118 protein-coding genes, 2 tRNA genes and 1 pseudogene (2 of these 121 running past the window's edge) are annotated in these 112,381 nt (G+C 72.8%); 62 read left to right on the forward strand and 59 right to left on the reverse strand.

The genetic code is table 11. The features are described from left to right. The 6 genes from ACFPK1_RS02935 to ACFPK1_RS02960 all read left to right on the forward strand — a co-directional run. Positions 1-153, forward strand: a 153-nt coding sequence (locus tag ACFPK1_RS02935) for a pentapeptide repeat-containing protein (RefSeq protein ID WP_378019556.1), incomplete at its 5' end; no start/stop codon positions are given. Between the two features lie 202 nt (positions 154-355). Next, the gene (locus ACFPK1_RS02940) at positions 356-643 is read left to right on the forward strand and encodes a transglycosylase SLT domain-containing protein (protein WP_378019557.1); all 288 of its coding nucleotides are present in this window, start codon (positions 356-358) and stop codon (positions 641-643) included. Positions 644-699: 56 nt separating this feature from the next. Beyond that, positions 700-1,005, forward strand: a complete 306-nt coding sequence (locus ACFPK1_RS02945; RefSeq protein ID WP_378019381.1) for a hypothetical protein — start codon at positions 700-702, stop codon at positions 1,003-1,005. A gap of 3 nt (positions 1,006-1,008) precedes the next feature. Continuing rightward, on the forward strand, positions 1,009-2,151 hold the full coding sequence (locus ACFPK1_RS02950) for a transglycosylase SLT domain-containing protein (RefSeq protein ID WP_378019382.1): 1,143 nt from the start codon (positions 1,009-1,011) through the stop codon (positions 2,149-2,151). Positions 2,152-2,231: 80 nt separating this feature from the next. Continuing rightward, entirely contained in the window at positions 2,232-3,353 is a 1,122-nt protein-coding gene (locus ACFPK1_RS02955; protein ID WP_378019558.1) for a pyridoxal phosphate-dependent aminotransferase, read from the forward strand. 19 nt (positions 3,354-3,372) lie between these two features. Then, positions 3,373-4,158: a potassium channel family protein gene (locus ACFPK1_RS02960; protein WP_378019383.1), complete on the forward strand. Its 786-nt coding sequence runs from the start codon at positions 3,373-3,375 to the stop codon at positions 4,156-4,158. 30 nt (positions 4,159-4,188) lie between these two features. Here the strand turns inward: ACFPK1_RS02960 and ACFPK1_RS02965 are convergent, their stop codons facing one another. The 4 genes from ACFPK1_RS02965 to ACFPK1_RS02980 are packed head-to-tail and all read right to left on the reverse strand — an operon-like array spanning position 4,189 to position 8,558. Further along, positions 4,189-5,229 carry a threonine aldolase family protein gene (locus tag ACFPK1_RS02965; RefSeq protein ID WP_378019384.1) on the reverse strand — a complete coding sequence of 347 codons (1,041 nt, stop codon included), beginning with the start codon at positions 5,227-5,229 and terminating at the stop codon, positions 4,189-4,191. Positions 5,230-5,260: 31 nt separating this feature from the next. Next, positions 5,261-5,698: a response regulator gene (locus tag ACFPK1_RS02970; RefSeq protein ID WP_378019385.1), complete on the reverse strand. Its 438-nt coding sequence runs from the start codon at positions 5,696-5,698 to the stop codon at positions 5,261-5,263. Next, on the reverse strand, positions 5,695-7,368 hold the full coding sequence (locus ACFPK1_RS02975) for a sensor histidine kinase (RefSeq protein ID WP_378019386.1): 1,674 nt from the start codon (positions 7,366-7,368) through the stop codon (positions 5,695-5,697). Before ACFPK1_RS02975 ends, ACFPK1_RS02970 begins: the two co-directional genes overlap by 4 nt. Continuing rightward, entirely contained in the window at positions 7,365-8,558 is a 1,194-nt protein-coding gene (locus ACFPK1_RS02980) for a PP2C family protein-serine/threonine phosphatase (RefSeq protein ID WP_378019387.1), read from the reverse strand. The genes ACFPK1_RS02975 and ACFPK1_RS02980 overlap by 4 nt, the downstream gene beginning before the upstream one ends. A 127-nt stretch (positions 8,559-8,685) precedes the next feature. Between ACFPK1_RS02980 and purB the strand changes: the two genes are divergently transcribed. The 3 genes from purB to ACFPK1_RS02995 all read left to right on the forward strand — a co-directional run bounded on the left by purB (position 8,686) and on the right by ACFPK1_RS02995 (position 11,775). Continuing rightward, entirely contained in the window at positions 8,686-10,116 is a 1,431-nt protein-coding gene (gene purB / locus ACFPK1_RS02985; protein ID WP_378019388.1) for an adenylosuccinate lyase, read from the forward strand. Positions 10,117-10,127: 11 nt separating this feature from the next. Next, on the forward strand, positions 10,128-11,027 hold the full coding sequence (locus ACFPK1_RS02990) for a phosphoribosylaminoimidazolesuccinocarboxamide synthase (protein ID WP_378019389.1): 900 nt from the start codon (positions 10,128-10,130) through the stop codon (positions 11,025-11,027). A gap of 94 nt (positions 11,028-11,121) precedes the next feature. Then, positions 11,122-11,775 carry a DUF2334 domain-containing protein gene (locus ACFPK1_RS02995; RefSeq protein ID WP_378019390.1) on the forward strand — a complete coding sequence of 218 codons (654 nt, stop codon included), beginning with the start codon at positions 11,122-11,124 and terminating at the stop codon, positions 11,773-11,775. Positions 11,776-11,823: 48 nt separating this feature from the next. Here ACFPK1_RS02995 and ACFPK1_RS03000 read toward each other — a convergent pair whose 3' ends face one another. After that, positions 11,824-12,456 (reverse strand): MBL fold metallo-hydrolase, encoded by a 633-nt coding sequence (locus tag ACFPK1_RS03000; protein ID WP_378019391.1) that lies wholly within the window; start codon positions 12,454-12,456, stop codon positions 11,824-11,826. 42 nt (positions 12,457-12,498) lie between these two features. On the opposite strand from ACFPK1_RS03000, the gene purS reads away from it, so the two are divergent. Continuing rightward, positions 12,499-12,735 carry a phosphoribosylformylglycinamidine synthase subunit PurS gene (purS, locus tag ACFPK1_RS03005; RefSeq protein ID WP_378019392.1) on the forward strand — a complete coding sequence of 79 codons (237 nt, stop codon included), beginning with the start codon at positions 12,499-12,501 and terminating at the stop codon, positions 12,733-12,735. Further along, positions 12,732-13,406 carry a phosphoribosylformylglycinamidine synthase subunit PurQ gene (purQ, locus tag ACFPK1_RS03010; RefSeq protein ID WP_378019393.1) on the forward strand — a complete coding sequence of 225 codons (675 nt, stop codon included), beginning with the start codon at positions 12,732-12,734 and terminating at the stop codon, positions 13,404-13,406. Before purS ends, purQ begins: the two co-directional genes overlap by 4 nt. On the opposite strand, the gene ACFPK1_RS03015 is transcribed toward purQ, so the two are convergent. Further along, on the reverse strand, positions 13,390-13,890 hold the full coding sequence (locus tag ACFPK1_RS03015) for a hypothetical protein (RefSeq protein ID WP_378019394.1): 501 nt from the start codon (positions 13,888-13,890) through the stop codon (positions 13,390-13,392). The genes purQ and ACFPK1_RS03015 overlap by 17 nt on opposite strands. A 344-nt stretch (positions 13,891-14,234) precedes the next feature. Between ACFPK1_RS03015 and purL the strand changes: the two genes are divergently transcribed. Then, positions 14,235-16,538: a phosphoribosylformylglycinamidine synthase subunit PurL gene (gene purL / locus ACFPK1_RS03020; RefSeq protein WP_378019395.1), complete on the forward strand. Its 2,304-nt coding sequence runs from the start codon at positions 14,235-14,237 to the stop codon at positions 16,536-16,538. Between the two features lie 40 nt (positions 16,539-16,578). Here the strand turns inward: purL and ACFPK1_RS03025 are convergent, their stop codons facing one another. Continuing rightward, positions 16,579-17,289: an SGNH/GDSL hydrolase family protein gene (locus ACFPK1_RS03025; protein WP_378019396.1), complete on the reverse strand. Its 711-nt coding sequence runs from the start codon at positions 17,287-17,289 to the stop codon at positions 16,579-16,581. A 19-nt stretch (positions 17,290-17,308) separates the two neighbouring features. Between ACFPK1_RS03025 and ACFPK1_RS03030 the strand changes: the two genes are divergently transcribed. From ACFPK1_RS03030 to purM, 5 genes are all read left to right on the forward strand, one after another. Further along, positions 17,309-17,710, forward strand: coding sequence for a sterol carrier family protein (locus ACFPK1_RS03030; protein ID WP_378019397.1), 402 nt, complete (start codon positions 17,309-17,311; stop codon positions 17,708-17,710). Positions 17,711-17,786: 76 nt separating this feature from the next. Continuing rightward, positions 17,787-18,593: an SAM-dependent methyltransferase gene (locus ACFPK1_RS03035; RefSeq protein ID WP_378019398.1), complete on the forward strand. Its 807-nt coding sequence runs from the start codon at positions 17,787-17,789 to the stop codon at positions 18,591-18,593. Then, positions 18,586-20,760 carry a putative bifunctional diguanylate cyclase/phosphodiesterase gene (locus ACFPK1_RS03040; RefSeq protein WP_378019399.1) on the forward strand — a complete coding sequence of 725 codons (2,175 nt, stop codon included), beginning with the start codon at positions 18,586-18,588 and terminating at the stop codon, positions 20,758-20,760. Before ACFPK1_RS03035 ends, ACFPK1_RS03040 begins: the two co-directional genes overlap by 8 nt. Positions 20,761-20,991: 231 nt before the next feature. Beyond that, the gene (gene purF, locus ACFPK1_RS03045; RefSeq protein WP_378019559.1) at positions 20,992-22,539 is read left to right on the forward strand and encodes an amidophosphoribosyltransferase; all 1,548 of its coding nucleotides are present in this window, start codon (positions 20,992-20,994) and stop codon (positions 22,537-22,539) included. 55 nt (positions 22,540-22,594) lie between these two features. Further along, positions 22,595-23,698, forward strand: coding sequence for a phosphoribosylformylglycinamidine cyclo-ligase (purM, locus tag ACFPK1_RS03050; protein ID WP_378019400.1), 1,104 nt, complete (start codon positions 22,595-22,597; stop codon positions 23,696-23,698). A gap of 12 nt (positions 23,699-23,710) precedes the next feature. Here the strand turns inward: purM and ACFPK1_RS03055 are convergent, their stop codons facing one another. Both ACFPK1_RS03055 and ACFPK1_RS03060 read right to left on the reverse strand, forming a co-directional pair. Continuing rightward, complete coding sequence (locus ACFPK1_RS03055; RefSeq protein WP_274282727.1) at positions 23,711-23,932, reverse strand: hypervirulence associated TUDOR domain-containing protein; 222 nt, start codon at positions 23,930-23,932, stop codon at positions 23,711-23,713. Positions 23,933-24,056: 124 nt separating this feature from the next. Then, complete coding sequence (locus ACFPK1_RS03060) at positions 24,057-24,245, reverse strand: DUF3073 domain-containing protein (RefSeq protein ID WP_378019401.1); 189 nt, start codon at positions 24,243-24,245, stop codon at positions 24,057-24,059. A 137-nt stretch (positions 24,246-24,382) separates the two neighbouring features. On the opposite strand from ACFPK1_RS03060, the gene ACFPK1_RS03065 reads away from it, so the two are divergent. Beyond that, the gene (locus ACFPK1_RS03065; RefSeq protein WP_378019402.1) at positions 24,383-25,288 is read left to right on the forward strand and encodes a DUF8083 family protein; all 906 of its coding nucleotides are present in this window, start codon (positions 24,383-24,385) and stop codon (positions 25,286-25,288) included. Positions 25,289-25,298: 10 nt separating this feature from the next. Here the strand turns inward: ACFPK1_RS03065 and ACFPK1_RS03070 are convergent, their stop codons facing one another. From ACFPK1_RS03070 to ACFPK1_RS03085, 4 genes are all read right to left on the reverse strand, one after another. Beyond that, on the reverse strand, positions 25,299-25,871 hold the full coding sequence (locus ACFPK1_RS03070; protein ID WP_378019403.1) for an RsiG family protein: 573 nt from the start codon (positions 25,869-25,871) through the stop codon (positions 25,299-25,301). Between the two features lie 105 nt (positions 25,872-25,976). After that, complete coding sequence (locus ACFPK1_RS03075) at positions 25,977-26,942, reverse strand: threonine ammonia-lyase (protein ID WP_378019404.1); 966 nt, start codon at positions 26,940-26,942, stop codon at positions 25,977-25,979. Then, on the reverse strand, positions 26,939-28,117 hold the full coding sequence (gene ygfZ / locus ACFPK1_RS03080; RefSeq protein WP_378019405.1) for a CAF17-like 4Fe-4S cluster assembly/insertion protein YgfZ: 1,179 nt from the start codon (positions 28,115-28,117) through the stop codon (positions 26,939-26,941). The genes ACFPK1_RS03075 and ygfZ overlap by 4 nt, the downstream gene beginning before the upstream one ends. Beyond that, positions 28,114-28,578, reverse strand: coding sequence for a Fur family transcriptional regulator (locus ACFPK1_RS03085; protein WP_465252216.1), 465 nt, complete (start codon positions 28,576-28,578; stop codon positions 28,114-28,116). Before ACFPK1_RS03085 ends, ygfZ begins: the two co-directional genes overlap by 4 nt. 119 nt (positions 28,579-28,697) lie before the next feature. On the opposite strand from ACFPK1_RS03085, the gene ACFPK1_RS03090 reads away from it, so the two are divergent. Then, the gene (locus ACFPK1_RS03090; protein WP_378019406.1) at positions 28,698-29,600 is read left to right on the forward strand and encodes a DivIVA domain-containing protein; all 903 of its coding nucleotides are present in this window, start codon (positions 28,698-28,700) and stop codon (positions 29,598-29,600) included. Positions 29,601-29,667: 67 nt separating this feature from the next. Beyond that, the gene (locus ACFPK1_RS03095; RefSeq protein WP_378019407.1) at positions 29,668-30,579 is read left to right on the forward strand and encodes a hypothetical protein; all 912 of its coding nucleotides are present in this window, start codon (positions 29,668-29,670) and stop codon (positions 30,577-30,579) included. Here ACFPK1_RS03095 and ACFPK1_RS03100 read toward each other — a convergent pair. From ACFPK1_RS03100 to ACFPK1_RS03130, 7 genes are all read right to left on the reverse strand, one after another. Next, positions 30,471-31,367 carry a 5-oxoprolinase subunit C family protein gene (locus ACFPK1_RS03100; protein ID WP_378019408.1) on the reverse strand — a complete coding sequence of 299 codons (897 nt, stop codon included), beginning with the start codon at positions 31,365-31,367 and terminating at the stop codon, positions 30,471-30,473. The genes ACFPK1_RS03095 and ACFPK1_RS03100 overlap by 109 nt on opposite strands. Next, positions 31,364-32,005: a 5-oxoprolinase subunit B family protein gene (locus ACFPK1_RS03105; protein ID WP_378019409.1), complete on the reverse strand. Its 642-nt coding sequence runs from the start codon at positions 32,003-32,005 to the stop codon at positions 31,364-31,366. Before ACFPK1_RS03105 ends, ACFPK1_RS03100 begins: the two co-directional genes overlap by 4 nt. Positions 32,006-32,018: 13 nt before the next feature. Further along, entirely contained in the window at positions 32,019-32,675 is a 657-nt protein-coding gene (locus ACFPK1_RS03110; RefSeq protein WP_378019410.1) for a heme-binding beta-barrel domain-containing protein, read from the reverse strand. After that, complete coding sequence (locus ACFPK1_RS03115) at positions 32,672-32,803, reverse strand: hypothetical protein (RefSeq protein ID WP_378019411.1); 132 nt, start codon at positions 32,801-32,803, stop codon at positions 32,672-32,674. The genes ACFPK1_RS03110 and ACFPK1_RS03115 overlap by 4 nt, the downstream gene beginning before the upstream one ends. A gap of 93 nt (positions 32,804-32,896) precedes the next feature. Next, a complete protein-coding gene (locus ACFPK1_RS03120) occupies positions 32,897-33,196 on the reverse strand; it encodes a DUF1416 domain-containing protein (protein ID WP_378019412.1) in 300 nt (99 codons plus the stop codon). After that, entirely contained in the window at positions 33,196-34,038 is an 843-nt protein-coding gene (locus ACFPK1_RS03125; RefSeq protein ID WP_378019413.1) for a sulfurtransferase, read from the reverse strand. Before ACFPK1_RS03125 ends, ACFPK1_RS03120 begins: the two co-directional genes overlap by 1 nt. Before the next feature lie 254 nt (positions 34,039-34,292). After that, positions 34,293-34,796 (reverse strand): TlpA family protein disulfide reductase, encoded by a 504-nt coding sequence (locus ACFPK1_RS03130; RefSeq protein WP_378019414.1) that lies wholly within the window; start codon positions 34,794-34,796, stop codon positions 34,293-34,295. A gap of 168 nt (positions 34,797-34,964) precedes the next feature. Here ACFPK1_RS03130 and ACFPK1_RS03135 point away from each other — a divergent pair, with 168 nt between their 5' ends. The 6 genes from ACFPK1_RS03135 to pstB all read left to right on the forward strand — a co-directional run bounded on the left by ACFPK1_RS03135 (position 34,965) and on the right by pstB (position 40,887). Next, positions 34,965-35,801, forward strand: coding sequence for a winged helix-turn-helix transcriptional regulator (locus ACFPK1_RS03135; RefSeq protein ID WP_378019415.1), 837 nt, complete (start codon positions 34,965-34,967; stop codon positions 35,799-35,801). Between the two features lie 36 nt (positions 35,802-35,837). Then, entirely contained in the window at positions 35,838-36,761 is a 924-nt protein-coding gene (mshD, locus tag ACFPK1_RS03140; RefSeq protein ID WP_378019416.1) for a mycothiol synthase, read from the forward strand. A gap of 188 nt (positions 36,762-36,949) precedes the next feature. Next, complete coding sequence (pstS, locus tag ACFPK1_RS03145; RefSeq protein WP_378019417.1) at positions 36,950-38,059, forward strand: phosphate ABC transporter substrate-binding protein PstS; 1,110 nt, start codon at positions 36,950-36,952, stop codon at positions 38,057-38,059. A gap of 160 nt (positions 38,060-38,219) precedes the next feature. Beyond that, positions 38,220-39,185: a phosphate ABC transporter permease subunit PstC gene (gene pstC, locus ACFPK1_RS03150; RefSeq protein WP_378019418.1), complete on the forward strand. Its 966-nt coding sequence runs from the start codon at positions 38,220-38,222 to the stop codon at positions 39,183-39,185. Beyond that, the gene (gene pstA / locus ACFPK1_RS03155) at positions 39,185-40,099 is read left to right on the forward strand and encodes a phosphate ABC transporter permease PstA (protein WP_378019419.1); all 915 of its coding nucleotides are present in this window, start codon (positions 39,185-39,187) and stop codon (positions 40,097-40,099) included. The genes pstC and pstA overlap by 1 nt, the downstream gene beginning before the upstream one ends. An 11-nt stretch (positions 40,100-40,110) precedes the next feature. Then, positions 40,111-40,887, forward strand: a complete 777-nt coding sequence (gene pstB / locus ACFPK1_RS03160; RefSeq protein WP_378019420.1) for a phosphate ABC transporter ATP-binding protein PstB — start codon at positions 40,111-40,113, stop codon at positions 40,885-40,887. A gap of 80 nt (positions 40,888-40,967) precedes the next feature. Here pstB and phoU read toward each other — a convergent pair whose 3' ends face one another. The 5 genes from phoU to ACFPK1_RS03185 all read right to left on the reverse strand — a co-directional run bounded on the left by phoU (position 40,968) and on the right by ACFPK1_RS03185 (position 47,975). After that, positions 40,968-41,624 (reverse strand): phosphate signaling complex protein PhoU, encoded by a 657-nt coding sequence (gene phoU, locus ACFPK1_RS03165; RefSeq protein ID WP_378019421.1) that lies wholly within the window; start codon positions 41,622-41,624, stop codon positions 40,968-40,970. Positions 41,625-41,730: 106 nt separating this feature from the next. Then, complete coding sequence (locus ACFPK1_RS03170; RefSeq protein WP_378019422.1) at positions 41,731-43,914, reverse strand: LCP family protein; 2,184 nt, start codon at positions 43,912-43,914, stop codon at positions 41,731-41,733. A gap of 173 nt (positions 43,915-44,087) precedes the next feature. Next, on the reverse strand, positions 44,088-45,041 hold the full coding sequence (locus ACFPK1_RS03175) for a GGDEF domain-containing protein (RefSeq protein WP_378019423.1): 954 nt from the start codon (positions 45,039-45,041) through the stop codon (positions 44,088-44,090). A 226-nt stretch (positions 45,042-45,267) separates the two neighbouring features. After that, positions 45,268-46,386 (reverse strand): tRNA dihydrouridine synthase DusB, encoded by a 1,119-nt coding sequence (gene dusB, locus ACFPK1_RS03180; protein WP_378019424.1) that lies wholly within the window; start codon positions 46,384-46,386, stop codon positions 45,268-45,270. 5 nt (positions 46,387-46,391) lie between these two features. Next, complete coding sequence (locus ACFPK1_RS03185; RefSeq protein ID WP_378019425.1) at positions 46,392-47,975, reverse strand: Rieske 2Fe-2S domain-containing protein; 1,584 nt, start codon at positions 47,973-47,975, stop codon at positions 46,392-46,394. 88 nt (positions 47,976-48,063) lie between these two features. Here ACFPK1_RS03185 and ACFPK1_RS03190 point away from each other — a divergent pair, with 88 nt between their 5' ends. Then, positions 48,064-49,101: a PHP domain-containing protein gene (locus ACFPK1_RS03190; protein WP_378019426.1), complete on the forward strand. Its 1,038-nt coding sequence runs from the start codon at positions 48,064-48,066 to the stop codon at positions 49,099-49,101. Here the strand turns inward: ACFPK1_RS03190 and ACFPK1_RS03195 are convergent. Both ACFPK1_RS03195 and ACFPK1_RS03200 read right to left on the reverse strand, forming a co-directional pair. Further along, positions 49,091-49,879, reverse strand: coding sequence for an ArsR/SmtB family transcription factor (locus tag ACFPK1_RS03195; RefSeq protein ID WP_378019427.1), 789 nt, complete (start codon positions 49,877-49,879; stop codon positions 49,091-49,093). The genes ACFPK1_RS03190 and ACFPK1_RS03195 overlap by 11 nt on opposite strands. A 370-nt stretch (positions 49,880-50,249) precedes the next feature. Then, a complete protein-coding gene (locus ACFPK1_RS03200; protein WP_378019428.1) occupies positions 50,250-50,762 on the reverse strand; it encodes a hypothetical protein in 513 nt (170 codons plus the stop codon). A gap of 538 nt (positions 50,763-51,300) precedes the next feature. Here ACFPK1_RS03200 and ACFPK1_RS03205 point away from each other — a divergent pair. Continuing rightward, positions 51,301-51,374: transfer RNA gene (locus tag ACFPK1_RS03205), tRNA-Lys, on the forward strand. A 56-nt stretch (positions 51,375-51,430) separates the two neighbouring features. Here the strand turns inward: ACFPK1_RS03205 and ACFPK1_RS03210 are convergent. The 9 genes from ACFPK1_RS03210 to ACFPK1_RS03250 all read right to left on the reverse strand — a co-directional run bounded on the left by ACFPK1_RS03210 (position 51,431) and on the right by ACFPK1_RS03250 (position 58,614). Next, on the reverse strand, positions 51,431-52,600 hold the full coding sequence (locus ACFPK1_RS03210; protein WP_378019429.1) for a tyrosine-type recombinase/integrase: 1,170 nt from the start codon (positions 52,598-52,600) through the stop codon (positions 51,431-51,433). Between the two features lie 2 nt (positions 52,601-52,602). Beyond that, entirely contained in the window at positions 52,603-52,791 is a 189-nt protein-coding gene (locus tag ACFPK1_RS03215; RefSeq protein WP_378019430.1) for a helix-turn-helix transcriptional regulator, read from the reverse strand. 16 nt (positions 52,792-52,807) lie between these two features. Continuing rightward, positions 52,808-54,319 (reverse strand): replication initiator, encoded by a 1,512-nt coding sequence (locus tag ACFPK1_RS03220; protein ID WP_378019431.1) that lies wholly within the window; start codon positions 54,317-54,319, stop codon positions 52,808-52,810. Then, positions 54,316-55,200, reverse strand: a complete 885-nt coding sequence (locus ACFPK1_RS03225) for an FtsK/SpoIIIE domain-containing protein (RefSeq protein ID WP_378019432.1) — start codon at positions 55,198-55,200, stop codon at positions 54,316-54,318. The genes ACFPK1_RS03220 and ACFPK1_RS03225 overlap by 4 nt, the downstream gene beginning before the upstream one ends. Further along, positions 55,193-55,873 (reverse strand): hypothetical protein, encoded by a 681-nt coding sequence (locus tag ACFPK1_RS03230; protein ID WP_378019433.1) that lies wholly within the window; start codon positions 55,871-55,873, stop codon positions 55,193-55,195. Before ACFPK1_RS03230 ends, ACFPK1_RS03225 begins: the two co-directional genes overlap by 8 nt. A gap of 255 nt (positions 55,874-56,128) precedes the next feature. Further along, positions 56,129-56,380, reverse strand: coding sequence for a hypothetical protein (locus ACFPK1_RS03235; protein WP_378019434.1), 252 nt, complete (start codon positions 56,378-56,380; stop codon positions 56,129-56,131). After that, a complete protein-coding gene (locus ACFPK1_RS03240; RefSeq protein WP_378019435.1) occupies positions 56,377-56,712 on the reverse strand; it encodes a hypothetical protein in 336 nt (111 codons plus the stop codon). Before ACFPK1_RS03240 ends, ACFPK1_RS03235 begins: the two co-directional genes overlap by 4 nt. 134 nt (positions 56,713-56,846) lie before the next feature. Then, the gene (locus ACFPK1_RS03245; protein WP_378019436.1) at positions 56,847-57,404 is read right to left on the reverse strand and encodes a flavoprotein; all 558 of its coding nucleotides are present in this window, start codon (positions 57,402-57,404) and stop codon (positions 56,847-56,849) included. Between the two features lie 4 nt (positions 57,405-57,408). Continuing rightward, complete coding sequence (locus ACFPK1_RS03250; RefSeq protein WP_378019437.1) at positions 57,409-58,614, reverse strand: helix-turn-helix domain-containing protein; 1,206 nt, start codon at positions 58,612-58,614, stop codon at positions 57,409-57,411. A 1,952-nt stretch (positions 58,615-60,566) separates the two neighbouring features. Between ACFPK1_RS03250 and ACFPK1_RS03255 the strand changes: the two genes are divergently transcribed. Beyond that, positions 60,567-61,112 carry a hypothetical protein gene (locus tag ACFPK1_RS03255; protein ID WP_378019438.1) on the forward strand — a complete coding sequence of 182 codons (546 nt, stop codon included), beginning with the start codon at positions 60,567-60,569 and terminating at the stop codon, positions 61,110-61,112. 235 nt (positions 61,113-61,347) lie between these two features. Here ACFPK1_RS03255 and ACFPK1_RS03260 read toward each other — a convergent pair whose 3' ends face one another. Together ACFPK1_RS03260 and ACFPK1_RS03265 are read right to left on the reverse strand one after the other, a co-directional pair. After that, the gene (locus tag ACFPK1_RS03260; protein WP_378019439.1) at positions 61,348-61,869 is read right to left on the reverse strand and encodes a DUF397 domain-containing protein; all 522 of its coding nucleotides are present in this window, start codon (positions 61,867-61,869) and stop codon (positions 61,348-61,350) included. A 110-nt stretch (positions 61,870-61,979) separates the two neighbouring features. Beyond that, positions 61,980-62,168 carry a hypothetical protein gene (locus ACFPK1_RS03265; protein WP_378019440.1) on the reverse strand — a complete coding sequence of 63 codons (189 nt, stop codon included), beginning with the start codon at positions 62,166-62,168 and terminating at the stop codon, positions 61,980-61,982. A 339-nt stretch (positions 62,169-62,507) separates the two neighbouring features. On the opposite strand from ACFPK1_RS03265, the pseudogene ACFPK1_RS03270 reads away from it, so the two are divergent. From ACFPK1_RS03270 to ACFPK1_RS03290, 5 genes and pseudogenes are all read left to right on the forward strand, one after another. Beyond that, positions 62,508-63,493, forward strand: a pseudogene (locus ACFPK1_RS03270) (IS5 family transposase). 293 nt (positions 63,494-63,786) lie between these two features. Next, positions 63,787-63,996, forward strand: a complete 210-nt coding sequence (locus tag ACFPK1_RS03275; RefSeq protein ID WP_378019441.1) for a hypothetical protein — start codon at positions 63,787-63,789, stop codon at positions 63,994-63,996. Between the two features lie 99 nt (positions 63,997-64,095). Next, a tRNA-Arg gene (locus ACFPK1_RS03280) sits at positions 64,096-64,186 on the forward strand. Positions 64,187-64,532: 346 nt separating this feature from the next. Beyond that, a complete protein-coding gene (locus ACFPK1_RS03285; protein ID WP_378019442.1) occupies positions 64,533-64,790 on the forward strand; it encodes a hypothetical protein in 258 nt (85 codons plus the stop codon). Between the two features lie 755 nt (positions 64,791-65,545). Continuing rightward, a complete protein-coding gene (locus ACFPK1_RS03290; protein WP_378019443.1) occupies positions 65,546-67,648 on the forward strand; it encodes an NACHT domain-containing protein in 2,103 nt (700 codons plus the stop codon). Between the two features lie 764 nt (positions 67,649-68,412). On the opposite strand, the gene ACFPK1_RS03295 is transcribed toward ACFPK1_RS03290, so the two are convergent. Beyond that, on the reverse strand, positions 68,413-69,036 hold the full coding sequence (locus ACFPK1_RS03295) for a hypothetical protein (RefSeq protein WP_378019444.1): 624 nt from the start codon (positions 69,034-69,036) through the stop codon (positions 68,413-68,415). A 55-nt stretch (positions 69,037-69,091) separates the two neighbouring features. Beyond that, positions 69,092-70,918, reverse strand: coding sequence for a hypothetical protein (locus ACFPK1_RS03300; RefSeq protein WP_378019445.1), 1,827 nt, complete (start codon positions 70,916-70,918; stop codon positions 69,092-69,094). A gap of 972 nt (positions 70,919-71,890) precedes the next feature. On the opposite strand from ACFPK1_RS03300, the gene ACFPK1_RS03305 reads away from it, so the two are divergent. Beyond that, entirely contained in the window at positions 71,891-72,046 is a 156-nt protein-coding gene (locus ACFPK1_RS03305) for a hypothetical protein (protein ID WP_378019446.1), read from the forward strand. Positions 72,047-72,113: 67 nt separating this feature from the next. Here the strand turns inward: ACFPK1_RS03305 and ACFPK1_RS03310 are convergent, their stop codons facing one another. The 3 genes from ACFPK1_RS03310 to ACFPK1_RS03320 all read right to left on the reverse strand — a co-directional run bounded on the left by ACFPK1_RS03310 (position 72,114) and on the right by ACFPK1_RS03320 (position 73,213). Further along, positions 72,114-72,443: a GYD domain-containing protein gene (locus ACFPK1_RS03310; protein WP_378019447.1), complete on the reverse strand. Its 330-nt coding sequence runs from the start codon at positions 72,441-72,443 to the stop codon at positions 72,114-72,116. A 97-nt stretch (positions 72,444-72,540) separates the two neighbouring features. Next, a complete protein-coding gene (locus ACFPK1_RS03315; RefSeq protein ID WP_378019448.1) occupies positions 72,541-72,954 on the reverse strand; it encodes a nuclear transport factor 2 family protein in 414 nt (137 codons plus the stop codon). Positions 72,955-72,988: 34 nt separating this feature from the next. Next, positions 72,989-73,213: a hypothetical protein gene (locus ACFPK1_RS03320; protein WP_378019449.1), complete on the reverse strand. Its 225-nt coding sequence runs from the start codon at positions 73,211-73,213 to the stop codon at positions 72,989-72,991. A 171-nt stretch (positions 73,214-73,384) separates the two neighbouring features. On the opposite strand from ACFPK1_RS03320, the gene ACFPK1_RS03325 reads away from it, so the two are divergent. From ACFPK1_RS03325 to ACFPK1_RS03335, 3 genes are all read left to right on the forward strand, one after another. Continuing rightward, positions 73,385-73,882, forward strand: a complete 498-nt coding sequence (locus tag ACFPK1_RS03325) for a nuclear transport factor 2 family protein (RefSeq protein ID WP_378019450.1) — start codon at positions 73,385-73,387, stop codon at positions 73,880-73,882. Positions 73,883-74,298: 416 nt separating this feature from the next. Next, positions 74,299-74,988, forward strand: coding sequence for an RNA polymerase sigma factor (locus tag ACFPK1_RS03330; protein WP_378019451.1), 690 nt, complete (start codon positions 74,299-74,301; stop codon positions 74,986-74,988). Continuing rightward, entirely contained in the window at positions 74,985-75,902 is a 918-nt protein-coding gene (locus tag ACFPK1_RS03335) for a hypothetical protein (protein WP_378019452.1), read from the forward strand. Before ACFPK1_RS03330 ends, ACFPK1_RS03335 begins: the two co-directional genes overlap by 4 nt. Here ACFPK1_RS03335 and gvpO read toward each other — a convergent pair. Then, positions 75,899-76,303: a gas vesicle protein GvpO gene (gene gvpO / locus ACFPK1_RS03340; RefSeq protein ID WP_378019453.1), complete on the reverse strand. Its 405-nt coding sequence runs from the start codon at positions 76,301-76,303 to the stop codon at positions 75,899-75,901. The two genes, ACFPK1_RS03335 and gvpO, sit on opposite strands and share 4 nt — an antisense overlap. Positions 76,304-76,565: 262 nt before the next feature. Here gvpO and ACFPK1_RS03345 point away from each other — a divergent pair, with 262 nt between their 5' ends. Next, positions 76,566-76,922: an STAS domain-containing protein gene (locus tag ACFPK1_RS03345; protein WP_378019454.1), complete on the forward strand. Its 357-nt coding sequence runs from the start codon at positions 76,566-76,568 to the stop codon at positions 76,920-76,922. Positions 76,923-76,934: 12 nt separating this feature from the next. Here the strand turns inward: ACFPK1_RS03345 and ACFPK1_RS03350 are convergent, their stop codons facing one another. Continuing rightward, positions 76,935-77,699, reverse strand: coding sequence for an alpha/beta fold hydrolase (locus ACFPK1_RS03350; protein WP_378019455.1), 765 nt, complete (start codon positions 77,697-77,699; stop codon positions 76,935-76,937). A 741-nt stretch (positions 77,700-78,440) separates the two neighbouring features. On the opposite strand from ACFPK1_RS03350, the gene ACFPK1_RS03355 reads away from it, so the two are divergent. From ACFPK1_RS03355 to ACFPK1_RS03370, 4 genes are all read left to right on the forward strand, one after another. After that, complete coding sequence (locus ACFPK1_RS03355) at positions 78,441-78,932, forward strand: hypothetical protein (RefSeq protein ID WP_378019456.1); 492 nt, start codon at positions 78,441-78,443, stop codon at positions 78,930-78,932. 171 nt (positions 78,933-79,103) lie between these two features. After that, positions 79,104-79,469 (forward strand): hypothetical protein, encoded by a 366-nt coding sequence (locus tag ACFPK1_RS03360; RefSeq protein ID WP_378019457.1) that lies wholly within the window; start codon positions 79,104-79,106, stop codon positions 79,467-79,469. A 461-nt stretch (positions 79,470-79,930) separates the two neighbouring features. After that, positions 79,931-80,197, forward strand: coding sequence for a hypothetical protein (locus ACFPK1_RS03365; RefSeq protein WP_378019458.1), 267 nt, complete (start codon positions 79,931-79,933; stop codon positions 80,195-80,197). Between the two features lie 47 nt (positions 80,198-80,244). After that, positions 80,245-80,967: a GAF domain-containing protein gene (locus ACFPK1_RS03370; protein ID WP_378019459.1), complete on the forward strand. Its 723-nt coding sequence runs from the start codon at positions 80,245-80,247 to the stop codon at positions 80,965-80,967. Positions 80,968-80,979: 12 nt separating this feature from the next. Here the strand turns inward: ACFPK1_RS03370 and ACFPK1_RS03375 are convergent, their stop codons facing one another. From ACFPK1_RS03375 to ACFPK1_RS03395, 5 genes are all read right to left on the reverse strand, one after another. Beyond that, entirely contained in the window at positions 80,980-82,920 is a 1,941-nt protein-coding gene (locus ACFPK1_RS03375) for an acetoacetate--CoA ligase (protein WP_378019460.1), read from the reverse strand. Positions 82,921-82,955: 35 nt separating this feature from the next. Beyond that, positions 82,956-84,197, reverse strand: coding sequence for an NAD(P)/FAD-dependent oxidoreductase (locus tag ACFPK1_RS03380; protein ID WP_378019461.1), 1,242 nt, complete (start codon positions 84,195-84,197; stop codon positions 82,956-82,958). A gap of 447 nt (positions 84,198-84,644) precedes the next feature. Further along, on the reverse strand, positions 84,645-84,926 hold the full coding sequence (locus ACFPK1_RS03385) for a hypothetical protein (protein WP_378019462.1): 282 nt from the start codon (positions 84,924-84,926) through the stop codon (positions 84,645-84,647). Then, positions 84,923-85,132: a hypothetical protein gene (locus tag ACFPK1_RS03390; RefSeq protein WP_378019463.1), complete on the reverse strand. Its 210-nt coding sequence runs from the start codon at positions 85,130-85,132 to the stop codon at positions 84,923-84,925. Before ACFPK1_RS03390 ends, ACFPK1_RS03385 begins: the two co-directional genes overlap by 4 nt. Before the next feature lie 176 nt (positions 85,133-85,308). Further along, positions 85,309-85,569 carry a hypothetical protein gene (locus tag ACFPK1_RS03395; RefSeq protein WP_378019464.1) on the reverse strand — a complete coding sequence of 87 codons (261 nt, stop codon included), beginning with the start codon at positions 85,567-85,569 and terminating at the stop codon, positions 85,309-85,311. Between the two features lie 366 nt (positions 85,570-85,935). On the opposite strand from ACFPK1_RS03395, the gene ACFPK1_RS03400 reads away from it, so the two are divergent. From ACFPK1_RS03400 to ACFPK1_RS03420, 5 genes are read left to right on the forward strand one after another with little or no spacing between them, the layout of a single operon-like run. Beyond that, complete coding sequence (locus tag ACFPK1_RS03400) at positions 85,936-88,278, forward strand: heavy metal translocating P-type ATPase (RefSeq protein WP_378019465.1); 2,343 nt, start codon at positions 85,936-85,938, stop codon at positions 88,276-88,278. A 38-nt stretch (positions 88,279-88,316) separates the two neighbouring features. Beyond that, a complete protein-coding gene (locus tag ACFPK1_RS03405) occupies positions 88,317-88,787 on the forward strand; it encodes a CinA family protein (RefSeq protein WP_378019466.1) in 471 nt (156 codons plus the stop codon). Between the two features lie 6 nt (positions 88,788-88,793). Then, positions 88,794-89,474 carry an HAD family hydrolase gene (locus ACFPK1_RS03410; RefSeq protein WP_378019467.1) on the forward strand — a complete coding sequence of 227 codons (681 nt, stop codon included), beginning with the start codon at positions 88,794-88,796 and terminating at the stop codon, positions 89,472-89,474. 9 nt (positions 89,475-89,483) lie between these two features. Next, positions 89,484-90,392: a diacylglycerol/lipid kinase family protein gene (locus tag ACFPK1_RS03415; protein ID WP_378019468.1), complete on the forward strand. Its 909-nt coding sequence runs from the start codon at positions 89,484-89,486 to the stop codon at positions 90,390-90,392. After that, the gene (locus tag ACFPK1_RS03420; protein ID WP_378019469.1) at positions 90,389-90,724 is read left to right on the forward strand and encodes a TraR/DksA C4-type zinc finger protein; all 336 of its coding nucleotides are present in this window, start codon (positions 90,389-90,391) and stop codon (positions 90,722-90,724) included. Before ACFPK1_RS03415 ends, ACFPK1_RS03420 begins: the two co-directional genes overlap by 4 nt. A 40-nt stretch (positions 90,725-90,764) precedes the next feature. On the opposite strand, the gene ACFPK1_RS03425 is transcribed toward ACFPK1_RS03420, so the two are convergent. From ACFPK1_RS03425 to ACFPK1_RS03460, 8 genes are all read right to left on the reverse strand, one after another. Next, positions 90,765-91,298 carry a hypothetical protein gene (locus ACFPK1_RS03425; RefSeq protein ID WP_378019470.1) on the reverse strand — a complete coding sequence of 178 codons (534 nt, stop codon included), beginning with the start codon at positions 91,296-91,298 and terminating at the stop codon, positions 90,765-90,767. Further along, positions 91,295-92,497 carry an MFS transporter gene (locus ACFPK1_RS03430; protein ID WP_378019471.1) on the reverse strand — a complete coding sequence of 401 codons (1,203 nt, stop codon included), beginning with the start codon at positions 92,495-92,497 and terminating at the stop codon, positions 91,295-91,297. Before ACFPK1_RS03430 ends, ACFPK1_RS03425 begins: the two co-directional genes overlap by 4 nt. Further along, a complete protein-coding gene (locus tag ACFPK1_RS03435; protein ID WP_378019472.1) occupies positions 92,494-93,390 on the reverse strand; it encodes a nuclease-related domain-containing protein in 897 nt (298 codons plus the stop codon). The genes ACFPK1_RS03430 and ACFPK1_RS03435 overlap by 4 nt, the downstream gene beginning before the upstream one ends. After that, positions 93,390-93,917: a DUF2505 domain-containing protein gene (locus ACFPK1_RS03440; protein WP_378019473.1), complete on the reverse strand. Its 528-nt coding sequence runs from the start codon at positions 93,915-93,917 to the stop codon at positions 93,390-93,392. Before ACFPK1_RS03440 ends, ACFPK1_RS03435 begins: the two co-directional genes overlap by 1 nt. A gap of 33 nt (positions 93,918-93,950) precedes the next feature. Then, complete coding sequence (locus ACFPK1_RS03445) at positions 93,951-95,018, reverse strand: spore photoproduct lyase family protein (RefSeq protein WP_378019474.1); 1,068 nt, start codon at positions 95,016-95,018, stop codon at positions 93,951-93,953. Next, entirely contained in the window at positions 95,015-95,767 is a 753-nt protein-coding gene (locus ACFPK1_RS03450) for a PIG-L deacetylase family protein (protein WP_378019475.1), read from the reverse strand. The genes ACFPK1_RS03445 and ACFPK1_RS03450 overlap by 4 nt, the downstream gene beginning before the upstream one ends. Positions 95,768-95,831: 64 nt before the next feature. Then, positions 95,832-97,076, reverse strand: coding sequence for a glycosyltransferase family 4 protein (locus ACFPK1_RS03455; RefSeq protein WP_378019476.1), 1,245 nt, complete (start codon positions 97,074-97,076; stop codon positions 95,832-95,834). Then, positions 97,073-97,939: a sugar phosphate isomerase/epimerase family protein gene (locus ACFPK1_RS03460; protein WP_378019477.1), complete on the reverse strand. Its 867-nt coding sequence runs from the start codon at positions 97,937-97,939 to the stop codon at positions 97,073-97,075. The genes ACFPK1_RS03455 and ACFPK1_RS03460 overlap by 4 nt, the downstream gene beginning before the upstream one ends. A 301-nt stretch (positions 97,940-98,240) precedes the next feature. Here ACFPK1_RS03460 and ACFPK1_RS03465 point away from each other — a divergent pair, with 301 nt between their 5' ends. The 14 genes from ACFPK1_RS03465 to ACFPK1_RS03530 all read left to right on the forward strand — a co-directional run. Further along, entirely contained in the window at positions 98,241-99,110 is an 870-nt protein-coding gene (locus tag ACFPK1_RS03465; RefSeq protein ID WP_378019478.1) for an IclR family transcriptional regulator, read from the forward strand. Between the two features lie 117 nt (positions 99,111-99,227). Further along, positions 99,228-100,880, forward strand: coding sequence for a ferritin family protein (locus tag ACFPK1_RS03470; RefSeq protein WP_378019479.1), 1,653 nt, complete (start codon positions 99,228-99,230; stop codon positions 100,878-100,880). A 142-nt stretch (positions 100,881-101,022) separates the two neighbouring features. Beyond that, a complete protein-coding gene (locus tag ACFPK1_RS03475; RefSeq protein WP_378019480.1) occupies positions 101,023-102,075 on the forward strand; it encodes an NADH:ubiquinone reductase (Na(+)-transporting) subunit F in 1,053 nt (350 codons plus the stop codon). A gap of 2 nt (positions 102,076-102,077) precedes the next feature. Then, the gene (locus ACFPK1_RS03480) at positions 102,078-103,268 is read left to right on the forward strand and encodes a ferritin family protein (RefSeq protein ID WP_378019481.1); all 1,191 of its coding nucleotides are present in this window, start codon (positions 102,078-102,080) and stop codon (positions 103,266-103,268) included. Then, on the forward strand, positions 103,265-103,645 hold the full coding sequence (gene mimD, locus ACFPK1_RS03485; RefSeq protein ID WP_378019482.1) for a propane 2-monooxygenase effector subunit MimD: 381 nt from the start codon (positions 103,265-103,267) through the stop codon (positions 103,643-103,645). The genes ACFPK1_RS03480 and mimD overlap by 4 nt, the downstream gene beginning before the upstream one ends. Positions 103,646-103,767: 122 nt before the next feature. Then, entirely contained in the window at positions 103,768-105,456 is a 1,689-nt protein-coding gene (gene groL, locus ACFPK1_RS03490) for a chaperonin GroEL (RefSeq protein ID WP_378019483.1), read from the forward strand. 37 nt (positions 105,457-105,493) lie between these two features. Continuing rightward, complete coding sequence (locus ACFPK1_RS03495; RefSeq protein ID WP_378019484.1) at positions 105,494-106,522, forward strand: NAD(P)-dependent alcohol dehydrogenase; 1,029 nt, start codon at positions 105,494-105,496, stop codon at positions 106,520-106,522. A gap of 29 nt (positions 106,523-106,551) precedes the next feature. Further along, the gene (locus tag ACFPK1_RS03500; RefSeq protein ID WP_378019485.1) at positions 106,552-107,613 is read left to right on the forward strand and encodes an amidohydrolase family protein; all 1,062 of its coding nucleotides are present in this window, start codon (positions 106,552-106,554) and stop codon (positions 107,611-107,613) included. Continuing rightward, entirely contained in the window at positions 107,610-108,317 is a 708-nt protein-coding gene (locus ACFPK1_RS03505; RefSeq protein ID WP_378019486.1) for a metal-sulfur cluster assembly factor, read from the forward strand. The genes ACFPK1_RS03500 and ACFPK1_RS03505 overlap by 4 nt, the downstream gene beginning before the upstream one ends. Positions 108,318-108,355: 38 nt before the next feature. Then, positions 108,356-108,973: a hypothetical protein gene (locus tag ACFPK1_RS03510; RefSeq protein ID WP_378019487.1), complete on the forward strand. Its 618-nt coding sequence runs from the start codon at positions 108,356-108,358 to the stop codon at positions 108,971-108,973. Beyond that, a complete protein-coding gene (locus ACFPK1_RS03515; protein WP_378019488.1) occupies positions 108,970-109,575 on the forward strand; it encodes a hypothetical protein in 606 nt (201 codons plus the stop codon). The genes ACFPK1_RS03510 and ACFPK1_RS03515 overlap by 4 nt, the downstream gene beginning before the upstream one ends. Next, complete coding sequence (locus ACFPK1_RS03520; RefSeq protein ID WP_378019489.1) at positions 109,572-109,817, forward strand: hypothetical protein; 246 nt, start codon at positions 109,572-109,574, stop codon at positions 109,815-109,817. The genes ACFPK1_RS03515 and ACFPK1_RS03520 overlap by 4 nt, the downstream gene beginning before the upstream one ends. A 2-nt stretch (positions 109,818-109,819) precedes the next feature. Then, positions 109,820-110,365, forward strand: a complete 546-nt coding sequence (locus tag ACFPK1_RS03525) for a bifunctional nuclease family protein (protein WP_378019490.1) — start codon at positions 109,820-109,822, stop codon at positions 110,363-110,365. A 156-nt stretch (positions 110,366-110,521) separates the two neighbouring features. Further along, on the forward strand, positions 110,522-112,381 hold the 5' portion of the coding sequence (locus tag ACFPK1_RS03530; protein WP_378019491.1) for a sigma-54-dependent Fis family transcriptional regulator. 6 nt of this gene lie beyond the right edge of the window; only the first 1,860 of its 1,866 coding nucleotides appear in the window; the start codon lies at positions 110,522-110,524; its stop codon lies beyond the right edge, outside the window. Next, positions 112,368-112,381 carry the 3' end of an IclR family transcriptional regulator gene (locus ACFPK1_RS03535; RefSeq protein ID WP_378019492.1) on the reverse strand. It continues 904 nt past the right edge of the window, so 14 of the gene's 918 nt are visible here — the last part of the coding sequence; its start codon lies off the right edge, out of view — the gene reads right to left on this strand; it ends in the stop codon at positions 112,368-112,370. The two genes, ACFPK1_RS03530 and ACFPK1_RS03535, sit on opposite strands and share 20 nt — an antisense overlap.

Consider the following 112,381-nt stretch of genomic DNA (forward strand, 5'->3'; position numbering starts at 1 on the left):
CTCCAGCGGTGCCGACTCCAGCGGTGCCGACTCCAGCGGTGCCGACTCCAGCGGTGCCGACTCCAGCGGTGCCGACTCCAGCGGTGCCGACTCCAGCGGTGCCGACTCCAGCGGTGCCGACTCCAGCGACACCGACGCCTCGGACCAGCCTGACGAGGAGGCGGCGGACGCCGACGCGACGGACGCGGACGCCGAGGACGGCGCCGTGACGAGCGCGTCGACCGACACCGGCGACACGACCGGTCCGGCCGGTGACCCCACGGCGTCCCCGGGGGGCGGGCCGGCGGGCGAGGTCGGCGACTGGATCCGCGAGGCGATGGCGATCCTGCAGGCCGAGGGCGTGCCGGTGGACAAGATGGACCCCGACGACATCGCCACGATCATCGACCACGAGTCCGGCGGCGACCCCGAAGCGATCAACAACTGGGACTCGAACGCCGACAAGGGCACGCCGTCGCAAGGCCTGATGCAGACCATCGGGCCGACGTTCGACTCCTACAAGCTCGACGGGCACGGGGAGATCACCGACCCGGTCGACAACATCATCGCCGGGGTCCGGTACGCGATCGCCCGCTACGGCTCGGTGTCGGAGGTGCCCGGCGTCGAGGCCGTGGCGCGCGGCGACGCCTACGTCGGCTACTGACGCGGGTTCTCCCGAACGGCACCTGCGCCGCCGCGTCCCCGCCTACCGTTCACCGCGTGGCCGACCTCGACTTCGACACCCGCGCGCTCGAGGAGGCGCGCACGGCCGTCGCGGGCGAGGCCGCCCGCATGCCGGGGCTCGCCGACCTGCTCGGGCCGACGCCGGCGCCGGAGTTCGGCGGGCTCGCCGCGTCGGCGGCGCTCGTGGACGCGGTCGGCGCGCTGCGGAACGCGCTGGTCACCGACCTCGACGCCGCCGGCGCCCGCCTCGGCGAGGCCGACCGCGCCCTCGACGCCACCATGCGCGTGATGCAGGAGACCGACCGGTCGGCCGCCGACTCCCTCACGCCCGGCGGGAACTGAGCGATGCCGGGCGACGTCGAGGGGCAGCTCGCCGCCGAGCCGGCGGCGGCGGAACTGGCGGGTATCGCCGCCCGGCTGCGGACGGCCGACCCCGGTGCGGTCCGTGCGTCGGCGGCGCAGGTGCTGGCGATCGGCGACGGGGTCGAGGGCTCGGTCCGCACGGTCGACCGGGGCCGCGCCGCGGTCGAGGGGCGCTGGGAGGGCGAGGGCGCGGCGTCGTTCGGCCACTGGGTCCGGACGTTCGGGAACGCCGGCGACCGCGACCGCCGCACGATCGCCGAGGCGGGGGCCACACTCGACGGGATCAGCACCACGCTCGAGGGGCTGCGGCACGAGGTCGACCAGCAGGTGGCGCAGGCCCTCGCGCTGGCCGGGGCCGCCCGGAACCAGGCCGCCCTCGTCCCGGACGCCCCGCCCGACCTCGGCGACCGCATGGCCGGTGACGCGGTGCGCGGCCCGACCGAGGCCGCGCGAGCCGCGGTGCAACGCGCCGAGGCGGAGCTCTCGACCGCGGCCGGCCGGTTGCGCGCCTGCGCCGAGGGCATCACGGCGTTCACGGCGCTCGCCGGCCCCGACGCCGCCGTCATGGCCCCGCCGCCCGGCACCTCGATGCCGTGGCGCCCGGTCGAGGCCGCTCCGCGCGGCCGCGCCGACCCCGGCATCGACGACAGCAGTGGCACCGCCACCGACACCGGCTCCGGCTCCGGCACCGGCTCCGGCGGCTCGGGAGCCGGCACCGGCAGCCCGGGAGGCGGCAGCGCCCCGAGCGGCACCGGGACGGTCCCGCCCGGCGAGGTCGGCGACTGGATCCGGCAGGCCATCGCGATCCTGCAGGCCGACGGCGTCCCGCTCGAGAAGATGGACCCCGCCGCTATCGCGACGATCATCGAGCGCGAGTCCGGCGGCGACCCGAACGCGGTGAACGACTGGGACTCCAACGCCGCGAAGGGCACGCCGTCGCAGGGCCTCATGCAGACGATCGGCCCGACCTTCGACGCCCACAAGCTCCCGGGCCACGACGACATCCGGAACCCGATCGACAACATCATCGCCGGGGTCCGCTACGCGATCGAGCTCTACGGCTCGGTGTCCCAGGTGCCCGGCGTGGTGGCGGAGGCGAAGGGCGAGGCGTACGTCGGGTACTGAGGTCGTGTCAGGGTGTCGAGGTGACGACTCTGGCGCGCCTCGGCCCGGCGGTGCGGGCGACGGTCCCCCCGTTCCACGTGATGGACGTGTGGGCGGCGGCGGGGGAGCGCGCGCGGACCCACGGCGACCTCGTCAACCTCTCCGCGGGCCAGCCCTCGACGCCGGCGCCCGTCGACGTCCGCGCCGCGGCCGCGCGGGCGCTGGACGAGCAGATCCTCGGCTACTCCAGCTCGCTGGGCACCGTCGAGCTCCGCGACGCGATCGCCGCCCACCACCGCGTCCGCTACGGCGACGACACCCTGCGCCGCGAGGACGTCGTCGTCACCACGGGCGGGTCGGGCGGGTTCCTGCTCGCCTTCCTCGCCGCGTTCGACGTCGGCGACACCGTGGTGCTCGCCCGCCCCGGCTACCCCTGCTACCGCAACATCCTCGCGTCGCTGGGCTGCGAGGTCGTCGAGCTGCCGTGCGGCGAGGAGACCCGCTTCCAGCCGACCGTCGCGATGCTCGAGGAGCTCGACCGCGTGCCGAAGGGTGTCGTCGTCGCGAGCCCGGCCAACCCGACCGGCAGCGTCATCGAGCCCGGCGAGCTGGCGGCGCTCGCGCGGTGGTGCGAGGAGCACGGCGTCCAGCTGATCAGCGACGAGATCTACCACGGCATCGAGTACGGGGACGCCCCGCCGACCGCCAGCGCCTGGAGCACGTCGCGCGAGGCGATCGTGGTGACGTCGTTCTCGAAGTACTGGTCGATGACGGGGTGGCGGCTGGGCTGGCTGCTCGTGCCCGAGCGGCTGCGCCGGGCGGTCGACGTGATCGCGGGCAACTTCACCGTCTGCCCGCCCGTGCCCGCGCAGTACGCGGCGCTGGGCGCGTTCACCCCGGCGTCGCTGGCGGAGACCGACGGTCACGTCGAGCGCTACGCCCACAACCGCCGGCTGCTGCTCGAGGGCCTGCCGGACCTGGGCCTGACGCGGCTGGCGCCCGCCGACGGCGCGTTCTACGTCTACGCCGACGTCGCCCACCTGACCGACGACACCCTCGCGTTCGGGCAGCGGATGCTCGCCGAGACCGGTGTCGCCGTGGCGCCGGGCATCGACTTCGACCCCGTCGACGGCCACTCCTGGATCCGCCTGTCGTTCGCCGGCGCCACCGCGGACGTGCGCGAGGGGGTCGAGCGACTCGGGCGCTGGTTCCCGACGCTCTAGCGACTTACTCTCCGTGTCCATGGAACCGGACCACGAGCCGCGGCTGGAGGCCTGGGAGCGGCGCACCGACTACGCGCTGACGGGTCTGGCGGTGCTGTACCTCGTCGTCTACGCCGTCCAGGTGCTCGCGACCCGGCCGGGACAGGCGTGGTGGTGGTGGCTCGACGCGGCCCTGTGGACGGCGTGGGCGGTGTTCGTCGTCGACTACGCCGTGCGGATCTCCCTCGCGCGCCGGAAGCTGCGGTTCATCGTGCGGCACCCCCTGGACCTGCTCGTCGTCGCGGCGCCGTTCTTCCGCTTCCTGCGCCTGCTGCGCCTCGTGGCCGCGATCTCGGTCCTCGGGCGGGTGCTGCGCGACGACTTCCGCGGCCGGGTCGGCAGCTACCTCATCGTCTCGATCTCCCTGCTCAGCGTCGTGGCCGCGCTCGGGGTGTTCGAGGCCGAGCGCGACGCCCCGGAGGCGTCGATCCTGACGTTCGGCGACGCGCTGTGGTGGGTGCTGACGACGATCACCACCGTCGGCTACGGCGACCTCTCCCCGGTGACGACCGAGGGCCGGCTCGTCGCGGCCGGTCTCATGCTCGCCGGGATCGCGGTCCTCGGCACCGTGACCGCGGCGATCGCGACGTGGTTCCTCGAGCAGGTCGGGGCCCGCGACGCCTCGGAGGCCCTGGCGGCGGCGCCCCGCGCCGACCCGGCGGACCTGCGGCACGCGGAGCTCCTCGCCGAGCTGCGCGACCTGCGCCGGCGTCTCGACGTCCTCGAGTCCGCGCCCGACCGGCCCACCGAGTCCGCCCCGGGCTGACCGAGCCGGGGGCTTTCAGGCTGACGAACCCTAGGCCGGGACGGAGACGGTGGCGGCGGCCTCGAGCACGGTTGCGATCATCGTGTCGTCGACGTCGCGGTGGGTGACGAAGCGCACGCCGGGGCCGAAGGGCACCGCGCGCACACCGACGTCGAGCAGCGCCGCCACGAGGGACGCCGGGTCGGCGGTCGGCACGAGCACGATGTTCGTGTCGGGCGCGATCACCGGCCAGCCGAGTGCGGTCAGGCCGTCGGCGAGCCGGGCGGCGCGGACGTGGTCGCCCGCGAGGTCGCCGGCCTGGTCGAGGGCCACGAGCCCGGCCGCGCCGACGACGCCCCCCTGGCGCACGCCGCCGCCGAGCATCTTGCGCAGGCGCCACGCCCCCTCGACGAACGCCGCCGACCCGGCCACCACCGACCCCATCGGCGCGCCGAGCCCCTTGCTCAGGCACACGCTGACGGTGTCGACCCCGGCGGTGAGCGCCGACACCGGCACCCCGAGGGCCTCGGCGGCGTGCCAGACCCGGGCGCCGTCGAGGTGGACCGCGAGCCCCGCGTCACGCGCGGCGGCGACCAGCGCCCGGTGCTCGTCGACCGGTGTCACCGCCCCGCCGGCGCCGTTGTGCGTGTTCTCGAGGCAGAGCAGGGTCGTGCGCAGCCCGAAGTAGGGGCCGGCGTGCCCGGCCGCCGCCGTCACCGCGCCGGGCGACGGCCGCCCCGGGCCGGCGTCGTGCGCCAGCGGCGCGGGCAGTCCGCCCGCGAGCCACGCCGACGTGCCGAGCTCGGCCTCCAGCACATGCGCGCCGATCGGCGCGAGGAACCTGTCACCGCGTGTCAGGTGGTGCATCAGGGCGATGGTGTTGGCCATGCACCCCGTCGGCGTCCACAGCGCGGCCTCGACACCGAGGAGGCCGGCGACGCGGTCCTGGAGCGCGGCGAGGGTGGGGTCGCCGTCGAGGACGTCGTCGCCGACGTCCGCGCCCGCCATCGCCTCGCGCATGGCCGGCGAGGGCCGGGTGACCGTGTCCGAGCGCAGGTCGATGCTGCGCTCGTGAGTGATCCGGGTCGTCATGACGACCCATTCCACTCACGTGGCGCAGCCATCATCGCGGCAGCTTCACCACCGACACGAAGAAGTCGTCGATCTGCCGGATGACCTCGATGAACCGCTCGAAGTCGACCGGCTTGGCGACGTAGGCGTTGGCGTGCAGGTTGTAGCTGCGCAGGATGTCCTCCTCGGCCTGCGAGGTGGTCAGCACGACGACCGGGATGCTGCGCAGCGACTCGTCGTTCTTGACCTCCTCGAGCACCTCGCGGCCGTCCTTCCGCGGCAGGTTGAGGTCGAGCAGGATCAGCCCGGGCCGCGGGGAGCCCGCGTACTCGCCCTCGCCGCGCAGGAACGCCAGCGCCTCGACTCCGTCGGCGGCGACGTGGAGCTGGTTGCGCAGCTTGTGGTGCTCGAACGCCTCCTGCGTCATGAGCACGTCGCCGGGGTCGTCCTCGACGAGCAGGACGTGGATCTCGGAGATCGGATCGGTCACGGGACGTCCTCCGGTGCGACGGCGCTGGTCTCGGTGGTGCTGACGGGGCTGGCGGTCGTCTCGAGGACGGGCAGGGCCACGACGAACGTGGTGCCGGGACCGTCGCCGGGCTCGAGCCAGATCGAGCCCTCGTGGTGCTCGATGATCTTGCGGCACATCGCCAGCCCGATCCCGGTGCCGGGGTAGGCGTCCTTGGCGTGCAGCCGCTGGAAGATGACGAAGATCCGTTCAGCGTACTCGGCGTCGATGCCGATGCCGTTGTCGCGGAACCGGATCAGCCACCGCCCGGGATCCCCGGGATCGCGCTCGGCGTCCACCCGCAGCCGCGGCGGGTCCTCGCCGCGGAACTTCAGCGAGTTGCCCAGCAGGTTCTGGAACACCGTGGTGAGCAGCGCGGGCTCGCCGAGGACGACGGGCAGCTCACCGTGCTCGACGCGGCCGTCGGCGTCCTCGAGCGCGCGCGCCACGTTCTCGGTGGCCCGGTCCACGAGCTCGCCGAGGTCCACCGGGCGCATCGGCTCGCCCTGGCGCCCGACCCGCGAGAACGCGAGCAGGTCGTTGATCAGCACCTGCATGCGCTTCGCGCCGTCGGTGGCGAACTCGATGTACTGGTCGGCGCGCTCGTCGAGCTGGCCCTGGTAGCGCCGCTGGAGGAGCTGGCAGAAGCTGGCCACCTTGCGCAGCGGTTCCTGCAGGTCGTGCGACGCGACGTAGGCGAACTGCTCGAGGTCGGAGTTGGAGCGCGCCAGCTCGCGGCTGCGGGCGTCGAGCTCCTGGCGCGCCTGCTCGGTGTCGGCGAGCTCGCGCACGATCAGCACGCGCATGGCCTCGACGTCCTCGCCGAGCTCGGTGATCTCGCGGGGCCCGGCGGCGCCGACGGAGTGCTCGAGGTCGCCGTCGACCACCTCGCGGACCTCCCGCGCCAGCCGGTGGGTCGGGGCGACGACCACCCGGCGCAGCCACAGCAGCAGCCCCGCGATGCCGAGCGCGAGCCCCAGCAGGGTGACGGCGCCGACGACGGTGAGCATGCGCGCGGCGCCGTCGAGGTTGTCGCGGGCGTCGTCGCGCTGCGCGAGCAGGCGGTCGCGCTCGACGGCCAGCGCGGCGCGGACGTCGTCGAACGCGGCACGCCCGATCTCCGGGGCCGGGGCGGGCGTGCCGGCGGCGACGGCGGCGAGGGTCGGGTCGGCGTAGACCGCGCGCCACCGGGCGGTCGCGGCCTCGACGGCGTCGAGGTCGCCGAGCACCGCGGGCTGCGCGGCCGCGAGCCCGCGCAGCTCGCCGATGAGACGGGCCTCCTCCGCCCGGCCGCGCTCGTAGGGCACGAGGAACTCCGGGCTGGGCGCGAGCACGTAGCCGCGGACCCCGGTCTCCTGGTCGACGGTCGCGGCGTCGAGCTGCTGGGCGGTGGTGAGCGCGGGGTCGAGCCGGTCGACGAGCTCGATCCGCCGGTCGCTGAGCACGGCCAGCCCGGTCGCCCCGATGATCCCGGCGACCACCAGCAGCACCGCCACGAGCGCCCCGGTGACACCGAGGATCCGGCCCAGCGACCAGCGGCTCAGCCCCCGGCGGTCCCCGCGGCTCGGGCGCGGCAGGCCGCCGCGCCGCCCGCGGCGCGGGGGCGCCGGGCGGGCGGTCGGGGTGTCGGGCCGGGTGTCCGTCGCCGTCACCGGTCGGACACCAGCAGGACGGCCGCGACGTCGTCGGTCCGCGCCATCGACAGGGTCCGCACGCGCTCCATCACGGCGTCCAGCATCGCCCCCGGGTCGTCGCGCCACGGCGTCGGCCCCGTCGTGACCTCCTGCAGCAGGGCCTGCAGCCCGTCGGTCCACAGCACCTCGCCCGAGTCCTGGCGGCCCTCGATGAGCCCGTCGGTGTAGAGCAGCAGCGCCCACTTGGGCGGGAGCTCGACCTCGAGGGGCGGCCAGGTCCGGCCGGCGCCGATGCCCAGCGGCACGCCGAGGCGCTCGGTGGAGAGCAGGTGGGTGTCGTCGCCCTCGCCGACGAGCGCGGGCGGCGGGTGGCCGGCGAGCCGCATCGTCAGGCGCTCGCGGGACTCGTCGACGGTCGCGGTGGCGAGCGTCGTGAACAGGGTCGGGTGGTTGCGCTCGCTGACGAGCAGCTCGTGCATCGTCGGCAGCACCCGGTCGGGGTCGATGCCCGAGAGCACCAGCGTGCGCCAGGCGATGCGCAGGCTGACCCCGAGCGCCGCCTCGTCCGGGCCGTGGCCGCACACGTCGCCGATCACCGCGTGCAGCCGGCCGTCGGAGTCCTCGACGACGTCGTAGAAGTCGCCGCCCAGCAGCGTCTGCTCGGTGCCCGGCTCGTAGCGGGCGAGGATGTGCACGGCCGGGTCGTCGAGCAGCGGCGTCGGCAGCAGGCCGCGCTCGAGGCGGGCGTTCTCGTCGGCGCGCAGCTGGGCGTCGCGCAGGGCCCGGCGCACCCGGTCGCTGCGCCGGCGCTCGACGGCGTAGCGCACCGCGCGCGCCAGGGTCGGGCCGTCGACGGCGTCCTTGACCAGGTAGTCCTGCGCGCCGACCCCCACCGCGTCGGCCCCGAGCGCCTCGTCGCGGCGTCCGGTGAGCACGAGCACCGCCGGGCCGTCGGCGTGCAGCAGGCGGCGCAGGCCCTCGAAGCCGTGGGCGTCGGGCAGGGCGAGGTCGAGCAGGATGCAGTCCGGCGCCCCGTCGACGTCGTTGCCGAGACGCGTCTCGGCCTCGGCCAGCGAGGTGGCGCGCGCGAGGTCGACGACGAGGTCGGCGTCGGCGAAGTGCTCGATGACCAGCAGGGCGTCGGCGTCGTCGTCCTCGACGAGCAGCACCCGCAGCGGCGCGGACGCGTCCGGTTCCACCGGCTCCATCGCGTCCTCCTCCCGCTTCCGTGCTGCTCCCGCCCTGCTCACGGGTGCCCCGACCGTAGTAGGCCCGGATGCCCGGTCCGGGTGCGCCCGCCCTCACGTGCGCCGACCGGCCCGTAGGCTCGGCCGAGTGAGTGGTCCGACGGTCCCCAACGTGCTCGCCGCGCGCTACGCCTCCCCGGAGCTGACGGGCCTGTGGTCGCCCGAGCGCAAGATCGTCCTGGAGCGCGAGCTGTGGATCGCGGTGCTCACCGCCCAGCGCGAGCTCGGCGTGGACGTCCCCGACGGCGTGCTGGAGGACTACCGCGCCGTCGTCGACCGCGTCGACCTCGCGTCGATCGCGGCGCGCGAGCGGGTCACGCGCCACGACGTCAAGGCGCGCATCGAGGAGTTCGACGAGCTCGCCGGCCACCAGCACGCCCACAAGGGCATGACCAGCCGCGACCTCACCGAGAACGTCGAGCAGCTGCAGATCCGCGACTCGCTGCGCCTCGTCGCCGACAAGACCGTCGCGGTGCTCGCCCGCCTGGCCCGCCGCGCGTCCGAGCACGCCGAGCTGGTGATGGCCGGGCGCAGCCACAACGTCGCCGCGCAGGCCACGACGCTGGGCAAGCGCTTCGCCAGCGCCGCCGACGAGACGCTCGTGGCGTACCGGCGCGTCACCGAGCTGGTCGAGCGCTACCCGCTGCGCGGGATCAAGGGCCCGGTGGGCACGGCGCAGGACATGCTCGGGCTGCTCGGTGGTGACGCCGGGAAGCTCGCCGAGCTCGAGCGCCGCGTCGCCGAGCACCTGGGCTTCTCCGAGGTCCTCACCAGCGTCGGGCAGGTCTACCCGCGCTCGCTCGACCAGGACGTGCTCTCCGCGCTGGTCCAGCTCGCGGCCGGCCCGTCCTCGCTGGCGACCACGATCCGGCTGATGGCGGGCCAGGAGCTGGTCACCGAGGGCTTCCGCGCCGGCCAGGTCGGCTCGTCGGCGATGCCGCACAAGATGAACACCCGCTCGTGCGAGCGGGTCAACGGGCTCGCGGTGGTGCTGCGCGGCAACGCGGCGATGGTCGGCGAGCTCGCGGGCGGGCAGTGGAACGAGGGCGACGTGTCCGACTCGGTCGTGCGCCGCGTCGCCCTGCCCGACGCCTTCTTCGCGATCGACGGGCTGCTGGAGACCATCCTCACCGTGCTCGACGAGTTCGGCGCCTACCCGGCCGTCATCGCCCGCGAGCTCGACCGCTACCTGCCGTTCCTCGCCACCACCGCGGTGCTCATGGGCGCGGTGCGCGCCGGGGTCGGCCGCGAGACCGGCCACGAGATCATCTCCGAGCACGCCCGCGCGGTCGCCCTGGACATGCGCGAGAAGGGCACCGAGGGCAACGACCTGCTCGCCCGGCTCGGCGCCGACGCCCGGCTCGGGCTCTCGTCGGCCGACCTCGACGCCGCCGTCGGCGACCCGCGGGCCTTCGTCGGGGCCGCCGGGGCGCAGATCGCCGAGGTCGCGCGTCGGATCGACGCGATCGTCGCCGACCACCCCGACGCGGCGGCGTACACGCCCGCCCCGATCCTCTAGCCTGCGCGACCGTGGTCGCGCTGAACTCGTACCGGCACCTGGCCTCCGGCAAGGTCCGGGACCTCTACGAGGTCGACGACGACACCCTGCTGCTCGTCGCGTCCGACCGGATCTCGGCCTTCGACCACGTGCTGTCCACGCCGATCCCGGACAAGGGCCGGGTGCTGACGGCCATGAGCGTGTTCTGGTTCGAGCTGCTCGGCGGCAGCGACGTCGCCACACCGCCGATCGCGCACCACCTGGTCGCGGCGCGCGACGAGCGCATCCCCGAGGAGGTCCGCGGGCGCGCGCTGCTCGTGCGGCGCCTCGAGATGATCCCGGTGGAGTGCGTGGCGCGGGGCTACCTCGCGGGCTCGGGCACGGCCGACTACCGCCGGGACGGCGCCGTCTGCGGCGTCCCGCTGCCCGACGGGCTGACCGAGGCGAGCATGCTCCCGGCCCCGATCTTCACGCCGGCGACGAAGGCGGCGCAGGGCGAGCACGACGAGAACGTCGACTTCGACACCGTCGCCGCCACGGTCGGCCGGGAGCTCGCCGGGACGCTGCGCGACCAGACGCTCGCGATCTACGCCCGGGGCGCGGCGTACGCGGCGTCGCGGGGCCTGATCCTCGCCGACACCAAGCTCGAGTTCGGGCTCTCGCCGGACGGCGCGCTGGTGCTCGGCGACGAGGTGCTCACCCCGGACTCCTCGCGGTTCTGGCCCGCCGAGGGCTACGCGCCGGGTGCGGTGCAGCCGAGCTTCGACAAGCAGTACGTGCGCGAGTGGCTCACCTCGCCCGCGTCGGGGTGGGACCGCCACTCCGGCGAGGCACCGCCCCCGCTGCCCGACGACGTGATCATGGCCACGCGCGAGCGCTACATCGAGGCCTACACGCGCCTGACCGGCCGGGAGTGGCCCCCCGCCGTGTGACGCGTGCGCTGCGCGTTCGGCCGTCGCCGGCCCGAGCCACGGCGTTCACCCCCCGGACGCACGGACGGCACCTCCGGCTGGCCTCATGGGGGACGTGACCCAGCGACTCATCGTCTCGGTGTCGGGCCTCGGGCCGGGCGCGCCGCTGGACGGCGCCGTCGCTCTCGCCGACGCCCTCGACGCCCGCCGCGTGCCCGCGACCTGGCTGGTCGGGCCGCGCCCGCACCCCGAGGTCGCGGCCTGGGCGACCGCCCGCCGCCGGGTCGGCGACGTGGTCCTGCTCCACGGCACGCGTCCGGAGAGCGGAGCGGGGCGGCCCTACCGGCGTCTCCCGGCCCACGAGGCCGGCCTGCGGCTCACCGCCGCGCTGCGCTCCCGCGACGCCCTGGGCCTCGCCGTCGACGGGTTCGCCGCCCCGGGCTGGGCGGTCTCGGCCGGCACGCGCGCCGCGCTCGCCGCCGCCGACCTGGGCCTGCTGGTCGACGACACCGGGGTGCACCGCCTCGGCCCCTACGGCGCGCCCGTGCGCTCCTGGCGCGGTCCGGTGGGAGGCGCCGAGCCGCGGCGGCGTCGTGGCGCCCCGGACCTCGTCCACCTCGCCCTGCCCGTGGGCGCCCCGCTCGCGCTCGTCGACGCCGCCCTCGCCGGCGGCGCCACCCCGCTCGGGGCCGGCGAGCTCGTGCCCCGCCGCGGCCCTCGCCGTCCCCGCGTCGCCGGCGACCCCGAGCACTGGTCGATCACGGCCTGATGGCTTCGCCACGTGAGTGATAGGGGTCGTCAGGACGACCCGTATCACTCACGAGGCGACAGCCATCCCGCGCGGAGCGACCCGGACCTCGGTGCCCTGCGGGGCGAGGTTGCGGAACATCCCGTAGTGCAGCTCGGGGTTCGCGAGCACGGCCTCGTGGATCGGCACCGCCAGGGGCGGCGCGACGGCGCGCAGGTAGTCGACGGCCTCGGACACCTTGAGCCACGGCGCCGCGGTCGGCAGGAGCAGCACGTCGGGGGTGCGCTCGGGGACGGTGAAGGCGTCGCCGGGGTGCAGCAGGGTGCCGTCGACCAGGTAGCCGTTGTTCCGGATGCGCGGGATGTCGGGGTGGATCACGGCGTGGTCGTGGCCGACGACCTCGACGCCCGCGCCGCCGACGGTGAACGTCTCGCCGGGCTCGCGCACCGTGTGGGCGATGTCGTGCTCGCGGAGCTGCTCCGCGGTGCCGGGGTCAACGATCAGCTCCGCGCCGGGGTTGCGCTCGAGCAGCGCCGGCAGCTTCTCCACGTCGAGGTGGTCGACGTGCTGGTGTGTGATCAGCACCGCGTCGAGGCCCTCGAGGGTCTCGTAGCCCTGCGAGAAGGCGCCGGGATCGAACAGGAGGCGGGCCGATCCGGTGTCGGCGACGACGCAGGCGTGACCCAGGTGCACGAGTTCCACGCCACGGGAGTTCCCCCGCCGCGCCCCGGTAACCTGGAGCCCGTGGCACGCGTGATCGTCGACGTCCTCCCGAAGGCCGAGATCCTCGACCCGCAGGGCCAGGCCGTGGCCCGTGCGATGGGTCGGCTGGGGGTCGCCGGCGTGGCCGACGTGCGCCAGGGCAAGCACTTCGAGCTCGAGGTCGACGACTCCGTCGGCGACGCCGAGCTGGAGCACATCGCGGGCACGTTGCTCGCCAACCCGGTGATCGAGGAGTGGGTCGTGCGGAGGGTGTCGTGAGTCGTATCGGGGTCATCACCTTCCCCGGGACGCTCGACGACGTCGACGCCGCGCGCGCCGTGCGCTACGCGGGCGCCGAGGCCGTGAGCCTCTGGCACGACGACGCCGACCTGCGCGGGGTCGACGCCGTGGTCGTGCCCGGCGGGTTCTCCTACGGCGACTACCTGCGCGCCGGCGCGATCGCCGCCCGCTCGCCGGTGATGGGCCCGGTCGTCGAGGCCGGGCGCGCGGGCATGCCCGTGCTCGGCATATGCAACGGCTTCCAGATCCTCTGCGAGGCCGGCCTGCTGCCCGGCGCGCTCGTGCGCAACGACGGCCTGCGCTTCGTCTGCCGCGAGGTCGGGCTGCGCGTGGAGGCCGACACCGCGTGGACCTCGGCGTTCACCGTGGGCCAGCAGATCACCGTGCCGCTGAAGTCGGGCGAGGGCCGCTACGTCGCCGACGCCGCGACCCTCGACGCGCTCGAGGCCGAGGGTCGCGTGGTGTTCCGCTACACCGAGCCGGCCCCCAACGGCGCGCTGCGCGACATCGCCGGCATCAGCTCGGCCGACGGTCGCGTGGTGGGGCTCATGCCGCACCCCGAGCACGCGATCGACGCGCTGACCGGCCCGGGCACCGACGGCCTGGGCTTGTTCACCTCCGTGCTGCGGGAGCTCACGGCAGCAGCGTGACGCGCAGCTCCCACAGGTCGGCGTAGACCAGCAGCATCCGCCCGCCGAGGTGCAGCACGAGCCCGCGCATCTCGTCGGGGCGCTCGACGTGGGTGAGCAGGCGCGACACGTCCTCGACGGCCTCGCCGACGATCTCGTCGAACGGCTCGTCGGCCGAGACGTCGCGGCCGCCCGGCTCGGACGGCTGGGCCGCGGGCAGCAGCGGCACCACGGTGTCGCCGCGCGCGCCCGGCGCGAGCGCGAGCACCACGACGCCGCCGGCGCCGTCGTCGATGAGGAACTCGAGCATCCCGGCGGTGGCGTCGACGTGCGGCCGCACGCTCTCGGGCACGCGTCCGGCGAGCTCGAGGTCGTGACGGCGGACGCCGAGGAGCTCACGGTCCAGGATGAGGTGGAGCCGGGCGAGGGCGTCGCCGGCTCCCGGCGTGCCGGCCGCGTCACCGGAGGCCGAGCCGGTCGCCGAGGAGACGGAGGCGGTGGTCATGGCTCCATGATGTATCGAGGGTCCGACACCCCCGGGATTTCACCGACACACCTCGCCGTGTCGCGGCGAGATGTCGGTGGCGCACAGCGAGCGGCCATCCGATCGAGCGAAGGGTCGCCGAAGATGGGCCGAGTGGCGGTGCACACGGTGGGCGTGTGGTGGATGTCGGTCGATGGTGTCGGTGAGAAGAGCGGGAAGGTGTTTACCGACCGCACATCGTGGGTAACGGCTCGCTCGGCGTACGCGGGTCGAGTGACCCGGCTCTCACCGCCCGGTCACCGGGTGTCCGCGGCGCCGGTCACGGGCGCGGTGTCCCCGGAACGGGGACGCCTACCCTCGTCGGTGTGACCGTGCAGTCCTCCCCGCCCGCGCCCTCGTCGGTCCCGCCGGTCGACACGGTCGAGCGCGCCGCCGCCACCCCCGACGAGACCCAGCCGCACGCCGCCCTCGGGCTGCGCGACGAGGAGTACGCCCGTATCCGGGACATCCTCGGGCGCCGGCCCACCGAGGCCGAGCTGGCCATGTACTCGGTGATGTGGTCCGAGCACTGCTCCTACAAGTCCTCCAAGGTCCACCTGCGCCGCTTCGGCGACACGACCACCGAGGCCATGCGGGCGCGCCTGCTCGCGGGCATCGGCGAGAACGCGGGCGTGGTGGACGTCGGCGACGGGTGGGCGGTCACCTTCAAGGTCGAGTCGCACAACCACCCGTCCTACGTCGAGCCGCACCAGGGCGCGGCCACCGGCGTCGGCGGGATCGTCCGCGACATCATGGCGATGGGTGCCCGCCCGGTGGCGGTGATGGACGCGCTGCGGGTCGGCCCGCTCGACGCCCCCGACACCGCGCGCGTGCTGCCCGGCGTCGTGTCCGGCGTCGGCTTCTACGGCAACTGCCTGGGCCTGCCCAACATCGGCGGCGAGGTCGTGTTCGACCCCAGCTACGCCGGCAACCCGCTGGTCAACGCCCTGTGCGTCGGCGTGCTGCGCCACGAGGACCTGCACCTGGCCTTCGCCTCGGGCGCGGGCAACAAGATCGTGCTGTTCGGGGCCCGCACGGGGCTCGACGGCATCGGCGGGGTGTCGGTGCTGGCCTCCGAGACGTTCGCCGAGGACACCGGCCGGAAGAAGCTGCCGAGCGTCCAGGTCGGCGACCCGTTCGCCGAGAAGGTGCTCATCGAGTGCTGCCTCGAGCTCTTCGGCGGGGGCCTGGTCGTCGGCATCCAGGACCTCGGCGGCGCCGGGCTGTCCTGCGCGACGAGCGAGCTCGCGAGCGCCGGCGACGGCGGCATGCACGTCGACCTCGACGCCGTCCCGCTGCGCGCCGCCGACATGACGGCCGCCGAGATCCTCTCCAGCGAGTCGCAGGAGCGGATGTGCGCGGTGGTGACGCCCGAGAACGTGGACGCGTTCATGGCGGTGTGCCGGCGCTGGGACGTCACGGCGACCGTCATCGGCGAGGTCACCGACGGCGACCGCCTGCGCATCACCCACCACGGCGAGACGGTGGTCGACGTCCCGCCGCGCACCGTCGCCCACGACGGCCCGGTCTACGAGCGGCCCTACGCCCGCCCCGAGTGGCAGGACGCGCTGCAGGCCGACACGGTCGCCGGGCGCCCGCGCCCGTCGACGCCCGACGAGATCGCCGGGCAGATCCGCGCCCTCGTCGCCTCGCCCGCCCTCGCGCCGCGGACGTGGGTGACCGAGCAGTACGACCGCTACGTGCGCGGCAACACCGCCGCGGCGACCCCGGCCGACGCCGGCGTGGTGCGCGTCGACGAGGCCGGCGGGCGCGGGGTCGCGGTGTCGATCGACGCCAACGCCCGGTTCTGCCAGCTCGACCCGCGGGTCGGCGCGCAGCTCGCGCTCGCCGAGTCGATGCGCAACGTCGCGTCGTCGGGCGCGGTGCCCGTGGCGGTCACCGACTGCCTGAACTTCGGCTCGCCCGAGGACCCGGCGGTGATGTGGCAGTTCGCGGAGGCCGTCGCGGGGCTCGCGGACGCCTGCGCGGCGCTGGGCCTGCCCGTGACCGGCGGCAACGTCAGCTTCTACAACCAGACGGGCAGCACGGCGATCCTGCCGACGCCCGTGGTCGGCGTGCTGGGGATCCTCGAGGACGTGGCCCGCGCGGTGCCCCACGGGTTCGGCGCGCCCGGCGACGCGGTGTGGCTGCTCGGCGAGACCCGCGACGAGCTGGACGGCTCGACCTGGGCCGACGTCGTGCACGACCACCTCGGCGGGCGGCCGCCCCGGGCCGACCTGGCCGCGGAGGCCCGGCTCGCCGCGCTCGTCGCCGGGGCGGCCGCCGACGGCCTGCTCTCCGGGTCCCACGACCTCTCCGACGGCGGCCTGGCCCAGGCGCTCGTCGAGGCGGCGCTCGCCACCGGCCGGGGTGCGGCGGTGACCCTGCCGCCGGCGCCGCGGCTCGACCCCGCCACCGTGCTCTTCTCCGAGACCGGCGCGCGGATGCTCGTCACGGTGGCCCCGGGCGACGAGGCGGAGCTCGCCCGCCGGTGCGCGGAGGCGGGCCAGCCGGCGGCGCGCCTCGGCGAGGTCGGCGGGGACGCGCTGCGCATCGAGGGCGTCGAGGACCTCCCGCTCGCCGAGCTCCGCGCCCTCGGCGAGGCGACCCTCCCGGCCGTCCTGGGCTGAGTTCCCGGGAGCGAGCGTGTGGCGCTACGGACACTCGATGTCAGCGATGGCCCACCGCTGACATCCCCAGCGCCGCCGTGAACGCGCGCCCGTAGCGGCGGTACCCGCGTCCGTTGGGGTGCGCGAGGTCGGGTCCGACCTCCCAGAGCCGCATCCGGTGCGTCGCGGCCTCGAGCGCGACCGGGCGCAGGGCCGGGTGCGCGGCGACCACCTCGCGCGCGACGGCCGCCAGCCGCTCCGCGTGCCGCTGCGGGGCCCCGCGCTGCAGGTCGGGGACGTCGGCGACGAGCGCGCCGGCTGGCAGCGCCGCGCACACGGCGTCGAGGTCGCGGCGGAAGTCGTCGGGGTCGACGCCCTGCGCGGCGTCGTTGGTGCCGACCGCGAGCGCGACGACCGTCGCCGGACCCGTCAGCGGGGCGACGGGCAGCTGCGAGGAGCGCACGTCGGCGACGCTCCCCCCGACCACCCCGAGGTTCACGACGCGCACCCGCACGCCGTCGCGCGCCTCGATCGCGTCCGCGAGCCGCCCCGCCCACGACCGCTCCGGGTGCACCGCGCCCAGGCCCTGGGCGAGCGAGTCGCCGAGCGCGACGAGCAGCACGTCCCCGGGGCTGCGCCCCCGGCGCCGCCAGTAGGCCGCGTGGTCCTGCTCCATCGTCGTGGCGAGGCGCAGCCGGCGGGCCTGCACGACCACGAGACCCAGGACGGCGGCGGGCAGGACGAGGGAGACGAGGGAGCGGACGCGCGGCACGCGCCTATCCTGGACGACCGTGCCCCGCCGAGCCCCCGACCCCGCGCAGGTGCGCGAGGACCTGCTCGCGGTCGCGCCCTGGGTCCGCGACCCCGAGGCCCACGAGCGCCCCGCCCGCCCCCTGCTGGCCGCGGCCGTCCGCTCGTCGCTGCGGACCCTCGAGCACAGCGCTCCCGGCCATTCGGTCGAGGTGCGCGTGCCGCCGTTCGGGGCCGTGCAGTGCGTCGAGGGGCCGCGCCACACCCGCGGCACCCCGCCCAACGTCGTCGAGACCGACCCGGCGACGTGGCTCGCGCTCGCGCTCGGCCTCGTGAGCTGGAACGCCGCCGCGGCACGGGTGTCCGCCTCGGGGCACCGGGCGGCGGAGATCGCGCGATGGCTCCCGGTGGTGGACGTGCACCGAAGGTGTGAGAACGGCTGAGCCGACCCGGTTGCGCCCGTACGATGCCCATCACCGGACCGTGACGGCCGGGGAACGGGAACGGGAGGGGGGCCGGGTGCAGCGGCCGAGCTGGGCTCCCGACGAGGTGGACATCGACCGGCCCAGCGCCGCGCGGGTGTACGACCACTACCTCGGCGGGCTGCACAACTTCGCCGTCGACCGGGCGATGGCGGCGCGCGCCGTCGCCGACTGGCCCGAGCTCCCGCGCATCATGCAGGCGAACCGCGCCTTCCTGCGCCGGGCGGTGCGCCACCTGGCCGAGCAGGGCATCGACCAGTTCCTCGACATCGGCTCGGGCATCCCGACGGTCGGCAACGTCCACGAGGTCGCGCAGGCCGCCCGCCCCGACGTCCGCGTGGTCTACGTCGACATCGACCCGGTGGCCGTGGCCCACTCGCGCGCCCTGCTCGCCGACGACCCGCGCACCGGGGTCGTCCAGGGCGACTTCACCGAGGTCGCGGCCGTCCTCGACGACCCGGTCACGCGCTCGCTGCTCGACCTCTCGCGGCCGGTCGGGGTGCTCGTCGTGGCGCTGCTGCACTTCGTCGGCGACGAGCGCCGCCCCGGCGAGGTGCTCGCCCGCTACCGGGAGGCGATGGCCCCGGGCAGCCACCTGGTGATCAGCCACGCCAGCGCCGACGGGGCGCCGGACCGCGCGGGCGACCACCAGGCGCTCTACCGGCGCACGGCCACGCCGATGCGGATGCGCACCCGCGACGAGGTCGCCGCGCTCCTCGACGGCTTCACCCTCGTCGACCCGGGGCTCGTGTTCCTGCCGCAGTGGCGGCCCGACGACCCCGCCGCCGCGGCCGACCACCCCGAACGCTTCACCGGCTACGCGGCCGTGGGTCGTCGTGACTGAGCAGGACGACCGCCGGGCCCCGCCCGATCCCGTGGACGCCCTCGCCACCGCGTGGGCCGACGAGGTCGAGGGCACCAGCTACGTCCCGATGGCCGCCGACGAGCTGGCGGCGCACCTGCGCGAGCTCGCCGGGCTGGTGGTCGACGCCGTCCGCGCCGACCCGCCGCGGCCCGACGCGGGCGTCGAGGTCGGCCGGCGCCTGGTGTCCGCGCACTTCACCGGGCCCGCGACCCTCGAGCGCACCGTCCTGCTGCTCGCCGAGGCGCTGCCCGCCCTCCTCGGCCCCGACGTGGTCCCGGCGGCCCACGCGCTGGCCGGCACGCTCGCCGGCGGCTACGCGGCCGCCCTGCGCGACCGCACGCTCGACGAGCAGGAGGCCATCCGCCGGGCGGTGCTCGCGGCGCGCCACCACACCGAGCAGGCGCTGCACGCCAGCGAGGCCCGGTTCCGCGCGATGTTCCACGAGGCGGCCATCGGCATCGGCCTCGGCGACATGGACGGCCGGATCCTCGAGGTCAACCCGGCGATGACGCGGATGTTCGGGCACACCGCCGACGAGTTCCGCCGCCTGACCGTCGGCGACCTGACCCACCCCGACGACGCGCCGTCGGTGTGGCGGCTCTACGAGCGCCTGCTGCGCGGGGAGATCGACAACTTCCGCCTGGAGAAGCGGTTCTTCCGCCGCAGCGGCAAGGAGATCGTCGGGCACCTGACGCTGTCGCTGGTGCGCGACGAGCACGGCCGACCCACCTACCAGCTCGCGATGCTCGAGGACGTCAGCGAGCGGCACCGGCTGCAGGAGAACCTCCAGTACCAGGCGTACCACGACCCGCTCACCGAGCTCGCCAACCGCGCGAAGTTCACCGAGCGCCTCGAGCGCGTCTTCACCCGCGAGGGTCCGGACTCGACGCGCCGGGTGGGGGTCTGCTTCCTCGACCTGGACGGCTTCAAGACGATCAACGACAGCCTCGGGCACAGCGTCGGGGACCGCATGCTCCAGGAGGTGGCGCGCCGGCTGGGCTCGTGCGCCACCGGCGGTGAGCTGGTCGCCCGCATGGGCGGCGACGAGTTCGTCGTGCTCGTCGAGGACTCCCACGGCGTCGACCGCCTGGTCGCGCTCGCCGAGCGGGTGCTCGCCGCGCTCGCCCCGCCGCTGCCGCTCGCCGGCCAGGAGCTGGTCGTCGGCGCGAGCATCGGGGTCGTCGAGCAGGCGGTGCGCGAGACCACCGCCTCCGAGCTGATGCGCGCCGCCGACATCACCCTCTACAGCGCGAAGGCCGAGGGGCGCGGGCGCTGGGCCGTCCACGACCCCGGCCGCGACGAGGCCGAGACCGCACGGTTCACGCTGTCCGCGGCCCTGCCCTCGGCGGTCGCCCACGACGAGTTCTTCGTGCTCTACCAGCCGCTGGTCTCGCTCGCCGACCACCGCGTGCGCGGTGTCGAGGCCCTGGTCCGCTGGCAGCACCCCCGCCTCGGGGTGCTCTCGCCGTCGCTGTTCATCGGGCCCGCCGAGGAGACCGGCAGCATCGTCGAGCTCGGCCGCCGGGTCCTCGAGTACGCCTGCCGCGACGCCCGCGCCTGGTACGACGAGTTCGGCGACGCCGCCCCGTTCGTCAGCGTCAACGTCGCCCAGCGCCAGCTCGCCGAGCCGGGGCTGGTCAGCGAGGTGGCCGCGCTGCTCGAGCGCACGGGGCTCCCGCCGGACCGGCTGCAGGTCGAGCTCACCGAGCGCGCGCTGACCACCGACGAGGGCGCGCCGCTCAAGGCCCTCGACGGGCTGCGCGCCATGGGGGTGCGCATCGCCGTCGACGACTTCGGCACCGGCTACTCGAACCTGTCCTACCTGCGCAAACTGCCCGTCGACGTGATCAAGCTGGACGGCTCGTTCGGCGAGGGCCTGCGCGAGGAGGAGCTCTCCGACCCCGTCGACGAGCGCATCGTCGGCACGCTGGTCGCCCTCGGGCACGCCCTGGACCTCACGGTCACCGCCGAGGGGGTCGAGACCGCTCCCCAGGCGGCGCGGCTGCGCGCGCTGGGCTGCGACGAGGGCCAGGGATGGCTCTTCGCGCCGGCGCTGCCCGCCTCGGACATCGCCCGGATGGTGCGCCGCGGGGCCCCGCTCGGCGACCCGCCGGTGCGCCCGGGCGGCGACCGGCTCGGAGCCTGAGGTCGTCGAGGCCGCCGACCGGCTGAGACGCGGATCGCGGCGCGCCCCGCCCACGCGTCCTCCGCCCCGCGTAGGCTGGGCTCGGCACGACTCGTGGCACCTCGTCGACAAGGAGCCGGCCCGGTGGATGCAGCCGGAAACGATCCGCGGCCCACGTCACCCACCTCCGAGAGTCCTCCCGAGCCGCCCGCGTTCGACGACGGACCGAAGGAGGAGTGCGGCGTCTTCGGTGTGTGGGCGCCCGGCGAGGAGGTCTCGAAGCTCACCTACTTCGGGCTCTTCGCGCTCCAGCACCGCGGCCAGGAGGCCGCCGGGATGGCGGTGAGCGACGGACGCCAGATCGTGGTCTTCAAGGACCTCGGGCTGGTGAGCCAGGTCTTCGACGAGCAGTCGCTGTCGTCGCTGCGCGGCCACCTCGCGGTCGGCCACACCCGCTACTCCACCACCGGCTCGCCCACCTGGGAGAACGCCCAGCCGACGTTCCGCACCACCGCGGCCGGCACGGGCCTCGCGCTGGGGCACAACGGCAACCTGGTGAACACCGCCGAGCTGGTCCGCCGCCGCGACGCGCTGACCGGTGTCGGCTCGGGGAACGGCTCCGGCAACGGGGGCAACCGCCGTCCGCGGGGTCAGTCGGCCCTCGACGGCGCCACCACCGACTCGGACGTCGTCACCGGCCTGCTCGCCGACTCCGCCGCCGACCTCGGGGTCGAGGAGGCCGCGCTGCGGCTGCTGCCCGACCTGCAGGGCGCGTTCAGCCTGGTGTTCTGCGACGAGACCACCCTCTACGCGGCCCGCGACCGCCATGGCGTGCGCCCGCTCGTGCTCGGCCGGCTCGACCGCGGCTGGGTCGCGGCCTCGGAGACCGCCGCGCTCGACATCGTCGGCGCCTCGTTCGTCCGCGAGGTCGAGCCCGGCGAGCTCATCGCCATCGACGCGCAGGGCCTGCGCAGCTCGCGCTTCGCCGCCCCGGAGCCCAAGGGCTGCATCTTCGAGTACGTCTACCTCGCGCGGCCGGACACCTCGATCGCCGGGCGCGGGGTGCACTCCGCGCGCGTCGAGATCGGGCGCCGCCTGGCCGACGAGCACCCGGCCGAGGCCGACCTCGTCATCCCCGTCCCGGAGTCGGGCACCCCGGCGGCCATCGGCTACGCCGAGCGCTCCGGCATCCCGTACGGCCAGGGCCTGGTGAAGAACGCCTACGTGGGCCGCACGTTCATCCAGCCCTCGCAGACGATCCGCCAGCTGGGCATCCGGCTCAAGCTCAACCCGCTGCGCGAGATCATCCGGGGCAAGCGCCTCGTGGTGGTCGACGACTCGATCGTCCGCGGCAACACCCAGCGCTCGCTGGTGCGGATGCTGCGCGAGGCCGGCGCCGTCGAGGTGCACGTGCGGATCGCGAGCCCGCCGGTGCGCTGGCCCTGCTTCTACGGCATCGACTTCGCCTCGCGCGCCGAGCTCATCGCCAACGGCCTCGAGGACGAGGGCGTCCGCCGCTCGGTGGGCGCCGACAGCCTCGGCTACATCTCGGAGGACGGCCTCGTCGCCGCCACCGACCAGCCGCGCTCGCGCCTGTGCACCGCCTGCTTCTCCGGCGAGTACCCCATCCCGCTGCCCTCCGACGCGATGGTGGGCAAGCACCTGCTCGAGGACGTCACCGGCGCCAGCTGCGGCGACGGCGGCAACGGCGGGCCGGTCGTGCACACCGGCGCCACCGGTGCCGGGATGCCGCTGGGCACGCCCGGCTACGGTGCCGAGGACGCCCTCAGCCGGCCCTGAGCCGTCCCCGAGACCCGACGCTGCCCCGACGCATGCCCTGCGAGGATCCCCACCGATGACCCACGCCCCCGAGGACCCCGACGGACCCCAGGCCAGCTACGCGGCGGCCGGGGTGGACGTCGAGGCCGGTGAGCGTGCCGTCGACCGGCTCAAGCCGCTCGCCGCGTCGACGTCGCGCGCCGAGGTCCTCGGCGGCATCGGCGGGTTCGCGGGGCTCTTCGCGCTGCGCAGCGGCAAGTACCGCGAGCCGGTGCTCGCCGCGTCCACCGACGGCGTCGGCACCAAGCTCGCCGTCGCGCAGGCAGCCGACAAGCACGACACGGTGGGCCGCGACCTCGTGGCCATGGTCGTCGACGACCTCGTGGTCTGCGGCGCCGAGCCCCTGTTCCTCCAGGACTACCTGGCGATCGGCAAGCTCGTCCCGGAGAAGGTCGAGAAGATCGTCACGGGGATCGCCGAGGGTTGCCGGCTCGCGGGCTGTGCGCTGCTCGGCGGCGAGACCGCGGAGCACCCCGGGGTGATGGAGCCCCACCACTACGACCTCTCGGCCACCGGCGTCGGCATCGTCGAGGCCGACGGCATGCTCGGTCCCGACCGCGTGCGCCCCGGCGACACCGTCGTCGCCATGGCCTCGTCGGGCCTGCACTCCAACGGCTACTCGCTGGCGCGTCAGGTGCTGCTGGAGATCGGGCGGATGTCGCTCGACGGCCACGTCGAGGAGTTCGGGCGCACGCTGGGCGACGAGCTCCTCGAGCCCACCCGCATCTACGCCCGCGACTGCCTCGCCGTCGCCGCCGAGACCGACGTCCGCACGTTCGCGCACGTCACGGGCGGGGGGCTGTGCGCCAACCTCGCGCGCGTCCTGCCGGCCGGCCTCACCGCCGAGCTGGACCGCACGACGTGGACGCCGGCGCCGGTGTTCAAGCTGATCGCCGCGCGCGGGCGGGTGACGCGCGAGGAGATGGAGCGCACCTTCAACATGGGCGTCGGCATGGTCGTCGTCCTGCCGCCCGACGACGTCGACCGCGCGATGGCGGTGCTCACGGCCAAGCACGTGCCGTCGTGGGTGCTGGGCGAGGTGCGGGCCACCACGGAGGCCGACGGGGCGCCGGCCGAGGCCGGCCACGCCGTCCTCCGGGGCGATCACCCCCGCTTCTGAACCGCCACCGGATCAGTCGTCGGGCATGAGCTCCGAGTGGAGCTTGAGCACCCGCTGACCGTCGGACTGCTCCAGCACGTAGGCGGGGTTGTCGTCCGACCCGTTGCGGGTCTTCTTCTTGCCGTCGATCGTGCGCTCGACGCGTTCGGTGTGGACTTCCTTCACGGTGGCCTCGGCCTGACCGGGACCCCAGTTCCACTTCACGTCGTCGCCCTTGCTGAACGCCTTGGTCACGCGTCCTCCTCGCCCGTCGGGCCGCTCGTCGCGAACGGCGGACGGGCGCGGTTACCCGCCCGGGACGCGGCGAAGCGTGCTGCGTGCCGGACGGGCGGACCGTGTCAGCGCCCGGGAGCGGAGATCACCGCTCGTCGTAGCTGTACTCACCCCAGCGTGCGTCGACCTGCTCGTCGTCGTCGGAGCGTCGCGTGAACGGGTCGTCGCCGCTGGCCAGCTCCTGCTGCAGCTTGTCGAAGTCCGTGTTCGGGGAGCTGTACTTGAGCTCTCGGGCCACCTTCGTCTGCTTGGCCTTGGCTCGTCCGCGTCCCATGGGTGGACCCCCTCGCACAGGGCGGGGGCGGCCGGAGCGTCTCCGGCGGCCCCCTGAAATCTGAGGTAACTCTCGTGCCCACGACAATACCGTGTGTCCGATCGGGGTCGCGACGTGACATGGCACGATCGGCGGCCGTGCCCGCCCCCTTCGTCTGCTACCTGCGCGTCTACGAGCCGCTCGGTGCGCTGCGCGGACCGTTGGCCCAGCGGGTACGGGCCGGACTGGCCCGTGGGGCGGTCCCGGTGGTCGACGCCGGGCGGCGTGATCGCGAGGTGTGTCTTCGCGCACAGTTGGGCGTCCCGCCCCGCCTGCTGCCCGGCGAGAAGATCGACGGCACCGCCATCGAGTCGCCCGCCGACGTCCTGCTCGCCGACGGACCCGGGGGCGCGGCCGGCCCGGAGCCGATCGGCCCGCAGACCCTCGTGTGCCCCCTGGAGACGCGTCCGCGGGCCGCGGCGGCGCTGGTCGGGTTCCTGTCCAGCGAGAGCCCGGTGCTGCGCACGGCCGCGCTGACCGCCGAGGAGTCCGTGGTCCGGTCGCGGGCGGAGGCCGTGGTCGCCGAGCTCGGCGACTCCGCGACCCACATCGTCTCGGCGACCTGGACCGTGCCCCTGCCCTGGTTCGCGCTCGTCGAGCCCGCCGAGCGGATCCTCGTGCTGCCCAGCGACGACGCGGTCACCGCGCCGGAGGCCCCGACACGCCGCTGCTACTGGCGGGTGCCGATGGCCGACGCGCTGTCCCGGGCCGACGCGGCCGCCGACCTGCTGGCCGACACCCTCGGCGACGACGGCCCCTCCGACGTCCTGCGCGACACCGCCCGCTGGCTGCGCCACTTCGACCCCGGCGCCCTCGTGGAGCTCGACTACGGCGGGCTCGTCGGTCTGATGGACGACCAGACCCTGGCCGCCGACACGTCCGCGGAGGACGTCGCCGAGGCCCTCGCGGCGCTGCGGGAGGGCGACGCCGAGCGGGCGATGGCGAGCTACCGGCGGCTGCAGAACTTCTGGGCGGGCCGGGCGGCCCACCAGCGCGCCAACTAGCCGGTCGCGGTCAGGCGCCCTCGCGCTCGCGGCGCAGCAGGTCGTCCACCGAGGCCGAGCCGTCGCGGTAGCGCCGGCCCATCTCGTCGTTGCAGGCGTCCATCACCTGCTGCACGCGCCCGCGGTGCTCCGAGACCGACCCCTCCTCGGCGGCGTAGGCCGTGGCGGCGGCGGTGAGGTCGTCGTCGGTGAGGGTCGCGACGTCCGACAGGCCGGTGTCGGCGAGCAGGGCCTCGACGTGCCGGCGGTGCGACTCGGCGCGCGAGGGCTGGACGGTGTGGTGGCGCCCGCGGCCGGCCGACGGCCCGAGCGCGTTGTCGGCCAGGATGCGGGGCAGCTCGTCGACCAGCGACGGCTCGTCCTCGCCGCGCGCGGTGGCGACCCGCCTGCGCTGCTCGAACCGGACGATGTCCATGCGCGCGTGCAGCAGACGCCGCAGGTAGGACAGGTCGGTCTCCTCCTGGGCCGCGTCGTCGCGCTTGGCGCGGACGTCGTCCAGCCCGCAGGTGGACAGGTCGGCGAGGAAGGCGGGGTCGAGCACGCGGTCGAGGCGCCGTCGACCGCCCTGACGGAACTCGATCATGTGTTCATCGTCGCGCGAGCAGGCGGGGCGTGTCATCCCGCGACCGGGTCGGCGCGTCGAGAGGTGCGTGTCGCGCGCGCGCCGGTCGGGGCCGACGGGCGGGTGTCACCCGAACGTCGGCGCGGCGGCGCGCCCCGCCCGGTCGCCGAGCACGCCGGCCAGCCACTGCGGGTCGACGTTGCCGCCGCTGACGACGGCGACCGTGCGCCGGGCGCGCTCGTCGGTCGGGAGGGCGAGCCAGGCCGCGGTCGCCACGGCGCCGCTGGCCTCGCACGCCACCCCGGCGGCGTGCAGGCGGGCGGTGGCGTCGGCGATGGCGTCCTCGTCGACGGTGACGACGTCGGCGACGAGGTCACGCACGTGCGGCCAGGTCAGCTCGCCGAGCACGGTGGCGCGCAGGCCGTCGGCGGCGGTGGCGGCCACCTGCTCGCGGGGCAGGCGGACCCGCTCGCCGGCGCGCTTGCTGGCCGCGGCGTCGCCGGCGAGCTCGGGCTCGGCGCCGAGCACCCGGACGCCGGACCCGCGCAGCGCGGCCGCGATGCCGCTGATCAGCCCGCCGCCGCCGACCGGGACGACGACCTGCTCGACGTCGGGCCGGGCGGCGAGGATCTCGGCGCCGACCGTGCCCTGGCCCGCGATGATGTCGCGGTGGTCGTAGGGCGGGATCAGCGTCGCGCCGGTCTCGGCGACCACGGCGGCCGCGGCGGACTCCCGCTCGTCGGCGGGCACCCGCACCAGCCGGGCGCCGAGCTCGGCCATCGCCGCGACCTTGGCCTCGACCGCGTCGTCGGGCGCCACCACCGTGCAGGGCACGCCGAGGCGCCGGGCGACCCAGGCCAGCGCGCGCCCGTGGTTGCCCGAGGAGTGGGTGACGAGCCCGGCCGCCTGCTGCCCGGGGGAGAGCCGGCTCGCGGCGTGGAAGGCGCCGCGCAGCTTGAACGCGCCGATCGGCTGGAGGTCCTCGCGCTTCACCGCGAAGCCCGGCGCGAGATCGGTCAGCGGCGTGCGGACCGCCACGCCCTCGAGCGCCGCGGCGGCCGCCACGACGTCGGAGGGCCCCAGCAGGGTCAACCCTTCAGGCGGCGCATGGCCGCGCGGCCGGGCGGCTCGCCGGTGTCGGGCGGGATCGAGTCGGGGTCGACGGCCGCGGGACCGGGCACGACGTCGCTGTCGTCGGACTCCGCCGCCACCCACAGCGGGTCGCCGCCGGGCGCCGCCGCCACGGCCGAGCGCTTGAGCAGGGCGAGCGCGACGGTGCCGAGCTCGTGGTGGCGCACCGCGGTGCCGATGCGGCCGACGGACCGCCCGCCCTCGCCGGAGAGCACCGGGGTGCCGGGCGGGGGCAGCGGGTCGTCGCCGGCCTGCAGGTGCAGCAGCACCATCTGACGCGGCGGCCGGCCCAGGTTGGCGACGCGCGAGACCGTCTCCTGGCCCCGGTAGCAGCCCTTCTGCAGGTGCACCGCCGCGCCGATCCAGCCCATCTCGTGGGGGATCGCGCGCTCGTCGGTGTCGACGCCGAGGCGGGGCCGCAGCGCGGTGACCCGCAGGGCCTCGAACGCGTCGTGGCCCGCGGGGCGGGCGCCGGCGCCGCGCAGCCGCGACCACCACGACGCCAGCTCGGCGCGGGGCACGATGAGGTCGACGGCGGCCTCGGCGTCGGGGCCGGGCCAGGACATGCGGCGCACGACCCCGCCGCCGGGCAGCGCGAGCACGGCGTGGTCGCCGTGCGGGGCCGGCACGCCGGCGGCCGTGAGCACCTCGTCGACCGCCGGCCCGACGATCGAGAGCACGGCCCAGTCGTCGGAGGCGTCCGCGACCTCGACCTGCGACCAGAAGCGCATCCTGTCGAGGTAGTCGGCGAGCCCCGCCGCGCGGCCGGGCTCGACGTCCAGCCACACCGTCCCGTCGACGTGGGCCAGGACGGCGTGGTGCTCGACGCGGCCCTGCGCGTCGAGCACGAGCGCCTCGGTGCCCGCGCCCTCGGGCAGGTCGGCGACCTGCTGGGACAGCAGCAGGTGCAGCCAGCTCAGCCGCTCGGGCCCGGTGACGCGCACGACCCCGCGGTGCGAGCGGTCGACGACGCCGGCGCGGCGGCTCAGAGCACGCTGCTCGCCGAACGGGTCGCCGTAGTGGGCGGGGACGGCGGCGTCGCGCAGCTCCTCCGCGGCCCCGTCGGCCCCGTCGGCCCCGTCGGAGGCGGGCTGGGGGGCGACGGCGCCGGGCTCGTCGAAGGACGGGGTGGTCACGGGGCCTCCACGGTCTCGTCGGGGAGCGCGGCGTCGGCCTCGGCGTCGGCGCGGTCGGCGCAGTCGCGGCACGCGCCGGACAGGGCGACGTGGGTGGCGTCGAGCCGGAAACCGTGGGACGCCTGCAGCGCGCCCGCGAGGTCGTCGAGGGCGTCCGCGTCGATCTCGTCGACGCGACCGCAGTGGTGACAGACGAGGTGGACGTGCTCGTGCTCGGACGTCGCGTACGTCGGCGCGCCGTGCCCGAGGTGGGTGTGCTTGACGACGCCCAGCTGCTCGAGCAGGTCGAGCGTCCGGTAGACGGTGGTGATGTTGACGGCCGGGGCCGTCGCCTGCACCCGTGTACACACCGCTTCCGGCGTCGCGTGCCCGAGCTCCGAGACCGCGTCCAGCACCAGCTGGCGCTGCGGTGTCATGCGCAGGCCGCGGCGGTGGAGCGTCTGCCGCAGTTCGGTGTCCACCCCCTCGATGGTAGGCCTCCTGACCGTCCGTGCGAGGCCGGGCGCCGGTCCCTACGATCAGGGGATTCCGCGTCGGACCCCCACGGTCGCGGAGAGGACCCGGCTGCAGGCAGGTGACGATGACGACCGGTGAGCAGGGACGCACACCGCCCGACGCCGAGCACTACCTGGATCTCTCAGGTGTCGAGGAGGACGCTCCCGGCCCGCACTTCGACGTGGTCCTGCGGGGCTACGACCGTCGCCAGGTCGACGAGCACGTGGCCGGCCTGCGCCGCATGAACGCACAGCTGCGGGCGCAGCTCGCGGTGCGGGAGCGCCGGCGCAGCGGGCCCGGCGCGGCCGACCCGTCGGCGCTCGAGAGCCGCGTCTCCGACACCCTGCCGGAGGCACGGCGCACGGCCCCCGCCGACGACCAGGGCGCCGACCCGGACATGGTGGGCGCCTTCAACGACCGCCTGCGCGGCATCCTCCAGGCCGCTGAGCAGGAGGCGCAGCTGGTCCGCAGCAAGGCCGCCGAGTCGCTGCTCGCCGAGCACGCCGAGTCGCGCGCGGCCCTCGCCGACCTGCGCGCGCAGCGCGACGCCGTCGTCGACGAGCTGGTGCGGCTGCGCGGGCGCCTCGACGACATCGTCTCCGGGCCGGTGCGCCCGTCCGCGGTGCCGCCCGGGCCGCCGCGGCCCTCCGGGCACCCCGGTCCTCCCGGCCCCTGGCGCGGGCCCGGCCGCCCGCCCGGTCCGCCCGGGCCCGGGCCGCGCCCGCCGGCGCCCTACGGCGCCGTGCCGCCCGCGGCGCCGCCCGGGGTCGGTGGCGACCCCGGCGCCGAGGACACCGTCGCCGTGGCGCCCGCCGCGGGTGACGCCGGCGCCGCCGAGGACACCGCGGACGCCGTCCCGGCGGTGGACGGGGCCGGTGGTGCCGCCGCTGCCGACGGTGCCGAGGTCGACGTCACCGAGGGCGCCGATCGGGCCTCCGGGCCGACGCAGGTGACCCCGTCCGCCCCGGAGCGTGCGGCAGACGGGTGACACTGTCCGACGTTCCGTGACGGACGGCGCCCGCGAGGCGACTCCGGACGGCGTACTGTCCTGGGACATGGGCGTGCTCGAGTCCCCGATCACCTGGATCGTCGTGGCCGCCGTCCTCGTGGTCGTCGCGATCCTGCTGCTGGTGCTCTCCGCCGCCCGGCGGCGCCGTGCGCGCCGGGCCGCGGCCGCCGCGGCGTGGCCGCCGCCCGCGCTCGAGGCCAGCCGCCCGAACCCGGACGCGCCGTGGACCGGGCCCACCCCGGTCGAGGAGCGCGTGCGCGTCACCACGCGCCGGGCGGTGTCGAACGTCTCCGGACGCCCCGAGGCCGCGGGGGCGACCCGGTACGCGGAGCCCGACACCGCGCCGCTCGACGTCGACACCATCCGCGCCCGGCTCGCGGCCGAGCAGCCCGCGGACCCCGCGGCGACCGAGACCGCCGCCGCGCCGCCCGAACCGCCGGCGCGGACCGCGCCGCTTGAACCGACCGCGCCGACCGAGCCGACCGGGCCGCCGGAGGAGCCCGCCCCCGGCGACCACGCGCCCCGCCACGCCGCCGCGGGCGCCGACGACGCGGGCCCGGCGGACGACCCGGCACCTGACTCGACCACCACCACGTCCGCCACCGCCGCGTCCGCCCGGGACCGGCTGCTCGGGGTGCTGCTGCGCGACCCCGAGGCCGCGATCGCCGCGCTCGACGCCGCCGGGCGCGACGACGCCGGTCCCGGCGAGGGCAGCGTGACGGCCCTGCTGCGCGCCGGGCTCAGCCCGGCGCAGGTGTCGCGCCTGCTGGGCGTCGAGGAGCGCGACCTCGCGACGGCGGTCGCGCGGAGCCTCGGCCTGCTCCCCGGCGCTGCTCGGTCCGGCGCTGCTCAGTCCGGCGGCGGGGTGACCACCGGCGAGAACCGCACCGACGACCCCGGGCGGAGCTGGGCGAACACCGCCATCTCCGCGGGGTCCACCACGCCGACGACGGGATAGCCGCCGGTCGTCGGGTGGTCGGCGAGGAAGACCACCGGCTGCCCGTCGGGCGGCACCTGCACCGCGCCGCCGACGAGCCCTTCGCTGCGCAGCTCCTCGCCCCGGCGTGCGGCGGCCCGCTCGAGGGCCGGGCCCTCCAGGCGCACGCCGACCCGGTCGCCGGTCGGCGCGACCGTCCACGTGCCGGCGCGGAGCCGGCCGGCGGCGTCGTCCACCCAGTCGGCGCGCGGGCCCAGGTGCAGGCGCACCCGCACCGCGTCGGGGGCGGCGGAGACGGGGACCGCGCCGGTGCCGAGCGCCGGGACCGCGGTCGGCGGGCCCACCGGCAGGCGGGTGCCGATCTCCAGCGGTGCCGGCCCGAGCCCGGAGAGCGTGTCGGCGCTGCGGCTGCCGAGCACCTCGTCGACGGCCACCCCGCCGCCCACCGCGAGGTAGCCCCGCAGCCCGGAGGCCGGCGCCGGCACGACCACGACGTCGCCGGCCGCGACGTGCACGGGCTGGTGGGACGCGACCGGCCGGTCCCGGCCGTCGCGGCGGAGGCGCAGGCCGCCGGGCGGGCCGGTCAGCGCCACGGTCAGCGCCTCGCCGGCGCGCAGGGCGAGCCCGCCCAGGAGGACCTCGAGGCCCGCGGCCCCGGGCGGGTTGCCGACCAGGCGCTGGGCCAGCGCGTGGGCGGGGCCGTCGAGGGCCCCGGCGGGCGGGACGCCGATGTGCGCCCAGCCGGGCCGCCCGCGGTCCACCACGAGGGCCTGCGGGCCGACCTCCTCGACGACGAGCTCGCGGGTCACGGGCGCCCCACGTCCCGGAAGCGGACCGTCGTGCCGGGCACGAGCAGCGCCGGCGGGTCGCGGTCGGGGTCGAAGAGGCTCGGCGCGTCGTCGGTGAGCCGCCCGATGAGGCGCCACCCGCCGGGGGAGGTGCTCGGGTACACGCCGCCGAACTCGCCCGCCACGCCCACCGAGCCCGCCGGGATGCGCGGGCGCGGGGTGTCGAGCCGCGGCTGGTGGAGGGCCTCGGGCAGCCCCGCGAGGTAGGCGAAGCCCGGCGCGAAGCCGCCGAACGCCACCGTGAGCTCGGCGCCGGTGTGGGCGGCGACCACGTCGTCGGTCGACCAGCCCGCGTCCCGCGCGACGAGCTCGAGGTCCTCGCCGTCGTAGACCACCGGCAGCTCCACGGTGCCCGTCGCGTCCCGGTCGGGGACGGCCGCGAGGTCGACACCCCCGAGCAGCGCCCGGACCGCGCGCAACGACTCCCGCGCGCCCGGCGCCGTGACCAGCACCGTGCGGGCGGCGGGCACGACGTCGGCGACGCCGGGCAGGTCACCCCGGTCGAGGGCGTCGCGCAGCGCGGCGCCGACGGCGGCGACCTCGTCGAGCCCGCCGAGGTCGATCAGCAGCGCCTCCGGCCCGGCCGGGAGGACGTCCACCTCGGCCGGCGATTCAGCCGACGATGCGGCGCAGGCGCGCGGAGGTGTGCGGCTGCATCGGCTGCCCCTCCATGGCGCGCTCCTCGACGTAGGCGAGGTCGCCGTTGTCGACGATGCCGTAGAGGCGCGTCGCGCCGACGACCTCCTTCGCCGTGGAGGTCCGGGCGATGGCGTCGGTCTGCAGCTCCCACGAGGTCTGGGTGCGGCTCTCGCCGTAGTAGAGCTCGACGATCCCGGTGTGGTGGGTCAGCAGGAGCTCGATCGTGCCGTCGTCCTGCGCGCGCCAGAAGCCGGACTCGCGCGCGGCGGGACGGACCACGGCGCCGCCCGGCCCGTCGAGGATCCAGGCACGGGCCTCCCACGTCAGGAACGGGCGGCCGTCGTGGGCGACGGTGATCTGCTGGCCGAAGTGGAACGGGCCGTCGATCGTCGGGTAGACGACCTCGCCCTCGCCGCGCCACACCCCGACCAGCGGCAGGAGGCCGAGCAGCGCATCGTTGAGGTCGGGCCCGAGCCGCAGGTTCGCGGTGTCGTTCTCGATCGGCAGGTCGGGCCACGCCGGGAGGTTCGCGTCGCGGGTGTGCTGCGCGCGCTCCTCGGCCGCCCGGATCGCCTCGTTGCCGCTGGTGCCCTCGGGCAGGTCGGCGCCGTTCTCCGTCGGCTCGGTCATCGCGTCTCCTGGACGTCATCGGAGCCGGTGATGAGCTCGTCGCGGAAGAGTCGGCGCGTCAACGCGACGCCCGCGCCGAGGATGCCGGCACTGCACGCGGCGAGCACCACGGTGAAGAACCACGCCACGCGCTCACCTTAACGACGTCCTGTGTCGTCACAGAGGCCCGCCCGCCCGCCGCGCCCGGGTGGGCGTGGCGAGCGGGCGGTGGGATCGGGCGGTCAGGCGACCTGGACCTCGTTGGTGAACAGGCCCGGGCCGCCGACGGCGACCTCGGTCTGCCCGTTGCCCGAGCGCGAGAGCGCGCGGACGGTCCAGGTGCCGGGGGCCGCGTAGAAGCGGTAGTCGCCGGTCGCGGAGGCGACGACCTCGGCGGTGAACTCGCCGGTGCCGTCGAGGAGCCGGACGTAGGCGCCGCCGACGGGCGAGCCGCCGGAGGTCACCTTGCCCACCAGCACCGACTCCTTGGAGAGGTCGGTGCCGGGGGGCAGCTCGGCGGTCTGCTCAGGAGCGCTGCACATCAGGCCTTACCGTCCCCGGTCTCGATCGGCACGCCGATGAGCGAGCCGTACTCGGTCCAGCTGCCGTCGTAGTTCTTGACGTCCTGCTCGCCCAGCAGCTCGTGCAGGGCGAACCAGGTGTGCGAGCTGCGCTCGCCGATGCGGCAGTAGGCGATGGTCGCGCGCGAGGAGTCGAGCCCCTGCTCCTCGTAGAGCTTGCGCAGCTCGTCGTCCGACTTGAAGGTGCCGTCCTCGTTGGCGGCCTTCGACCACGGCACGTTGAGCGCCGAGGGGATGTGGCCGCCGCGCTGCGCCTGCTCCTGCGGGAGGTGCGCCGGGGCGAGGAGCTTGCCGGAGAACTCGTCGGGCGAGCGGACGTCGACGAGGTTCTTGCTGCCGATCGCGTTGACGACCTCGTCGCGGAAGGCGCGGATCGAGGTGTCCTGCTCCGTCGCGGAGTAGGAGGTCTGCGAGCGCTGGGGGACCTCGGTGTCGAGCTTGCGCCCGTCGAGCTCCCACTTCTTGCGGCCGCCGTCGAGCAGCTTCACGGCCTGGTGGCCGTAGAGCTTGAAGTACCAGTACGCGTAGGCCGCGAACCAGTTGTTGTTGCCGCCGTAGAGGATGACGGTGTCGTCGTTGCCGATGCCCTTCGACGACAGCAGCTTCTCGAAGCCGGCCTTGTCGACGAAGTCGCGACGCACCGGGTCCTGGAGCTCGGTCCTCCAGTCGAGCTTGACCGCGCCGGGGATGTGCCCCCCGTCGTAGGCGGTCGTGTCCTCGTCGACCTCGACGAAGACCGTGTTGGGGGCGTCGAGGTTCTGCTCGGCCCAGTCGGCACTGACCAGGGCGTCCTGGCGACTCATGTGCGGTACTCCTCGGATGCGTGCTCGGGTTCTCGGACGGGGCGTACTCGGCAACGCTCGCGACCGGGACCTGCGGAAACGCGCGACGACGCGATCAGGTGAACGGTCCGGCGCGACGTGGGCCGGGAGGGGTCAGCGACAGAGGCTGGAGTCGAGGCGGCACAGGTCGACCGTGCGCCGCTGGGTGAGCCCTCCGTTCACGGCCGCCACGGTACCGAAGATTCGGGCGCCGACCGAGAGTGATGTCGCGCAGGTCAACCGGTCCGGCGGAACGGGGCGAGCGTGCCCAGCAGATCGGCCCGGCGGGGGACCCCGACCGTGCGGGCGAGCTCGACCCCGGCCGGGTCCACGACCAGCGTCGTCGGCGTGCGCCGGATGCCCAGCAGGCGCACCAGCTCGGGGCGCATCGCGACGTCGACCTCCCGCACCGTGACCCCGGGGTGCTCCGAGGCGACGTCGGTGAGCACGGCGCGCGAGGCGCGGCAGTCGGCGCAGAACTGCGAGGACAGCTGCAGCAGGGCGAGGCCGCCGGGCGGGGCGGCGAGATCGCGCGGCAGGACGCCGCTGACGGCGGCGCCGGGGCGCGGGGCGACGGCGCGCAGGTCGCGTCGCGTGCCCTCGGGGCCGGGGTCGTCCGCCGGGGTCGCCGCCCGTTCGGCGGCGAGGCGACGGCGGGCCCGCACGAGCCCGAGCACGACACCGGCGACGAGGATCACGACCAGGACCGCCCCTGCGGCCACGAGCACCCAGCCCGACACCCGACCCCCCGTCGACCGCCCCGACGTCCTTCGCGGGCGTTCCCGCAGCGTAGCGGGGGGTTCGTGTGGTGCTCGTCGGCGGGATGACCGAGTGACGTCGACCGCGCGGGCGGGTGACGGCGCGGTGAACTGGTCTATCGTCTCCCCCACGATCGCGGAGGGAGACTCGTGGAGCTGCTGCTGCTCACCGCCGACCCCGAGCCGACGTCAGTGTTGCCGTCGCTGGCCCTGCTACCCCACGGACTCCGGACCGCGGCCCCCGAGGTCGCGGCCCTGCTCGACGCCGGACCGCACGACGCCGTGCTGGTCGACGCCCGCCACGACCTCGCCGCCGCCCGCAGCCTCTGTCGCCTGCTGGGCTCCACCGGCCTGGACGTCCCGGTGATCGCCGTGCTCACCGAGGGCGGTCTCGTCGCCGTGTCCCTCGAGTGGGGCGTCGACGAGGTGCTGCTGCCCGGCGCCGGTCCGGCCGAGGTCGACGCCCGACTGCGCCTGCTGCGGGCCCGGCGCGCCTCGGACGGCGCCGGCGTCGAGGGCGCCCTGGTGCTGGGCGAGCTCGTCATCGATGAGTCCACCTACACCGCCCGCCTGCGCGGGCGCCCGCTCGACCTCACCTACAAGGAGTTCGAGCTCCTCAAGTACCTCGCCCAGCACGCCGGCCGGGTGTTCACCCGTGCCCAGCTGCTGCAGGAGGTCTGGGGCTACGACTTCTTCGGCGGCACGCGCACCGTCGACGTCCACGTCCGGCGCCTGCGCGCGAAGCTCGGCCCCGAGCACGAGCAGCTCATCGGCACCGTGCGCAACGTCGGCTACAAGTTCGTCCGCCCCGTGCGCGGCGTGCTCGGCACCAGCAGGGCCGACGACGACGCGGAGCGCGCCGAGGCCGACGACGAGGACGCCCCCGGACGAGGCCGGGGCGCGCCGGCGACGCCCGCACCCCGGTCGACCGGGTCCCGGGACGAGGCGCGGGTGGTCCGCCCGGTGGCCTGGGCCCGGGGTGTCTGACCCGGTCCGGTGAACGACGGCGCTACGGTCCCGTCCGTGGTCACGAGCCGGTGGGTGTCGACGACGACGCCGCAGGAGGCCGAGCAGGTCCGCGCGCTGGTCGGCGCCGTCGCGGCCGCGGACGGGGTCGACGCCTTCGCCGAGCCCGCGCGCCGCGACATCGCCGCCCTCGGTACCGGCGCCGGTCGCGCCGGGTCGCGGCACCTGCTCGTGCAGGACGGTGCCGACCTCGTCGGCTACGCGCTGCTCGACCTCGAGAACGCCGACGACCCGGTGGCCGAGCTGGCGGTGCTCCCGGAGCGCCGCCGGCAGGGTGTCGGCGCCGCGGTCGTCGACGCCGTCGTCGCCGAGTCGCCCGCCGCCCGGTTCTGGGCCCACGGCGACCACCCGGGCGCGGGGCACCTGGCCACTCGGGTGGGCCGGCGGCGCGCCCGTGAGCTCTGGCGGATGCGCCGTCCCGCGCCGGGCCACGAGGCCCCGCCGCTGCCCGAGCTGGTCGTCCCCGACGGCATCGCGATCGCGCCGCTGCGGGTCGGGCACGACGAGGACGCCGTCGTCGCCGTCAACAACCGCGCCTTCTCCTGGCACCCCGAGCAGAGCAGCTGGACGCGCGCCGACGTCGAGGAGATCGAGGCCGAGCCGTGGTTCGACGCCGCCGGCGTCCTGCTGGGGTGGGACACCGTCACCGGGGACCTGCTGGGCTTCCACTTCACGAAGGTCCACGCGGTGTCGCCGACCGTGCCCGAGCCCCTCGGCGAGGTCTACGTCGTGGGCGTCGACCCGGCCGCGCAGGGGCGGGGTCTGGGGCGCGCGCTCACCCTCGCGGGGCTCCACCACCTCGCCGGTCGCGGCCTGCGCACGACCCTCCTGTACGTGGAGGGCGACAACGCCCCGGCGATCGCGACCTACCGCCGCCTGGGCTTCGAACGTGACGCGGTCGACGTCTCCTACCAGCGATGATCACGGGATGTGACCGGCGTCGCAGCTGATCGCTCGATCGGTCGTCCGTCACCGGTCGCGTTCATCCTGCGTTCACCTTGCCAGCTCCGGACGTCCATCCCGCCTGCTTAGCCTCCGGTGCCGTGGTGCGAGCCCGCGCCGCGACCTGCCCGCGTCGAGGTGGGCACGACGGACTCGGAGGACTCTCTGTGAGGTATCAGCGGCGCGTGGCGGCGGTCGGTCTGATCGCCGCGTCGGCGCTCGTGCTCGGCGCGTGCGGCAGCGACGAGAACGCTGGCGGGGGCGGGGTCAGCGCGGTCGAGGGCGTGCAGTGCGGCGGCAAGCCGGACCTGCGCTCGAGCGGCTCGTCGGCCCAGAACAACGCCATGACGCGCTTCGTGGCCACGTACCAGCAGACCTGCCAGGGGCAGACGCTGAACTACACCCCCAGCGGCTCCGGTGCGGGCCGCAACGAGTTCCTCGGCGGCCAGACCGACTTCGCCGGCTCGGACTCCGCGCTCAAGGAGGGCGACGAGACCACCCGCGCCCAGCAGCGCTGCGCCTCGCCGGCGTGGAACCTGCCGCTGGTGTTCGGCCCGGTCGCGGTCGCCTACAACGTCGCGGGCGTCACCGACCTCGTGCTCGACGGCCCCACCACGGCCCGCATCTTCAACGGCCAGATCACCACCTGGAACGACCCGGCCATCGCCGCCCTCAACCAGGGCAAGGCGCTCCCCGCCGCGCCGATCGTCGTGAACTTCCGCTCCGACGAGTCGGGCACCACCGAGAACTTCCAGAAGTACCTGGTCGCCGCCTCGAACGGCGCCTACGGCAAGGAGGCCGCGCAGACGTTCAACGGCGGCGTCGGCGCCGGTGCCCGCGGCAGCCAGGGCGTCGCGGACGCCACCAGGAACACCCCGAACTCGATCACCTACGTCGAGGCGTCGTTCGCCCAGCGCGGCGGCATCGCGATGGCACAGATCATCAACTCGGGCGGCGGCGCCCCGGTCGCCCTCTCGCCCGAGTCGGTGGGCGCGGCGATCAACAACGTCCAGGTGTCGGGTCAGGGCAACGACCTCAAGCTGAACCTGGACAGCCTCTACCAGGCGAGCGCCCCGGGCGCGTACCCGATCGCGCTGGCGACCTACGAGATCGTCTGCTCGAACTACGCCGACGACCAGACCGCCTCCGCGGTCCGGGCGTTCCTGTCCACCGCGCTCTCGCCGAACGCGCAGCAGGCCCTGCCGGAGGCCGGCTACGTCCCGCTGCCCGACCAGTTCAAGCAGCGGCTGACCACCGCGGTCAATGCCATCCAGTAGGGCCATCCAGTAGGCCATCCACCAAGGACCGGCGAGACCGATCGACAGCGACGACGAGGCGGACGGAACCCCGGCTGTGACCGAACGCACCACGGAGCAGGCCCCGTCGCGGAGCTCCCAGGAGGAGACCTCCGCGGCCGGGTCGGCCACCATCGACACCGTGACCGCACCCGACCCTGATCGTGGACGGTCCCAGGGGTCGCCCATCCGAGGACGCGGTGAGCGGATCTTCCGGGGGCTGACCTCGGGGTCCGGCCTCCTCGTCGTCGCGGCCGTCGCCGCGATCGGGCTCTTCCTGCTCGTGCAGGCGGTGCCCTCGCTGCTGGCCAACAACGCCAACTTCTTCACGTCGCCGGTGTTCGACACCCGCGACGCGGCGAACCTCAACTTCGGCATCCGTGACCTGCTCGTGGTCACGCTGCTGTCGTCGCTGTTCGCCCTGGTGATCGCGATGCCCGTCGCCATGGGCATCGCGCTCTTCCTGACCCAGTACACGCCGAGGCGGGTCTCGCGCCCCTTCGCGTACATCATCGACCTGCTCGCGGCGGTGCCGTCGATCATCTACGGCCTGTGGGGCATCGCGGTCCTCGCGCCCGCGCTGCTGCCGATCGCCGAGTGGCTGCAGGGCAACCTCGGCTGGTTCTTCCTGTTCGCGCCGGGCAACCTGCCGGTGCTCACCGGGACGATCTTCACCGGCGGTGTGGTGCTCGCGGTGATGATCCTGCCGATCATCACCGCGGTCACCCGCGAGGTGTTCGCCCAGACCCCGCGCTTCCACATCGAGGCCGCGCAGGCGCTCGGTGCCACGCGCTGGGAGGTCATCCGCATGGCCGTGCTGCCCTACGGCCGCAGCGGCTACATCGCCGGCTCGATGCTCGGGCTCGGCCGCGCGCTCGGCGAGACCATCGCGGTCCTCATCGTCATCCGGGCCGCGACCACGCCCTCGGGCTTCAGCCTGTTCGACGGCGGCTACACGTTCGCCTCGCTGATCGCCTCGGCGGCCTCCGAGTTCAGCCAGCCGCTGCCCACCGGCGCCTACATCGCCGCCGGGCTGGTCCTGTTCGTCCTGACCTTCGTGGTCAACGCGATCGCCCGCGTGGTCGCCGGCGGGAAGGTGAACGGCTGATGAGCACCGCGACGGGGCTCGACTCCCCGGAGAGGCCCGCGCACGGGCCCACCTTCCAGGCCCTGAGCACGGGGCGGAAGGTCAAGGACAGGGCCGCCACCGTGCTGGTGACCCTCGCGTTCCTCATCGCCGTCGTGCCCCTCGTGTGGGTGCTCGTGACGGTGGTCGGGCGCGGCATCGGCGCCATCCTGTCCTCGGACTGGTGGGGCCGGTCGCTCAACGGCGTGCTGCCGGAGTCCTACGCCGGCGGCGTCTACCACGCGATCTACGGCACGCTGATCCAGGCGCTGCTCGCCGCGGTCATCGCCGTCCCGATCGGCATCGCCGCCGCGGTCTACCTCGTCGAGTACGGCCGCGGACGCCTGGCCAAGACCACGAGCTTCATGGTCGACATCCTCGCCGGCGTGCCGTCGATCGTCGCGGCGCTGTTCGTCTTCGCCGCCTTCATCTCGATCCTGGGCGGCGTCCAGAGCGCCTTCATGGTGTCGCTGGCCCTGGTGCTGCTGATGCTGCCGGTGGTCATCCGCAACACCGAGGAGATGCTGCGGCTGGTCCCCGACGAGCTGCGCGAGGCGTCCTACGCCCTCGGCATCCCGAAGTGGAAGACGATCCTGCGGATCGTGCTGCCGACCGCGCTGTCGGGCACCGTCACCGGCGTCATGCTGGCGCTCGCCCGGGTCATGGGCGAGACCGCGCCGGTGCTGGTGCTGGTCGGCTACTCGCAGTCGATCAACTTCGACCCGTTCTCCGGCAACATGGCCTCGCTCCCGCTGCTGATGTTCTCGGAGCTGTCGAACCCGGAGGCCGCCGGTCAGTACCGCATCTGGGGAGCGGCGCTCACGCTGATCCTCATCATCATGATCCTGCAGCTCGGGGCGAGCGTCGTGTCGCGCTTCTCCGCCATCTCGAAGTAGAGGGAAACCCCGTGGCCAAGCGTCTCGACCTCAAGGACGTCGACATCTACTACGGCGACTTCCACGCCGTGGCCGGCGTGAACCTGTCGGTGGCCCCGCGCAGCGTCACGTCGTTCATCGGACCGTCGGGCTGTGGCAAGTCGACGGTGCTGCGCACGCTCAACCGCATGCACGAGGAGATCCCCGGCGCCCGCGTCGACGGCGAGGTGCTCCTCGACGGCGAGGACATCTACAGCCGCGGCTCCGACGCGGTCGCCGTGCGCCGCACGATCGGCATGGTGTTCCAGCGCCCGAACCCGTTCCCGACGATGTCCATCCGCGACAACGTCGTGGCCGGGCTCAAGCTCGCGGGCGTGCGCGACAAGAAGAAGCTCGACGAGGTCTGCGAGGCCTCGCTGCGCGGCGCGAACCTCTGGAAGGAGGTCTCGGGCCGGCTCGACAAGCCCGGCGGCGGCCTCTCCGGTGGTCAGCAGCAGCGTCTGTGCATCGCCCGCGCGATCGCGGTGGCGCCCGATGTCCTGCTGATGGACGAGCCCTGCTCGGCGCTCGACCCCATCTCGACGCTGGCGATCGAGGACCTCATCGCGGACCTCAAGAAGGAGTACACGATCGTCATCGTCACCCACAACATGCAGCAGGCGGCGCGGGTGAGTGACCAGACGGCGTTCTTCAACCTCGAGGCCACCGGCAAGCCCGGCAAGCTCGTGGAGATCGACGACACCGAGAAGATCTTCTCGAATCCGAAGGAGCAGGCCACCGAGGACTACATCTCGGGCCGCTTCGGCTGAGTCGTCCCTCGCACGCACGAGAGCCCCTCCCGCACCGTGCGGGAGGGGCTCTCGTCGTTCCGGGCTGTTCTCCGGGGCGCTCAGGCCTCGGGGGTGTTGGGCATCTTGCCGGTGACCATGAAGACCACGCGGCGGGCCACGGCGACGGCGTGGTCGGCGAAGCGCTCGTAGAAGCGGCCCAGCAGGGTCACGTCGATGGCGGGGGCGACGCCGCTCGGCCACTCCTTGCTCAGCAGCAGGGTGAACAGGTGGCGGTGCAGGTCGTCCATGGCGTCGTCGTCGGACTCCATGGTGAACGCGAGCTCGATGTCGCGGGTCAGGATGACCTGGCGGGCGTCCTGGGCGAGGTCGAGGGCGACCCGGCCCATCTCGGCGAAGTAGGGGGTGACGTCCTCGGGCAGGACCTTGGCGGGGTGCCGCCGGCGGGCCGCCTTGGCGACGTGGAGGGCGAGGTCGCCCATCCGCTCGAGGTCACCCGCGGAGTGGATGGCCGCGATGACCGACCGGAGGTCACCGGCGACCGGCGCCTGCAGGGCGAGGAGCCCGAACGCCTGCTCCTCGGCCTGGCTGCGCAGGGCATCGATCTTGTTGTCCTCCGAGATGACCTCTTCGGCGAGGTCGAGGTCGCCCTCGAGGAGGGCGCTCGTCGCCTTCTTCATGGCCTCGCCGGCCATCAGGGACATCTCGGCCAGCTCGCCGGACAGGGCGTCGAGCTTCTCGTGGTAGGCCGCGCGCATGGGCCGCAACCTACGCGGATCCGCGGTCGCCCATCCGACCGCGGCGTGAACCGGGGATGAACGAGGCCGGGGAAACCCCTCGTCAGCGCCGTGACGGTCGTCGCCCTCAGGCGCAGGTGGCGTCGGCGGCGGTGATGGTCGGGTTCACCGGCGCGGAGGGGGCGCCGCCCATCCCCGCGGAGCTGGAGCGCACGCGCCCGTCGAAGTCGTCGCCGAGGGTGAGGGTCAGCGTGCCGTTGCCCGACGCCGTGGGCTCGAGGGTCGCCCCCGGCACCGCGGCCGCCAGGGCCTGTGCGGCGACCGCCTGGTCGGGGGAGTACCGGATCGACGTGCCGCGGCCGTTCGAGGACGAGCCGCTGTCGTCGGCGACGACACCGAAACCCGCGCCCCGCAGCCGCTCCGCGATCGACGCGGCGGACGGGCCCGACGACGACCCGCCGTCCTCGGACTCCTCGTCGGGGTCGCCGCCGTCGTCGGAGCCGCTGTCGGCCGGGGAGCGCCCGTCGACCAGGCGGACGTCGACCGGCGCCGGGGCCGGCGCCGCGGGAGCACCCGGCGCACCCGGCAGCGGGCGGCCCTCGATGATCGCGTCGAACATCGCGCGCTCCTCGGCCGGGCGCAGGACCTCGTTGCCGCGGTCGTTGGCGATGCCCGTCGTGGGGACGGTGACGAAGGCGACCGAGCGGGGGTCCAGGCTGCCGAGCGACTGCGTGAGGGTGAGCAGCTGGTCGGACCCGATGTTCTCGCCGAACGTCGAGCGCGACACCGCCTCGACCAGCCCGTTCAGCCGTCCCGGGTCGAGCAGCGTGCCCGCCGACAGCACCGAGCGCAGCAGGGCGCCGAGGAAGCGCTGCTGGCGCTGGATGCGGCCGTAGTCGCTGGACGGGTCGCCCTCGACGTGGCGGGCGCGCACGTAGTCGAGCGCCTGCTGCCCCGTCAGGACCGTGGGACCGGGCCGGTCGATGATCGGGCCGAGCACCGAGTCCTTCACCGGCCGCTCGACGCAGATCGGCACGCCGCGCACCGAGTCGACCATGCCCTGGAAGCCCTGGAAGTCGACGCCCAGGAAGCGGTTGATCGCCAGCCCGGAGAGCTCCTGGACGGCGCGGGTGACGCAGCGCGGGCCGCCGGCCGCGTACGCGGAGTTGAGCTTCACCCGCGGCGCGGGCGGGAGCATCTGGGGCGCGTAGGCGCCGGTCACCGGATCCCAGCGCTCGCAGGCCGGCCGGGTGATCTCCAGGTCGCGGGGGAAGGAGACGACCGTGACGCCCGAGCGGTCCTCGGGAACGTGCACGATCATGATCGTGTCGGTGCGGGCGCCGGGCACGTCGGCGGTGTCGCCGGCGTCCTCCGAGGGCGGCGCGCCGGCCCGGCTGTCCGAGCCGACGACGAGGAAGTTCTGGTCGCCCGCCTGCGCCGCGGCGTTCTGGATGGCCGGGGAGTTCGGGTCGAGCGCCCCGATCTGCCGCACCGCGGCCTCGACCCACGACGCGGCGCCCCACCCCAGCCCGCACACCACGACCACGAGCACCGCGCACGTCGCCGTCACCAGCCGCAGCACCCGCGGCCCGGTCCAGCCGCGGCGCCACGCCGCCAGGCGCGCGCCCGCCGACGCCAGCATCGCGGACGTCGCGGCGTAGTCGGCCTCGCCCACCCGCGCCTCGGCGGCCGGCCGGCGGCGCTCCTCCACGGGCACCGGGGGCGCCGCGTCCGGCGACGGCGTCGCTGCCGCGGGAGCCGACGTCACCGCCAGGGGGAGCACCTTCGGGGCCGCCGGCGCCTCGGCGGGCCGGACGACATCGGCGCCACCGGCCCTCGTCGTCGGCGCCACGATCGGCGCGGCCGCCGGCGGGCGCGCGGCCGGCGGCTCGGGGACGGCGTCGGTCGGCGGCTCCGGGGTGCCCGGACCGGCCCCGGTGCCCGGACCGCGACCGGCGGGCACGCGGCCCGCGGGCAGGGTGACCGCGTCCACCGGCGCCCGGGTCGACGGCGCCGCCGCGGCCGCGGGCGAGGGGATACCCGACGACGGCGTCCCCGGCGAGGAGCGACCCGCCGCGGTCGCGGTCGGCGCGGTTACCAGCGCCGCGCCGGGCGGGCGCAGGCCGAGGCGCGGGCCGCTGCGCCGGGTCAGCCGCACCATCGTCGGGCGGCGGTCCGCGACCGGCGTCGCGACGGGGATCCGGAACGGCGCCGAGGCGGGGCCGGCGAGGGCGGACGAGCGGGCCGCGTCGGATCCGGTCGCCGCGGGGCGGGAGCCCCCGACCGGGTCACCGGCGCGGTCGTCGGTCACGCAACTCCTCGAGGATGCACGGGCCGGGGAGGTCAGCAGCAGCGGAATACTACGGCGTGATCCGGTCACGTCGGCGCCGGGTCCACTACGCCACGCTGATAGTCGGACACAACGGGCACCACTCGACCGGGGGACACGTCACCCCCGGATACGTTCAGGTTCGGCTCAGACCGTCACGCGGACGGGAACGCCCGGCGGGCCGCGGCCGCGATGCCGCGTCGTCCGCCCGCGGCACCGGCGAGGCGCACCTCGCCGTCGGCGCCGTCGCGGTAGGCCACGGCGTTGCGCCCGGCGCGCTTGGCCACGTAGAGCAGGGCGTCGGCGGCGTCCAGGCCCGGCGACCCGGGGCAGCCACCGTCGCCGAGGCACGCGACCCCGACGCTGACCGTCACCCGCAGGTCCTCGGCGATCTCGTGCCACGGGTGGGCGTCGACGCGCGCGCGGGCCTCCTCGCAGACCCGGACGGCCTCGGCGGGCTCGAGCCCGGGCAGCACGAGCGCGAACTCCTCGCCGCCGTAGCGGGCGCAGAAGCCGTCCTCGGGCAGGCCCTCGCTCATGAGGTCGACGAGACGGCGCAGCACCTCGTCGCCCAGCGCGTGGCCGTGGGTGTCGTTGACCTGCTTGAAGTGATCGACGTCGGCCAGCGCGACGCACACCGCGGCGTCCTCGGAGCCATCACGCAGCGTGCCGAGGCGCTCGTCGAGGTAGCGCCGGTTCCACGTGGCGGTGAGGCTGTCGCGCCGGCTCTGCTCGCGGGCCTCGGCACGCTCGCGCCGGAGACGATCGACCTCGACGCGTAACTGATCGGGCACGCCGGCCGGGAGTGTCTGCTCGTCGCGCACGAGCGAGACCGCGGCCTTGAGGTGGTGGTACGCCCGGCGCCAGTCGCCGCGGTCGGCGAGGACCTCGGCGGCGGCCTCGTGGGCCCGCGCCTGGTCGGCCCGGCTGTCGGCCGAGGTCTCCGCGGACGGGACGGCGTCGAGGCCGACGATCGGCGAGGTGGGGAAACCGCAGGTGACGGTGGTGTTCGGCGGCGATGCCGGCGTCTCGACCCTCTCGCTGCGCGTCGGCTCGGCGGTCGTCACCGCCGTGCTCCCGCGTCCCTGGAGCAGCCCGGCCAGCCGCACACACACCACCTCCGTCCTGCCACCAGTGTCGCCCCGGATCACCGTGTTGTAACGGTCCTTCCCCGCGTCGCCGACAACTTCAGTCGTCCGGCGCAGGTGACGCTGCGTAGACGAACCACCGGCCGACCCGTTCGGCCCACCTTGAGTCGCCCGCGCCGGTGGTCCTGCGGGATCATGGGTGCCTGCGGTGATGTGACCCAGGTCGCCCTGATACGGGGAGTAGTGCTCAGCCGCCGCTGTGCATGACGTCGGCGGCGGTCGGGACGGTGTCGTCCTCGGGGTCGTCGAGCCAGCCCTCGGGTAGGGTCACGTGGGCCGGCGAGCCCTGCCGGCCGCGCGGGCCGTCCGCGTCGGCGGGGAACGGCAGGTCGTGGTCGAGCTTCGCGAGCAGCTCGTCGAGCCGGTCGAGCCCGTCGATCATGCCCAGCTCGCGGCGCAGCTCGGAGCCGACCGCGAACCCGTGCAGGTACCAGCTCATGTGCTTGCGGGAGTCGCGCACGCCCTTGTGGTGCCCGTGGTGGGCGATGAGCAGCTCGACGTGCCGGCGCATCACCGCGGCGACCCCGCCCAGGGTCGGCGGCGTGGGGATCGGCCGCCCGGCCAGCGCCGCCTCGAGCTCGCCGAACAGCCACGGCCGCCCCAGGCACCCGCGGCCGACGACCACGCCGTCGCAGCCGGTCTTCTCCATCATCGCCACGGCGTCGGACGCCGCGAAGACGTCGCCGTTGCCGAGCACCGGCGTCGTCGCGGGCAGCGCGTCGCGCAGCTCGGCGATGCGGTCCCAGTCGGCGTGCCCGGAGTAGCGCTGCGACGCCGTGCGGGCGTGCAGGGCCACGGCCGCCGCCCCGGCGTCGGCGGCGATGCGGCCGGCGTCGAGGAACGTCACGTGGTCGTCGTCGATGCCCACGCGCATCTTCACGGTCAGCGGCAGCCCGCCCCGCGACGCGGCCTCGACCGCCGTGCGCACGATCGCCCCGAACAGCCGCCGCTTGTAGGGCAGCGCCGCCCCGCCGCCCCGGCGCGTCACCTTGGGCACCGGGCAGCCGAAGTTGAGGTCGACGTGGTCGGCGAGGTCCTCGTCGACGATCCGGTCGACCGCGCGCCCGATCGTCACCGGGTCGACGCCGTAGAGCTGCATCGAGCGCGGCTTCTCGTCCGCGTCGAAGGCGATCATCTCGGCGGTGCCGGGGTGCTTCTCCACCAGCGCCCGCGCGGTGATCATCTCGCAGACGTAGAGCCCCGCGCCCTGCTCGCGGCAGAGACGGCGGAACGCGACGTTGGTGATGCCCGCCATCGGCGCGAGCACGACCGGCGTCGGCAGCTCGAGGGGACCGATGCGCAGCACGCCTTCTACTCTCCCAGCTTCTCGGCCCGGATCTCGTGACCCGCGGAGGTCAGGCAGCGACCGGTGCGGAGGTTGAACTTCCAGTTGTGCAGTGAGCAGGTCAGCACCTCGCCGTCGACCGAGCCGAACTTCGACAGGTCGGCCGAGAGGTGCGGGCACCGCGCCTGGACCTTCCAGCCGTCGAGCTCGATGTCGCGTCCGTCGTCGTTCTGCGCGTCGTACCAGTTCTCCACGTAGTCCATCCGCTCCTCGGACAGACACTTGAAGAACGTGTAGAGGTACTCGTTGTACTGACCGACGCGGGTGGCGGTGAAGCGCACCGAGAGGAACAGCGAGTTCGACCAGTCGACCTCGCCGGTGTCGATGTTCGTCTGCACGAGCGTCGCGGGGACGCCCCAGCGGTAGCGGGCCGACTCGCCGTTCCAGACGCGGATCTCGCGCCCGGTGAAGTCGAACGCGAGCGAGAGCGTGCCGTCCTCGTCGACACCGGGGGTGTCGTCGGGCACGCCGTGCAGGTCCATGCGCACGACGCCGCCGATCCCGTCGCACATGTGGTCGGCCCGCTTCATCAGCGGCTCGATCCACTCCTTGAGCTGGCGCAGGATGTCGGCCTGCGGGGCCGACCACCGCGCCTTCTGCGCGTCGATCGCCGGACGGGCCCGCTCGGCGAAGTCGCGCAGGTAGCGCTCCTTGTCGAGGAAGATCGTCTCGATCTCGGCGTCGGACACCGGGTGGGTGAGGTCGTCGACGGTGCCGTGGCCGATCTCGGCGGTGGTGCCGGGCAGCAGCAGGTGGCCGCCCTCGTGGCCGAGCTCGCGCATCCGGTCCAGGAACTCCCACTGGTCCGTGAAGATCGACTCGCCCTCGACGCCCTCGTAGCCCAGGGCGTTCCACTTGAAGAGCTCGTCGTCGAGGAAGCACGGCGGGCCCGCGGTCGGGAAGACGTGCGGCGCGCCGACCTCGCGGATGTAGCGCATGGCCCGATCCTCCTGGCCGATGCGCTTGCGGCGCGCGAACTCGCGCTTCGCGGCCTTCGGCAGGTCGTAGACCATCGGCCACCAGATGGCCCCGGAGAACTGCGTGAAGTGCGCGTCGTAGGCGCCGAACTCCAGCAGCTTGGGGATGTCGAGCGGGTGCGCGTCGTTCTGGTTCACGATCCGCGCGGTGCCGTCGTCCAGCGACAGCGCCGAGTCGCCGATCGGCCCGTCGCCCGGGCCCTTCAGCGAGGTGATCATGAACCGCAGGCCGCCGTCGAGCTCCTGCGGGACGCCCGACTCGGTGCGCACGAAGTGCTGGAAGCCCAGCTCGCGCAGCTCGTTCTCGAGCTCGTCGGTGGGGTAGTCGGGCAACAGGACCCGCGCATCCTTGGACACGTGCTCGCGGAGGTTGTCCGCGTCGAAGTGGTCGCGGTGCAGGTGGGAGACGTAGAGGTAGTCGCAGTCCCCCAGCGCGTCCCAGTCCAGCTGCGTGTTGTCGGGGAACGGCACCCACGACGCGAAGAACGTCGGGTTCACCCACGGGTCGCACAGCACGCTGCCGCCCGCCGTCTCGAAACGCATCCCCGCGTGCCCGACTCCGGTCACCCGCACGAGCAGACCACCTCCATCACAGTGCTCACCGCCGATTGTCCGTGGTGCTGTGGCCCACGGCGGCTCCGGGTGGGGTATCCCTGACCACGTGACCGCCCTCCCCGTCGACGGCGACCCGATCGCCGCACTGCGCGCCGTCGCCTTCTACCTCGAGCGCGAGCGGGCCGAGACCTACCGGGTGAAGGCCTACCGCTCGGCGGCCGAACGGCTGGCCGAGCTCGATCCCGACGAGGTTGCCACCCGCGCCCGCAACGGAACCCTCACCGACCTCAAGGGCGTCGGGAAGAAGACGGCCGCGGTGGTCACCGAGGTCCTCGACGGCGGCACGTCGACGACGCTCGCCGAGCTCGAGGCCCGCCACACCGAGCCCGTCGGCGGCGGCGCGGCGATCCGCGCGGCCCTGCGCGGCGACTGCCACACCCACTCGACCTGGTCCGACGGCGGCAGCGACATCCTCGAGATGGCGCGCACGGCCCGCGACCTCGGGCACGAGTGGATGGTGCTCACCGACCACTCGGAGAACCTCACCGTCGCCAACGGCCTGACCCCCGAGCGCCGGCGCCGGCAGTTCGACGTGATCGCGCAGGTCAACGAGGAGCTGGCGCCGTTCCGTCTGCTGCGCGGCATCGAGGTCGACATCCTCGAGGACGGCGACATCGACGCCCCCGACGACCTGCTCGAAGAGCTCGACTTCGTCGTCGCCAGCGTGCACTCCAAGCTGCGGGCGCCGAGCGAGCTGATGACCGCGCGCATGATCGCCGGGGTGTCGCACCCGCTGGTCAACGTGCTCGGCCACTGCACCGGGCGCCTCGTCACCGGCGGGCGGGGGACGCGGCCGCCGTCGACGTTCGACGCCGAGGCCGTCTTCGACGCGTGCATCGAGAACGGCGTCGCCGTCGAGATCAACTCGCGCCCCGAGCGCCTCGACCCCCCGCGCGACCTGCTGCGCCAGGCCCTGGCCGCGGGGTGCGAGTTCGTCGTCGACACCGACGCGCACGCCCCCGGGCAGCTCGACTGGCAGCCCTTCGGCTGCGAGCGCGCGCAGGAGTGCGAGGTGCCGGTGGACCGGATCGTCAACACCCGCTCCGCCGACGACCTCGCCGCCTGGCGGCACGTCAACCGGTGACCGCGAGCTCGCCGGTCTCCAGGTAGGACTTCAGGTTCGACAGGATCGCCGGCCAGCCCTGCGAGACGCCCTCGCGCATCTCGCTGTCGGGCGCGAAGTCGTCGTGGGTGACGGTCAGCTTGACCGCCCGGCCGGCCGGCTCGATGTCGAACGTGACCTTCGAGATCTTCTCCTGCCGCAGCTCGGCGAGGCGCTCGTCGCTCCACCCGAACATCTCGGCCATCTCGGGCTGGTAGTTGTGCCAGCTGTAGGACAGGCGCCGCGGCGGGTCGGCCTCGAGCACGCGCTGGTCCCAGTCGTGGTGCTCCTCGCCCTGCATGGACCACAGCACCTTCGAGCCCACCCGCCAGTCGGACTGCGGGCCGCCGCCCTCGAAGTACCGCGTGATGAACGCCGGCTCGGTGAGGGCCTGCCAGAGCTTCTCGGGTGTCGTGCGGATGTAGGTGACGTAGACGAAGTCGTCGGACATCTCGTTCTCCTCGAGCGCCTCTCTGAGGTCGGCGAGGGCCTCCGCCCGCGCCCGGTCGTACCGCCGGATCCACCGGTCGGCGACGTCGTTGATCGGCGCGGCGTTGAGGTGGTGGTGCTTCTCCCGCCCGTGCCACGAGGTGACGACGAGGCCCGCGTCCTCGAGCACGCCCAGGTGCTTCGCGACGGCCTGGCGCGTCATGTCCAGTCCCTCGCCGAGCTCGCGCAGCGACTGGCCGCCGCGCTCGTGCAGGGCGTCGAGCAGCGCCCGCCGACTGGGGTCGGCGAGGGCGCGGAACACCTCGTCCATCACCACTCCGATCAGGCAACCGCCAGGTTGCCCATCGAACGATAGGGAACCGGCTGGTTGCCTGTCAACGAGGTCGCGCGGAAGCCGTTTGCGGGGTGATCGCGACGCGCTTAACGTGGAGGTACACGGGAGAGGAGGTGGTCCAGCGTTGATGAACGACAGGACTCGTGAGGTGTCCGTCAGCTAGTCGCTCGAAGGCCGTGGAATGGCCGGTCCGCAGGCAGTGATCCTGCGGCAGGGCGGCCAGCGAATCCAGGCAGGACACCAGCCCCCGGAGCCCCCGACCGTCGTCCAGTCGGGGCCCGATCGCCCGGCACGCCCGGGCCGACGGGAAGCCGCTCCGGGGGCGTTCCCGTCTCCGGGCCGGCGTCTACCAGCGCGAGGCGTGCAGCCGGTCGTCGACGCCGAAGGACGCGCCGTAGGGCGCGTCGAAGGTCGAGCCGTAGGGGCGCTCCCCCGTGGTGGGGTGCGACGTCTCACCGAGCGGGTCGCCCGCCAGCGGGCGATCGTCGAGGGCCCAGCCGCCGGTCGCGGGCGCGGGCTCCCGCGGGTCGCCGTGCCGGCTCAGGGGCTCGCCGAACGACCCGTCGTACGACGACCCGAGCAGCGCGTCCGACCCTCCGAGGGAGGCCGACGACGGCTCCGGCTCCGGCGGGCTGACCCGGGTGCGGCTCGGGCCGGGACCGTGCGGGCCCGTGCCGGGCAGGCCGCCCTCGGCGACCCACTTCGCCTCCTGCGCGATCCGGTAGGTCTGGCACGGCCAGCTCGCCCGGGACCCACCCTGGAAGCACTCGTGGCAGTTCTGCTGGGCGTCGGGCACGTGCTCGGCGAGCACCTTGCGCCAGACGTCGGGCATCTCGGACATGACCACGGCCATCGACATGTCGGTGGCTCCTCTCGGTGCGGCGGCGCGCCTGAGGCGTCAAGCGCTCCGTCGGGGCCCGCGGGCAACCGTCGCGGCGGTGAGGCGTCGAGAGTTGGGGAGTGCTCGACCAACCGCATCGGTCGTGCGTGCCGGAGGTGGGACCTCCGGTACCCGGTGTTCGTACTCGTTTCCTCACCGCAGCACGACAGTGACCCGACGGTGACCATCGGTGACGCTGTGTCAGACGGTCACCCGGTGTCCCGTCCCGGCGCGTCGCCGCGTGCGACGACCGCGGACCGCGCCGCGCGTCCCTGACCTGCGGAAAGCTCGCGGCTGCTCCTCCGGGCGGCACTCCTGCTCACCCGGACGGGAGTCACCGACTGCACCGAGTGGGGCTCCGTGTACGCAGCGCTCCCACCTCGTGACGGCCCGCCGACGTTCGCCGAACGCCACGCTTGATGCGCCGAACGGCCCAACGCGCGCGGGGTCGCCCCGGCGCATCACTGCTCCGGGGGCTCGCCCGGCTACGCTCGTCCCGCGGCTCACGGCGGTCGCGGGGCCTCTAGCTCAATGGGTCAGAGCTACGGACTTTTAATCCGTTGGTTGTGGGTTCGAGTCCCACGGGGCCCACCCGACCCGCAGCTCGGCGCGTTCCACTGTGCAGTTGTCCAAGATCAGCCCACCGCTTACCCGCCGCTACGTTCCTCGTCGTCGCGGTATGCACGGTCCAGGGCCTCCGCTGCAGCCGACGAGACCGCGCGCCGGCCGAGGTACGTGTTCTGCGTCATCGACACCTGCGCGTGGCCCAGCTGGTCGGCGATCAGCCGCGCGCTGAGCCCCTGATCGTCCAGCTCGGTCGCCGCCGTCTTCCGGAACACGTGCGAGGTCACCCAGGCGAACTCCTCCGAGCCGCGCGCTGCGCGAAGCGCCTTCAGCGTGTTCGAGGGGTCACGCCAACCACCGAGGGAGTCCGGGAAGAGCGGGCCACGCCCCCCGGCGGCCAGGTAGCGCCGACGAAGGATGGAGCGCGCGAAGCCGGGCAGGTGCAACGTCCGCTCGCCTGACTGGGTCTTGGTCCGCTTCCGGACGAGACCGACAGCCTTGATCCGGATGACGGTCCAGTCGATGGCGACGGTGCCGGCGTCGAGGTCGATCTCCTCCCAGCTGACGGCGAGGGCTTCGCCGATCCGCACGCCGGTCGCGAGCATGAACGCGCACAGGTCCGGGAGGTCTTTGCGTCGCGCGTCCTCGTCGCCGGCCAGGCGCGCAATCCAGGCCCGGCGTTCGTCGGCGGACAGCGCCCGAGCGGCCCGGCGCCGCCGTCCGCTGACCTCCGCAATCTCGCGCGTGGGATTGGACGCGATCGCTCCGTGGCGCACCGCGAGACCGAGCGCCCCGGAGACGACCGACCGCACGAGCTTGGTGGTGGCTGGCCCCTTGTGCAGGTTCACCGTCTGCACGAAGTGATCGAGTCGAGGCACGGTCACCTCCCGCAGCCGCAGCTCCCCGAGTGCCGGCAGGACGTGCACGTCGAGGGTGGACCGGTAGATCTGTGCCGTGCTCGGTGAGCGCAGACCCTGGTCGACCAGGAGCGTGACCGCTTCCATCCACTGCTCGGCCGCGACCTTGAAGCGGGAGTCGCCGCGCAGGGTCGACGCCGTGTCCTGCCGTGCCCGGTCGCGGAGGTCCTCGCGGAGACGGTTCATCGCCGCCGCCCTGGTGGGGCCGTTGCGCTCCACCTTGCGAGTCACGCCGTCGTGATCCCGGAAGCGGGTAAAGGCTCGGAACGAGCCGTTCGCGAGCTGCTGTGCGTGAATGTTGCCGTGGGTACCGAGCGGCAGCGGTGGGCGGGGCACGGCTATCCCACCTTCTCGACCTGCTCGTCGAGCCATCGCTCGATCTCGGCCTCGCGGTACCTCACGTAGCGGCCGACGCGGGTGCCTCGCGGCCCGTAGCCGGTGCGACGCCAGTGGTAGATGGTCACGATCGGCACGCCGAGGAACTCGGCGAGGTCCTGGACGGACCAGAGTCGCTCTCGCGGATGCATCGGGTTGGTCTCCTGGTCAGGCTGCGGTGTCGGTCTCCTCCTTCGCGGCTCGCCTCCTGGCGCGGGCGTTGGCGGCCGACGTGTTGGCGAGCAGGGCGTCGGCGCTGGTGTGCCAGCCGACGCCGGCGAAGGCCAGTGAGTTGACGACGACTTCGGTGGTGTCCTCGTCCGCGAGGTCGTCGTCCTCGTCAGGACGGGGTGCGTGTTCGCGGCGCCAGTCGCGGCGGGCCTGGCGCAGGGCGCCGAGGGTGGTGGAGTAGCGCCGGGATCGGGTGGAGAAGTGCCCGCCGAAGCCGAGCATGTGCGCCCAGCGCTGGAGGCGGCCCCAGCCAGCTGTCCACTCGACGGAGTCGGCGGTCTCCGGGCGGGTGCCGAGGTGCCAGCAGGTGTCGATCTGGCGGCCGGGATGAGTGTCGAGGCGCGCGTACTCGCGGACGGTGTCGGGGCGCAGCCGCTCGGACGCGTGGCCGGCGAGTTCGGTGGCCTTGGTCGCGTACTTCGCGAGGTAGCCGGCGACAGCGCCGGTGGTGATCTCGCCGGTGTCGTCGAGGTCGAGCCGGGAGAGCCGGACGGGGCGATGGGCGACCTGCTCGCCCCAGCCGATGGGCCAGCCGGCTTCACGGGCGGGGTGAGGGGCGGTGGTGAACCGGGTGTCCTCGACGGCGCGGCGCAGCACAGTGGCGAGGTGGTGGGCGCCGACCCGGGCGTCGGGGACGAGGACGGCGTCGGCGTCGGTGGGGTCGCGGCCGTCGAGCCGGACCAGGGCGTGCAGGTGCACCGCGCCGCGCGCCTGGAACTCAGCGACCTTGGTGTACGAGAGCCGCAGCTTGATGTGGTGGCGCTTCTCCAGCGTCGTGATGCCGCGTCGGGCGGCGATCATGGTGCGGCGCCACAGCTCCCCAGCGTGCAGGTTCCACACCGCCTGGGCGGGGTGGTCGTAGCAGTCCAGGCACAGCGGGCGGCCCAGCTCGGGTGCGTCGTCGTCGTGGCGGTCGAAGCAGGCCAGCGGGACGCCGTGGGGGCAGTGCTCGAGGTGGCGGCGGGGGCGGCAGGCGATGGTGCGCCCGGCGCGGTCGCTGCGGTGCGCGTGGACCGGGCCGAAAGACGGGGCGGTGACGGTCAGGAAGACGCACGGGTGCTCGGCCACCGAGGCGGGGACGCCCTTGCCGCCGACGAGGCCGGCGGTGACGAGCTGGTAGGTGTCAGCGCGGTAGGTCTCGGCGCAGCCGGCGCACACCGAGGCGCGGCGGTTGCCGCAGGGGGTGTAGAGCACGCCGTCGGGCATCTCGGTGGTGTGGGTGTCGCGGGTGATGCGGCCGGTCGACGCTTCGACGCGGGTCACGGTGCCGACCAGCCGGATCGGGTGGGAGCAACCGGCGGCGCCGGCCACGTGACTCATCCACCGGCCGTGATCGGCGCGCACCGCGGTGGCGAGCTCGGCCAGCGAGGCGGTCTTGGCGTCGCGAGCTCGTCGCCGCGCCCCGAGACTCTCGACCGTCTCGCGGGCGTCGTCGGCGGTGGTGCTCATGCCGCGTCCCGGGCGCGCAGGGCGGCGGCGTGGTCGGCCAGGGCGTAGACCTGCTCATCGGACAGGTACGCGGACTTGATCCGGCGCGGTTCGCCGCCCTCAGCCAGCAGGAGCCCGACGCCCTTGTCCTCGGGCGCGATCGCGGCGGCGGTGTGCCCGCGGGTGGCCCAGCCGGCGCCGAGCACGATGTCCGAGCTGCTGTCAGTGGTGCAGCGGAACGCCCACCGGTAGCCGAACAGGTCCCGCAGCGAGGTCGGGATGATGTCCGAGCTGGGGCGCTGGGTGGCAGCCACGACGATGATCCCAGCGGCCCGTCCCCGGGCCACGAGGTCGCGCACAGCCACGGAGAAGGATTCGCGCTGGCTCTTGGTGCCGACGGTGGCCGAGTAGTAGGCGACCTCGTCGAGCACCACGACCACCGGCGCGACCCCGTGGGCGGCATCGTCGGGGGTGATCTTGCGGCGGCGTTCGGTGTCGAGCAGGTCGTAGCGGCGGTCCATCTCCGTCTGCAGGTCGCCGAGGGCCTGGATCGCGTCGTCGAGGTCTGGGCCGACGAACCGCTCCGCGCAGGTGCGCCAGAGGCCGAGTTCGACGAGCTTGCCGTCGAAGAGCCACAGTCCGCAGTCGGTTGCCAGGGCGGCGTGGCCGACGATGCAGTTCAGCCCGACCGACTTCCCCGCGCCGGGCTCCCCGGCCAGCAGGGCGTTGCGGTAGGCGAGCGTCACCCGGACCGGGCGGCCGTACTCGTCCACCCCGAGGTGGATCGGGTCCCAGATCGACAGCCCCGACGGTGCGGGCGCCTCGTTGTATGCCGGCGCTGGAGACCGGACGACGCTGATCCAGTCGCGAAGCAGGGAACGGAGGCGGACCGGCTCAGACATAGTCCGACCAGTCCCCACTCCGGTCGGGCACCGCGGCCCGGTCGTCCTTCGCCCGCTCGGCGTGGTCGATGACCAGCGGGACGTCGTCGTGCTCGTCAAGCGTCGCGCGCGGGGCGGGGACCGGCGTACCGGCTCTGTTGCCGGTGCCCGACCAGTGACGGTTGGCCGGGGTCGGCGGGACGATCACGGTGCCGCGCGAAGGTGCCTGGCCGGTGGTGGCGGTCCAGTCGTCCAACTCGGAGGCGATCAGCTCGGTCGCGAGCGGGTCGCGGCGGATGACGTCGACCTTGACCAGGGCGGTCATGCGGCGGGTGGGGGTGACGCGGGCGTCGCGGGCGAAGCAACCGGACGCGATCCACTCGACCTCGCCCTCGATGTCCGACGGGCTGATGCCGGCCCGCAGGAGCAGCCAGACGGTCTCGCCGACCTCGGTCGGGTGGGACCACAGGAATAGCGGAGCGGCGCGGGAGAAGTTCAGGCAGCGACGCTCGACGAGGACCTGACGCAGCCGGTGGCGGGTCATCGTCGCCATCGCTCGTCGGCTCACGAACCTGCGCAGGACGGGAACCGCCGCCAGGACGGCGATCACGACGGCGACGAGAGCAAGCGCGGCGCCCCACGGCATCCAGGTCGTGAGCAGCAGCCAGCCGGCGACCACGGCGAGGCCCGCCATGATCTCGGCGCGGAGCCGGATCGCCAGGCCCGCGACACGTGCGGCGGGGTGCGTGGTCGGGGCGGTAATGATCTCGAATCCGTCGGTACGAGAGGCGCGAAGGAATGGACGGGATCGGGCGGAATACGAGGCAGAACGAGCCATGACGATCACTCCGTGGAGAGCCGAGGCCGGACCGCGCCGGCCAGAGGACGGGATGGGAGAGGGGGTCGGGGCTGCGGGGAAGTCAGCCCCGACCCCCGTGGGAGCGGACGGTCAGTCGGGCCAAGCGAGGGCCGCGCAGATGCCCGCGCACGCGAAGACCTGCGACCCGGTCACGGAACGGCCGACCGGCACGGCCGGGATGCCGGCGGGCCCGGAGCGGGTGCCGGGTACCGGGGTGGGCCGGTAGGCGTCGGGCAGCTCGGGCCAGGTGAAGGAGCGCTCGCACATGACGCACTCCGTGCCGTCGGCCTGAGTGGAGTTGAGTCCCTGCCAGAGCGCCTCGCTGCGGGCTGCGGCGGTCACGAGCCCGAGCCCTTCGGCGTGGGCGCCGACGCGGGCATGTGCTCGATGGCGTCCGCCCGGAACGCGACCCCGGAGCGCTGTGCCTGCTGCCATGGGATCGCGACGAGGTTCACCGGCCGGACCTCCGCGCCCTGACCGACGTCAGGGGCTCCAGGAGTGGTCACCGGGATGATCTCCGCGCCGTCGTCGTCCAGCTTGATCAGCTGCGTGACGAACAGCGGGGTACCGGTGATGCGGTCCGCGCGCTGGCGGCCCTCCATGTCGTTCTTCGGCTTCGGGACTACGCCCACGCTGTAGCGGGACGCCGAGGTGTCCACCTTGATCGCTGCCATGCCTGCGGTCCTCCAGGGACTCGTTGCGCGATTCCCGATCCGTTCGGGGCGCAACACCAGGAAAACCGCAGGTCAGCGACTCGACCCGCACAAAAGTGCGACCCGCACAGATGTGCGGGTCGTGTGAAGTGCGATCAGGCCGTCGCTGCTCGGCGCGATTGCAACGCGCGGACGACCCATTCCGGATCGAAGCCGGCGACGACATCTTCACCTGTACCGGAACGAACGGGAACAGGCGGTCCCAGACGGCCGGAGTGTGGGTCGAGGAACACCACGCCGGCCGAGGTCAGCGTGTCAAGGGTCGGCGCCCATGCCGGGTGAGCCCACAGCCGGTCATTGACGAACAGCACGGACACGATGGTCGCTCCAGTGCCGAGCGCATCGCACAGAGTCCCGGTCACGTGGTTGTCCATCACGCCGCGGGCGATCTTGTTGGCCGTGTTGAAGGTCAGCGGGAGCGCCACGACGTGCTCGGGGCGGCTCTCTCGTCGTTGCTCGTCGGGCTGGCGACGGCGTGTGGACGCAGGTGCTTCCGAAGCCTCGGACAACGTGTCGGCGTCGATCCATCCGGTTCCGGACTCCGTCACACCGGCCGAGACCGACCAGCCGGCCTCGACCAGGGCGCGCGCAACCTCGTCGGCGCGGGATGCCAGCGGAGCACCGCAGACCACCAGGCCGAGGGGCGACGACATGACGTCAGTGCAGCACACCCGCGCGAGTCGCGAGAGCTTGCAGTGCCGAGCCGTGGCCGCGCTTGGAGCGCGCGAGCATCTCGCGCATGACCTCTCGGGCCATGACGTTGTGGGCGACCGCTTCGGATGCGGCGCTCTCCGCCTCGAGGAGGTTCAGCGTGGCCTCGGCGTCGCGCTTCCGCTGCGCCTGAGCCCAGGCGAGATCGAGGTTCACCTGAGCGCGCCGGCTGGCAAGTCCCTCGGGCAGCCGGTCGAGGTCGACCGCGGCCGCCGCGTCGAGCGCCGCCGCCGGGTCGCCAAGCTCGGCCGCCACTGACACGCGGTGGATCGCGACGTTCGTTGGGCCGAACGCCGTCCACGCGTAGTTGGCGTCATGTCCGAGCATCCCGGCGAGCATCTCCGCGCGATCGAGTCGGCGCTCGGCTTCCCACTTCTCGGCGCGACGAGCGGCGATCACGCTGGCGATCAACCACAGCGCGCCTGCTACCGAGACCAGCGCCGGGTCGTCCGACCGCACGCGCGGCACGAGCTGCTCCGCCATCCGCATGGCGAGCTGGTCAGCCTGGTCGACCTGATCGGACCGGAGAAGTGCGGTCACGACCTGATAGATCGCCATCCCCTGCGCGACGTGCGAGTCCGTCCGGCCGGCCGCCATCGCCGCACGGTCCGCCGTCACCGCACCCAGGTCGCCGACGCCGAGCTTGGTCAGCAGCTTCGACGCGACGACGTACGCCTCGACGTATGACAACGCCGCCTCTCGGTCGTCACCAGTTGCACCCAGGAGCGCCGAGTCCGCCTGGCCGATCAGCATCGGCAGCTCGCGGATCACGCTCGCGTACTTGGCCGCCTGGTACTCCTGGTGGAGGTCTGAGGCCACCGCGCGAAGCGACGTCGCCGTCGGCGCCGGGACGTCGTCCTCCACGAGGTTCGCGTATCGAGTGAGCACCGAGCGAATCTCGCCGAGCCCCTCCGCCCGAGGCCCGCCGTTCGGGGCGAGCTGCCACGCAGTGCCAGTCAGCGCCTGCACCTCGATGTTCAACAGACGGGAGAGGTCCAGAAGCACCGACATTCGGTCGACCGACCGGATACCACGCTCGACCTGCGAGAGCCACGACTCCGACCGTCCGAGTAAGCCTGCGAGCGCGGCTTGACTGAGACCGCGCCTGCGACGATACGTCGCAATCCGCTTGCCGATGGAGTCCGCTGACACAATGCTATTGTCTCACACCGAAGCTTCCGTGGCCACGCGCGATGAGACCCGATTGAAGACAGTTCTCGGCGGGATGGAAATACATGAGAGTCCTGAACGACCTGAAGTTGAATGGTACGGTTTCTATTCAAAGGACCCTATCTCCGAGGGTTATCGCGAACTACGTCCCTGCTGCAAGCTACGCAGACTGTCTAGAAGCTATCGAAGCTTCATGTAACACGTGGGGTGGTGCCCAACACCCGATCATCCCTGCGGACGACTCCGGAGAAGCAATCGACCCATCCTGGCAACGCTTCGTCGACGCGAGTTTCATCGATCAGGCGCAGACCCATGGTATCGAATGGGAGATTGCGGAAGGGTGGTTACCCCCGCGATCGGAGGTCACAGGAGTTCCAAAATCGCCATATGGCCGACGGCCGCTCACTCTGGCGGCACTAGACCTTGCTCCAGGTGAGCGGAGGTGGCCAGCTGCGCTGGTTGCAAATGACTTGCCTCTAGAAAGTCCGTGGCATCTCGCGTACTCGGCCTGCTGGGGAAGACTGCCGTTGCACCTCAACGAAGGGGATGCGAGAGCAGCCAGTATCAGGCCGGACGCCACCTACGCAGATATCTTGTCGTTCGAGCACCCAGCTGACGAACTATCCGGTCCTGACTTGCTCCAAAGCTTGAGGCTCCCGTGGTCCGCGACTGCTTGCGTCCTGAGCACCGCTCTCTTGGGTATCTACAGTGCGGGGCTCGGGAGTCAGTTCGAAGACGAGCCACTAATTCCGAGCTCGCGGGGAATGGCCGCTGACTTTGGCCCGAACATTGTGGTGGTCTATACACCTGGCAGCGTATCGGATCTTTGTCTGCTCTGGAATCTCAGGGCGATTCACGGGCTACCAGCGGGCCTCCCGCTGGGTGTGCCGGTAACTGAGGATGCCGGAGACACGGTTGCCGGATGGATTGGAGAGAACGCCCCTAAGTGGTGGGGTTTCAGGACCAACTACGTTGCGCTTGTAAGTACGTCAGTCGAGCCGGAGAAGCTAGCGGAGATCGCCCACGCCCATCACTTGCTGCAAGCACACGACTGGCGATCCTTCCTGCAACCTCTTACTGGCCCAGGAATTGTGACGAGCGGCACTGCTACATTTACGGACGGGTTAGGCAGCGTACCCGCTGCCGCCGACGGTGAGCAGAGCCACCTCGGCACGGACTTGCGGCAAACATTTAGCGGCTCCATGAATCTGACGGTAGAGGTCGCGGGCCTCACGCTTCCGCCAAGTGCCACTCTCTCGTTCGCGCGAGTCGCTCGACCACGCTTCGCACGAGGATGCGTAATCTCGTCCCCGGCCGAGCGAGGCTTTGCCCAAGTTCCCTACCCGACACCTCGGGATGTCCTACACGCTATTGCAGCTGACCGCGGTCTTAGGTGTTCGCCGAGCGCCCCGGGTACCTTGGGTGAGCGGTTCTTGACGCAAATCGGCGGGCTGGAAGAGGTCGACTGGCTCAAGAGCCCGTCAGTTATGGTGCTCCTTGAGGAGTTGACTAACCGGCGCGGACTCCGTTTCATTAAGCGCCGCCTCGGTGAACTGGCGGCCGGAATTGCTGAACGCCTCAAAGCTTCACCCGAGAGCGTCGACCACGCCTACTTGAACAGACTCTTTCGAGACAGTCTTGGTCCCATCGATCCCGATGACGTTACGAGCTTGGTCTTTGCTCGAATTCGACGCTCATTCGACGGCTTGCACGCAGCAGAATCTTGGGTTCGTTGGGCGGAACGAGTAAGGATTGTCCGGCGTGGAGTGGTAGTGAAATGTCCAAACTGCGGCACTCAAGGTGAACAGTGGCGACCGATGGCGGACCTAGCGCCTCCTATCATGTGTCGCAGTTGCGGTGAAGCTGTCGAAAGACCTTTCGGCTTTGACACCCTGAACTTCCGATACCAAGGCTCTGGGCTGCTGACTGCTGCAATGAGTGCCGACCTCCTATCTCCGATCCTGGCGCAGGCGTACATGCACCGCCTTCTTTCGAAGTCCGTGTTTGGGTCATATCCCGGAGTGGAGTTCTGGGACGACCCATCGAACAAGCTTCCCGAGATAGATGTTGTACTACTCCTCCACGATGGCCGACTAGTGATCGGGGAATGCAAGAGCAGCGCTTCAGGACTGCGCGAGGAGGACCTAGCTAAGTTGTGGTCCGTTGCCGACAGGCTGGACGCGGCTATGACGTTCGTTGCTACGACCGATCGGGCCGAGAACTGCGGCCCACTCTGGTGGACCACAGCGCCGACTGACCGTAAGCACGTGACGCTCACCGGGGAACATCTCTTCGAGATGAACCCCATCGCGGCGGTCGGTATCGACCCCTTCTCGAAGCGCTCCCACTATCGGGGTCAAGGCCCCTCGCAGGACATTACCCGAGAGCAATTGATCTACGAGCACTCGCGCTACGTGGACAGCCGGCGCGGCGACTTCCGGCGCACGGTTGCGATTCCATGGCGGGACCTCGACTCCTAACGCTTTGCGATCCCGAGGTCGGCTTGCCCAGTGGAAGGCTCGGTGAGGACTTTCTGTACGTCTTCAAGCCGGCCCTGACGGGCCGGAACCGGGCGGCTCCGCAGCCGGCACGCCTCTACCTTCGGCCCGGCGGCCGGCGCGGGCACGCCCGGCCACGCCCATAGACCAGCAGTAGACGCGCACGACTCACCGATGATGGTCGCGGAACCGCAGAGATGACACGCATACGTGCTTGCTAATCGAACTCTCCCACCTTCACGCCCCTCAGGAATGCCATCCACTCACTGTGGGTAAAGATGATAGATGGCGAACTCGGATCTTTTGAATCGCGAATGGCGATTCCGCTCCCGTCCACTATCCCCACCTCCACGCATTGCGTACCTACACAAAACGAGGACCTTGTAAATTTCGGCCCTTCAGTGGCGCTTCTATTATAGATCGGAGCACTATTTGAGCCAGCGTCAGCAGCTGCCTGCCATGTCTCGACGAAAAGATCAGATATCTCGCTACTGCTCATGTTCAGACGCGGTGCTCGCTCGATAAGTTGCTCAACGATGTTGAGCAAGAGAGGCATCGACGGCAGGCGACCGCTCGTGAACAACGCGTGGACGGTGGTGTGGCTTACGCGAGGCGTTGACTTAGCGGCAAGCTCTCTTGTGCTCGGCCAGCCAGCGAGTCCATGTAGGGCGTGCAACTCGCTGAAGAGTCTGTCCAATGGGCCTTCGGGCAGTTGTGGCCGCTTAAGGGCTGTGGGCATTCTCGACCTCCGCAGCAACAAGCGTCAGCACGTATGTGTCCGATACTTTAGCAGGGTTCGCGTTCTCGCGCGCTGGCCCCGCGCTGAACCCTTTCCCGTCTTTATGCAAACTACTGGAACAGTGCGTCTTTCACTAGCAACGACAGTGACACTGTCGCACCAAACGCGATCCCTCCGGCAGTGAACGCCTGCGCCACGGACGCGCCATTCACGATAGCGAGGATGCCCGCGACCTGCCCCACCGCCACGCCGAGCAGTAGAGCAATACAGACTAGGAGCACTCGGATCTTCTGGTCCATTTCGCCTCCTGATATTTATTCCCACTGCCTCTTGCAACGGGGTGATGTAAATCAGGATCGCCCTAGCACGGAGTGTTTACAAGACACACTGTCAAGGTTCCACAACCTCCCACTAATCGTTCCGCCCACGTACTACTGGCGCTGGCTGCACACAATTCGTATCGGTCCATCACAAGCCGATACCAAGATTTGCGATCAGTTACGAGCACCAACAGCGCTTTACAGCTCGCAACAGTGGCTCGATCGGAGATCGACGCGGGCGTGCCGCGGTCCTCCGTGGGCCGTCCGGCTAGGGCGTGTCTCCCAAGTTCGTGAGCTGGGCCGGTCCACGATCAGGGTGTGGGTCGTGGACCGGTGCTCTCGGATGAGGTGTGGGCTCGGATCGAGCCGTTGCTGCCCGCCCAGTACGGCAAGGGACGACCGTTTCGTGATCACCGGCAGGTGATCGAGGGGATCGTGTTCCGCTACCGGTGCGGGATCGCCTGGCGAGACCTGCCCGAGCGGTTCGGGCCGTGGCAGACGGTGTGGAAGCGCCACCACCGGTTCAGCCTGGACGGCACCTGGGACGAGGTGCTGGCCATCCTGCAGGCCGAGGCCGACGCCGCCGGGCAGATCGACTGGCGGGTCTCGGTCGACTCCTCGACATCGAGAGTCCACCAGCACGGCGCCACCGCGGCGAGGTCGTCGCAGGGGCCCTCGAGCTACGTCGCAGGGGCCCTCGAGCTACACAGGGGGCGAGATCGAATCACAAGAAACGATCTCGGCACGGCGGCCGGTGGCATCGGCTGGGGCCGTGGCCAGCTGAGCAGCGCCGTGACGACGAGCCGGGCGACCACGCCATCGGCCGCTCCCGCGGCGGGCTGACCAGCAAGACCCACGCCCTGGTCGACGGGGCGGGTCGACCGTTGGTGATCGCGGTGACCCCCGGGCAGGCCGGGGACTCCCCACAGCTGGTCCGGCTACTCGACGAGCTCGCCGTCGACCGACTCGGCCGCGGCCGGCCCAGGACGACACCGGTCGCGCTCCGCGCGGACAAGGCCTACTCCAGCCGCGCCCACCGCGCGCTGCTGCGCCGCCGCCACGTCCACGCGGTGATCCCGGAACCCGACGACCAGAAGCGCAACCGGGCCCGCCGCGGTTCCCGCGGCGGGCGACCGGTCGGCTTCGACGCCACCGACTACAAGAACCGCAACGTCGTCGAACGCGGCTTCAACCTGCTCAAAGGCTGGCGCGGGCTCGCCACCCGATACGACAAACACGCCCCGGTCTTCCGCGGCGGCCTGGTCCTACGAGCCATCCTGCTCTGGCTCCAGACCACCACTTAAGAGACGCGCCCTAGTTGCTGGGCCGTGCAATGGAGTGCCCCTGAGCAGAGCGGCGACCACGAGCGGGGCGCTCGCCGCCCCCGCACCCTAGGCGACCTCCGGGGAGGTGAAAGGGCAGGTCTCCCCGCCGGCCACCGCGAGGGCGTAGCACCCCAGGACCAGGGGGCCAGGTCGTTCAGCGCGTCGGGTGCTCCACCTGGCCCCCTGGCCCTGGCGCGCTCCGGGAGGACCTGGCCGACGGGGAGACCACACCGGCCCTTGGTGTCTGGACGACGTCGACGAGCTCGGGCAGCGTGCCGGGCATTACCGAGAACGAGCAGGCTCAGGCGCAGGGTGAGCAGGACGCCTCGATCGCGCTCGCCGAGGAGGACTACTGGCGGATCGCCGGCGGCGGGATGCTCACGGTGCGGCCGGTCGAGGAGTGGGTCCCGAGGGCGCACCGCCGCGCCTACCTCGACGGCGCCGCGTCCGTCCTCGGCTACAAGCCGCTCATCTCGGCCTGACTCCGGAGCAAGATCACCGGCACCGCTTACTGCCCTCTACCAGCCGCCAACGACCACCAGCGCCGCGAGACGGTCGGAACCGTGCGGGAGCGTCGGCGCAGCTCAGCGTGGGTGCTCACCATCGACCACCAACGTCACCAAGCTCGGACTACGACTCCGTTGGTTGTGGGTTCGAGTCCCACGGGGCCCACCCATCTTGACCTGCGAGTATGAGTCGAACAAGCCCTTCCAACGAGCGTCCTCGCGACTCTCGTGGAGCAGATCGTGGAGCACGGCGCGCTGTACTCTCCACGTCATGGCCCGCGGGGAGAGGCCGGCGTAGCGCCCGGCGAGGGACGATCGAGGAGCTGCCGAGCGGCTCGTTGCGCGTCTCGCTCTTCGCTGGCACTGACCCAGTCACTGGCCGTCGCATGTACTTGCGCGAGGTCGTTCCGCCCGGTCCGCGTGCTGCTCGGGAAGCGGAGAAGGCCGCGCGCCGGCTCGGGACGCAGCTCGACGAGCGCCGCAGCCCTCGAACCGCGGCGACGGTCAACCAGATGCTCGACAAGTACTTCGAGGTCCTCGACCGGGATACGAGCACGATCGGTACGTACATGGGCTACGCCGACAACCACATCCGGCCCCTCATCGGTTCGGTGAAGGTTGGCGCTCTCGACGGGAACGTCTTCGACTCCTTCTACGCGGAGCTCCGGCGGTGCCGAGCCCATTGCGACCGACGACCCCGCCTCGACCACCGCACTGCATCAGCCGCCGTCGAGCTCATCCCCGGAGCGGGCGGTGCTCTCGATGGGTGACCGGGCTGTCTCGCGTTGTCAAGGAGAGGGTCGAGGTCATCCCTGAGCGTGATCTGCACTCAGGCAACGGTGCCGGTCTGACTTCAGACCGTCCGCATACGTGCGCGCGGCCGTGATCACATTGCCGAGGGTTGGCTCGGGGGGTTCGCCGCCGGATAACCGGTTCTATGTCCGCTCGGGTGCCGTTAGCCACGAACGACGACCCCAGCCGAGAAGCGCCCCCGCTCTTCCGTGCGCAGGTCACACCGCCGAGCGCCCTCCGGGCGTCGACCATGGTCCGACCTCTGAGCGCCTGGCCATCGAGATATCGTTGATCCGCGCCCAAAGTTCGAGGAGCCGACGATCTCGGCTCGATCACGCGAAGGCGTCCGACAGGTTGTTGTGCCGGGTTTCGTCCGAAGGGGCAGGAGGGTGCTGCCCCGCGAGCGAGACCTACCTGCGCTCGTCATGGCTCTCGGCGAGGCGGCCCTCGTCCGGTCCATGAGGGCTGGCGATCGACTTGTCGCCAGCTCGAACAGGTGCCGGTTCCGCGGGCGAGCAACGTCGAGCGGGTGCGATCGCGAGACAATCTCGTGCCCGCTAGAAGTAGTTCTCGAGGCCTCGTGAGAATGCGGAGACTCTCACGCGAGTCGAAATCACTCGAACAGGGGACATCGTCCGTCTGACGAGCTGAAGGAAGATTCGCCTTTATGGAACAACGATCCCGTCGTCTAGCGTATGCAATCGGTTGCGCTGTGTGCATCTTCGGGGCTGTCGTGATCGGCTTTATGATGCTGCCGAACGCCAGGCTGGGAGACGTGGATCCAGCGAGCGCCGTGATAGCGCTGCTTGCCCTGGGCGCGGGTCTCTGGGCCGGCTATCAAGCGTACGAGGCGAACCGTTGGCAGGAAACCGACGTCGGCGCGGGAGTTGTACGGCTCCGGGAAATCGTGGTAGCGAAGGAGTCCGCCGCCCGTCGCCATCTGCTCGGCGATACGGATCGACAGATCAATCTTGAGTACTCGGTGCAGCTGGCGGCTCCCGATCTGGAAAAGACAGGGGGGCGGAGTGGCAAGCTCGACAAGATTTACCAGGACTGGACCGCATCCGTCCACGAAAGACTGGTAATCGTAGGGCCGGCCGGAGCCGGCAAGACTGTCGCGGCCGTTGAGCTGGCGATTGCTCTGGCGACCGACGAGGAGGAAGGGCGTCTTGTGCCGGTTCGGTTACCCGCCGCGAAGTGGGACCCGACGAGGTCCTTCGAGGAATTCGCTATTGACTACCTGTTGAACGAGTTCGAGCTATCGCGATCGACGGCGGAGAGCTTGGTGAAGAGTCGGCGCATACTTCCCATCATCGACGGCCTGGACGAGATGGAGGAAGTCGAAGAGCTCGGGTACTCGTCGCGGGTAGGCGTGGCAGTGCGGGAGCTCAATCGGTTGCAGAGTGGTGTGGCGAAGACGCCATTGGTGGTGACCTGCCGTGCCGAGCACTACGATGCCCTCCGTCGGGTGAACCTCTGGATCGAGGACGCGACGGAGATCGCCATCGAACACGTCGAGCCCTCAGAGGCTCGAGCCTTTATCAGCAGGAGGGCCGCACGCGCTGAACGCTGGGAGGAAGTCCTCCGTGAGCTCGAGACGCGGCCGACGGGCACGTTGGCCCTGGCGCTGGCGACGCCGTGGAAGCTCACGGTAGCGACCACGGTCTACGAGGAGCGGACCGAGACTGGTGCGTTCGTGCGCGACCCGACCGAGTTGTTCGCGGTGGCGACCGGAGGCGGGGAGAAGGCGACAGAGACTGAGGCCTCCACGCAGGATTCGGTCAAGGCGCTCGAATTCGGAGTTAAGCAAGTAAACTCTCACATCCTCTCACTCTTCGTCCCAGCGGCTGTACACGTCCAGAATCAGACGGCTAGGGGTCATCGACGGTCGCCGAAGAAGATCGGCCAATCGCTGGCGATCATCGCAGAGTATCTCGAGAAGAATCGAAGCGAAGGTCGACGTCTCGGGGGCCGTTCTCTTCCTGCTACGGACATCGCGCTGCATGAGATTTGGCCGCTCGCGGGACCTCGATCGCCACGCGTCTTGAACTCTGCGTTCGTCCTCCTAATCGGGGCTGCGGTGGCGGCCACCGGTCTATTCGAGATAGGTATCCAGGAAGACGCAGGGAACATTGTTGGCTTCCTCGGCATGGTTGCTGTGGTCCTGGTTTGCGCCGCCTTCCAGTTCAGCTGCTGGAACGCTCACCCTAGTAGGGTCAGAAGTGTCCTAGCGTCGCGACGGTGGGCGAGCATAGCATCGTGGCTACTCTTCTCGGTGGCATGCAGCGGGTTTGGCGCTTTGGTGTCCGTCGCGGTTCTCTCGGCGGTCGGGGCAAAGGTTGAGATCGCCGTTCTGATAATCTTCTTCTTCGTGTCGGCGTACTTTTCCGCCAACATCTTCGTGCCGGAACGCGGTCGGTCGGCAAATCCGCGTACCGTCGTGGCAGGCGAGCTCGTTGAAACCTTCGCGCTCGTCGCACCTCTGGCGATCGCGGCTCGGCTCACATCTGAGGCGTGGTCGAGCTTTGGTATCACGTACTGGCTCGGCGTGCTGCTCTTCGCAGCCATTCTCTCGCCGGTCGCGGTTCGCTATCTCTCCTTCGTTATCGCTTGCAGGCTGCGCTCCCTACCGATTCCTTTCCGATTTGCCGCGATGCTGGCGTGGTGCCACTCCGCGGGGATCCTGAGGATCTCAGGCTCAAGCTACCAATTCCGTCACTTGGAACTCCAGGTTCATCTTGCATCGAGTGGAGCGATCGAGCACGGGCGTAGCGCGAGAACCCGTGTGCGCTCGCGCGCACACGATTCAGCTCAATCCACCACGCCCATGAGCTAGGGTAAAGTCGAGGTCATCCGTGCCTGCTGCCCGACTACAGTTCGAACGTGGCCGGAGGTCCCCGGAGTGGGAGCCGGATCAGTTGCTATCCACCAGAAGGATATCGATGCGAACTGGTCGGGTGCGCGTCGCCATTCGCAACCCGTGTCAAGGCCTGAACTCAGGGCATGCGGAGTAGCGCCTCCTCGCTGTCGTGGCTGAAGGACGTAGGTGATCTCGGACACGACATGGGCGGGGCTCGGAGCCAGCTGCTGCCCGACCGGCCGGCCTTGGAACTGCTATTGAGCGCCTCAGGTTCAACGCCCATGAACAACTCTCTATCCCAAAGTTGGCATTCTTGTTACGTCGAGAAGCGGCGTCGAGCGGCATAACTACGAAGGCGTTGCCGTCGAGAAGCTTCTGTACAGTGGGGCTCCAATGCTCGAGACCCTATCGCTGGCAAGGAAGTACGACTCAGCCGTAGGTCGCCCTTCGCCAACGCCGCTCCGCTGCTGAGCCCTTGTCGCCAACGCGCGCCGCTACTGGCCTCAGTGATCGACGTGCTCCTGCCAGTCTCCGGCGGTTAACTGATCTCGGTCCACGAACTGGTCCACGAACTGCTCCCCAGTGATGCCTCCCAGACCGAGTGGATCACCTGGGGCGCCCGCCCACGCCCATCAGAACCGGGCATGGACCCGTGAGGCACGCAACTACGGATTAGATGTCAACGCCGCCCAGTCGCATGGCGGTTCACGCCCTTGCGTGCTTCCGGCCCTCGAGTCTCTCTAAAACCGTTGCGGCATCGACAATTTCTGCAGCTGGTTGATCGCCGTCTGCCAGTTCTGGCTCACCAGAAATATCTCGGTAGGCATCTTGACCTGCGCAGAGAACTTTGCGAGCTCTGCGGCCACGCCTTCTTGCGGTTCATCCAAGTTGCTGCCTTCTCGTGCAACTCCCTGCTCGTTGAGGAATGCATTCGGATCTCGCTTTGCCCCGGCTAGAAGCTTTCTCGCTTCTTCGCCAGCTTCCTTCATTCCTACGAAGAGGTCCTTGATACCTTTCGAGGCCTGGGCGGCCCCTCGAATAACTCGAAGCTGGTCTGGAGTGGCAACGCCGTAGAGATCGGCGCGGTTCTCCGTCCACCAATCTGAGCTGAAAAACTCCTTGTAACTGCCGAGTTCCGTCGCGAGAAATACGTCGTAGTACTCCGAGTCTTTACTGCTGAGTCTGCCCGGCGCTTCTCTCATGTGTTCGATAGCCTTGCGCCAGGCCATTACCCCTTCAAGCGCCTGAGACGCGGCGACGCGACCCCTAGTGCGCATGTTGCAACGACCAGATAGAACTGGATTCAAGAAGCCGCCAACGACAACCCCTAGCAGTGTGCCTATTATCGGGATAATGGTCTGCATGTATCAGATCTCCAGGTTGAGTGCAAATGCGTGCGTCCGCGGAACCGCGGATGAACTAGCCCGACTGCGAAGGCGCTCCAGCGAGTTGCGGATTGAGCTTTGAAGGACCACGGTCTGGAGCTGTCTCTCCCCCTCGCCTATTTGTCGAGGAGAGTTGTCCCAAGTCAAGCTCATCTCGAATGCCGCGAAGGCATGGGTCGCGAACCGCCCACGATCGAAGTGTCGGGTCAAGAAGAGCAATCCGCAACTCGCCCAACGCGACTCCTCTGTCGGCTTGTAGACCTGTCATGAGTAAGTAGCAGGCATGGTCGTACCGATCCCGCGAGCTTCTCTGGCGCCCACTTAGCCAGGATTTCGCCAACACGTCGGACCGGCTCCACTTGGTACTGCTCGTCGTGGCTACGGCGCGAAGGCATAGCCGTACGGCTAGCCATCTGTATGCGGCGGCCACCTTCATCTCTTCAGCTAGAGCGCTAGCGGGATTTTCCGGGTCCATCTTGTCGCATCTGTCCATAAGCAGGATGGCATGTCTCAACGCTCGCAGCCCAAGCGAAACTTTATCGGCCCCGGGCTCGAACGTGGCATTCATGTAGATGGATACCTCGGCCAACAGGCAGCGAAGCTCAAGAGCTTCCCATCCCTGTGCGGGCCCACCTTGCTTCGAGATCTCGTTGGCGAGATTGCCCAGTTCTCTGCTCACCGCTGTCGCTAAGTACGGTCGTGCTTGGACAGAAGCAACTAGGTTTCCGAGCTCCGCGAGACGTGCGCTGGGGTCTCTTGCCGCGGATATTGCAAAAAGCTGCGTGCCGGTGACGTCTCCGGAGAAGAGCCGCCTCGCGCCGATTACGTACGTTGCAAGCGCGTCCCAACGATTCGCGCCACAAAGGCCGGTCGTGAGCTCAATATGCTTCTCCGACAGCGCCAGCAGGGCGAAGGATGCAACCCCTGTCCACAGCGTTGCCTCCGCGTCCCTATCCTTCGACATTAGTTCAGCCGGAACAAGCTCGTCCGCCTGCACCACGTGTACGGCCACGGCCTTGCCGTTGCGGGAAATTTGCACACTGCAACGTGTCGAGTCGACCAATTCAACCCTCACGTACCAGGCGGCCGTGGGGACAGCCGTGCGAACAAGTTTGGCCAGTGCTGAGAGAATCTTGCCCTGCGGGAAGATAATCAGCGCGTCGTCGGGCAACGCGGCTACATCGGTGCCCTGTGGTATTCGCACGCCACGCGGAGTATCGGCGCCAAGCTCGTTCATCATGCCTATGATGTAGCCCGCCGCGGCATTATCAGATTTCCCGTCGGTCCTCGTGACTGTGACGCGAACGGAAAGCCGCCACGCCGTGTAAAGAGCGATCGCCGCGATGCCGAGCAAAGCCGGCAGGACGGCCGTAACTCGCCACCAACCGACCGCGGCGAGCGCGGGGTGGCCGAGTAAGATCGCGGCAGCAAGTAGAAGTAGCACGCCGCCCCATCGCATCCGACGAATCGCGGCGATGCTCGTGTTCTTGATGTAGAAGTCGGTTGGCACCAGATAGCTAGCGGCGGATCCTGCTGCAAAGAATATGACGAGCCAAGTCAGCGTCGGGATGAGCGCGGACAGGATCTGGGGAGGATCGGTGGCAGTGACCTTCGCGAGGCCCTCTCGGGCTTCAAGGTTGTCGATGTTGGCCGTGAGGGCCGCTCTGTAGGAGGTGGCAGCACCACTGAAGTCGCCAGCATCTCGCAGTTGCTCACCTCTGCCGACGTGGGCAGCCGCGGTCGCTCTTAACACTCCTATTTGAGCGAGAATGGCCTGGACGCAACTGTCCGGTGATTCTCTCCGCTCGCCAAGAACGCCCAGAGCCGCGTCAAGATAGCCCTTGTCGACGAGCGGTTGCACCGCTTCACATGGGGTCGTATCAGCTGGCGGTGGTGGGGAAGGCTGGCTCGCAGCGCTGTACGAGGCCGTTGCGGCCATTGATGCACAGACCAGAAGCACCGAGACCAGCACTCGTCGTGCCCATAGATCTCGAAGGGGTGATGTGCGCTCGACTCCCCCAGAGCAGTGGCGCCACAATGTGAGCATCGCGTAGAGCCCCCTCCCTCGCCGCCTGTGGGCCGCGGCTCGCCCAGACGCTCGGACCTGAGAGGTAACGCATGGTTGAATATGCTGCACCATCAAGGTTCACGCGTCACCCGGATGGCCCACCAAGCGTATCCTGTTGTAGCAGCGCACAGTCAGTGTGTTCCCCGGAGAAGGCTGGACTGATGTGGCGCAACTCGAGACCCTGGGGAGGTGCCGGCGCTGATAAGTCTCGTACGTCGGGCAGGGCGCGAATGTAGGTAAGCGGAGGTTGTCGACCGCAAGGTGCAGGTGGTCATAGCCGTTGCGAGTCCGCGGCTGGCTTTGGCTCACCGCGGTCGCCATCCGATGCCGGACGATCTCGCGTGGAGCAGGTCGTGGAGAACAACGGTGTCAACTTGTGTGCGTGGAGTATGTCTAGGTGACCCATGCTGGCACTAGAGTCGCTGGTTGAAGCGGTATGAGGCGAAGCACGGGAGTTTTTTTAATCCGTTGGTTGTGGGTCCGAGTCCCACGGGGCCCACCAGTCTCCGACCGGCGAGCTCGTCGACGTCGCGGTATTCGATGACCTCGACCTGCCCGAGCATCTCGACGTCCTCCGGGCTACCGTGGAATCTCACCGCGACTCGATGGGGTGACCGCGACCCGGCGCGCTCGGCTCATCGTCACGAGCTGACGCGTGCCCGTCTGATCGGGCAGGCTGGCAGACATGCGCCTCCTCCCTGCCGGGCGGACCTCACGTCGTCACGGCCGGTGCCTGTCCCTGCTCGCGGTGGCCCGAGGCCGGTCGTGACCGACGACGAGCTCGAGGACCTCGCCGCCGCGGTCGACGACGCGATGAAGCCGGCCACGTTCGAGGGGCTGCGCGAGGTCTGGCCGACCGCTTCTCACCGCCGGAGTTCGCGCGCCGAGCGCCGGCCGCCGACGCCGCCGACCACTCCGTAGGTCTCCGCGGCATCTCGAGCAGCCGATCTCGCTGGGAGCGTCAGTTGGCGCGGCCGGCTCGGCCTGATCACCGCGCCGGCCGGTACCGGGCCGCCACGCCCTGCGCGCGCTCCAGCGACTCCTTCCACTCCTGGGTACTGAGCAGGCGCGTCGTTCGACCCGACCGGGCAGCCCCTCCCGCGCCGATGGCGAGCGCGACGCTGGCCGCCGCCGTGTCGTCGGGCGCGTCGAAGACGATCACGATGTCGTGCTCGCCGAGGGGGTGACCGGCGGCCACGACGGTGACGCCGGCAGCGTCGTAGAGGGCCCGGGTGGCCTCCAGGCGATCCTGGGGCTCGCGAATCTGGGCCGCCAGGGACTCAGCCGTGTAGGCGGCCTCGTAGAGGTACAACGGCATGATCGACCTCCTCGAGTGGTCTCACTTCAGCGGGTGGGGGCCGGCTCGACGGGGTCGCGCTGCCGAACACCGCCCCGCGATCGAAGGCACCGACCGGTCAGCGGCCGAGCGCAACGTGGGGAGCGTGGGCGTCGGAGATGTCCTCGAAGGAGGCCTCCAGACCATCACGCGTGCGGATCACGTGCGCGAACCGGGACCGGAACGACGTGGCGCTCTCCCGAGAGGTCCCTGCGAACCAGCCGAGTACGACGATCACATCCCCGGCCTCGAGGAATTCGTCCGGAGTGACCGTGAACTCGCTCCAGTCCTCGGGAACGGGGGCGAACACGTTGTCCACGATCGCCTGGGGTCCGACGTAGCGGCCCTCGTAGGGCCCGGCACTCTCGATCCACTCGATGTCGGGCTGCATCACCGCGAGGACCCCCGGGATGTCGCCGCTGTTGAAGGCGGCGTACGCGCCCTGGACGATGGCGACATTGGTGCTCTGCGTGGTCGTCACAGCGATCAGCATCCACCGCGTCCCCACGGCGCGGACACGACGGCAACTACGTATTGGTCTGCGCCCGTGACGACGGTGGGTGTCGCACCGAGCACGACACGTCGTGCGCCACCCGCAGGCCGTCGACCTCCACCGCCGTGGCGTCGTAGACGAAGCGCTCGGGCGCACCGCGCAGGACCGGTTCGTGATCCCCGTACGCCGCCGCCAGCACCTCGCGCGCTCGGTCGAAGTCGCTCGTCGCGAACCGGCTGCGCAGCACCGGCGACGACATGCCAGCTCCAGGTCCACTCGCCGCCGCGAGACCCGACGACGGTAGCAGCGACGTCCCCAGGGCGAACCGTCTGACCGCTCAGCGAGGAGGTGGAGCGCGAGGGCGGTGTAACACCGGACGGTGGCGGTGTCGCTGTCGACGCATGAGCAGACGACGGCGGGAGTCGAGGTGGTGACCCGGGTGCTGCCGGATCGGCGGGGCGGCGAGCGGGACGCCACCCGTCGGGGCGCCTCGTCCACCGGCTCGACGGCCGCCCCACTCGGCGGCGCGGGGCCTCGCCGGGAGCTCACCGAGCTCCTCGACCGGTACGCCGACGCGTTCGCGCGGGCCGACCTCGCCGCCGTCGCCGCGTGCCACGTGACCCCGGTGCTCTTCGTGACCGAGTGGGACTCGACGGTCTTCAGCTCCGCCCGGGAGGTCGCCGAGGGTTTCCGCCGGGTCGTCGACGACCACCGCGCGCGCCGGTTCGTGACGCTGACCCACCGGATCGAGACGGTGTCGGCGGCGTCGAGGATCGTCGAGGTCGGGGTCCGGTGGACCTTCCACGACGGGCAGGGGCGTCCCCTGCGCCACGACCGGTACCGGTACGTGTTGCGGCGCGTGGACGACCGGGGTCTGTTGATCAATGCGGTCGTCGTCCTCGGCGGCTCGCCGGTGGCGGCGCCGTGAGCGGCGAGACACCGATCTACGACGCCACCTGCCGGGACGTCGGCGCACCGGACGATCCGGACAGGGGTGACGCCCGACCCGGGACCGAGCACACGGCACCGCCCGATCCCTCGTCACCCGGCCCCGCCGAGGACCCCGTGACCTCCGACCTCTCCATCCCCGACGACGCCGTCCCGCCACCGACGAGCCACGGTCGCTGATCCGCTCGTGGTCGCGGCACCTGGTCGGGGTGTAACGAGGCGCCCGTCGGAGTCGCTGCCTCTGCGTGGGGTCCGCGTGCGACCCGTCGGGGGGCGCGCGGGACACGGCGGCCGGAAGGGGTGTGCTGTGGCGGAGGGGCAGCACACCCGCGCCGCCCGGGTGCTGCTGTTCGGGCAGGAGCAGCAGCGCCCGGGGCGACGTGCGGACACGCGGTCGTGACCGGCTGGGCGCGCAGCCCGTCGGCGGGCCCGCGACGGGAGGACACCCGTCCGCTCGAGGCCCAGCCCCTCGAGTCACGGCCCGTCGAGCCACCGCCCGCGCCGGCCGCCGCGGACCCCGACGACCTCGAGGACGCCCTGCGCCGGGCCTTGGGCGGTGACGCGGCGGGGTTCGTGACGCTCTACCGGGAGCTCGCGCCGCGGCTGTTCCGCTACGCGCGAGCGCTGGTCGGGCAGGACGCCGACGACGTCACCGGCGAGGCGTGGCTCCAGATCGCCCGCGACCTGCCGACGTTCTTCGGGGACCTCGACGGGTTCCGCGGATGGGCGACGAGCATCACCCGCCACCGGGCACTGGACCTGATCAAGGCGCGCGGCCGGCGACGTGCCGAGCCCGGCGGCCTGCACGTGATGCCGGAGCTGGCCGACCTCACGGGCGCGGGTGACACCGCCGAGGCGGCGATCGCGGCCCTGTCCACGGCTCAGGCGGTCGAGATCATCGGGTCGTTGCCGCAGGACCAGGCCGAGGCCGTGCTGCTGCGCGCGGTCGTCGGGCTCAGCGCCGAGGCCGCCGGCGACATCCTGGGCAAGCGCGCGGGGGCCGTGCGCGTGGCCGCCCACCGGGGGCTGAAGACCTTGGCGCGGCGCCTGGACCGGACACCGGGCGGCACGGAGGACGGACCATGACCATCGAAGGCCGTGACCCCTCCCCGCCGCGGGGGCGTCCGACGCGGGCGGAGTCCGAGGACCTCCTCGACGGCGCGGGCAGCGGTCCGCTGCACGAGCTCCTCGCGGCCGCGTCCGGGCCCGCCCACCGGGAGGAGATGGTCGGCGAGGGCGCCGCCGTGACGGCCTTCCTCGCCGGTCATCGCGCGGCCGTCCTGGAGGGGTCCGTGGGGCGGGCGTCGGCGCCCCCTCCCGCCCGACGCCGTCCGGGCCGGCGGCGCACGCCGACCGGGCTGGCCTCCGCCCTCGCCCTCGCTCTGGCCACCGCCGGGGTGTCCGCCGGGACGGCGGCGCTGGTGCTCGGGGACCAGCCCCCCGCCGCGCCGGCTCCCGCTCCGTCCGGGGCCACGGCCGGCACGGTCGGTGCGGGACCGCTGCCCGACGCGGTCCGGATCGCGGGCTGCGAGGCCTGGCGGGCCGACGGACCGGCGAGCTCGCGCGCGGCGGACCCCGCGTTCACCGACCTCGTGGCCGCGGCCGGCGGGGCGGAGAACGTCGACCGCTTCTGCGCGGGGACCGCGTCACCGGCCGACCGGCCGGCACCGACCGCGCCGGCCGGGCCACCCGTCGGGGCGTCGAGCACCCCGCCGGCGACGCCGGGCGCGTCCCGGTCCGACGGGGACACCGGATCCTCGCGGGGCCCCGCCGGCTCCGACGACGGCGCCGGTGTTGGCGACGACGGAGGCACCGGGAACGGCGGGACCGGGAACGGCGGGAACGGCGCCGATGGGCGTGCCGTCGGGCCCCCGGCCGCCCCTCCGGGCCAGGCCGAACGGAACGGTCCGGCGGCCGGGCGATCCGTCGGACCACCGGCCGTTCCGCCCGGACGGGCGCGGGCGCCGGAGAACGGCGACGCCCCGCCGGAACAGGGCTAGGGGTTCTGCTCGTTGTCGCCGCGCCCCCGCACGTAATGGCGCAGTCGGCGATATCCGAGCAATTCCCCGGTGTCGTCGACATCGAGCTCGTAGACGGCGATGACATCGGTCGTCGACGGGACGCGCCGGGTCTCGACGACGTCCATCGCCACCGTCCACCCGTCGCCCTCCCGACGGAGTCCGGACAGCGCCTCCCAGTTCCAGCCCAGCTCGGAGGCGAGCTCGCGGGCCGCGGTCAGGACACCGCGGGCACCGACGGTGTCCGCGGAGGCCCCGGACGACGCCCGTCGAGAGGATCCCGTCGGCCGGTCCGCGGTGCCCTTCGACGATCCGTCGCGCGTGGTCGCCGTCCGTCCCGCCCGTCGCGGACGGGACTCGCCCACTTCGCCGTTCCCGGTCATGCGCGATGGTTCCCGCCGGGTCGCCGGCGCGAACCGCCGATTCTCCGCATTGCTGCCGATGCTCGTCGGTGACGGCGTTCGCGGCGGGTGATACCCACCGATTCACCGGCGCGGTGGTCCGCTCGGAGCAGAATGTGCGCGGCGATCAGACCCATTTCGTGGAAGGCGTGGGGCGCGCCCCCGGATCGGGTACCGGAGGCGGGCCAGCCGCTGGTTGAGTTCGCAGCCCGGCACACACCGCGTGATCGTGTCGGGAGACCCCGTGACCCAGCTGTCCGTTCCCGCCCCCGAGGGCCCCGCGAGCTCCACGTCGACCCCGCCGGCGGCGACCGTCGACGTGCGTCCCGTCGACGCGGCCCACGGGGTCATCATCACGGTGTCGGGGCCGTTGACGCTCCACGGCGTCGATCTGGTGCGGGAGCGCCTCGGCGCCGAGCTCGAGCGCCGCCGTCACGTCATCGTGCTCGACCTCTCCGCCGTCCCGAGCTGCGACCCCGCCGGCACCGACGTCCTGACACGGGCGCGCGACCGCGCCCGGCGCGAGGGGCTCTCGCTGCACCTCGTGCACCTGGGTGCGCCCGCGGCGCGGGCCTGGTTGGCCGCCGCCGGCCTGGTCTGAGGCCGGTCCGGGTCAGGCGCTCCAGGCCCGGGCGCGCCAGAAGGCGACGAGCACGCGCGCGGCCCGGGCCGGGTCCTCGGCCATCCACCAGTGGCCCAGCCCGTCGAGCACCGCGACCTCGGCGCCCGCGCGCTCCACGGCGCGCCGGCGGAGCTCCTCGCTGCCGCCGAAGGGGTCCGCGGTGGCGACGATCCCGAGCCCCGGGCGGGACGCCAGGCCCGGCAACCCCTTGCCGAGCTGGGCCATCGCCGGCTGCGCGGCGGAGCGGTAGAGCGCGAGCACCGCCTGCTTCATCTCCGGCCCCTGCGCGCCCGCGATCTGCAGGGCCTCGGCGTGACCGACGCCGAACTCCTCCATCTGCGCGGCCCGCTGCTCGGGGGTGCCGCCGAGCATCTCGTCGAGGTTGGCCTCGCCGTCCCCGGGCGTCTGCCAGGTCCGGGCGAGGTCGTGCCACACGTAGTCCGGCTCGAACAGGCCCAGCGAGTCGCTCGCCCAGCTGCGCACCAGCTCGGGGCGCGCCATGACGGCCGTGGCCACGTGGCCGCCGCCCCAGTCGTGACCCAGGAGATCGACGGGCCGGTCGAGGCGCTCGAGCTCGCCGATCAGCCAGTCGCGATAGGCCGTCACCGTCGCGGGGAAGCCGGCCGGGAGCGGGACGCCGAAGCCGGGCGGGGAGAGCCGGACGACGTCGTCGACGCCCGCGCGGGACAGCTCGGCGACGAGCGGGTCCCACAGCGCCGCGCTCTCCGGGTTGCCGTGCACCAGTGCCACCGTCATGGGGCCGCATCCTGCACTCCCGGCCCGGCGGCGGCATGTCCGCGAAGCCTGCTCCGCCCGTCGGGATCACGGCTGCGGATCGGGACCCCGGCGCCTCCGCGTGGTCGCGGCTGCCGGACCGCGGGAGCCCGTCGGCGAGCACTGGAGGCAACAGCACCAGCATCCGGCCTTCACGTCGTGCCCCCGCTGCACCGCCTGGGCCCGCAGGTGGACCGCCTGCCGGATCTCCCATTCGACGGTCGGGAACCGCGGTCGGTCCACTGCTGTCCCCCTCGACGCCGCCGACGAGCACGACCGCGCCGATCCCCATCGGCGTCCCGTGCGCGTGGTCCCCCCACGGCCGCTCAGTCGCCGGGGACAAACTGTTCGTTACGTGTCTTCGTTCCGGGGAGCTGCGCCGGCCGCCACGATCGAGCGCGATCGTGACGCGTTCGAGCGGGAGAGGCCTCGCCGGCGGCGGGCGAGGCGCCGTCCGGCTCCCGAGCGTGTCCCGGCCTCCGCACGGCGACACCTGACCGAGGGTGAGATCGCCGGCGGCAGAGGCGGGCCCTTCTGACTGACCGTGACCATTCGTCACCGGGAAATCGCGCTCCGTGACCAATCTGTGATCGTGTCGTTGGGAACCGGGAGCCGGCCGCTGCTCCGTTCAGTGCGGCGGACGGCTCGCCAGGACGTGCTCGACGGCACCGCCGGACCAGGTCGAGCTGTTCCGCTCCCCGACAAGCTGTGCAAGGAGTCCATGTGATCAAGAAGCTGGGTGTCGTGACCGTCGGTGTGGCCGCCGGTCTGATGGCCGCCGCGCCGTTCGCGTCCGCCACCGAGGGCGGGCACGGGCACGACCACGAGGGCTCCGGCTCCTGCAACATCAACGGCGGCAACGCCGAGGCCAACGGCGGCATCGACGGCGACGCCGCCGTCGGCGCCCTCGCGCAGGCCCCGGTGGGCGCCAACGCGCTCAACATCGTCTGCAGCGACGTGCTCAACGACAACCTGAGCGGGAACACCCTCGACATCGGCATCGGCAACGCCCTGCCCGAGGTGCCCATCGAGCTCCCGGCCGCCCCCGAGGCCGCCGCCCCCGAGGCGGAGACCCCCGAGGCCGAGACCCCGGAGGCCGAGACCCCCGAGGCCGAGACTCCCGAGGCCGAGACCCCGGAGGCCGAGACCCCCGAGGCGGAGACGCCGGAGGTCCCGGAGGCCGAGACCCCGGTCGAGATCCCGGGCGCGGTCTGACCGATCTCCACCTCGAGGGCCCGGGTCGCGACAGCGGCCCGGGCCCTCGTCGTCCGCCCCAGGAGACGGTGACGGCGCGGGAGGCCCCCGGGTCCCGGTTCCGCGAGACCTCGAGATGGAGCACACTTGCTCCCCCGACCGGGGACGACACGCGGCGAGCGCAGGGGCTGGGTGACGATCGTGGACGAGCGCTCGGGGACGTCGGCGGCCGACGAGCCGAGCCGGGCCGCCCAGGAGCGCGCGGACGCCGCGGATGCCCGCGACCGTGCCGCCGACGAACGCGACGAGGCCGCCGACGCCCGTGACCGCGCCGCCGACGAGCGGGACGACGCCGCCGATCGGCGGCAGGTCCAGGCCGACCGGCGGGAGCGGCGCGCCGATACCCGCGAGCACTGGGCCGACCTGCGGGAGGCGTCGCTCGACGCCCTGGCGCGGGCGAGCGGGCAACCGGGCGGGGAGCAGTTCCGGCGGTCGGAGGAGGCGCTGAACCGCGCCGCGGAGACCGTGGCGCGGGCCCGGGAGCACCTCGAACGCTAGCGCGAAGCGTTGATCGGCGAGCACCAGCGGGCCGGTCGGGAGCAGGGCGAGATCGACCGGGAGACCCGCGCCTCGACCCGGGCCAGGGACCCGCGGGACACCGAGGGCCGCCGGTGAGCGCCGGCGCCCCGGTGACGACGGGTGGCGTCGAGGGGTGAACCACCCGGCGCCGGATCAGGCGGCCGTGCCCGGCGTGAGGAGGACCTCGGTCCAACCGTCGTCGCGGCGATCGAAGGCGCCGTAGGCGTCGGGCGCCTGGTCGAGCGGGAGCCGGTGCGACGAGCACGCCCGCACGTCGGCCGGGTTGTCCGGCCTCCACGCCCTGACCGATCGGCGACGGGGATGGTCAGGCCCGTCCCGGACCGGCATGCTGGAGCGTGCGGCTTCCAGCGGCCCGACGCCGGCCTCGCTCGCGGCTGCCCTGCCATCCCGGGTCGGCGCGCGCGTGATCGTGAGGCCCCATGTCCGCCATCGACGATCCGGCTCCCCGGAGCGCCGGTACCGATCGGCTGCGGGCGCGCACGCGCGCGATCGCGCTCCAGCTGGCCGACACCGCGGACGACGTCGCCGCGGTCTTCGAGCGACTGGCGCAGTGCCGCGCCGATCTCGCCCGGAACACCCCCGGCGACCGCACCGAGCTGGACGCGGGGGCACGCCGCGCGCGGGAGTTCGCGGAGTGGGAACGCCGGGAGGCGGCACGCCTGCGCGGGGACGTCCGGCCTGGTTGAGGCCCGAGGCCTGTCGGCGGACCGGAGTGCGGGCCTATGGTCTGGCGGTGGGGGTCGACCGGGAGCACGAGCTGGGGCTGTTGCGCGCCCGGCTGCGCGCCCGGATCGAGAGCTCGCGGAGCATGGTCGGCCGTGCGCGGACCCGGTCCGAGACCCAGGACCGGGACGCCACGGAGGCGCGCGCCCGGGCACGGGAGCACCTCGGGCGCATGATCACCGACTGGATCGCCGTCAACGGGCTCGCCACCGAGCCGGTGGAACGCGACTACGAGGACGTCCTGCACCTCGTCCTCGATGCGACGCGGGCCGTGTACCCGGGGTGTTCGTCGATCAGCGTGACGACCGTCGACCAGCTCGAGGGCGAGGTGGACCCCTACACCACCGTCCTCGGGACGGGCGTGTCGCCGGCCGTCGACGACCTGCAGTACCGCCTCCACGAGGGCCCGACCGTCGACGCCCTCGAGCTGGACATGGTCATCCCCGTCCGGGCCGACGACCTCGCCGGCCCCGAGGACGCGGAGCGCTGGCCTCGCCTGTGCCGGGCGATCGGCGACCTGGGCATCCGCTCCGCGCTCTCGATCGCCGTCCCCTGGAGCGCCTTGCGCAACGGCCTGCGGGCCGACCGGCGCGCCCTCGGCGCGATCAACCTCTACGCCCCGGAGCCGCACGCCTTCGCGGAGCCGGAGATGCGGGCGATGATGCTCGGCTCCTGGGCCGGCGCCGTCGTGACCGGTCACCGGCCCACCGAGGTGTTCCACGGCGACGCCTGACCCGCCGGCCCCCTACCGCGCCCCGTAGGCGTCCACGAAGGCCGGCACGGCGTCCGCCCCGCGCACGGCGTCGGGGCTGATCACCTCGTCGATCGCGCGCCCGCGCAGCACCTGCTTGACCGGGCGCTCCAGCTTCTTGCCGGTCAGCGTGCGCGGCACCGCCGGGACGGCGGCGACCAGGTCGGGCACGTGCCGCGGCGAGAGGTTGCGCCGCAGCCCGCCGGCGATCCGGGCGCGCAGGTCGTCGTCCAGCTCGGCGCCGGGCACCAGCTCGACGAACAGCAGCAGCTCGCCCGAGCCGCCCTCGTCGTCCTCGAGGTGCACGACCAGCGAGTCGGCCACCTCGGGCATGTCCTCGACGACGTCGTAGAACTCGGCGGTGCCCAGCCGCACGCCGCCGCGGTTCAGCGTCGCGTCGGAGCGCCCGGTGATCACGCAGCTGCCGCGGTCGGTGAACCGCACCCAGTCCCCGTGCCGCCACACGCCCGGGAAGGTGTCGAAGTAGGCCTCGCGGTAGCGCTCGCCGTCCGGGTCGTTCCAGAACCCGACGGGCATCGACGGCATCGGCGCCCGCACCACGAGCTCGCCGAGCTGCTCGACCACCGGGTGGCCGTCCTCGTCGAACGCGGCGACGTCGTGCCCGAGCCCGGCGCCGGACATCTCGCCGCGCCACACCGGCTGCCAGGTCCCGCCGCCGACGAAGCCGCTGCACACGTCCGTCCCGCCGCTGAACGGGTTGAGGATGACGTCGGGCCCGAGGTGCTCGTAGACGTAGTCGAAGGCCTCCGGCGGCAGCGGCGCCCCCGTGGTGCCGAGCTGGCGCAGCTCGGGCCACCGGGCCGGGACGACGCCCTCCTTGCGGCAGGCCGTGAGGTACCCCGGGCTGGCGCCCAGCAGCGCGACCCCGGTCTCGGCCGCGAGCCGCCACTGCGCCTCGAGGTCGGGCCACAGCGGGTTCCCGTCGAGCAGCACGACGGCGCCGCGGTGCAGCAGCACCGAGATCGTGATGTTCCACATCGCCCAGGCCGTGGTGGTGAACCACAGCGTCCGGTCGCCGGGACGGATGTCGAAGTGCAGGCCGAACAGCCGCAGGTGCTCGAGCAGGATGCCGCCGTGCCCGTGCACGATCGCCTTCGGCAGCCCCGTGGTGCCCGAGGAGAACAGCACGTAGAGGGGGTGGTCGAACGGGAGGTCGGCGAACGCGAGGGGCCCGGACTCGATGAGCAGCTCGTCCCACGTCATCGCGTCCGGCACGGGGTGCGGCCCGTAGTCCAGCCCGACGACGTGCCGCACGGTCGGCAGGCCCGCGCGGATCGTCGCCAGCTCGTCGCGCTGGTCGATCTCCTTGTCCCCGTACCGGTAGGACGCGACCGCGAGCAGCACCGTCGGGGCGAGCTGGCCGAGCCGGTCGACGACGCTGCGGGCGCCGAACTCCGGCGCGCAGGCCGCCCAGATCGCCCCGAGGCTCGCCGCGGCCAGGAACACGACGATCGTCTCGGGGACGTGCGGCAGGTACCCGACGACCCGGTCGCCCTCCTGCACGCCGAGTCGCTGCAGGCCGGCGCGGGCCCGGGCGACCTGGTCGCGCAGCTCGCCGAACGTGAGCTCCTGCGGCCCCCGGGTCTGCGAGCGCGCGATGATCGCCGTGCGGTCGGTGTCCTCGTCGGTGCCGAGCATGTGCGCGGCGTAGTTCAGCCGGGCGCCCGGGAACCACTCCGCCCCGGGCATCGCCGACGACCCGAGCGCCCGCTCATAGGTCCCCGGGACGCCGTAGTGCTCCCAGATCGAGCCCCAGAACGCCTCCGGCTCGGCCACCGACCAGCGCCACAGCTCCCCGTAGTCCTCGAACTCCAGCCCGCGGGTGGACGAGAGGTACTCGACGTAGGCGCCGAGCCCGGTGCCCTCCAGCGGGCCGGGGGGACGGAGCAGCGTCGGTCCGTCGGGAGCGTTCATGGTCTGCAGATGGTGCCGGTTCGCCGCCCACCGGCCTAGGCCAGCGGGACCGCCGGGTCGGCGTGGCGGGCGCGGTCGAAGCCCTCCTCGTGCCGGACCAGGCGGGCGATCGGGTCGGTGACGTCCCAGATGTTGACGTTCATGCCGGCGAGCACCCGCCCGCGCGCGAGCCAGAACGCCACGAACTCGCGCGAGCCGAGCTCGCCCCGCACCACGACCTCGTCGTACTCGCCGGGGGCGACGTAGCCGGTGTACTCCATCCCGAGGTCGTACTGGTCGGTGAAGAAGTACGGCAGGTGGTCGTAGGGGGTCTCGTCGCCGAGCATGGCGCGGGCCGCGGCGGGCCCGCCGTTCAGTGCGTTGTCCCAGTGCTCCACGCGCAGGTGCCGGTCGAAGGCGGGGTACCAGAGCCGGGCGACGTCGCCGGCCGCGTGCACGTCGGGGTCGGACGTGCGGTGGCGGGCGTCGACCACGACGCCGTCCGCGACCTCGAGCCCGGCCGCCTCGGCCAGGTCGGTGTTCGGGGTGATCCCGACGCCGACCACCACCGCGTCGGCGTCGATCTCGGTGTCGTCGCCCAGCCGGACGCCGGTGGCTCGCCCGTCGCGTCCGCGGATCTCGGCGAGGTCGGTGTCGAGCCGCAGGTCGACCCCGTGCTCGCGGTGCAGGGTCGCGAACACCTCGGCGATCTCGGGACCGAGGACGCGCAGCAGCGGCAGCGGTGCGGACTCGATGACGGTGACCGCGACGCCGGCGATCCGCGCCGCGGCGGTGACCTCGAGGCCGATCCAGCCGGCGCCGATCACGACGATCCGCGACGACGAGCGGATCGCGGCGGCGATGCGGTCGCTGTCGCCGAGGGTGCGCAGGTGGTGGACGCCGTCGAGGTCGACGCCGCCGACGGGGAGCCGTCGCGGGGACGACCCGGTGGCGAGCAGCAGCTTGCGGTAGCCGACGCGCTCGCCGTCGGCGAGGACGACCTCGTGGGCGTCGCGGTCGACGGCATGGGCGCGCACCCCGGTGCGCAGCTCGATGCCGTGCTCGGCGTACCAGTCGGCGGGGTGCAGGTACACGCCGTCGCGGCCGGTGCTGCCCTGCAGGTAGTCCTTCGACAGCGGCGGGCGGTCGTAGGGCCGCTCCTGCTCGTCGCCGATCAGCACGACCCGGCCCGCGCCGCCCTCCCGCAGGGCCTCCGCGGCCTTCGCCCCGGCCAGGCCCGCGCCCACGACCACGTGGGTCCCGCCGTCCGCCCCGTCTCCTGCCCCGTCTCCCGCCATGGCCCGATGGTCGACCTCAGGGGCCGTCGCGACAATCCTGCGGATGCCCGCGGCAGCCGGGGGAGGAGAGAGGCGGTCCCGCCGGCTCACGAGGTCGAACCGGCGGAACCTGAGTCGACCATCGCCCGCGGGCAGCCTGTCGACCTGGCATCGGCCATACCCGGCCGGACGACCGCGCCTAACGTCCGCTGCCGACGTCCGGGCCACCGTGCGCGGCCCTGCGCGACGCGGTCTGCGCCTCGCCGACGAGCCAGGTGGCGACGTCCACCAGCTTCATGGTCGTGTGCTGCGCGACTCGACGAGCATCGCGAACGCCTGGTCCGGGCCGACGCCGAAGCGCTCGACGAGGGAGACACCGGCCTGCTCGACGTGCGGGATCGTGTGGATCGCGCCCCGGACGATCAGCCCGAGGGTGTGCTCGACGTCCGCCGCCCCCGCGCGCAGCGGTCAGCGGTCGGCCGCGGGCATCGCCAGCACCTGCGTGGCGACCCGCCCGACGAGGCCGTGCGCGCCGTAACCGAAGTCGGCGCTGGTCCGCAGCTCGCGCGCGAGCAGCTCGCCGAGGGCGCCGGGGAAGACGCGGCGCGCGTGCAGCGCGGCCGCCCGGTACCGGGACCGCTCGGGGCCCGACAGCCCCGCCGCGTTCCCCCGGACGTCCGCGGGCTCCGGGCCGGCGTCGCGCGGTGGGCACCCGAGCACGAGGGTCGTCGCCCAGACCGGCGGGCTCACCGGTCGCCCCCGTCGGGGACCTCCGCGAGCACCTCGGCCGCCAGCCGGTCGACGAGCCCGTCCCCGGCGATCCGGAAGCCGAAGTCGGCGAAGGCCCGCAGCTCGCGGGCCACGAGCTCCCCGAGCGGGCCGGGGTGGACGCGTAGCGCCCGCTCGGCCGCGGCGGCGTACTTCGTGCGGTCGACCGGCCCCGTCTCGACGATCATGATGTCCCCCCGTCCTCACTCCGAAGGGTCCGCCGGGTGCGGCCGAACGGGCATCGGGGGAATCCCCACGGTGTCGCCGAGAGTGACGGGATCGACCCGAACGGACCAGCAAGGAGCCGGATCCGCGGTGTCGACGAGGGCGACCGTGGCTCTGGGTGGGTGACCCCCGTGACCCGTCAGCAGGCGCTGCCGAGCTGCCAGTCGGCGCGGTCGGAGACGTCGGGACCGTCGGGCTCGGAGCGCCAGGCGAGGTCGAGGCCGGCGACGCCCTGCTCGGCGACCACGCGGCGGAAGTCGGCGTAGCTGCGCCGGCCCGGCGAGGCGACGGCCTCGGAGGCGTCGAGCACCCGCACGAGCAGCCAGAGCGCGACGAAGCGCAGCTCCCACGCCACGGCGAGTCCCGCGACCACCGCGCCCAGCACGACGAGCACCGTCACCACTGCCCCCTCACGATCTTGTGATGATCGCTGCATCGGTGGCACGACGGAGATCGTTACGGCCATCGTCGCTGGTCATCGCCCGGGCGGGTGACACCGCCCGCCGCCGAGCGGCGGTCCCGCGCGCCCGGTCCGTCGGCACGGGGCCGTCGGCCGTCGCCTGAGACCGCCGTTACGCCGTCCGGAGGACGCGAACCGCCCGTCCGGGGCGTCGGCCGACCGTTCGTCGTGCCCGGACCGGGCGGTCGTCGGACGGGGAGCCGGGGGTTCTCAGCTCCGGGGGTGCGCGCGCGGGAGCCCCCTAGCGTCGCGTCGTCGATCCACGGTGCTGATCCACGGTGGGCGTCCCAGGAGCGGAGGTACGGCGTGGCGACCGACGTCGCGGAGAGTGCGGGACCGGCGGGGACGATCGAGGACCCCCGGGCCACCACCGAGCTGGCCGTCACCGGGATGACGTGCGGGACGTGCGCGGCGCGCATCCAGCGCAAGCTCGGTCGCCTGCCCGGCGTCGAGGCGAGCGTCAACTACGCGAGCGGCCGCGCCCGGGTCACCCACCCCCCGGAGCAGGACACGGCGGAGCTCGTCGCCGCGGTCACCGGGCTCGGCTTCGGCGCCGAGCCCGTGGCGCCGCGGATCCCCTCGCCCCGGACGGCCCCCGAGCAGGCTCCGCCGTCGACGGCCACGGCCCCGGCGCCGGACGCGCCCGACCCCGAGCTCGCCGAGCTGCGCCACCGCGCGCTGGTGTGCCTCGCCCTGACCGTCCCGGTGATCGCGGTCGCGATGAACCCCGACTGGCAGTTCCGCTACTGGCAGTGGTTCTCGCTCGTGCTCACCGCGCCCGTCGTGATCTGGGGCGGCTGGCGGTTCCACCGGGCGGCGGCACGGCACCTGCGGCACCTCTCGGCGACGATGGACACGCTGGTGTCGGTGGGCACGCTCGCCGCGTTCGGCTGGTCGGTGTGGGCGCTGTTCAAGGGCGGGGCGGGCCTCGGCGGCATGCGCCACGCCCTCTACCTCCTGCCGCGGCCCGACCAGTTCGACGGCTCCCGCACGATCTACCTCGAGGCCGCGGCCGCGATCACGACCGCGGCCCTGCTCGGCCGCTGGATCGAGCGCCGCGGACGCCGGCGCGCGCTCGGGGTGTCGGCGGCGCTGATGGCGCCCCCCGCCGCGCAGGCCCGGGTGGTCGTCGGCGACCGCGAGCTGCCGGTCCCGGTGGAGGGCGTGCAGCCCGGCGACCGGGTCGCCGTCGCCGCCGGCGAGCCGTTCCCGCTCGACGGCCGGATCGTCGAGGGCCGCTCCACGGTCGACGCCGGCGCGATGACCGGCGAGTCCGCGCCCGTCGACGTCGAGCCGGGCGCCGAGGTGCTGGCCGGGACCCGCAACGAGACCGCCCGCGTCGTCGTCGAGACCACGCGCGCCGCCGGCGACACGCAGTGGGCACGGATGGCGCGCCGCGTGCAGGACGCGCAGGCCGGCAAGACCGCGATCCAGCGCCTCGCCGACCGCATCTCGGCGTGGTTCGTGCCGGTCGTGATGCTGGTGGCGGTCAACACACTACTGTTCTGGGGCGTCTCGGGCGCCGGCTGGGGCTTCGCGATCGCCGCCGGGATGGCCGTCCTCGTCGTCGCCTGCCCGTGCGCGCTCGGCCTCGCCACGCCCACCGCGCTCGCCGTCGCGACGGGCCGCGGGGCGCAGCTGGGCATCCTGCTGCGCGGGCCCGAGGTGCTCGAGTCGAGCCGCCGGGTCGACACGATCGTCCTCGACAAGACCGGCACCGTGACCACGGGCCGCATGACGCTGCGCGCGGTGCACACGACGCGCGACACCGACCGCGCCGAGGTGCTCGCCCGCGTCGGCGCGCTCGAGGCGGAGCTCGAGCACCCGGTGGCGAGGGCGATCGCCGCCGCGGCCCGCGAGGAGCTGCCCGGCGGCATCGGCGAGGCCACCGACGTGCACGCCCTCGACGGCCTCGGCGTCGCGGGCACGGTGGACGGGGTCGCCGTGCTCGCCGGGCGCCGGCGGCTGGTCGACGAGCGCGGGGTCGCCGTCCCCGCCGAGCTCGCGCACGCGCTGGAGCAGGCGGCCGCGCACGGCGCCACGACCGTGCTCGCGGCCTGGGACGACGGCACGGGCGTGCTGCGCGCCCACGCCGTGCTCGAGGTCGCCGACGGGGTCCGCGAGGGCTCCGCCGAGGCCGTCGCGGAGATGCGCTCGCGGGGCCTGCGCCCGGTGCTGCTCACCGGCGACAACCCCGCCGCCGCGCGGGCCGTCGCCGACGAGGTGGGCATCGCGCCGGAGGACGTCGTCGCCGAGGTGCTGCCGACCGAGAAGGCCGACGAGGTGCGCCGGCTCCAGGAGCAGGGCGCGGTCGTCGCCATGGTCGGTGACGGCGTCAACGACGCGGCCGCGCTGGCCCAGGCCGACCTCGGCGTCGCGATGGGCACGGGGACGGCAATGGCCATCGAGGCCGGCGACGTCACCCTCGTCCGGGACGACCTGCGCGCGGTGCCCGACGCCCTGCGCCTGGCCCGCCGCACGCTGGGCACGATCCGCGGCAACCTGTTCTGGGCGTTCGCCTACAACGTCGCCGCGCTCCCGCTCGCCGTCGCCGGGCTGCTCAACCCGATGATCGCCGGCGTGACCATGGCGCTGTCGAGCGTCTTCGTCGTCGGCAACAGCCTGCGCCTGCGGCGCTTTCGTCCCTGAGCGTTTCCCGGCGCCCGGGATCGGCAAGGCCCCGGGACGTGTCGGAGGACCCTGAGGAACTGGCGACGTCGGTGTCGAACGCGGCGTCGCGCGACGGGCGTCGGGTGGCGATCGTCGAGTCGCTCACGGGCGGGCTGGTGTGCAGCGATCTGGCGGCGTCGCCGGGCTCGAGCGAGTGGTTCCGCGGCGGCGTCGTCGCCTACGACCGCACCACCAAGCACGGCGCCCTCGGCGTGCCCGACGGACCCGTCGTGTCGGAGCCCGCGGTGCGGACGATGGCCGAGAAGGCCGCGGACCTGCTCGGCGCGGACCTCACGCTCGCGGTCAGCGGCGCCGGCGGCCCGGAGCCGCAGGACGACCAGCCGCCGGGCACCGTCTGGTTCGCGATCACCGACAAGGGCGAGACCGAGGCGTGGATCGAGCAGTTCGAGACCGACGACCCCGGCGACGTCCTCAAGAACACGCGGATCCGTTCGTTGCAGGCGCTGCTCGACCACCTGGGTGAGTAGCGGACCATGGAGGGCGTGGTGGACCACGTCGTCTGGGACTGGAACGGCACGTTGCTCGCCGACGTGCACGCCGTCGTCGACGCCTCCGCGGCCGGGCTGGCGGCGGTGGGCGTCACCGGGGGCCTCGACCTCGCGCGCTACCGCTCGACCTTCCGGCGCCCGCTGCGCGACTTCTACGCCGCGCTGGTGGGGCGCGAGGTCGCCGAGCACGAGTGGGCGCGGATGAACGCGGCGTTCGGCGAGCACTACCGGGGTCTCGAGCCGGAGCTGCCGCTCGCCGGCGGGGCCCTGGACGCCCTGGAGCGCTTCGCCGACGCCGGGCTCGGCCAGTCGGTGGTGAGCATGCTCGGGCACGACGAGCTGCACGCGACCCTGGGCCGGCGCGGGCTGCACGACCGGTTCCTGCGGGTCGACGGCGACCACCACCGCGACGGCCGGAGCAAGGAGGCCGCGCTCGCGACGCACCTCGACGTGCTGGGGCTCGACCCGGCGCGCGTGGTGCTGGTCGGCGACACCCTCGACGACGCCGCCGCGACGGCCGCGGTCGGCAGCGCCTGCATCCTGGTGGCCGAGCACTCCACCCACCACGCGGAGGACCTGCGCACCGTCGCTCCGGCGGTACCGACCCTGCCCGAGGCGGTCGAGCACGTGCTCGCGCTGCGCCGATCCGCGACCCCGTCGTCGTAACCTCTCCCCGTGGCCCTGCCGTCCGAACCGTCCCCGGTGCCCGCCTACGACCGCGTCGTGCTGGTCTACAACCCGCAGAGCAGCGGTGACGGCGAGCAGCGCGCCGAGCAGGCCCGGGCGACGCTCGCCGAGCAGGCCCCGCAGCTCACGGTGGCGCTGAAGGCCACCGAGTACGCCGGGCACGCGCGGGTCATCGCCGAGGAGGAGGCGCGCGCCGGGCGGGTGCTCGTCGTGTCGGTCAGCGGCGACGGCGGCTACAACGAGGTCGTGCAGGGCGTCATGGCCGCGGGCGACGGCACGCGGTCGGGCGCCGTGGCCGCGGTGCTGCCCGCGGGCAACGCCAACGACCACCGGCGCGCCACCCGCGAGCGCCCGCTGGTCGACGCCATCGCCGCGGCGCGGGTGAGCCGCATCGACCTGCTGCGCGTCGAGATCGCCGGCGAGGGCGGGCCGCGCTGGGCGCACTCGTACCTGGGGCTCGGCATCACGCCCACCGTGGCGCTGGAGCTGGAGCGCGGCGGCAAGGGCTCGCTCCGCGAGATCGTCACCACGATCCGCGCGTTCTCGGGGTTCCACCCCTTCGAGATCGACGTCGACGGCGAGGGCCGCAAGCGCTTCGACAGCCTCGTGCTGGCCAACACCACCGAGATGGCGAAGTACGTGACGCTGTCCGACGGCGACCCCGCCGACGGGCTCTTCGAGGTCGTCACGCTGCCGCACCGCTCGAAGCTGCGGCTGCTCGCCTACGCGATCCGCGCGGCGGTGAAGGGCCTGGGGCCGCAGCCGCGCACGTCACGCTTCTCGTTCACCACGCTCTCGCCGATCCCGGTGCAGCTCGACGGCGAGGTCCTCGACCTGCCCGCCCACCGCGGGGTGGCCGTCCGGATCGCCCCGCAGGCGCTGGCGACGGTCGTGTGACCGGGCCGCTGGAGGAGGCCCGCGCCGACGCCGTCGCCCGGGTCGCGTCGCTGGAGGCGCAGCTGGCGGGCATCGTCGAGACGGCGTCGGCGAGCTCCGGCGACGACGAGCACGACCCCGAGGGCCAGACGATCGCCTACGACCGCGCCCAGGTCGCCGCGCTGCTCGCCGCGGCGCGCCACGACCTCGCCGAGGTCGCCGCCGCGCGGGCGCGCGTGGACGCCGGGACCTACGGGGTGTGCGAGCGCTGCGGGCGCCCGATCGCCCCCGAACGCCTCGAGGCCCGCCCGGCCGCCCGCACCTGCGTCACCTGCCCCGATCGTCGTACGTGAGCGAAATTCGGGGCTATAGCCCCGAATTTCGCTCACATGGCTAGGGGCGGCGGAAGGGGACGGAGGGGTCGCGGACGGGGCGGGGGCCGCCGGCGGCGGCGAAGCGCTCGCGGGCCGCGCGGGCGCGCTCGCCGTCCTCGCGCAGCCCGGGGTCCATCGCGTCGCGCACGGGCCCGAGCAGCACCTTGCGGTCCACGTCGACCACGCTCGTCAGGCGCAGGTGGGCGCGCATCCAGTCGCCCAGCCGGTCCTCGTCGGCGCGGGTGAGAACGACGTCGGCGGCCCAGGTCGGGGCCAGCGCGAGCTCCTCGAGCAGCAGGCCCGCCAGCGCGCGGCGCAGGGGCGAGACCCCGGTGCGGTAGAGGTCCTGGCGCGTCACGCGGTTGCGCAGCATCGTCGCGTCGCCGACGTCGAGCAGCACGAACCCCGCGTCCGTCGGGTGGGCGGGCCCGTCGACGGGCACCTCGGTGCCCCACCAGGCCACGAGGCCGGCGTCGCGCCCGAGCGCGGCCACCGCCTCGTCGAGCGGCCGGAGCGGCGCCGAGAGCGCGGCCACCACCGCGGGGATGTTCACGCCCGCAGTGTCCGCGCCGAGCCCAGCGGGCGCAGCGACCCCGCCAGCACGAACGCCGCGATCCCGGCGAGCGGCACGAGCGCGAGCCCGGCGCCCACCGACACGCCGTCCGCGACCGCCCCGATGATCGGCGGGAACGCGAGGAACCCGAGCCGCGCGAGCCACCCGACCACCGCGATCCCGTCGCCGGGCCGCACGCCCCGGATCCGGCCGGCCGCGGCGAAGCCGAGCGGGAAGATCGTCGACACCCCGAGGCCGGTCAGCGCGTAGCCCACGACCGCCGCGACCGGGTGGGCGATCAGCAGGGCGCCGCCCATCGCCAGGGTCGCCAGCGCCGCTCCCGAGCGGGCGACCACGACGGCGCCGAAGCGGTCGACGGCGCGGTCGCCGACGAGGCGCCCGATCGTCATGGCCGCCTGGAACGCCACGAACGGCAGGCCCGCGACGAACGCGCCGCCACCGAGGTCGTCGCGCACGTAGATGGCGCCCCAGGACGCCGCCGAGTCCTCGATCCCGCCCGAGGCCACGAGCAGCGCCGACAGCGCGAGCAGCGGCCCCGCGGCGACCACGACCGCACGCCACGGTCCCTGCCGGGCGCCCTCGCCGTCGTCCCCGTGGTCGGCCTCCGGCTCCGGCCCGGGCAGGCACCAGCGCCACGCCAGCACCGAGACCACGACGAGGACGGCCGCGACGATCCCGAGGTGCACGAGCAGCGGCAGCCCGAACCCGGCGGCCGCGGCGCCGAGCAGCCCGGCCCCGACCGCGGCCATGCTCCACACCGCGTGCAGCCCGTTGACGATCGAGCGCCCGTACCCGGTCTGCACGCGCAGCCCGTGGGCGTTCATGGCCGCGTCGGCCCACGCGTCGGTGAGCCCCAGGACGAACAGCGCGGCGGCCAGCGCGTACCAGGACGGGGCGAGGGCCACCACCGGCAGCAGGACCGCCCCGGCCAGCCCCACGCCGGCGCCGGCGCGCCCGCTGCCGACGCGCGCGATCAGCGGGCCGGCGAGCACGCCGAAGATCAGCGCGGCGGCGGGGAACGCCGCGATCGCCGTGCCGAGCGCGGCGTTCGACAGCCCCAGCTCGTCGCGCAGGGTCGGGAGCCGCGGAACGATGCTGTTGTAGGTCGCGCCGTTGACGACGAACATCCCGACGACCGCGACGCGGGCACGCCGGAGGGCGGGCTCGGGTCGGGTCACGGGCGCCACGTCGCCGATCGGCGGGCCACCTCGTGGGTCTGGTCGACGGCCAGGTCGGACAGCGGCGTGCCGAACGCGCTCACCAGCCGCGGCAGCTGGCCGAGCCGGGTGACCGCCACGCCGCGCGGGCGCCCGGAGCCCGAGAGGATCGCGCCGACGACGGCCACCACGGGGTGCACGGCCGGCGGATCCAGGGTCTCCGTCGCCCCGGCGGCCTGCGCCAGCGCGATCGACACCCGGTCGCCGACCTCGGTCCCGATGCGCCGCAGCCGGTCCAGGTCGATGGTCGAGCCGCCGACCTCGAGGACGTGGTCCTCCAGCGTGGCCCGCCCGCCGGGCACGTTGACGACCTCGATGACGAACAGGCCCGGCGGCCCGATGAGCAGGTGGTCGAGGACGACGTCACCCTCGACGAACGCCATCGGGACGCTGTGCAGGATGCGCCAGCGCGCCCCGCGCCCGCGGCGCAGCGTCGGCGGGCGGGTGAGCTTGGCGAGGGTCTCGGCGACCGCCGCCTGCCCGTCGGCGCGCAGCCGGTGGGGCCGGTCGGCGTCGGGGCCCTGCTCGGCGCGCGCGATCGCGGCCTCCTCGAGCAGGCCGTGCCCGGGCCGGCGCAGCGCGAGGTCCTCCCAGCCCGGGTCCCAGCCGCCGTCCGGAGGCGCGGCGCCCGCGCCGAGGGCGGGCGGCTCGGCGGCCTCGGCCGGGCTCGCCATCGGCGGCAGGCCGTTGCCCCACAGCCAGGCGTTGGCCTCGTGGGTGAACTGCTCCCGGTAGCCCGCGGGCACGTCGTGGGCGACGCGGGTGACGAGGTCGAGGTGCCCGAGCGGGAGCCCGTCGGAGGAGGACACGTAGAGCCGGTCGGAGCCGGGCCTGCGCTTGCGTCGTGCCGGCATCAGCCCGCCCGCTCCGCGCCGTCGAGCCACCGCGAGATCCGGTCGTGCTCGTGGCCGGTGAGGCCGCGGATGCCCGTGACGACCGCGCGCTCGATGCCGCCGCCGAGCAGCGGCACGGCCGCGGTGATGTCGAGGTCCACCGACAGCCTGCTGCCCGCGTCCTCGCCGACGACCCGCATCGTGCCCTCGGCGCTGATCGGCGTGCCGGGCACCGCGACCCGCGCCCGCCCGTCGCACCGCGTCGGGGTCAGCGTCCACTCCTCGGTGCGCTCGATGACGAGCACGCCCGAGAGCAGCCGCTCCACCACGGCCGGGACCTGGCCGGGCGGCACCGGCTGGCGCAGCACGACGCGGACGCGCTCCGGCGCCCCATCGGTCGGCCTCCGGCGGTCGAACGCGACCACGTCGATCCGGCCGGAGCCGTCGACGTCGAGCTTGACGCGGTGGAACTCGGGGTCGGCGAGCGCGGCGGCGAAGGCGGGGACGCCGTAGGGGTAGGCGCGGCTCAGCGCCAGCCGGGTGCTCACGTGTCCCGAGCGTAATGGCGCTCGCCGGTGCGCTCAGAACGCGTAGCGGATCGTGAGCCACGGCGCGTGCCGCGCCACCAGCTCGCGGAAGCGTGCGACCGCGCGGCGCTTGACGTCGACGCGGTAGCGGACCACGGCGCCCCCGTGCTGCGTGCGCTTCGCCTCCTGGGCCTCGGGGCGCCACAGCACGTCCTCGGCCTGCGGGTGCCAGCCGAGGTTCACCTCGTGCAGCCCCTCGTGGTGGGTCAGCAGGACGACCTCGCAGGCGGCCTGCGCCTTCGCGCGCGCCGAGAGCCGCTCGCCGAGCTCGTCGAGCAGCAGCGCCCACTCCGACTGCCAGCGCTCGCGCAGCACCACCGGCGAGAAGTTCAGGTGCACCTCGTAGCCCGCGGCGACGAAGTCGTCGACGGCGTCGATGCGCTCGTCGATCGTGCTCGTGCGGATGTCGAGCAGCTTGGCGTCGCGGCGCGGCATGAGCGAGAACCGCACGCGGGTGCCGCCGCGCGGGTCGAGCGCGAGCAGGTCGCGGTTGACGTGCTTCGTCGCGAACGACGCCTTCGCCCCGTCGAGGCGGGCGAACTGGGCGACGAGGTCGGCGACGTTGTCGCTGACCCGCGCGTCGACCGAGCAGTCGGAGTTCTCGCCGAGGTCGTAGACCCAGTCCCTCGCGTCGCACTGGTTCGGCTCCGGCTTCGGCCCCTGCTTCGCGACGTGCCGGGCGATCGACCGCTGGATACCGTCGATGTTGGTGAACACGGTGATCGGGTTGGCGTAGCCCTTCCGGCGCGGCACGTAGCAGTACGCGCAGGCCATGGCGCACCCGTTGGCGGTCGAGGGCGCGATGAAGTCCGCGGAGCGCCCGTTGGGCCGGACGGTCAGCGACTTCTTCTCGCCGAGCACGAGGTGCTCCGCCTTGACCCGCACCCAGCGGGCGACGTTCGCCTCGTCGCCGTGCAGGTCGGGGATCGCCCAGTGCGAGTCGATCTCGACGACCTCGGCGTCGGGGAAGCGCGCGAGCACCTCCTGCCCGCGCACCGAGGCCAGCGACGCGGGCTCGGCGTGGATGGTGGCCACGTCGAGCAGCGGCCGGGCGGTGGTCACGGCTCCAGGGTGCCGATCAGTGCCCGGGCCGTGCCACCGGCCCGGAAGACCTCTGCGGGCCGCCCGCCGCCCTCCCGGCGCGCCAGCTCAGCGAGCACCGGCGCGACGTGCTCCGGCCCGCCGAACTGGAAGCCGACCTGGGTGGCGTAGGCGCGCGCCGCGTCGCCCTTGGCGTCGAGCTCGCCGGTGACGTCGACGGCGATTCCGGTGCCGGTGACCTCGGGCGCGCCGGTCGCGTCGGGGTGGCGCACGGCGTACGGGGTGTCGCGCCAGAACGCCGTGCGGTCGGGGTCGGCGAGCCCGGCGACGACGGCGGTGACGACCTGGTGGTCGACGTGGTCGCCGACGGCCTGCGGGGCGAGGACGAGGTCGGCGCCGGCCACCCGCGTCCGGATCGCGTCGCCCACGGCGCCGGCCACGTCGTCGTCGGCGCGGCGTCCGGCGAACAGCGCGGCGGGGGAGTCGTAGCCGCGGTGCGGTGCCTCGAGCAGCCCGAGGTGCTCGCCGCGCACGCCGAGCCGGGCGAGCGCGGCGTCGTCCTCGGCGCGGCGCAGGGCCATGTAGTCGACGTCGGGCGCGAGGCCCTTGTCGGTCTGGCAGGCGAGCGCGAAGCCCGTCGGCGCTGCCACCGAGCCGGTGAACACGGTGGCGACCACGACGTCGTGCCCGGCCGCGGCCAGGCGCGCGAGCGTCCCGCCGGCCGAGAACACGGCGTCGTCGAGGTGCGGGCTGACCGCGACGACCCTCACGATCGCCCCGAGCGTGTGGCGCTACGGACATCCAGTGTCTGCGGTGGCCCACCGCTGACACGCCTCACAGCAGATGCGGCGCCGCGCGGAAGCGGCAGTCGGGGTCGACGGCGACGTCGGGGATCGCCGGCACGGGCACGTCGCGCACGGCGTCGTAGACGTCGGTCAGGCGGTGCGCGATCACCGGCCACGACCAGCGCGCGCGGACCTCGTCGAGGGCGCGGGTGGCCAGCCCCGTGCGCAGGCCGGGGTCGTCGAGCACCCGGGCGATGCCGTCGGCGAGCGCGGCCGGGTCCTTCGGCGGCACGAGCAGGCCGTTGTCGCCGTCGCGCACGCAGTCGCGGACGCCGACGACGTCGGTGGACACGACCGGCAGGCCGCTGGCCATCGCCTCGAGCACCGTGTTCGAGAAGCCCTCGGCGTAGGTCGGGCTGACGAAGACGTCGCCGCGCCGGTAGACCTCGTGCGCGTCCTCGTAGGCCGTGTAGCCGAGCTGGGTGACGTGCTCGTCGAGCCCGAGCTCGGTGACCCGCTCGGCCACCGTGGCGGTGTCGGGCCCGATCCCGGACACGACGAGCTGCAGGCGCCGCCCGCGGGCGAGAAGGTCGGCGACGGCGTCGAGCAGGTCGAGCACGCCCTTCCTGGCGTCGACGCGACCGTGATAGAGCAGCACGGGCGGGTCGGACAGGGCACCGGGCTCGCGCCGCGGGGTGAACCGCTCGGTGTCGGTCGCGCCGGAGACGATCGTCCAGCGGCCGGGGTCGACGCCGTGGCGCTGCGAGACCTCGGCGGCGAACGACGACGACCCGATCACGAGCGCCGGCGCGTGGGCGAACACGGCGCGCACGAGCGTCTCGTGGGTGGCGCAGCACGTGCCCACCCAGTGCCCGTCGCCGCCCTGGACGCTGACCACCGCGGGCAGCCCGAGGTCGTGCGCAGCGCGCAGCACCGCGAGCCCGTTGGGGTAGGCGTACTGGGCGTGGAGCAGGTCGAACGGGGCGCGCGCGTGCTCGGCGGCGATCGTGTCGCGCATCGTCGCGACGTCGGCCTCGAAGTCCGCGGGGCGCCCCTCCACGACCTCCTGCTCGCCGTGCGCCTCGAGCGCCACGACGTGCACGCCCGCGGGCACCCGCTCGGGCGGCGGCGGGCCGCCGCCGTAGACCCCGCGCCCCACCGGGTCGCCGCGGTACTGCGAGACCAGCGTGACGTCGTGGCCCTCGCGCACCAGGTGGCGCAGCAGGTTCTCGGCGTAGGCGCTCATGCCGGACACCGCCGGCCAGTAGCGGCGGGAGACGAAGCAGATCCTCACGCCGGCACCTCCATCTTCCGGATCGTCTCCAGGGCCGACGGGACCAGCACGTCCGCGCGGTGGGAGTCGCGGGAGAGCTCGAACGACACGAGCCCCGGGTGGCGGACCTCCTGCAGCGCGCCGATCACCGCGGGCAGGTCCATGTCGCCCTCACCCGGCGCGCGGTGCTCGTGCACCCCGCGCGGCATGTCCTCGACGGCGACGGCGCCCAGCAGGGGCGCGAACTCCCGCACGGCCTGCTCGGGGACGAAGCGGCCCGTGACGATGCAGTGCCCGGTGTCCAGCGCGAGGGTGATCTCGGGGACGTCGAGGGCGAGGCGCATCCAGTCGTCACAGTCCTCGACGAGCATCCCCGGCTCGGGCTCCACGGCGCAGACGACGTCGCGCCCGCGGGCGTGGGCGACGACCTCGCGCACCCCGTCGGCGAGCCACCGCCACGCCTCGTCGCGGTCCTGGTCGGGAGCGGGCACGCCGGCCCAGAACGAGACGGCCTCGCTGCCGAGGTCGGCGGCGACGTCGACGCACGTGCGCAGGAAGGCCACGCGCCGCCGGCGGCCGTCGGCGTCCGGCGTGACCAGCGTCGGCTGGTGCTTGCGGCGCGGGTCGAGCAGGAACCGCGCGCCGGTCTCGACGACGCTGCCCAGCCCCAGCCCGCGCAGCCGGTCGGCAAGGGCCGCGGTGCGCCGGCCCAGCTCGGGCGCGAACGGGTCGTGGTGGGCGACGTCGAGGGTCAGCGCCACCCCGTCGTAGCCGCTGTCGGCGAGCAGCGTCAGCGCGTCGTCGAGGCGGTGCGAGGTGAGGCCGTTGGTGTTGTAGGCGTAGCGCAGCCGGGGGTGCTGCGCGTCGTGCGCGGGCGTGAGCATCCCGGCGGAGGTACCACCGAGGCAGGCGCGGGAACCCGTCGCTCCCGGTCACGGGCGTCGGACGCCGAACGAACCGGTCGTGGACACCCGACCGCTCGTCCCGCCGTTCGTCGGCGACGGCGCCAAGATCGCCGCAGGTGAGCGGTCGGCATGCTGCGGCCTGCGGTGGGTGCAGTATCTGCACGCCGAAACGGTGATGTTGACCACAGGGGTCGCCGACGCGTTCAGTGACCTTCGCACGACGGCGAGCGAGGGGCCGATCGGAGCAGGACGAACCACCGACCGCGGAGGGAGGGCACCGATGACGGATGCGCGCCACGGCCGCGGCGTCAGCGGGGGTCGCTCCCTGAAGACCGCTGCCGAGGCGCTCGCGGCGCTGCGCTTCCTCGGGGCCGCCGAGGAGGGCACCACCGCCGAGGCGCTGGCCGCCGAGCTCGGCAAGAGCACCGCCACGGCCCGCTACCTGCTCAACACCCTGTGCCAGGAGGGGTTCGCCGTCCGCGACGGCCGGTCCGGCACGTTCCGGCTCCAGGACACCCCGCCGTGGGGCGACGCCTGGGGTGATCCCGAGGCCCCCCACGACCTGACGCCCCACCAGCTGCCCGAGCGCCTCTCGGACGCGGTCACTGATCTCTACCGGCGCACCCGGCAGCGGACCTACCTGGCGCGCTGGGAGGCCGACGAGGACGCCACGGTCATCGTCGACGCCCGGGGCCACCAGGGTCTCGCCCGCGTCCCGGACCTCACCGAGCGCATCCCGCTCGCCTCGGCCCACGCCCTGGCGGTGACCAAGGCGCTCATCGCCTCGTCCGGCCCGCGCGCCACCGCGCTGCGCGAGCGCTCCGAGCTCGCCTCGTTCACCGGTACCACCATCACGAGTCCCCCGGCGATCGAGCTCGAGCTCGCCCGGGTCCGCCGGCGTGGCTACGCCGTGGACCGCGAGGAGTACGCCGAGGGTTTCTGCTGCATCGGCGCGCCGATCTTCGCCCCCGACGGGCGTGTCGCCGCCAGCATCGCGATCTCCACGCCTGCGCGGCGCTTCGCCACGCACGCGGAGGAGCTGACCGGCGCCGTCCGCGACGTCGCCGAGACCGCCACGCGCGGCTGGCGGGAGTCCGACTCGGACCTCCCACCACCGCTGCCGGCCGACCCCGTACCCCCCGGGTACTGACGGGCCGACACCGGCCGTGCCGCCATCCAGACGCCCACCGGCGCCTCGGCGGCCACCACCACGGACCACGGCTGCGGAACCCCGTATGCCGAGCTAGAACTCCACAAGGAGAAGAAGATGAGCCGTCAGAGTTTGGCGAAGGCTCACCAGAAGATCCAGGAACTTTCCTGGGAGCCGGTGTACCACGAGCCGTACATGAAGTACGGGACGGACTACACCTTCCGTAAGGCGGCCAAGAAGGACCCGCTCAAGCAGGTCCTCCGGTCCTACTTCCCCATGCAGGAGGAGAAGGACAACCGCGTCTACGGTGCATCCGACGGTGCGATCCGCGGGAACATGTTCCGCCAGGTCCAGGAGCGTTGGCTGGAGTGGCAGAAGCTCTTCCTGTCGATCATCCCGCTGCCGGAGATCTCGGCCGCCCGTTCGATGCCGATGCTGTTCCAGGCCGTTCCCAACCCGGAGCTGCACAACGGCCAGGCGATCCAGATGATCGACGAGGTTCGGCACAGCACGATCCAGCAGAACCTCAAGCGGCTGTACATGAACAACTACATCGACCCGGCGGGCTTCAACAACACCCTCCGGAACTTCCACTCGGACTACTGCGGCACCATCGGCCGTCAGTTCGCCGAGGGGTTCATCACCGGTGACGCGATCACCGCGGCCAGCATCTACCTGACGATCGTCGCCGAGACGGCGTTCACGAACACCCTGTTCGTGGCCATGCCGGCCGAGGCCGCGGCCAACGGTGACTACCTGCTGCCCACGGTGTTCCACTCGGTCCAGTCCGACGAGTCGCGCCACATCTCGAACGGCTACGCCACCCTGCTGATGGCGCTGTCGGACGAGGACAACCGCCAGTTGCTCGAGCGCGACCTGCGCTACGCGTGGTGGAACAACCACCGCGTGGTGGACGCCGCGATCGGCACGTTCATCGAGTACGGCACCAAGGACCGGCGCAAGGACCGCGAGTCCTACGCCGAGATGTGGCGCCGCTGGATCTACGACGACTACTACCGGGCGTACCTGCTGCCGCTCGAGAAGTACGGCCTCGTGATCCCGCACGACCTGGTCGAGGAGTCCTGGAACCAGATCTGGAACAAGGGCTACGTCCACGAGGTCGCGCAGTTCTTCGCCACCGGGTGGCTCGCGAACTACTGGCGCATCGACGGCATGACCGACGATGACTTCGAGTGGTTCGAGTACAAGTACCCGGGCTGGTACGACAAGTACGGCAAGTGGTGGGAGAACTACAACCGCCTGGCGAAGCCGAACGGGCACCACCCGATCGTCGCCGAGGACGTCGACTACGTGTACCCGCACCGCTGCTGGACCTGCATGGTCCCCTGCCTGGTGCGCGAGGACATGGTCGTCGACAAGGTGGACGGCCAGTGGCGGACGTACTGCCACGAGGCCTGCCGCTGGACCGACGCCGAGGCCTTCCGGCCCACGTACCAGGGTCGCGAGACCCCGAACATGGGCAAGCTCGTGGGTCACCGCGAGTGGGAGACGCTGTACCACGGCTGGAACTGGGCCGACGTCGTCTCCGACATGGGCTTCGTCCGCGACGACGGCAAGACCATGACGGCTCAGCCGCACCTCGATCTCGACCCGAAGAAGATGTGGACGCTCGACCACCTGCGGCGCATGCCGCACGTGGCCAGCCCCAACGTCATCCTCAACGAGATGAGCGACAGCGAGCGCGAGGCGTTCGTGGCGGACTACAACCAGCAGGGCCCGGCCGGCCGTCCGGCCGACGCGACCAGCTAGCTGATCGCGGTCCCAGCACGGTGAGGTGAGAGGGAGGGCCGGGGTCACCCGGCCCTCCCTCGATCCCTCACGCCCTTTTCCGGACTCGACCGACCGTTTCGTCCGGATTTCGGCCACATCCTCCCGAACGGAGAAGCCATCGATGGGTGAGAAGCACCGGGTCCGATTCGAACCGGTGGGCATCGAGATCGAGGTCGACGAGGACCAGACGATCCTGCGCGCCGCCTCCGAGCAGGGCATCCAGCTGATGCACGGCTGCAAGGAAGGCCAGTGCGCCGCCTGCAAGTCCTTCGTCCTCGAGGGCGACATGGACGAGATCGAGCTGGACCGCTACTCGACCTTCGCCCTCCCCGACATGGAGCGCGAGGAGGGCCAGACGCTCCTCTGCCGCGCCCACGCCTACGACGACCTGGTCATCGAGCTCCTCAACTACGACGAAGAGATCATCCGGAGCGGTCTGCCGCTGCGGAAGGGCACCGTCGAGGTGCTCGCCAACGATCCCGTCACCCACGACATGCGCCACCTGGTGGTCAAGCAGATCGCGGGTGAGGACATCAAGTTCTTCCCCGGCCAGTACATGGACCTGACGGTGCCCGACACCGGCGAGGTCCGTTCCTTCTCGATGGCGAACCTCCCGAACCGCGAGGGCGTGTTCGAGTTCGTCATCAAGATCTACCCCGACGGCGCCTTCTCCCAGTTCCTGGAGAAGAAGGTCTCGATCGGCGACCGCATCGAGGTCGAGGCCCCGTTCGGCACCTGCACCCTGCGCGAGAACCGGACGTCCGACATCGTCTTCATCGGCGGCGGCGCGGGCATGGCCCCGCTGCTCGGCCTCCTGCGCGCCCTCGCGGAGAAGGACGGCGAGCGCAAGGCGCGCCTCTACTACGGCGCCCGCACCCGCGCGGACCTCTGCTTCGAGGACGAGCTGCGCGCCCTCGAGGAGAAGATCCCCGGCTTCCGCTACGTCCCGGCGCTCTCCGAGCACGACGGCGACGACTGGGACGGCGAGACGGGCCTCATCACCGAGGTCGTCCGGGCCAACGAGCCGGCGCTGGAAGGGATGGATGCCTATGTGTGCGGGCCGCCGCCGATGGTGGATGCGGCGATCGCCCTGCTGACCCAACGCGGAATGGACGAGCAGCACATCTACTACGACAAGTTCACCACCACCGGAGAGCCGGAGGACGAGGGCTGACCATGACAAGCACCGAAGAACGTCCCGAGCGGAGCGTTCCGAAGCCCGTCTTCACCGACGCGGAAGCGGGCGCCAAGGAGTTCCCCGACTCCGGGCCCTCGGCCCGGCGCTACAACTACTTCAAGCCGGCGAAGCGCAAGCAGACCCACTACGAGGACGTGACGGTCGAGGTCCAGCCGGACCCGCGCCACTACCTCTCGCAGGGGTGGATCTACGGCTTCGCCGACGGGTCCCGCGGCTACCCGCTGACCTGGACCAAGCTCAAGGCGTGGGGCGTGGACAACCCCGAGCCCGAGCGCGGACCCGGCTCCGGCGGCAAGCACATCGAGGACTGGCCCGCCCACGGCTGGCACGAGTTCCGTGATCCCAACGAAGAGTGGGAACTCACGATGTACCGGTACAACGCCAACGTTGTCCGGCAGATCAACCAGAACGTCGAGAACGCCCGCAACGCGAAGGCGTTCGACCAGTGGACCCCGAACTGGGTGCGCTTCGTGGAGCGCAACGTCGGCGCCTGGATGCACATCGAGCACATCTTCGGCCTGTACGTCTTCGCCGGCTGCAACCGCTCCGGCCCGACGAACATGCACAACACGGCGATGGCCGTGAACAGCGAGCACAAGATCCGCTTCGCGCAGGACCTGGCCCTCTACAACCTCACGCTCACCGAGGAGATCGAGGGCTTCGACGGCGCCGCGCACCTCGACGCCTGGAACAACGACGCCGAGTGGCAGGGCGTCCGCAAGGTCGCCGAGGCGATCACGGCGATCGAGGACGACTGGGGCGAGATGATCTTCGCCACCAACATCGTCTTCGAGCCCCTGCTCGGCGAGCTCTTCCGGTCCGGCCTGGTCATGCAGTCGGCGGCCGGCAACGGCGACTACGTCACGCCGACCGTCGTCGGCGCCGGCGAGTACGACTACGCCCAGCGTGACCTGCGCTGGACCGTGGCGGCCTTCGCCCCGCTGACCCAGGACCGCGAGTTCGCGCAGCACAACAAGGACCTGTTCAACGGCTGGCTGGCCAAGTGGGTCCCCCAGTGCCTCGAGGCGGCCCGCACGATGCAGCCGCTGTGGTCGCAGCCCGACGCCAAGCCCCCGCGCTTCGAGGACAGCCTCGACCGCGCCAAGAGCCGTTTCGCCGGGATCCTCAACGATCTCGGGCTCGAGACCCCGAAGGAGCTGAACCAGTGACCAAGTCCTTCAAGACGGCCGAGAGCCCGTTCAAGCAGGACAACACCGAGTCCGGCATGGCCGGCGTGACCCTGATGAACAACCAGGTCGGCGTCGTCGTGGCCGAGGTGATGGACCGTCAGGAGAACGTGACCGTCCAGCACCTGCCCTCGATGATCCGCGTGGACTGTCAGGGCCGCATGGACTTCGTCTACGCGGAGATCTCCGAGGCGCTCGGCGAGGAGCCCGACTTCTACAACGCCGCCGAGTTCGAGGAGAACATGTCGACCCACTACGGGAAGATGATCCACATGGATGACCGGACGATCATGTTCGGGAATCTCGAGGAGGCCGCCGAATTCATCGGCGACATGCTTCCGCCGGTCGTGAACAAGTAGCACGCTGGCTCTCGGGTCGTCGCACGCCCGCGCGGGGCGGACGTGCGACGACCCGATGCCGTTGATGTGACGACCCCCGTTGACGCCCCGTTCGCGCCCCAGAGCACCGGAGAAGTGAGGACATGGCCAAGGAACTGCGATTCGGCGCCGACGCGCGCAGGGCTCTCCAGGCTGGAGTCGACCAGCTCGCCGAAGCGGTGAAGTCGACGCTGGGGCCCAAGGGACGCAACGTCATCCTCGAGAAGATCACCGGCACGCCGGAGGTCACGAACGACGGCGTGACGATCGCGCGGGAGATCTACCTGCGGGACCAGTTCGAGAACATGGGCGCGCAGGTCCTCAAGGAGGCCGCCGTCAAGACCAACGACGTGGTCGGTGACGGCACCACCACGTCGACCGTGCTCGCCCAGGCCATCGTCCGCGAGGGCCTCAAGGCCATCGGCCAGGGGGGCAACCCGGTGCTCGTCAAGCGCGGGATCGACGCCGCGGTCGCGCGGGTCGTCGCGCACCTGGCGACGGTCGCGCACCCGGTGGACGACGTCGAGGCGCTCTCGCGCGTCGCGGCGATCTCCGCCAACGACGACGACGCGATCGGCCGCGTCGTCGCCGAGACCCTGCACACCGTGGGCGACGACGGCGTCATCACCGTCGACGACGGCCCCATGCTGGGCCTGCACGTGAACTTCGTCGAGGACTTCGAGTTCGACAACGGCTACGTCTCGCCGTACCTGGTCACCGACCCGGGCTCGATGCTCGCCGTGCTGGACGACCCGTACATCCTCTTCTCCGCCGAGAAGATCACCGACGTGCGCTCCCTCATGCCGGTGCTCGAGCGGATCATGCGCGACCCGCGGCCGCTCGTGATCGTGGCCGAGAAGGTCGAGGGCTCCGCCCTCCAGATGCTGGTGCACAACCACGTCAACGGGCACCTCAAGGTCACGGCGATCCAGGCCCCGGGCTTCGGCGAGAAGCGCGTGCACCTCCTCGAGGACATGGCCGCCCTCTGCGGCGGCAAGGTGTACTCGAAGGCGTCGGCGTTCTCGCTCGAGCAGATGGGCGCCGAGCACCTCGGGCGCGCGACGCAGGTCCGCGCCACCAGCGAGCAGACCGCGATCATCGGCGGCCTCGGCGACCCGGCCGGCCGCGAGCAGCGCCTCTCGCAGCTGCGGGCCGAGCTGGACCGCGCGACGATCGGCACCGACGAGGACTGGTTCTCCGAGCGCATCGCGCGCCTGTCCGGCAAGGCCGCGATCCTGCAGGTCGGCGCGCCGACCAACGCGGAGCTCAAGGAGGTCCGCCACCGCGTCGACGACTCGCTGCAGGCGACCCGCGCGGCCATGGCGGAGGGCATCGTCGCCGGCGGCGGCTCGGCGCTGCTGCACGCCGAGGCCGCGCTGGCCGACCTGGACGGCCTCACCGGCGACGGGCGCATCGGCGCCGAGATCGTGCGCGCGGCCCTGTCCGAGCCGGCCAACCTCATCGCCTCGAACGCGGGCTACGAGGGCGGCGACGTCGTCAAGCAGACCCGCGACCTGGGCGTCGACGAGGGCTTCGACGCCCTCGAGGGCCGCTTCGGCAACATGGTCGAGCTCGGCATCATCGACCCGCTGCGGGTCGTGCGCTCCGCGCTCCAGAACGGCGCCTCGGTGGCCGGCCTGATCCTCACGACGAACTCGCTCGTCGCCGAGGAACAGACCCCCTGGAACAAGTCCCTCATGACAGAGTTCGGCCAGCTCGACGAAGGCCTGCCGCAGCCGGCGCCCGACTCGAGCACGCCCCAGTCGATGGGCCTCGGCCCGTCCATGGGGTGACCGCTGTGACCACTGTGATCCTTGGGAGGAACTCGTCGTGAAGGCCGTCCGTGTCCACGGGTACAAGCAGGATCCGAGCATCGACGACATCCCGGAGCCCAAGCTCCAGGGCCCGCTCGACGTCATCGTCAAGATCGGTGGCGCGGGTGTCTGCCGGACGGATCTGCACATCGTCGACGGCGACTGGGCCGACATCCAGAACCCGGACCTGCCCTACGTGATCGGCCACGAGAACGCCGGGTGGGTGCACGAGGTCGGTGACGCCGTCACCAACGTCCGCGTGGGCGACACGGTGATCCTGCACCCGCAGCCGTCCTGCGGCCTGTGCCTGGCGTGCCGGGCGGGCCGGGACATGCAGTGCACCGGGGACGCGTTCTTCCCCGGGCTGTCGAACAACGACGGCGGCATGGCCGAGTACCTGCGGACCACCGCCCGGGCCTGCGTGAAGCTCGACCCCTCCACCAACCCGGCCGACGTCGCGGCGCTCGCCGACGCCGGCATCACCGCGTACCACGCGGTGCGCAAGGCCGTGCCGTACCTGTACCCGGGGACGAGCGCGGTCGTCATCGGCGCGGGCGGTCTGGGCCACATCGGCATCCAGGCCCTCGCCGCCCTGACCGCCACGAAGATCATCGTGGTGGACAAGAACCCCGCCGCGCTCGAGCTCGCCAAGCAGATCGGCGCGGACGAGACCGTCGTGGCCGACGGCAACCACGTCGCGGCGGTGCAGGACCTCACCGGGGGCGGCGCCACCGTCGTCTTCGACTTCGTCGCCGAGCAGGGCGTCGAGCTCGAGGCGTGGCAGATGACCGGGCCGGCGGGCTACCAGTTCGTGCTCGGTTACGGCGGACAGTTCCAGGCCCCGACTCTCGACTTCGTCGCCGGCGAGAAGAACGTCATCGGCAACATCGTCGGGACGTACAACGACCTGGCCGAGCTCATGGTCCTGGCCCAGGCGGGCAAGGTCACGCTGCACACGGTGCAGTACCGGCTCGACCAGGCTCTGGACGCCCTGCACGACCTGGACGCGGGGAAGGTCCGCGGCCGGGCGATCCTCGTTCCGTAGACGGCGGAGTACAGGAAGGACACCACCACATGTACGAGAAGGACGGCGAGAAGTACTTCATCGTCGACTCCCACATGCACTTCTGGGACGCCTCCCCGGAGAACTGGGTCCAGGGCGCCGAGCAGTACGCCAAGGGCTGGATCGAGTGCTTCCACGCCTACCAGGGCCTGGGCCCGGCCGACACGCACCAGCCGCTCGAGGAGTTCCAGAAGGTCTCCGAAGAGCAGCTGATGCGCGAGGAGTTCGAGGAGGGACACGTCGACGTCGCGATCTTCCAGTCGACGTACCTCAAGGAGTGGTACAAGGACGGCTTCAACACGACCGAGCGCAACGGGTACCTGGCGCAGAAGTACCCGGACAAGTTCATCGTGAACACCCGCTTCGACCCGCGCGACGGCGACGCCGGCATGCGCGAGTTCGAGGAGAACACCCGGAAGTTCAACGCCATCGGCGCGAAGCTCTACACCGCCGAGTGGAACGGTGACTCGCGCGGCTACAAGCTGACCGACCCGGAGGCCTACCGCTTCCTGCAGCGCGCCGAGGAACTGGGCGTCAAGAACATCCACGTCCACAAGGGCCCGACGATCTGGCCGCTGGACAAGGACGCCTTCGACGTCTCCGACGTCGACCACGCGGCCACGGACTTCCAGAACCTGAACTTCATCGTCGAGCACGTGGGCCTGCCGCGCATCGAGGACTTCTGCTTCATGGCGACGCAGGAGCCCAACGTGTACGCCGGGCTCTCGGTGGTCATCGGCGGCCTCATGCACGCCCGTCCCAAGTTCTTCGCCAAGGTCATGGGCGAGCTGCTGTTCTGGGTCGGCGAGGACAAGATGACGTTCGGCTCGGACTACAACATCTGGGAGCCGAAGTGGCAGATCGAGGGCCTCGTCGACTGGACGATGCCCGACGATGACCAGTTCGCCGACTACCCGCGCCTCGACACCAACGGCAAGAAGAAGATCCTCGGTCTGAACGCGGCCAAGCTCTACGGCATCGAGGTGCCGGCCGAGTGCCAGATCTCCGAGGGGCAGCCGGCGGCGGCCGACGCCGCCGAGCTGGTCGAGGACCGGTCGGTGGCCCAGGCATGACCGCGGTCTCCGACGCCCCCGCCACCCTCGTGGCGGGGGCGTGGGAGGCGCTGCGCACCGTGCGCGACCCCGAGCTCGACAACGACGTCGTCAGCCTGGACTTCGTGGCCGAGTGCTCGGTCTCCGACGACGGGGTCGCACACGTGCGCCTGCGCCTGCCCACCTACTTCTGCGCGCCCAACTTCGCCTTCCTCATGGTCGCCGACGCCTGGGACGCCGTGTCGCAGGTGGAGGGGCTCACCGACGTCGACGTGGCCCTCATCGACCACTTCGCCTCCGACGCCATCAACCAGGGCGTGGCGGCGCGGGCCGGCTTCGTCACCTCGATGGCCGGCAGCGAGGTCGGCGAGGCCGTCGAGGAGCTGCACGACCTGCGCCGGTCGTTCACCGAGCGGGCCATGATGGCGGGCACCGACCTCGTGGTCCGCCCGCTGATGCGCGCCGGCGCGACCCCCGAGCAGGTCGCCGCGATGACCCTCGCCGACGCTCCCGACGGTGACGACCTGCGTCGCCTGCGGGCCCGCCGCCGCGAGCTCGGCATCCCGGCCGACGACGACGCGCCGCTGGTCGTGGACCCCGCGGGCGCGACGGTGGGGCTCGACGCCCTGCCGCTGCACCTGCGCAAGGCCCGCTCGTACCAGGTCGGGGTCGACGCGAACACCAGCATCTGCCGCGGTCAGCTCGCGGCCCGCTACGGGCTGTAGAGCGCACCGCACGTCCTCACGAGAGGAGATCTCCCGCCATGGCGCGCCATCCGGTGCAGCTCGATCCCGGCAACCACGACGATCCCGGGGCGGGCCGCTGTCTCATGGAGCACGTCTCGGTGCTGGCGGGGGAACCGTTCCGGGCGTGGCCTCGGTGCACCCACCCGGCCGTCGCGGCGCTGGCCACCCAGGTCAACGACCGGTGCTCGCCGGAGGGGCGGGCGGCGCTGCTCGGACGGGCCGAGGCGCTCGCCCGCGCGGACAGCGACGACCCGGCGCTGACCTGGCGCCTCGTGGGGCTGACCGCCGAGGCGACGCTGGTGAACCGCCCGTACGACCGGAGCGCGACCCGGCGCCTGGCCCGGGCCCGCCGGTCCCGCCGGCTCTGGGGCGCGGCGCTGCCGGGCCCGCTCGCCCGCCGCCTCCCGCGGTGGGCGCTGGTGAGCTGCGGGCTCGCGGCGCTCGACGAGCTCGTCGCCGCCATCCACGGCCTGGTCGCCGTGGCCGGGCCGCCCGGCTCGCCGGAACGCGACATCGCCCTGGTCGCCCTGCTGGACACCGTCCTCGACCACGTGCTCGACGAGGCCGGCGGCGTTCCCGCCGAGATGCCCGCCCCGACCGACACCGCCATCGTCTTGAAGGAGCTCGTCGCATGAGCGCCCCCAGCGACACCCCGCGCACCGTCCGGCGCATCGGCTCGCCGGCCGCGGCGGCGCTGGCCGATCTCGCGGCGATCTTCGACGACCTGCAGACCGTGCTGCTGTGCTGCGAGCGCCTCGTCACCGCGCTCAACGTCCCCGAGCCGGACCCGGTCGTCGTCGAGTCGCTGTGGACCACGGCCCTGCTGTCGTACTCGCGCTGCTTCGCGCCCGGCGAGCGCGGCATGAACCTCACCGAGGACGACGTCTCGGCCCTCGAGCTCGAGGGCGAGGTGCTCGGCTGGCACAAGATGCTGCGCCAGCTCAAGAAGCACTACGCGGACCCGGCGACCAACCCGCGGGAGACGTTCGAGGTCGGCGTGGCCGTCGCCGACGGCGTCCCCCAGGGCGTGGCGATCACGTCGACGCGCCAGGCGCTGCCGGACACGATCTCGGTGCACCAGACCGGCGCGATCGCCTACCAGCTCAGCCAGCGCGTCGACCAGCGGATCGCCGAGCACCAGGGCACGGTCCTCGAGGGCGCCCGCGCGCTCAGCCCGACCGAGCTCGAGACCCTCGACGAGGTCGAGCTCACCGACACCCCGGGGGGAGACGAGTGATCGAGAAGTACAACCCGTGGACCGTCGTCAACCTGGTGTTCGAGCACCTGGCCGACCAGGGCCTGCACCCCGTCCTCGGGGAGAGCGGCGACCCCTCGGCCGCGGCCGCCGAGCTGCTGACCTCGCTGGGGATCACGCCCGGTGACCCGTCGTGGGGCGAGGGCCAGGACGCCGAGCGCGTCCGCGAGGACCTCGCGGCGCTGCGGGCGGCGTTCGAACCGGTCGACGGCACCAGGGACTGACCATGGTCGCCATGCGCTTCGCGCGGCTCGTGGTGCACCGGATGACCCGCGAGCCGCTCGCGCTGCTCGTGGAGGAGAACGCCGACCGATGCGTGGTGGTGTCGGTGCGCGGGCCCCAGGCCGAGATCCTCGACCGCGGGCCGCGCGCGGCGGCGCCGGACGACGACGACCGCCTGACCCAGGACCTCATCGGCGAGCTCGCCGTCAAGCTCGGGCGGCGGTTGGCGCGCGGCGAGATCGTCGCGCTCGTCGACGACCGCTTCCGGGCGGAGCTGGTGCTCGACGACGGCACGCGCCTGCCCGGGCGGCCGAGCGACGTGCTCGCGGTGACCGTGCGCGAGGCCCTGCCGCTCGAGGTGGCCGACGCGGTGGTGGACGCCGTGGGCCAGTCCTACAGCGAGCTCGGCGGCGACCGGCAGGAGCCGGCGCGCGCGGCCGCGGAGCAGGTGGAGGAGATGCGCGCGTTCCTCGAGCAGGCCACCCCGCAGGACTTCGCGAGGCCACCGGACGCCGGCGAGGGCCGGACGGCGGGGCCCGACCCCGGCTGACGCCGGACCGGTGGCCCGTCGACCTGTCCTGACCTGCGGCATCGCCCCGGCGGCGTCTCGATCCGAGACAATCGAGGGTCCCTGCGGGGGCCGTCGGGCCCGTACGATGCCGTGTTACCCATCACTTCGGCGTGGTGGTCGATGGCGAGGTGGCCCATGGACGGACGCGCCCAGAGCGCCCTCGGTCGCGCGCGTGAGTTCTTCGTCGACCGGGGCTCCGTGAGCGCCTCCGGCATCGTCCGTCCCGAGATCGTCGACTCCTGGGAACGCTCCCGGAACGCCGGGGTCGACGCGACCCAGCTCGACCTGCCCTACGAGCCCGACCTCGACTTCGACGGCAGCCTGTCCAACTGCGCGCGCCCGGTGCTCGACGACCTCGCCGAGCGGCTCTCGGGCATGTCCGTGGCCGTGGTGCTCACCGACGCCGACGGGCGCGTGCTCGAGCGCCGGGTCGGCGAGGGCGAGCTCCAGCGCCGCCTCGACGCCATCTCGCTCGCGCCCGGGTTCAGCTACGCCGAGGAGTTCGCGGGCACCAACGGGGTGGGCACCTCGCTCGAGAGCGCGATCCCGGCGCTGGTCGTCGGCGCCGAGCACTTCAGCGAGCGCCTGCAGGCCTTCGCGTGCGCGGGTGCACCGGTGCGGGGCCCCGACGGCGCGCTCGCCGGCATCCTCGACGTCACCTGCCTGCGCTCCGAGGCCAACGACCTCATGCGCTTCCTGGCCCAGCAGGCGGCCACCGACATCGAGGACGTCCTGCGCGAGCGCGGCGGCGTCGGCATCCGCCGGGTCATGGCCGCGTTCCGCGCCACCTGCGCGCGCACCGCCGGCCCGGTCCTGGCGCTCACCGACGACCTCGTCATGGTCAACCGCGCCGCCCGCGGCCTCTCGACCCTCGACCAGGAGCGCGTCACGGCACGGGCGCTGGAGCTGGGCGTGGGCGGGCGTCCCCACCAGGACCGCGTGCTGCTCGCCGGCGGCCCGGCCCGTCTGATGATCACTCCGGTGCCGGCCGAGCGGCCGGTGGGCGTCGTCGTGGAGGTCGTGCCCAGCCGCAGCAGTCTGCGGCTCGCGGGCGGCGACGACGCGAGCCGGAACTCCTCCTCCCGCACCGGAGAGCTGCCCGCGCCGCCACCGAACTCCGGGTCGTCGTCGGCGTGGTTCCCGCCGCCGCCCTCGTCGGTCGAGCGGCCGCTGCCCGGGCTCGCGGGCGACTCGCGGCCGTGGCGCACTGTCGCCGGGGCGCTGCGCGCGGCCGCCGGCGCGGCCCGCAGCACCGTGGTGCTCGGCGAGCCGGGCACCGGCAAGGCCGCCGCCGTCCGCGCCGCGCACGGCGAGGTCCGTCCCGGGGCCCGGTGGGTCACCGTCGACGGCGCCGACCCGGAGGCGGCCGTGACGCTCGCGGGCTACGCGGCCGAGGCCACCACCGCCGGTGCGGGCGCGGCCACCGTGGTCGTGCGGCACACCGAGGCCCTCGACCCGGCCGGCGTCGGCGCCCTCACCGCGCTGCTCGAGCAGGTCCCGCCGTCGTGGTGGGTGGTCGGGCTCATCACCGCGGAGCGCGCGCCCGAGGGGGGCCCGCTCGGCGGGATGCTCGCCGGGTTCGCCACCTCGGTGCTGGTCGAGCCCCTGCGGCGCCGGCCCGACGACGTCCCCCTGATCGCGGCCGCCCTGCTCGCCCGGCTCGCGCCGTCACGCCGCGCCCGGTGCACGCCCGAGACCGCGGCGCTGCTCACCGGCGCGCGCTGGCCGGGCAACGTCACCCAGCTCGCCGGGGTGCTGCGCCGCGCGCTCGCCGCGCGCCCCGCCGGCGACGTCGAGGCCGCCGACCTGCCCGCGGAGTTCGCGGTCAGCGGCACCCGCCGTCGGCTCACCCCGCTCGAGACCGCCGAGCGCGACCTCATCGTCTCGGCGCTGGTCGAGGCGAACGGCAACCGCTCGCAGGCCGCCAGCGCGCTCGGGATCGGCCGCGCGACGCTCTACCGGCGCCTGCGGGCCTTCGGCATCACCGACGTGGGC

The organism is Actinomycetospora rhizophila (assembly GCF_042657905.1).
Taxonomy (GTDB): Bacteria; Actinomycetota; Actinomycetes; order Mycobacteriales; family Pseudonocardiaceae; genus Actinomycetospora; species Actinomycetospora rhizophila.

Bases quoted from the DNA above. Each gene is read 5' to 3' on its own strand.
- ACFPK1_RS03470 (WP_378019479.1), top strand. From the start codon at position 99,228: ATGAGCCGTCAGAGTTTGGCGAAGGCTCACCAGAAGATCCAGGAACTT.
- ACFPK1_RS02960 (WP_378019383.1), top strand. From the start codon at position 3,373: ATGGAACCGGACCACGAGCCGCGGCTGGAGGCCTGGGAGCGGCGCACC.
- ACFPK1_RS03015 (WP_378019394.1), bottom strand. From the start codon at position 13,890: ATGACCACCGCCTCCGTCTCCTCGGCGACCGGCTCGGCCTCCGGTGAC.
- ACFPK1_RS03245 (WP_378019436.1), bottom strand. From the start codon at position 57,404: ATGTCGTCGCCCCTCGGCCTGGTGGTCTGCGGTGCTCCGCTGGCATCC.
- ACFPK1_RS02940 (WP_378019557.1), top strand. From the start codon at position 356: ATGGACCCCGACGACATCGCCACGATCATCGACCACGAGTCCGGCGGC.
- groL (WP_378019483.1), top strand. From the start codon at position 103,768: ATGGCCAAGGAACTGCGATTCGGCGCCGACGCGCGCAGGGCTCTCCAG.
- ACFPK1_RS03265 (WP_378019440.1), bottom strand. From the start codon at position 62,168: ATGGACCAGAAGATCCGAGTGCTCCTAGTCTGTATTGCTCTACTGCTC.
- ACFPK1_RS03350 (WP_378019455.1), bottom strand. From the start codon at position 77,699: ATGACGGTGGCACTGGTGCACGGCAACCCGGAGAGCGCGGCGCTGTGG.
- ACFPK1_RS02965 (WP_378019384.1), bottom strand. From the start codon at position 5,229: ATGACGACCCGGATCACTCACGAGCGCAGCATCGACCTGCGCTCGGAC.
- ACFPK1_RS03125 (WP_378019413.1), bottom strand. From the start codon at position 34,038: ATGAGTCGCCAGGACGCCCTGGTCAGTGCCGACTGGGCCGAGCAGAAC.
- ACFPK1_RS03375 (WP_378019460.1), bottom strand. From the start codon at position 82,920: ATGAACGCTCCCGACGGACCGACGCTGCTCCGTCCCCCCGGCCCGCTG.
- ACFPK1_RS03475 (WP_378019480.1), top strand. From the start codon at position 101,023: ATGGGTGAGAAGCACCGGGTCCGATTCGAACCGGTGGGCATCGAGATC.
- ACFPK1_RS03525 (WP_378019490.1), top strand. From the start codon at position 109,820: ATGGTCGCCATGCGCTTCGCGCGGCTCGTGGTGCACCGGATGACCCGC.
- ACFPK1_RS03295 (WP_378019444.1), bottom strand. From the start codon at position 69,036: ATGCAGACCATTATCCCGATAATAGGCACACTGCTAGGGGTTGTCGTT.
- ACFPK1_RS03285 (WP_378019442.1), top strand. From the start codon at position 64,533: ATGCTCGACAAGTACTTCGAGGTCCTCGACCGGGATACGAGCACGATC.
- ACFPK1_RS02980 (WP_378019387.1), bottom strand. From the start codon at position 8,558: ATGGAGCCGGTGGAACCGGACGCGTCCGCGCCGCTGCGGGTGCTGCTC.
- ACFPK1_RS03120 (WP_378019412.1), bottom strand. From the start codon at position 33,196: ATGTGCAGCGCTCCTGAGCAGACCGCCGAGCTGCCCCCCGGCACCGAC.
- ACFPK1_RS02950 (WP_378019382.1), top strand. From the start codon at position 1,009: ATGCCGGGCGACGTCGAGGGGCAGCTCGCCGCCGAGCCGGCGGCGGCG.
- ACFPK1_RS03435 (WP_378019472.1), bottom strand. From the start codon at position 93,390: ATGCCGGCACGACGCAAGCGCAGGCCCGGCTCCGACCGGCTCTACGTG.
- ACFPK1_RS03315 (WP_378019448.1), bottom strand. From the start codon at position 72,954: ATGCTGATCGCTGTGACGACCACGCAGAGCACCAATGTCGCCATCGTC.
- ACFPK1_RS03365 (WP_378019458.1), top strand. From the start codon at position 79,931: ATGTCCGCCATCGACGATCCGGCTCCCCGGAGCGCCGGTACCGATCGG.
- ACFPK1_RS03480 (WP_378019481.1), top strand. From the start codon at position 102,078: ATGACAAGCACCGAAGAACGTCCCGAGCGGAGCGTTCCGAAGCCCGTC.
- ACFPK1_RS03515 (WP_378019488.1), top strand. From the start codon at position 108,970: ATGAGCGCCCCCAGCGACACCCCGCGCACCGTCCGGCGCATCGGCTCG.
- ACFPK1_RS03255 (WP_378019438.1), top strand. From the start codon at position 60,567: ATGAGTGCCGACCTCCTATCTCCGATCCTGGCGCAGGCGTACATGCAC.
- ACFPK1_RS03215 (WP_378019430.1), bottom strand. From the start codon at position 52,791: ATGCATCCGCGAGAGCGACTCTGGTCCGTCCAGGACCTCGCCGAGTTC.
- ACFPK1_RS03060 (WP_378019401.1), bottom strand. From the start codon at position 24,245: ATGGGACGCGGACGAGCCAAGGCCAAGCAGACGAAGGTGGCCCGAGAG.
- ACFPK1_RS03090 (WP_378019406.1), top strand. From the start codon at position 28,698: ATGACGACCGGTGAGCAGGGACGCACACCGCCCGACGCCGAGCACTAC.
- ACFPK1_RS03390 (WP_378019463.1), bottom strand. From the start codon at position 85,132: ATGATCGTCGAGACGGGGCCGGTCGACCGCACGAAGTACGCCGCCGCG.
- ACFPK1_RS03200 (WP_378019428.1), bottom strand. From the start codon at position 50,762: ATGTCGATGGCCGTGGTCATGTCCGAGATGCCCGACGTCTGGCGCAAG.
- ACFPK1_RS03070 (WP_378019403.1), bottom strand. From the start codon at position 25,871: ATGATCGAGTTCCGTCAGGGCGGTCGACGGCGCCTCGACCGCGTGCTC.
- ACFPK1_RS03260 (WP_378019439.1), bottom strand. From the start codon at position 61,869: ATGCCCACAGCCCTTAAGCGGCCACAACTGCCCGAAGGCCCATTGGAC.
- gvpO (WP_378019453.1), bottom strand. From the start codon at position 76,303: ATGACCGGGAACGGCGAAGTGGGCGAGTCCCGTCCGCGACGGGCGGGA.
- ACFPK1_RS03510 (WP_378019487.1), top strand. From the start codon at position 108,356: ATGGCGCGCCATCCGGTGCAGCTCGATCCCGGCAACCACGACGATCCC.
- ACFPK1_RS02955 (WP_378019558.1), top strand. From the start codon at position 2,232: ATGGACGTGTGGGCGGCGGCGGGGGAGCGCGCGCGGACCCACGGCGAC.
- ACFPK1_RS03380 (WP_378019461.1), bottom strand. From the start codon at position 84,197: ATGGCGGGAGACGGGGCAGGAGACGGGGCGGACGGCGGGACCCACGTG.
- pstA (WP_378019419.1), top strand. From the start codon at position 39,185: ATGAGCACCGCGACGGGGCTCGACTCCCCGGAGAGGCCCGCGCACGGG.
- ACFPK1_RS03500 (WP_378019485.1), top strand. From the start codon at position 106,552: ATGTACGAGAAGGACGGCGAGAAGTACTTCATCGTCGACTCCCACATG.
- ACFPK1_RS03110 (WP_378019410.1), bottom strand. From the start codon at position 32,675: ATGACCGAGCCGACGGAGAACGGCGCCGACCTGCCCGAGGGCACCAGC.
- ACFPK1_RS03460 (WP_378019477.1), bottom strand. From the start codon at position 97,939: ATGCTCACGCCCGCGCACGACGCGCAGCACCCCCGGCTGCGCTACGCC.
- ACFPK1_RS03335 (WP_378019452.1), top strand. From the start codon at position 74,985: ATGACCATCGAAGGCCGTGACCCCTCCCCGCCGCGGGGGCGTCCGACG.
- ACFPK1_RS03225 (WP_378019432.1), bottom strand. From the start codon at position 55,200: ATGTCTGAGCCGGTCCGCCTCCGTTCCCTGCTTCGCGACTGGATCAGC.
- ACFPK1_RS03095 (WP_378019407.1), top strand. From the start codon at position 29,668: ATGGGCGTGCTCGAGTCCCCGATCACCTGGATCGTCGTGGCCGCCGTC.
- phoU (WP_378019421.1), bottom strand. From the start codon at position 41,624: ATGCGCGCGGCCTACCACGAGAAGCTCGACGCCCTGTCCGGCGAGCTG.
- ACFPK1_RS03505 (WP_378019486.1), top strand. From the start codon at position 107,610: ATGACCGCGGTCTCCGACGCCCCCGCCACCCTCGTGGCGGGGGCGTGG.
- ACFPK1_RS03230 (WP_378019433.1), bottom strand. From the start codon at position 55,873: ATGGCGGGCCTCGCCGTGGTCGCCGGCTGGCTGCTGCTCACGACCTGG.
- ACFPK1_RS03240 (WP_378019435.1), bottom strand. From the start codon at position 56,712: ATGGCAGCGATCAAGGTGGACACCTCGGCGTCCCGCTACAGCGTGGGC.
- ACFPK1_RS03310 (WP_378019447.1), bottom strand. From the start codon at position 72,443: ATGCCGTTGTACCTCTACGAGGCCGCCTACACGGCTGAGTCCCTGGCG.
- ACFPK1_RS03410 (WP_378019467.1), top strand. From the start codon at position 88,794: ATGGAGGGCGTGGTGGACCACGTCGTCTGGGACTGGAACGGCACGTTG.
- ACFPK1_RS03465 (WP_378019478.1), top strand. From the start codon at position 98,241: ATGACGGATGCGCGCCACGGCCGCGGCGTCAGCGGGGGTCGCTCCCTG.
- ACFPK1_RS03195 (WP_378019427.1), bottom strand. From the start codon at position 49,879: ATGGACGAGGTGTTCCGCGCCCTCGCCGACCCCAGTCGGCGGGCGCTG.
- purM (WP_378019400.1), top strand. From the start codon at position 22,595: ATGACCCACGCCCCCGAGGACCCCGACGGACCCCAGGCCAGCTACGCG.
- ACFPK1_RS03220 (WP_378019431.1), bottom strand. From the start codon at position 54,319: ATGAGCACCACCGCCGACGACGCCCGCGAGACGGTCGAGAGTCTCGGG.
- ACFPK1_RS03320 (WP_378019449.1), bottom strand. From the start codon at position 73,213: ATGTCGTCGCCGGTGCTGCGCAGCCGGTTCGCGACGAGCGACTTCGAC.